This window comes from Haemophilus sp. SZY H8 (assembly GCF_018829755.1).
Taxonomy (GTDB): Bacteria; Pseudomonadota; Gammaproteobacteria; order Enterobacterales; family Pasteurellaceae; genus Haemophilus; species Haemophilus haemolyticus_K.
The window spans coordinates 57,672-173,014 of sequence record NZ_JAHKJY010000002.1 but is presented as its reverse complement, the minus strand read 5'-3'; the positions used below and the strand labels follow the sequence as shown (position 1 = coordinate 173,014).

At 38.0% G+C, this 115,343-nt stretch carries 113 protein-coding genes, 1 tRNA gene and 1 riboswitch (2 of these 115 cut by a window edge); of the genes, 67 read left to right on the top strand and 47 right to left on the bottom strand.

Annotated elements, in window-relative coordinates; all coding sequences use genetic code 11:
* The 3 genes from nagB to KKW16_RS03845 all read left to right on the top strand — a co-directional run.
* Positions 1–701 carry the 3' portion of a glucosamine-6-phosphate deaminase gene (gene nagB / locus KKW16_RS03855; RefSeq protein WP_009500377.1) on the top strand. Its footprint begins 103 nt before the window's first position, so only the last 701 of its 804 coding nucleotides appear in the window; its start codon lies beyond the left edge, outside the window; the stop codon is at positions 699–701.
* A 57-nt stretch (positions 702–758) separates the two neighbouring features.
* On the top strand, positions 759–1,904 hold the full coding sequence (nagA, locus tag KKW16_RS03850) for an N-acetylglucosamine-6-phosphate deacetylase (RefSeq protein WP_048953895.1): 1,146 nt from the start codon (positions 759–761) through the stop codon (positions 1,902–1,904).
* A gap of 131 nt (positions 1,905–2,035) precedes the next feature.
* On the top strand, positions 2,036–2,791 hold the full coding sequence (locus KKW16_RS03845) for a class I SAM-dependent methyltransferase (protein WP_048953894.1): 756 nt from the start codon (positions 2,036–2,038) through the stop codon (positions 2,789–2,791).
* Between the two features lie 44 nt (positions 2,792–2,835).
* On the opposite strand, the gene sodA is transcribed toward KKW16_RS03845, so the two are convergent.
* On the bottom strand, positions 2,836–3,489 hold the full coding sequence (gene sodA / locus KKW16_RS03840; RefSeq protein ID WP_048953893.1) for a superoxide dismutase [Mn]: 654 nt from the start codon (positions 3,487–3,489) through the stop codon (positions 2,836–2,838).
* Between the two features lie 261 nt (positions 3,490–3,750).
* Between sodA and ccmA the strand changes: the two genes are divergently transcribed.
* The 11 genes from ccmA (at position 3,751) to KKW16_RS03785 (ending at position 11,632) form a co-directional block, all read left to right on the top strand.
* Complete coding sequence (gene ccmA / locus KKW16_RS03835) at positions 3,751–4,389, top strand: cytochrome c biogenesis heme-transporting ATPase CcmA (RefSeq protein WP_048953892.1); 639 nt, start codon at positions 3,751–3,753, stop codon at positions 4,387–4,389.
* Positions 4,390–4,393: 4 nt separating this feature from the next.
* Positions 4,394–5,059: a heme exporter protein CcmB gene (gene ccmB / locus KKW16_RS03830; protein WP_005637214.1), complete on the top strand. Its 666-nt coding sequence runs from the start codon at positions 4,394–4,396 to the stop codon at positions 5,057–5,059.
* Between the two features lie 60 nt (positions 5,060–5,119).
* Positions 5,120–5,860, top strand: coding sequence for a heme ABC transporter permease (locus KKW16_RS03825; protein ID WP_005634316.1), 741 nt, complete (start codon positions 5,120–5,122; stop codon positions 5,858–5,860).
* A 41-nt stretch (positions 5,861–5,901) separates the two neighbouring features.
* The gene (gene ccmD / locus KKW16_RS03820) at positions 5,902–6,105 is read left to right on the top strand and encodes a heme exporter protein CcmD (RefSeq protein ID WP_005634314.1); all 204 of its coding nucleotides are present in this window, start codon (positions 5,902–5,904) and stop codon (positions 6,103–6,105) included.
* Positions 6,102–6,623, top strand: coding sequence for a cytochrome c maturation protein CcmE (ccmE, locus tag KKW16_RS03815; protein ID WP_005631161.1), 522 nt, complete (start codon positions 6,102–6,104; stop codon positions 6,621–6,623). Before ccmD ends, ccmE begins: the two co-directional genes overlap by 4 nt.
* Entirely contained in the window at positions 6,620–8,566 is a 1,947-nt protein-coding gene (locus tag KKW16_RS03810; protein WP_048953891.1) for a heme lyase CcmF/NrfE family subunit, read from the top strand. Before ccmE ends, KKW16_RS03810 begins: the two co-directional genes overlap by 4 nt.
* A gap of 113 nt (positions 8,567–8,679) precedes the next feature.
* Positions 8,680–9,225, top strand: a complete 546-nt coding sequence (locus KKW16_RS03805) for a DsbE family thiol:disulfide interchange protein (RefSeq protein ID WP_046942240.1) — start codon at positions 8,680–8,682, stop codon at positions 9,223–9,225.
* On the top strand, positions 9,225–9,686 hold the full coding sequence (locus tag KKW16_RS03800) for a cytochrome c-type biogenesis protein (RefSeq protein ID WP_048953890.1): 462 nt from the start codon (positions 9,225–9,227) through the stop codon (positions 9,684–9,686). The genes KKW16_RS03805 and KKW16_RS03800 overlap by 1 nt, the downstream gene beginning before the upstream one ends.
* Positions 9,687–10,604: a c-type cytochrome biogenesis protein CcmI gene (ccmI, locus tag KKW16_RS03795; RefSeq protein WP_048953889.1), complete on the top strand. Its 918-nt coding sequence runs from the start codon at positions 9,687–9,689 to the stop codon at positions 10,602–10,604.
* 210 nt (positions 10,605–10,814) lie between these two features.
* Positions 10,815–11,330: a DUF8095 domain-containing protein gene (locus tag KKW16_RS03790; protein ID WP_048953888.1), complete on the top strand. Its 516-nt coding sequence runs from the start codon at positions 10,815–10,817 to the stop codon at positions 11,328–11,330.
* Between the two features lie 8 nt (positions 11,331–11,338).
* Positions 11,339–11,632 carry a hypothetical protein gene (locus tag KKW16_RS03785; RefSeq protein WP_048953952.1) on the top strand — a complete coding sequence of 98 codons (294 nt, stop codon included), beginning with the start codon at positions 11,339–11,341 and terminating at the stop codon, positions 11,630–11,632.
* Between the two features lie 128 nt (positions 11,633–11,760).
* Here KKW16_RS03785 and frdD read toward each other — a convergent pair whose 3' ends face one another.
* From frdD to frdA, 4 genes are read right to left on the bottom strand one after another with little or no spacing between them, the layout of a single operon-like run.
* Positions 11,761–12,105, bottom strand: a complete 345-nt coding sequence (gene frdD, locus KKW16_RS03780; RefSeq protein WP_048953887.1) for a fumarate reductase subunit FrdD — start codon at positions 12,103–12,105, stop codon at positions 11,761–11,763.
* A gap of 12 nt (positions 12,106–12,117) precedes the next feature.
* Positions 12,118–12,528, bottom strand: coding sequence for a fumarate reductase subunit FrdC (gene frdC, locus KKW16_RS03775; protein WP_048953886.1), 411 nt, complete (start codon positions 12,526–12,528; stop codon positions 12,118–12,120).
* A gap of 10 nt (positions 12,529–12,538) precedes the next feature.
* Entirely contained in the window at positions 12,539–13,309 is a 771-nt protein-coding gene (locus KKW16_RS03770; RefSeq protein WP_005645965.1) for a succinate dehydrogenase/fumarate reductase iron-sulfur subunit, read from the bottom strand.
* On the bottom strand, positions 13,302–15,101 hold the full coding sequence (gene frdA, locus KKW16_RS03765) for a fumarate reductase (quinol) flavoprotein subunit (protein ID WP_046942098.1): 1,800 nt from the start codon (positions 15,099–15,101) through the stop codon (positions 13,302–13,304). Before frdA ends, KKW16_RS03770 begins: the two co-directional genes overlap by 8 nt.
* 216 nt (positions 15,102–15,317) lie before the next feature.
* On the opposite strand from frdA, the gene epmA reads away from it, so the two are divergent.
* Positions 15,318–16,289 (top strand): elongation factor P--(R)-beta-lysine ligase, encoded by a 972-nt coding sequence (epmA, locus tag KKW16_RS03760; protein WP_048953885.1) that lies wholly within the window; start codon positions 15,318–15,320, stop codon positions 16,287–16,289.
* A 38-nt stretch (positions 16,290–16,327) separates the two neighbouring features.
* Here the strand turns inward: epmA and cpxA are convergent, their stop codons facing one another.
* The 4 genes from cpxA to yejK form a co-directional block, all read right to left on the bottom strand.
* Entirely contained in the window at positions 16,328–17,743 is a 1,416-nt protein-coding gene (gene cpxA, locus KKW16_RS03755) for an envelope stress sensor histidine kinase CpxA (protein WP_215767928.1), read from the bottom strand.
* Between the two features lie 4 nt (positions 17,744–17,747).
* A complete protein-coding gene (locus KKW16_RS03750) occupies positions 17,748–18,455 on the bottom strand; it encodes a response regulator (protein ID WP_048953883.1) in 708 nt (235 codons plus the stop codon).
* 56 nt (positions 18,456–18,511) lie between these two features.
* Positions 18,512–18,925, bottom strand: coding sequence for an outer membrane protein assembly factor BamE (gene bamE / locus KKW16_RS03745; protein WP_048953882.1), 414 nt, complete (start codon positions 18,923–18,925; stop codon positions 18,512–18,514).
* Positions 18,926–18,989: 64 nt separating this feature from the next.
* A complete protein-coding gene (gene yejK / locus KKW16_RS03740; protein WP_048953880.1) occupies positions 18,990–20,006 on the bottom strand; it encodes a nucleoid-associated protein YejK in 1,017 nt (338 codons plus the stop codon).
* A 128-nt stretch (positions 20,007–20,134) separates the two neighbouring features.
* Between yejK and KKW16_RS03735 the strand changes: the two genes are divergently transcribed.
* The 11 genes from KKW16_RS03735 to murA all read left to right on the top strand — a co-directional run bounded on the left by KKW16_RS03735 (position 20,135) and on the right by murA (position 29,383).
* A complete protein-coding gene (locus KKW16_RS03735; RefSeq protein WP_005625990.1) occupies positions 20,135–20,353 on the top strand; it encodes a YejL family protein in 219 nt (72 codons plus the stop codon).
* Position 20,354: 1 nt separating this feature from the next.
* On the top strand, positions 20,355–22,112 hold the full coding sequence (locus tag KKW16_RS03730; RefSeq protein ID WP_215767927.1) for a DUF3413 domain-containing protein: 1,758 nt from the start codon (positions 20,355–20,357) through the stop codon (positions 22,110–22,112).
* Positions 22,113–22,126: 14 nt separating this feature from the next.
* Entirely contained in the window at positions 22,127–23,026 is a 900-nt protein-coding gene (gene corC, locus KKW16_RS03725; protein ID WP_048953876.1) for a CNNM family magnesium/cobalt transport protein CorC, read from the top strand.
* A gap of 122 nt (positions 23,027–23,148) precedes the next feature.
* Positions 23,149–24,687, top strand: a complete 1,539-nt coding sequence (gene lnt, locus KKW16_RS03720; RefSeq protein ID WP_080351571.1) for an apolipoprotein N-acyltransferase — start codon at positions 23,149–23,151, stop codon at positions 24,685–24,687.
* 39 nt (positions 24,688–24,726) lie between these two features.
* Positions 24,727–25,521, top strand: coding sequence for a phospholipid ABC transporter ATP-binding protein MlaF (mlaF, locus tag KKW16_RS03715; RefSeq protein ID WP_111407559.1), 795 nt, complete (start codon positions 24,727–24,729; stop codon positions 25,519–25,521).
* Positions 25,518–26,303 carry a lipid asymmetry maintenance ABC transporter permease subunit MlaE gene (mlaE, locus tag KKW16_RS03710; protein WP_005628334.1) on the top strand — a complete coding sequence of 262 codons (786 nt, stop codon included), beginning with the start codon at positions 25,518–25,520 and terminating at the stop codon, positions 26,301–26,303. The genes mlaF and mlaE overlap by 4 nt, the downstream gene beginning before the upstream one ends.
* Positions 26,304–26,312: 9 nt before the next feature.
* On the top strand, positions 26,313–26,819 hold the full coding sequence (gene mlaD / locus KKW16_RS03705) for an outer membrane lipid asymmetry maintenance protein MlaD (RefSeq protein ID WP_005636837.1): 507 nt from the start codon (positions 26,313–26,315) through the stop codon (positions 26,817–26,819).
* A 28-nt stretch (positions 26,820–26,847) separates the two neighbouring features.
* Positions 26,848–27,492 carry a phospholipid-binding protein MlaC gene (gene mlaC, locus KKW16_RS03700; protein ID WP_179222720.1) on the top strand — a complete coding sequence of 215 codons (645 nt, stop codon included), beginning with the start codon at positions 26,848–26,850 and terminating at the stop codon, positions 27,490–27,492.
* Positions 27,493–27,502: 10 nt separating this feature from the next.
* Positions 27,503–27,829, top strand: coding sequence for an STAS domain-containing protein (locus KKW16_RS03695; protein ID WP_065265308.1), 327 nt, complete (start codon positions 27,503–27,505; stop codon positions 27,827–27,829).
* An 11-nt stretch (positions 27,830–27,840) separates the two neighbouring features.
* Positions 27,841–28,098 carry a BolA family protein gene (locus tag KKW16_RS03690; RefSeq protein ID WP_005631356.1) on the top strand — a complete coding sequence of 86 codons (258 nt, stop codon included), beginning with the start codon at positions 27,841–27,843 and terminating at the stop codon, positions 28,096–28,098.
* Positions 28,099–28,108: 10 nt separating this feature from the next.
* Positions 28,109–29,383, top strand: a complete 1,275-nt coding sequence (gene murA, locus KKW16_RS03685; RefSeq protein WP_140523813.1) for a UDP-N-acetylglucosamine 1-carboxyvinyltransferase — start codon at positions 28,109–28,111, stop codon at positions 29,381–29,383.
* A gap of 90 nt (positions 29,384–29,473) precedes the next feature.
* On the opposite strand, the gene galM is transcribed toward murA, so the two are convergent.
* From galM to galT, 3 genes are all read right to left on the bottom strand, one after another.
* Positions 29,474–30,502 carry a galactose-1-epimerase gene (gene galM, locus KKW16_RS03680; RefSeq protein ID WP_140523809.1) on the bottom strand — a complete coding sequence of 343 codons (1,029 nt, stop codon included), beginning with the start codon at positions 30,500–30,502 and terminating at the stop codon, positions 29,474–29,476.
* A gap of 9 nt (positions 30,503–30,511) precedes the next feature.
* Positions 30,512–31,666 carry a galactokinase gene (gene galK, locus KKW16_RS03675; protein ID WP_215767926.1) on the bottom strand — a complete coding sequence of 385 codons (1,155 nt, stop codon included), beginning with the start codon at positions 31,664–31,666 and terminating at the stop codon, positions 30,512–30,514.
* A 69-nt stretch (positions 31,667–31,735) separates the two neighbouring features.
* A complete protein-coding gene (gene galT, locus KKW16_RS03670) occupies positions 31,736–32,785 on the bottom strand; it encodes a galactose-1-phosphate uridylyltransferase (protein WP_215767925.1) in 1,050 nt (349 codons plus the stop codon).
* A gap of 210 nt (positions 32,786–32,995) precedes the next feature.
* On the opposite strand from galT, the gene KKW16_RS03665 reads away from it, so the two are divergent.
* The 4 genes from KKW16_RS03665 (at position 32,996) to mglC (ending at position 37,789) form a co-directional block, all read left to right on the top strand.
* Positions 32,996–33,994 (top strand): substrate-binding domain-containing protein, encoded by a 999-nt coding sequence (locus KKW16_RS03665; protein ID WP_048953857.1) that lies wholly within the window; start codon positions 32,996–32,998, stop codon positions 33,992–33,994.
* Between the two features lie 187 nt (positions 33,995–34,181).
* Positions 34,182–35,177, top strand: coding sequence for a galactose/glucose ABC transporter substrate-binding protein MglB (mglB, locus tag KKW16_RS03660; RefSeq protein ID WP_215767924.1), 996 nt, complete (start codon positions 34,182–34,184; stop codon positions 35,175–35,177).
* A 65-nt stretch (positions 35,178–35,242) separates the two neighbouring features.
* Positions 35,243–36,763, top strand: coding sequence for a galactose/methyl galactoside ABC transporter ATP-binding protein MglA (gene mglA / locus KKW16_RS03655; protein WP_140523794.1), 1,521 nt, complete (start codon positions 35,243–35,245; stop codon positions 36,761–36,763).
* Positions 36,764–36,778: 15 nt separating this feature from the next.
* Complete coding sequence (mglC, locus tag KKW16_RS03650) at positions 36,779–37,789, top strand: galactose/methyl galactoside ABC transporter permease MglC (protein WP_048953854.1); 1,011 nt, start codon at positions 36,779–36,781, stop codon at positions 37,787–37,789.
* A 198-nt stretch (positions 37,790–37,987) separates the two neighbouring features.
* On the opposite strand, the gene KKW16_RS03645 is transcribed toward mglC, so the two are convergent.
* Positions 37,988–40,225 (bottom strand): nitric-oxide reductase large subunit, encoded by a 2,238-nt coding sequence (locus KKW16_RS03645; protein WP_140523791.1) that lies wholly within the window; start codon positions 40,223–40,225, stop codon positions 37,988–37,990.
* Positions 40,226–40,554: 329 nt separating this feature from the next.
* A complete protein-coding gene (locus KKW16_RS03640; protein WP_048953851.1) occupies positions 40,555–41,085 on the bottom strand; it encodes an inorganic diphosphatase in 531 nt (176 codons plus the stop codon).
* Positions 41,086–41,318: 233 nt separating this feature from the next.
* Here KKW16_RS03640 and KKW16_RS03635 point away from each other — a divergent pair, with 233 nt between their 5' ends.
* Entirely contained in the window at positions 41,319–42,638 is a 1,320-nt protein-coding gene (locus tag KKW16_RS03635) for an NCS2 family permease (protein ID WP_140523787.1), read from the top strand.
* A gap of 64 nt (positions 42,639–42,702) precedes the next feature.
* Here KKW16_RS03635 and xseA read toward each other — a convergent pair whose 3' ends face one another.
* The 3 genes from xseA to KKW16_RS03620 are packed head-to-tail and all read right to left on the bottom strand — an operon-like array spanning position 42,703 to position 45,552.
* The gene (xseA, locus tag KKW16_RS03630; RefSeq protein WP_140523784.1) at positions 42,703–44,022 is read right to left on the bottom strand and encodes an exodeoxyribonuclease VII large subunit; all 1,320 of its coding nucleotides are present in this window, start codon (positions 44,020–44,022) and stop codon (positions 42,703–42,705) included.
* A 1-nt stretch (position 44,023) separates the two neighbouring features.
* Positions 44,024–45,238, bottom strand: coding sequence for a ribosomal protein uL16 3-hydroxylase (locus KKW16_RS03625; RefSeq protein WP_048953848.1), 1,215 nt, complete (start codon positions 45,236–45,238; stop codon positions 44,024–44,026).
* A gap of 2 nt (positions 45,239–45,240) precedes the next feature.
* On the bottom strand, positions 45,241–45,552 hold the full coding sequence (locus KKW16_RS03620) for an RnfH family protein (RefSeq protein WP_048953846.1): 312 nt from the start codon (positions 45,550–45,552) through the stop codon (positions 45,241–45,243).
* Between the two features lie 86 nt (positions 45,553–45,638).
* Between KKW16_RS03620 and KKW16_RS03615 the strand changes: the two genes are divergently transcribed.
* Both KKW16_RS03615 and KKW16_RS03610 read left to right on the top strand, forming a co-directional pair.
* Positions 45,639–46,055: an EamA family transporter gene (locus KKW16_RS03615; RefSeq protein WP_048953844.1), complete on the top strand. Its 417-nt coding sequence runs from the start codon at positions 45,639–45,641 to the stop codon at positions 46,053–46,055.
* Between the two features lie 7 nt (positions 46,056–46,062).
* Positions 46,063–46,824, top strand: coding sequence for a class I SAM-dependent methyltransferase (locus KKW16_RS03610; protein ID WP_140523781.1), 762 nt, complete (start codon positions 46,063–46,065; stop codon positions 46,822–46,824).
* 53 nt (positions 46,825–46,877) lie between these two features.
* Here KKW16_RS03610 and KKW16_RS03605 read toward each other — a convergent pair whose 3' ends face one another.
* From KKW16_RS03605 to rlmN, 6 genes are all read right to left on the bottom strand, one after another.
* Positions 46,878–47,492 (bottom strand): YfgM family protein, encoded by a 615-nt coding sequence (locus KKW16_RS03605; protein WP_140523778.1) that lies wholly within the window; start codon positions 47,490–47,492, stop codon positions 46,878–46,880.
* Between the two features lie 17 nt (positions 47,493–47,509).
* Positions 47,510–48,781, bottom strand: coding sequence for a histidine--tRNA ligase (hisS, locus tag KKW16_RS03600; protein ID WP_140523775.1), 1,272 nt, complete (start codon positions 48,779–48,781; stop codon positions 47,510–47,512).
* Positions 48,782–48,790: 9 nt separating this feature from the next.
* Positions 48,791–49,897 carry a flavodoxin-dependent (E)-4-hydroxy-3-methylbut-2-enyl-diphosphate synthase gene (gene ispG, locus KKW16_RS03595; protein ID WP_005630108.1) on the bottom strand — a complete coding sequence of 369 codons (1,107 nt, stop codon included), beginning with the start codon at positions 49,895–49,897 and terminating at the stop codon, positions 48,791–48,793.
* A gap of 11 nt (positions 49,898–49,908) precedes the next feature.
* Positions 49,909–50,820, bottom strand: a complete 912-nt coding sequence (locus tag KKW16_RS03590) for a RodZ domain-containing protein (protein ID WP_215767923.1) — start codon at positions 50,818–50,820, stop codon at positions 49,909–49,911.
* A 70-nt stretch (positions 50,821–50,890) separates the two neighbouring features.
* Positions 50,891–51,433 (bottom strand): type IV pilus biogenesis/stability protein PilW, encoded by a 543-nt coding sequence (gene pilW / locus KKW16_RS03585; protein ID WP_215767922.1) that lies wholly within the window; start codon positions 51,431–51,433, stop codon positions 50,891–50,893.
* Positions 51,434–51,533: 100 nt separating this feature from the next.
* On the bottom strand, positions 51,534–52,685 hold the full coding sequence (gene rlmN / locus KKW16_RS03580) for a dual-specificity RNA methyltransferase RlmN (protein ID WP_215767921.1): 1,152 nt from the start codon (positions 52,683–52,685) through the stop codon (positions 51,534–51,536).
* A 246-nt stretch (positions 52,686–52,931) separates the two neighbouring features.
* Here rlmN and KKW16_RS03575 point away from each other — a divergent pair, with 246 nt between their 5' ends.
* From KKW16_RS03575 to raiA, 7 genes are all read left to right on the top strand, one after another.
* Entirely contained in the window at positions 52,932–53,810 is an 879-nt protein-coding gene (locus tag KKW16_RS03575; RefSeq protein ID WP_215767920.1) for a D-alanyl-D-alanine carboxypeptidase family protein, read from the top strand.
* A gap of 193 nt (positions 53,811–54,003) precedes the next feature.
* On the top strand, positions 54,004–54,885 hold the full coding sequence (locus KKW16_RS03570; RefSeq protein ID WP_005637458.1) for a metal ABC transporter substrate-binding protein: 882 nt from the start codon (positions 54,004–54,006) through the stop codon (positions 54,883–54,885).
* Entirely contained in the window at positions 54,885–55,805 is a 921-nt protein-coding gene (locus KKW16_RS03565; RefSeq protein ID WP_048953835.1) for an ATP-binding cassette domain-containing protein, read from the top strand. Before KKW16_RS03570 ends, KKW16_RS03565 begins: the two co-directional genes overlap by 1 nt.
* Positions 55,806–55,808: 3 nt before the next feature.
* A complete protein-coding gene (locus KKW16_RS03560; RefSeq protein ID WP_048953834.1) occupies positions 55,809–56,657 on the top strand; it encodes a metal ABC transporter permease in 849 nt (282 codons plus the stop codon).
* Positions 56,650–57,471 carry a metal ABC transporter permease gene (locus tag KKW16_RS03555; RefSeq protein ID WP_048953833.1) on the top strand — a complete coding sequence of 274 codons (822 nt, stop codon included), beginning with the start codon at positions 56,650–56,652 and terminating at the stop codon, positions 57,469–57,471. The genes KKW16_RS03560 and KKW16_RS03555 overlap by 8 nt, the downstream gene beginning before the upstream one ends.
* Before the next feature lie 190 nt (positions 57,472–57,661).
* A riboswitch (glycine riboswitch) is annotated at positions 57,662–57,772 on the top strand.
* Between the two features lie 111 nt (positions 57,773–57,883).
* Entirely contained in the window at positions 57,884–59,254 is a 1,371-nt protein-coding gene (locus tag KKW16_RS03550; RefSeq protein WP_048953832.1) for an alanine/glycine:cation symporter family protein, read from the top strand.
* Positions 59,255–59,487: 233 nt separating this feature from the next.
* Positions 59,488–59,811: a ribosome-associated translation inhibitor RaiA gene (gene raiA / locus KKW16_RS03545; RefSeq protein ID WP_009499739.1), complete on the top strand. Its 324-nt coding sequence runs from the start codon at positions 59,488–59,490 to the stop codon at positions 59,809–59,811.
* 71 nt (positions 59,812–59,882) lie between these two features.
* Here raiA and KKW16_RS03540 read toward each other — a convergent pair whose 3' ends face one another.
* The 4 genes from KKW16_RS03540 to KKW16_RS03525 form a co-directional block, all read right to left on the bottom strand.
* Positions 59,883–61,199 carry an MFS transporter gene (locus tag KKW16_RS03540; protein ID WP_046942200.1) on the bottom strand — a complete coding sequence of 439 codons (1,317 nt, stop codon included), beginning with the start codon at positions 61,197–61,199 and terminating at the stop codon, positions 59,883–59,885.
* Positions 61,200–61,254: 55 nt separating this feature from the next.
* A complete protein-coding gene (gene menH, locus KKW16_RS03535) occupies positions 61,255–61,998 on the bottom strand; it encodes a 2-succinyl-6-hydroxy-2,4-cyclohexadiene-1-carboxylate synthase (RefSeq protein WP_048953828.1) in 744 nt (247 codons plus the stop codon).
* A gap of 61 nt (positions 61,999–62,059) precedes the next feature.
* Positions 62,060–63,766, bottom strand: coding sequence for a 2-succinyl-5-enolpyruvyl-6-hydroxy-3-cyclohexene-1-carboxylic-acid synthase (menD, locus tag KKW16_RS03530; protein WP_048953826.1), 1,707 nt, complete (start codon positions 63,764–63,766; stop codon positions 62,060–62,062).
* Positions 63,747–65,051 (bottom strand): isochorismate synthase, encoded by a 1,305-nt coding sequence (locus KKW16_RS03525; protein WP_048953824.1) that lies wholly within the window; start codon positions 65,049–65,051, stop codon positions 63,747–63,749. Before KKW16_RS03525 ends, menD begins: the two co-directional genes overlap by 20 nt.
* A gap of 156 nt (positions 65,052–65,207) precedes the next feature.
* Here KKW16_RS03525 and KKW16_RS03520 point away from each other — a divergent pair, with 156 nt between their 5' ends.
* Positions 65,208–66,422: a pyridoxal phosphate-dependent aminotransferase gene (locus tag KKW16_RS03520; RefSeq protein WP_048953823.1), complete on the top strand. Its 1,215-nt coding sequence runs from the start codon at positions 65,208–65,210 to the stop codon at positions 66,420–66,422.
* 58 nt (positions 66,423–66,480) lie between these two features.
* Here the strand turns inward: KKW16_RS03520 and mtgA are convergent, their stop codons facing one another.
* The 8 genes from mtgA to KKW16_RS03480 form a co-directional block, all read right to left on the bottom strand.
* Positions 66,481–67,230 carry a monofunctional biosynthetic peptidoglycan transglycosylase gene (mtgA, locus tag KKW16_RS03515; RefSeq protein ID WP_373455022.1) on the bottom strand — a complete coding sequence of 250 codons (750 nt, stop codon included), beginning with the start codon at positions 67,228–67,230 and terminating at the stop codon, positions 66,481–66,483.
* Positions 67,208–67,513, bottom strand: a complete 306-nt coding sequence (trpR, locus tag KKW16_RS03510) for a trp operon repressor (RefSeq protein WP_048953822.1) — start codon at positions 67,511–67,513, stop codon at positions 67,208–67,210. Before trpR ends, mtgA begins: the two co-directional genes overlap by 23 nt.
* Positions 67,514–67,544: 31 nt before the next feature.
* On the bottom strand, positions 67,545–69,329 hold the full coding sequence (locus KKW16_RS03505) for a transglycosylase SLT domain-containing protein (protein WP_048953821.1): 1,785 nt from the start codon (positions 69,327–69,329) through the stop codon (positions 67,545–67,547).
* 111 nt (positions 69,330–69,440) lie between these two features.
* Positions 69,441–69,737: a YciI family protein gene (locus KKW16_RS03500; RefSeq protein WP_048953820.1), complete on the bottom strand. Its 297-nt coding sequence runs from the start codon at positions 69,735–69,737 to the stop codon at positions 69,441–69,443.
* A gap of 11 nt (positions 69,738–69,748) precedes the next feature.
* Entirely contained in the window at positions 69,749–70,231 is a 483-nt protein-coding gene (gene yciA / locus KKW16_RS03495) for an acyl-CoA thioester hydrolase YciA (protein WP_111407524.1), read from the bottom strand.
* A complete protein-coding gene (locus KKW16_RS03490; protein ID WP_048953818.1) occupies positions 70,231–70,788 on the bottom strand; it encodes a septation protein A in 558 nt (185 codons plus the stop codon). Before KKW16_RS03490 ends, yciA begins: the two co-directional genes overlap by 1 nt.
* A gap of 2 nt (positions 70,789–70,790) precedes the next feature.
* Positions 70,791–71,528, bottom strand: coding sequence for a hypothetical protein (locus KKW16_RS03485; protein WP_048953817.1), 738 nt, complete (start codon positions 71,526–71,528; stop codon positions 70,791–70,793).
* A gap of 177 nt (positions 71,529–71,705) precedes the next feature.
* Positions 71,706–71,795: transfer RNA gene (locus KKW16_RS03480), tRNA-Ser, on the bottom strand.
* Between the two features lie 180 nt (positions 71,796–71,975).
* Here KKW16_RS03480 and KKW16_RS03475 point away from each other — a divergent pair.
* The 5 genes from KKW16_RS03475 to KKW16_RS03455 are packed head-to-tail and all read left to right on the top strand — an operon-like array spanning position 71,976 to position 76,073.
* Entirely contained in the window at positions 71,976–72,638 is a 663-nt protein-coding gene (locus KKW16_RS03475; protein ID WP_005635459.1) for a Bax inhibitor-1/YccA family membrane protein, read from the top strand.
* A gap of 59 nt (positions 72,639–72,697) precedes the next feature.
* Positions 72,698–73,762: a YcjF family protein gene (locus tag KKW16_RS03470; RefSeq protein ID WP_048953815.1), complete on the top strand. Its 1,065-nt coding sequence runs from the start codon at positions 72,698–72,700 to the stop codon at positions 73,760–73,762.
* A complete protein-coding gene (locus tag KKW16_RS03465; RefSeq protein ID WP_048953813.1) occupies positions 73,762–74,436 on the top strand; it encodes a TIGR01621 family pseudouridine synthase in 675 nt (224 codons plus the stop codon). The genes KKW16_RS03470 and KKW16_RS03465 overlap by 1 nt, the downstream gene beginning before the upstream one ends.
* A 47-nt stretch (positions 74,437–74,483) precedes the next feature.
* Positions 74,484–75,287: an exodeoxyribonuclease III gene (gene xthA, locus KKW16_RS03460; protein ID WP_111407520.1), complete on the top strand. Its 804-nt coding sequence runs from the start codon at positions 74,484–74,486 to the stop codon at positions 75,285–75,287.
* A gap of 9 nt (positions 75,288–75,296) precedes the next feature.
* The gene (locus KKW16_RS03455; RefSeq protein WP_111407519.1) at positions 75,297–76,073 is read left to right on the top strand and encodes a TIGR01619 family protein; all 777 of its coding nucleotides are present in this window, start codon (positions 75,297–75,299) and stop codon (positions 76,071–76,073) included.
* A 52-nt stretch (positions 76,074–76,125) separates the two neighbouring features.
* Here KKW16_RS03455 and mreD read toward each other — a convergent pair whose 3' ends face one another.
* The 4 genes from mreD to KKW16_RS03435 all read right to left on the bottom strand — a co-directional run bounded on the left by mreD (position 76,126) and on the right by KKW16_RS03435 (position 80,716).
* Positions 76,126–76,614, bottom strand: coding sequence for a rod shape-determining protein MreD (mreD, locus tag KKW16_RS03450; protein ID WP_111407518.1), 489 nt, complete (start codon positions 76,612–76,614; stop codon positions 76,126–76,128).
* Positions 76,614–77,669, bottom strand: a complete 1,056-nt coding sequence (mreC, locus tag KKW16_RS03445) for a rod shape-determining protein MreC (RefSeq protein WP_065265279.1) — start codon at positions 77,667–77,669, stop codon at positions 76,614–76,616. Before mreC ends, mreD begins: the two co-directional genes overlap by 1 nt.
* 80 nt (positions 77,670–77,749) lie before the next feature.
* Positions 77,750–78,805, bottom strand: a complete 1,056-nt coding sequence (locus KKW16_RS03440; RefSeq protein WP_111407517.1) for a rod shape-determining protein — start codon at positions 78,803–78,805, stop codon at positions 77,750–77,752.
* A 132-nt stretch (positions 78,806–78,937) separates the two neighbouring features.
* Positions 78,938–80,716, bottom strand: coding sequence for an ABC transporter ATP-binding protein/permease (locus KKW16_RS03435; protein ID WP_111407516.1), 1,779 nt, complete (start codon positions 80,714–80,716; stop codon positions 78,938–78,940).
* A gap of 204 nt (positions 80,717–80,920) precedes the next feature.
* Here KKW16_RS03435 and KKW16_RS03430 point away from each other — a divergent pair, with 204 nt between their 5' ends.
* The 11 genes from KKW16_RS03430 (at position 80,921) to miaB (ending at position 92,354) form a co-directional block, all read left to right on the top strand.
* Positions 80,921–82,576: a putative transporter gene (locus KKW16_RS03430; protein ID WP_111407515.1), complete on the top strand. Its 1,656-nt coding sequence runs from the start codon at positions 80,921–80,923 to the stop codon at positions 82,574–82,576.
* A gap of 125 nt (positions 82,577–82,701) precedes the next feature.
* Entirely contained in the window at positions 82,702–83,010 is a 309-nt protein-coding gene (gene rsfS / locus KKW16_RS03425; protein ID WP_005635481.1) for a ribosome silencing factor, read from the top strand.
* 53 nt (positions 83,011–83,063) lie between these two features.
* Positions 83,064–83,531 (top strand): 23S rRNA (pseudouridine(1915)-N(3))-methyltransferase RlmH, encoded by a 468-nt coding sequence (rlmH, locus tag KKW16_RS03420; protein WP_111407514.1) that lies wholly within the window; start codon positions 83,064–83,066, stop codon positions 83,529–83,531.
* 21 nt (positions 83,532–83,552) lie between these two features.
* Positions 83,553–85,508 carry a penicillin-binding protein 2 gene (gene mrdA / locus KKW16_RS03415; protein ID WP_215767919.1) on the top strand — a complete coding sequence of 652 codons (1,956 nt, stop codon included), beginning with the start codon at positions 83,553–83,555 and terminating at the stop codon, positions 85,506–85,508.
* The gene (gene rodA / locus KKW16_RS03410; protein WP_048953802.1) at positions 85,498–86,613 is read left to right on the top strand and encodes a rod shape-determining protein RodA; all 1,116 of its coding nucleotides are present in this window, start codon (positions 85,498–85,500) and stop codon (positions 86,611–86,613) included. The genes mrdA and rodA overlap by 11 nt, the downstream gene beginning before the upstream one ends.
* 51 nt (positions 86,614–86,664) lie before the next feature.
* Positions 86,665–87,522 (top strand): septal ring lytic transglycosylase RlpA family protein, encoded by an 858-nt coding sequence (locus tag KKW16_RS03405; RefSeq protein ID WP_111407511.1) that lies wholly within the window; start codon positions 86,665–86,667, stop codon positions 87,520–87,522.
* A gap of 19 nt (positions 87,523–87,541) precedes the next feature.
* Positions 87,542–88,723: a serine hydrolase gene (locus KKW16_RS03400; RefSeq protein WP_140523769.1), complete on the top strand. Its 1,182-nt coding sequence runs from the start codon at positions 87,542–87,544 to the stop codon at positions 88,721–88,723.
* A 103-nt stretch (positions 88,724–88,826) separates the two neighbouring features.
* A complete protein-coding gene (gene ybeD / locus KKW16_RS03395; protein ID WP_006995721.1) occupies positions 88,827–89,105 on the top strand; it encodes a DUF493 family protein YbeD in 279 nt (92 codons plus the stop codon).
* A gap of 1 nt (position 89,106) precedes the next feature.
* Positions 89,107–89,745 carry a lipoyl(octanoyl) transferase LipB gene (lipB, locus tag KKW16_RS03390; protein WP_048953796.1) on the top strand — a complete coding sequence of 213 codons (639 nt, stop codon included), beginning with the start codon at positions 89,107–89,109 and terminating at the stop codon, positions 89,743–89,745.
* Between the two features lie 51 nt (positions 89,746–89,796).
* Positions 89,797–90,759, top strand: coding sequence for a lipoyl synthase (gene lipA / locus KKW16_RS03385; protein WP_048953794.1), 963 nt, complete (start codon positions 89,797–89,799; stop codon positions 90,757–90,759).
* A 170-nt stretch (positions 90,760–90,929) separates the two neighbouring features.
* Positions 90,930–92,354, top strand: coding sequence for a tRNA (N6-isopentenyl adenosine(37)-C2)-methylthiotransferase MiaB (miaB, locus tag KKW16_RS03380; RefSeq protein ID WP_005630294.1), 1,425 nt, complete (start codon positions 90,930–90,932; stop codon positions 92,352–92,354).
* 77 nt (positions 92,355–92,431) lie between these two features.
* Here the strand turns inward: miaB and KKW16_RS03375 are convergent, their stop codons facing one another.
* Genes KKW16_RS03375 through udk form a run of 4 tightly spaced genes read right to left on the bottom strand, consistent with a single transcriptional unit; the run spans position 92,432 to position 96,038 of the window.
* On the bottom strand, positions 92,432–93,613 hold the full coding sequence (locus KKW16_RS03375) for a sugar transporter (protein ID WP_048953791.1): 1,182 nt from the start codon (positions 93,611–93,613) through the stop codon (positions 92,432–92,434).
* A complete protein-coding gene (locus KKW16_RS03370) occupies positions 93,613–94,800 on the bottom strand; it encodes a hypothetical protein (protein WP_048953790.1) in 1,188 nt (395 codons plus the stop codon). Before KKW16_RS03370 ends, KKW16_RS03375 begins: the two co-directional genes overlap by 1 nt.
* A 3-nt stretch (positions 94,801–94,803) precedes the next feature.
* Positions 94,804–95,391 carry a dCTP deaminase gene (gene dcd, locus KKW16_RS03365; protein WP_005637479.1) on the bottom strand — a complete coding sequence of 196 codons (588 nt, stop codon included), beginning with the start codon at positions 95,389–95,391 and terminating at the stop codon, positions 94,804–94,806.
* Between the two features lie 8 nt (positions 95,392–95,399).
* Positions 95,400–96,038: a uridine kinase gene (gene udk / locus KKW16_RS03360; protein WP_005627960.1), complete on the bottom strand. Its 639-nt coding sequence runs from the start codon at positions 96,036–96,038 to the stop codon at positions 95,400–95,402.
* A gap of 163 nt (positions 96,039–96,201) precedes the next feature.
* Between udk and KKW16_RS03355 the strand changes: the two genes are divergently transcribed.
* The 4 genes from KKW16_RS03355 to fbpC all read left to right on the top strand — a co-directional run bounded on the left by KKW16_RS03355 (position 96,202) and on the right by fbpC (position 101,592).
* On the top strand, positions 96,202–97,242 hold the full coding sequence (locus tag KKW16_RS03355) for an ABC transporter substrate-binding protein (RefSeq protein ID WP_005668523.1): 1,041 nt from the start codon (positions 96,202–96,204) through the stop codon (positions 97,240–97,242).
* 120 nt (positions 97,243–97,362) lie between these two features.
* On the top strand, positions 97,363–98,397 hold the full coding sequence (locus KKW16_RS03350) for an ABC transporter substrate-binding protein (protein WP_005627956.1): 1,035 nt from the start codon (positions 97,363–97,365) through the stop codon (positions 98,395–98,397).
* Positions 98,398–98,460: 63 nt separating this feature from the next.
* A complete protein-coding gene (locus KKW16_RS03345; RefSeq protein WP_048953949.1) occupies positions 98,461–100,518 on the top strand; it encodes an ABC transporter permease in 2,058 nt (685 codons plus the stop codon).
* Positions 100,519–100,542: 24 nt separating this feature from the next.
* A complete protein-coding gene (fbpC, locus tag KKW16_RS03340; RefSeq protein ID WP_048953788.1) occupies positions 100,543–101,592 on the top strand; it encodes a ferric ABC transporter ATP-binding protein in 1,050 nt (349 codons plus the stop codon).
* A gap of 157 nt (positions 101,593–101,749) precedes the next feature.
* On the opposite strand, the gene nagK is transcribed toward fbpC, so the two are convergent.
* A complete protein-coding gene (gene nagK, locus KKW16_RS03335) occupies positions 101,750–102,664 on the bottom strand; it encodes an N-acetylglucosamine kinase (RefSeq protein ID WP_048953787.1) in 915 nt (304 codons plus the stop codon).
* Positions 102,665–102,727: 63 nt separating this feature from the next.
* Entirely contained in the window at positions 102,728–103,453 is a 726-nt protein-coding gene (locus KKW16_RS03330; protein WP_048953785.1) for a phosphatase PAP2 family protein, read from the bottom strand.
* A gap of 69 nt (positions 103,454–103,522) precedes the next feature.
* Here KKW16_RS03330 and ribA point away from each other — a divergent pair, with 69 nt between their 5' ends.
* Complete coding sequence (ribA, locus tag KKW16_RS03325) at positions 103,523–104,173, top strand: GTP cyclohydrolase II (RefSeq protein ID WP_111407506.1); 651 nt, start codon at positions 103,523–103,525, stop codon at positions 104,171–104,173.
* 320 nt (positions 104,174–104,493) lie between these two features.
* Here ribA and KKW16_RS03320 read toward each other — a convergent pair whose 3' ends face one another.
* Both KKW16_RS03320 and KKW16_RS03315 read right to left on the bottom strand, forming a co-directional pair.
* Positions 104,494–106,035, bottom strand: a complete 1,542-nt coding sequence (locus KKW16_RS03320; RefSeq protein ID WP_140523765.1) for a peptide ABC transporter substrate-binding protein — start codon at positions 106,033–106,035, stop codon at positions 104,494–104,496.
* Positions 106,028–106,390, bottom strand: coding sequence for a YbaN family protein (locus KKW16_RS03315; protein WP_048953779.1), 363 nt, complete (start codon positions 106,388–106,390; stop codon positions 106,028–106,030). The genes KKW16_RS03320 and KKW16_RS03315 overlap by 8 nt, the downstream gene beginning before the upstream one ends.
* Positions 106,391–106,512: 122 nt before the next feature.
* Here KKW16_RS03315 and prlC point away from each other — a divergent pair, with 122 nt between their 5' ends.
* The 5 genes from prlC to KKW16_RS03290 form a co-directional block, all read left to right on the top strand.
* A complete protein-coding gene (gene prlC, locus KKW16_RS03310; RefSeq protein WP_048953948.1) occupies positions 106,513–108,552 on the top strand; it encodes an oligopeptidase A in 2,040 nt (679 codons plus the stop codon).
* A 242-nt stretch (positions 108,553–108,794) separates the two neighbouring features.
* Entirely contained in the window at positions 108,795–110,339 is a 1,545-nt protein-coding gene (locus KKW16_RS03305) for a type I restriction-modification system subunit M (protein WP_048953777.1), read from the top strand.
* 6 nt (positions 110,340–110,345) lie between these two features.
* Entirely contained in the window at positions 110,346–111,458 is a 1,113-nt protein-coding gene (locus KKW16_RS03300) for a restriction endonuclease subunit S (RefSeq protein WP_048953775.1), read from the top strand.
* A gap of 72 nt (positions 111,459–111,530) precedes the next feature.
* Entirely contained in the window at positions 111,531–112,520 is a 990-nt protein-coding gene (locus KKW16_RS03295; RefSeq protein WP_048953774.1) for a virulence RhuM family protein, read from the top strand.
* Positions 112,521–112,539: 19 nt separating this feature from the next.
* Positions 112,540–115,343, top strand: the 5' portion of a protein-coding gene (locus KKW16_RS03290) for a type I restriction endonuclease subunit R (RefSeq protein ID WP_048953773.1). It continues 292 nt past the right edge of the window; the window shows 2,804 of its 3,096 coding nt (coding positions 1–2,804); it begins with the start codon at positions 112,540–112,542; its stop codon lies beyond the right edge, outside the window.

Here is a 115,343-nt window from a genome sequence, read left to right as displayed (position 1 = left end):
TTGTTCTCGGTTTACCAACTGGTGGCACACCATTAAAAACTTACCAAGAATTAATTGCACTTTGTAAAGCGGGCGAGGTGAGCTTTAAGCATGTGGTAACATTCAATATGGACGAATATGTAGGTTTACCAGAGGAACACCCTGAAAGTTATCATAGTTTTATGTATAACAATTTTTTCAATCATATCGATATTCAGCCAGAAAATATCAATATTCTTAATGGCAACACGGATGATCATGATGCAGAATGTCGCCGTTATGAAGAAAAAATTAAATCTTACGGAAAAATTAATTTATTTATGGGCGGAGTAGGAAATGATGGCCATATCGCCTTTAATGAACCAGCGTCATCATTGAGCTCTCGCACTCGTATTAAAACGTTAACTCAAGACACGCTGATCGCAAATTCACGTTTCTTTGATAATGATGTGAATAAAGTGCCTAAATATGCTTTGACTATTGGTGTAGGCACATTATTAGATGCAGAAGAAGTGATGATCCTTGCAACTGGCCATCATAAGGCGCTTGCCGTTCAAGCAGCAGTCGAAGGTGGTGTGAACCATATGTGGACAGTGAGTGCACTTCAATTACATCGCCATTTTGTGTTAGTTTGTGATGAACCTGCACAGCAAGAATTGAAAGTAAAAACAGTTAAATATTTTACTGAATTAGAACAACGCGCCATTCATAGCGTGTTATAAGATCCTGCCGCTCAAAAGAGCGGTCATTTTTCTGATTATTTTATTTAAGGACAAAAAATGAGATATGCATTAACAAATTGTGTGATTTACACAAAATATGATGTTTTACGTGATTTTGCGGTAATTATTAACGGTGAAATTATTGAAGCGGTAGTTCCACAAGCTGAATTAGAAACAGGCATCAAAACCATTGATTTACAAGGTAATAATTTAACGGCGGGTTTTATTGATCTTCAATTAAATGGCTGCGGTGGCGTGATGTTTAACGACCAAACTAGCGTTGAAACCTTGGAAATTATGCAGGAAACTAACTTGAAATCAGGTTGTACCAGTTTCCTTCCTACTTTTATCACGGCACCAGATGAAAACATAAAAAGTGCGGTGAAAATTATGCGTGAATATTTAAACAAGCATAAAAACCAAGCACTTGGTTTACATATTGAAGGGCCGTTTATCAGTGTTGAGAAAAAAGGTGTACACCGTCCCGAATATATTCGTGAAATTACGCCTGAAATGAAAGATTTCCTCTGTGAAAATGGTGATGTCATTACAAAAATTACCATTGCCGCAGAAAACCCAACTATTAACTATACGCCTGATTTTGTGAAAGCGGGCATTATTGTCTCTGTAGGCCATTCTAATGCGACTTATGAAGTCGCTAAATCCGCATTCCACAAAGGCGCAACTTTTGCGACTCACTTGCATAATGCAATGTCGCCAATTAGTTCTGGACGTGCTATGGGCGTAGTAGGTGCAGTACTAGATTCTGATGTTTACACCGGTATTATCGTGGATGGTGTGCATATCAATTACGGCAATGTTCGCATTGATAAAAAAATCAAAGGTGACAAACTTTGTATTGTGACTGACTCTCTTGCTGCAGCAGGGGCTCCACCAGAATTGGAAACCTTCACATTCGTAGGAAAAACCATTTATATCCGAGATGGCCGCTGTTTTGATGCAAACGGTACGATTGCTGGAGCATCAATTACTATGATCGAATCTATTAAGAATGCAGTCGAGTTTGTAGAAATTCCGCTTGCTGAAGCAATTCGAATGAGTAACCTTTATCCTGCACGAGCAATTGGTGTGGATGATCGTTTAGGTTCGGTAGAAAAAGGAAAAATCGCAAATTTAGCCGTGTTTACGTCAGATTATAAAGTGACAGCAACTGTGCTTAATGGTGAATGGAAACCTAATTGATTTAAGGTGCGGTAAATTTTTCTGATCTTTTATAGCCCAACCAATCGGTTGGGTTATTTTTTGCTTTACTACTTTAATAAGAATAATTTTCATCTATAATATAAAACCAAGTTAATTACTAGGAGATAGATATGGCGAAAGATGAAGTAGGGCATAATTTTCTTGCACGTTTAGGTAAAACTCGTTTGCGTCCAGGCGGTAAAAAAGCGACAGACTGGTTAATTGCCAATGGCGATTTTGGCCAAGATAAAAAAGTGTTAGAGGTTGCCTGTAATATGGGAACGACAGCCATTGGATTGGCGAAGCAATTTGGTTGCCATATTGAAGGTGTTGATTTAGACGAACATGCGTTAGAAAAAGCACAAGCAAATATCGTCGCAAATGGCTTTCAAGACAAAATTCATGTGCAGCGTGCGAATGCGATGAAGTTGCCTTTTGCAGATGAAAGTTTTGATATTGTCATCAATGAAGCGATGCTCACGATGTTACCCGTGGAAGCTAAGAAAAAAGCCATTGCAGAATATTTTCGAGTGTTAAAACCAAATGGTTTATTGCTTACTCACGATGTTATGCTGGTGGGGAATGATCATCAAACGATTCTAGAAAATATGCGCAAAGCGATTAACGTGACGGTAACGCCATTAACGAAAGATGGCTGGAAAGGAATATTCCAAGAAAGTGGCTTTAGAAATGTTGATACTTTCTCTGGTGAGATGACTTTACTTTCACCAAAAGGGATGATTTATGATGAGGGCATTCTTGGGACGTTAAAAATCATCCGTAATGCTATGAAAGCAGAAAATCGTGAGCAATTTAAAAGAATGTTCAAAACCTTTAATGATCCTGAACATAAATTACATTTTATTGCTGTATGTAGTCAAAAATAATATAAAAAAAACAAAGGCCTACTTTTCTAGGCCTTTATCTTTTATTATTTAGCACAATTACATTCTGAATGGGCTGTTTTTTGTTCAAAACGTTCTGCAACGAAATCCCAGTTTACCACGTTCCAGAATTCTTTAATGTAGTCTGGACGACGGTTTTGGAATTTCAAGTAGTAAGCGTGTTCCCAAACGTCTAAACCTAAAAGTGGGAAACCTTCACAACCTGCCACTTCTTTACCCATTAATGGGTTATCTTGGTTTGCTGTTGATACCACGGCTAATTTACCTTCAGCAGTTAATACTAACCACGCCCAACCTGAACCAAAACGAGTTGCGGCTGCTTTTTCAAATTCAGCTTTAAATGTTTCTACAGAACCGAAATCACGTTCAATCGCATCTTTTAATGTACCTTGTAAAGTAGTACCTTTTTTCAAACTTTTCCAAAATAAACTGTGGTTTGTGTGACCGCCTGCATTATTGCGTAATGCACCACGTTTTTCTGCAGGGATTTTGTCAAGGTTAGAAACTAATTGACCTGGGCACATTTCCACTAACTCAGCGGGTAAACCTTCTAATGCAGCGTTTGCATTGTTTACATAAGCTTGATGGTGTTTGCTGTGGTGGATTTCCATTGTTTGCGCATCGAAATGTGGTTCTAATGCATCGTAGGCGTAGCCTAATTCAGGTAGAGTGTAAGCCATAATTTATTCCTTCTATGTAAAGACAAATTTCGTTGAGGGTTTTGGTCTATAACCAAAAGTGGGCAAATAATAGCAAAAATTTTGATTTAGATCATTAAATGTTTTTCCTTTTGCATTAATAGACGAATTTATTAAACCTTGTTTTAAATCAATAAACCTATCGATCTACTTCTAAAGAGTTATTTGTTTTGAGAGCTAAAATCTCGTCAAATATTTCTCTTGTGATAGAATACCGCCACTTTTTATTTTCCCTTTGCAATTATGTTTGAACCACACAAGTTATCTCTGCAAAATTTATCCTGCCAACGTGGTGAGCGAGTACTTTTTCGTGCTTTGACTTGCTATTTTAATAGCGGTGATTTTGTGCAAATTGAAGGGCATAACGGCATAGGTAAAACCAGTTTATTACGTATTCTTGCGGGTTTAGCTCAACCTTTAGAAGGCGAAGTGCGGTGGGATGCTGAAGCAATTTCTAAACAACGTGAACAGTATCATCAAAATTTGCTTTATTTAGGTCATCTTTCAGGCGTAAAACCAGAACTAACAGCATGGGAAAATTTGCAGTTTTATCAACGAATTAGCCAAGCGGAACAAAATACTGATATTTTGTGGGATTTGCTTGAGGAAGTGGGATTATTAGGTCGTGAAGATTTGCCTGCCGCACAACTTTCAGCAGGACAACAAAAGCGTATTGCATTAGGTCGCTTATGGCTGTCTCAAGCGCCCTTATGGATTTTAGATGAGCCGTTTACTGCGATTGATAAAAAAGGCGTGGAAATTCTAACCGCACTTTTTGATGAGCATGCTCAACGAGGTGGCATTGTGTTGTTAACCAGCCACCAAGAAGTACCAAGTTCTCATCTGCAAAAATTGAATTTAGCGGCTTATAAAGCGGAATAACTTAATGATTTTCTTAGAAATAATTAAACGTGAACTTCAAATTGCGATGCGCAAAAATGCGGAGATTTTAAATCCGCTATGGTTCTTTTTGCTTGTGATTACTTTGTTTCCGCTTGTTATTGGGCCAGATCCTAAATTACTTTCCCGTATCGCACCGGGTATTGCATGGGTAGCCGCATTGCTTTCAGCATTGCTTTCTTTTGAACGTTTGTTTCGTGATGATTTTATTGATGGCTCTCTTGAACAATTAATGTTAACCGCACAGCCTTTGCCGATGACTGCTTTGGCGAAAGTGGTTGCGCATTGGTTACTCACAGGCTTACCGCTTATTTTGCTATCGCCTATTGCCGCTTTATTGCTTTCTCTTGAGGTCAATATTTGGTGGGCATTGGTTTTGACATTGTTACTGGGCACTCCTGTATTGAGTTGTATCGGTGCAATTGGTGTGGCCTTAACAGTGGGATTGCGAAAAGGGGGCGTGTTGTTGAGTTTGCTTGTTGTTCCGTTGTTTATTCCTGTTTTAATTTTTGCCTCATCAGTATTAGAGGCGGCAGGCTTAAATGTGCCTTATGGCGGGCAACTGGCAATTTTAGGTGCTATGATGGTTGGCGCAGTAACACTTTCGCCTTTTGCCATCGCCGCGGCACTGCGAATTAGTTTAGATAATTAATTTCATTCTACCGTATAAAAGTGCGGTGGTTTTTCTCTTAAATTTTTAAGGATCTTTTTTATGTGGAAGTGGTTACATCCTTATGCAAAACCCGAAACTCAGTATCGTATCTGCGGTAAATTGAGTCCGCTATTTGCATTTTTAACACTTATTTTACTCGGTGTTGGCATTGTATGGGGCTTAGCATTCGCCCCAGCAGATTACCAACAGGGTAATAGTTTCCGAATTATGTATGTTCATGTGCCGACAGCGATTTGGTCAATGGGTGTGTACGGATCAATGGCGATTGCAGCTGTGGTTGCCCTTGTATGGCAAATTAAGCAAGCTCACCTCGCCATGATTGCAATGGCGCCAATTGGAGCATTGTTTACTTTCTTATCGCTTGTTACGGGCGCCATTTGGGGTAAACCAATGTGGGGCACTTGGTGGGTGTGGGATGCTCGCTTAACTGCAGAATTGATTTTATTCTTTCTTTATCTTGGTATCTTAGCGCTTTATTCTGCTTTTTCAGATCGTAACGTAGGGGCAAAAGCGGCTGGGATTTTATGCATTACAACGGTCGTGATTTTACCGATTATTCATTTTTCTGTGGAATGGTGGAACACGTTACATCAAGGTGCGAGTATCACTAAACTGGAAAAACCATCCATTGCAATTCCAATGTTGGTTCCATTAATTTTGTGTATTTTCGGTTTTTTAACCTTGTATATTTGGCTTACTTTAGTTCGCTATCGCGTGGAATTATTGAAAGAAGATGCGAAACGTCCTTGGGTTAAAGCATTGGCTCAAACACTGAAATAAAGTGCGGTTAGTTTTTTAGCGATTTTTAGAAGGAATATTTTATGTTTTTCCAGACTTGGAGTGATTTTTTTAATATGGGTGGCTACGGTTTTTACGTATGGTTATCCTATGCAGTAAGTTTAGTGGCAGTGATTGCCTTAATTGTTCAAAGTGTAAAACAACGCAAGACAGTGTTACAAAATGTATTGCGTGAGCAACAACGCGAAGAACGTTTACAACAAGCAAATAAAGGGAACACACTATGAATCCAAGACGTAAATCCAGATTTAAATTAGTCATTTTTGTTGTGCTCGGCATTGCTATTGCAAGTGGATTGATGCTGTATGCGTTACGTCAAAATATCGATTTGTTTTATACGCCATCTGAAGTGATTCAAGGTAAGGATAATAACCCGAATCAAAAACCTGAAGTGGGGCAACGTATTCGTGTTGGCGGTATGGTGGTTGAAGGCACAGTAGTGCGTGATCCAAAAAGCTTGAAAGTGCGGTTTGATTTAAATGATATTGGCCCTGCGATCACTGTTGAATATGAAGGCATTTTGCCGGATCTTTTCCGTGAAGGACAAGGTATTGTGGCTCAAGGTGTATTAACTCAGCCAACCGTTTTAACCGCGACAGAAGTATTGGCTAAACACGATGAAAATTATGTGCCACCAGAACTTGGTGAAAAAATGCAAAAAGTGCATAAACCAATGGGGATTGGTGATGCTGATTTAAAAGGCGAAAGCACACGTGATCGTCAAGAAAAAGAAGGCGCAAAATGATTGCTGAATTAGGAAATTATGCGCTGGCTTTAAGTTTAGCCGTATCGCTTATGTTGGCGATTTTCCCTTTGTGGGGGGCAGAAAAGGGCAATGTACAATTAATGGCATTAGCTCGCCCAATGACTTATGGTTTATTGGCAAGTTTAAGCATTGCTTTTGCTGCATTATTTTATTTATTCGCAGTAAATGATTTTAGTGTTCAGTATGTCGTGAATAACTCTAATACGGCTTTACCTATTTATTATCGTTTGTCTGCCGTCTGGGGTTCTCATGAAGGTTCTTTATTACTGTGGATTTGGTTACTCGCCGTTTGGTCATCTGCCGTTGCTTTGTTGAGTAAACATTTACCCCAAGAAGCGGTTGCTCGCGTACTTGGTATTATGGGGATTATTAGCGTAGGTTTTGTGTTGTTCGTCTTGTTCACTTCAAATCCTTTTACTCGTACTTTCCCAGATTTTCCAGTGGACGGAAAAGAGCTCAATCCAATGTTGCAAGATATAGGCTTGATTTTCCACCCTCCATTACTTTATATGGGCTATGTTGGTTTTTCTGTGGCATTTGCGTTTGCGATAGCATCCTTAATGACGGGAAAATTAGATTCAGCTTGGGCGCGTTGGTCACGTCCTTGGACACTTGCTGCTTGGGTATTTTTAACTTTAGGTATCGTACTTGGTTCTTGGTGGGCTTATTATGAGCTTGGCTGGGGCGGCTGGTGGTTCTGGGATCCTGTGGAAAACTCCTCGTTTATGCCATGGCTTGCTGGTACTGCATTGATTCACTCTCTTTCTGTGACAGAAAAACGTGGTTCTTTTAAAGCTTGGACGGTATTACTTGCGATTTTAGCCTTTTCACTTTGTCTGCTCGGCACGTTCTTAGTTCGTTCTGGCATTTTAGTTTCAGTTCACGCATTTGCATCGGATCCAACTCGTGGTTTGTATATTTTGGCTTACCTCGTTGTGGTGATTGGTGGTTCGCTAGCGCTCTATGCGTATAAAGGAAGTCAAATTCGTTCTCGTGATAATGCAGAACGCTATTCACGTGAAAGCATGTTGTTATTAAATAATATCTTATTAATGACCGCTCTTTGCGTTGTATTCTTAGGAACATTGTTACCACTCGTTCACAAACAACTTGGTTTAGGTTCTATTTCTATTGGTGCGCCATTCTTTGATCAAATGTTCTTAATTATTATGACACCATTTGCATTATTGCTTGGTATTGGACCTTTGGTGAAATGGCGTAGAGACCAATTTTCTGCAATTCGTACGCCTGTTGTTATCAGTGTATTTGTTATGGTGATTGCGGGTTTTGCGTTACCTTACTTCTTGCAAGATAAAGTTACAGTAAGTTCGGTGCTTGGTTCAATGATGACCGTGATTATCGCTCTACTAGCACTTTATGAATTGCAACAACGTGCGACGCATCGTGAACCATTCTTTGTGGGCGTACGCAAACTATCTCGTTCTCATTGGGGAATGATGTTAGCCCATCTGGGTGTAGCAATGACCGTATGGGGAATTGCATTTAGCCAAAACTTTAGCGTAGAACGTGATGTTCGAATGAAAGTCGGTGAGAGTGCGCAAATTGGTCGTTACGATTTTAAATTCGCAGGTGTGACGGATGTTAATGGTCCAAATTACATTGGTGGAAAAGCGCAAATTGATATTTCGAAAGATGGGCAACCAGAAGCAAGCTTATTTGCAGAAAAACGTTTTTACACAGTAAGTCGTATGTCTATGACGGAAGCCGCCATTGCTGGTGGTTTAACTCGTGATCTCTATGTGGCTCTCGGTGAAAAGATTGATGATAATTCTTGGGCGTTACGCTTATATTACAAGCCGTTTATTCGCTGGATTTGGATTGGCGGCTTGTTTATGGCGTTAGGTGGATTGTTGTGTATGTTCGATCGACGCTATCGATTTAACGCTTTATTGAAAAAATAATATGACGGCGCACCTTGATTAAGGTGTGCCTTAACTTTTAATTAGATTATGTGAACAATGCGGGCTTTTATAAAAGTCTACTTTGGTTTTTTATATTTAAAGTGCGGTAAAAAATGAAAAAAAAATTACTCGTTCCTCTTATTCTCTTTTTATCGATAACAATTGCATTTTTAGTGCAATTAAAACGTAATGCGCAAGGTGAAGATATTAAAGCATTAGAGTCTGCTTTGGTTGGAAAGCCTGTGCCAGCAAAAAATTTAACGGAGCTTTTTGAAAATAAAGCTTACACGAACGAATTGTTTCAACAAGGTAAGCCAGTTTTACTTAATGTGTGGGCGACGTGGTGTCCGACTTGTTATGCCGAACATCAATATTTAAACAAACTTGCTAAAGACGGTGTGCGAATTATCGGTTTAGATTATAAAGATGAATCACCTAAAGCAATGAAGTGGTTAAAAGATCTTGGCAATCCTTATAAAGTTGTTTTAAAAGATGAAAAAGGTTCTTTCGGTTTGGATTTAGGAGTATATGGGGCACCAGAAACTTTCATTGTAGATGGAAAAGGTGTGATTCATTATCGTTATGCTGGAGATGTAAACGAAAAAGTTTGGACTCAGACTTTAAAACCAATTTATGACAAACTTTCGGAGCAACAATAATGAAAAAAACATGGCTATTTTTGACCGCACTTTTGTTTAGCTCAGTGGCGTTTTCAGCTATTGACGCATTAAATTTTAGTTCTCCACAGCAAGAGAGTGATTACCACCAATTAACACAATCTTTGCGTTGCCCTCAATGTCAAAATAACAATATTGCGGATTCCAATGCGACTATCGCTGTGGATATGCGTGGCAAAGTATTTGAGCTTTTACAAGAAGGCAAATCGAAAAATGATGTAGTGGAGTATATGGTGGCGCGTTACGGCAATTTTGTAACCTATGATCCACCTATGACAGCGAGTACATTAGTGCTATGGATTGCGCCATTATTGCTTGTGTTGTTAGGCGTGGTATTTTTATTAAGACGTAAGCCAAAAGCTCAAAGTGCGGTGAAATCCCAAGATGTTTTAACTGATGAAGATAATGCGCGTTTGGCAGAATTATTAAACAAGGATAAATAGATGAATTTTGCATTAATTTTTATATTAACCACTTTAGTTGTGGCGTTAATTTGTTTTTATCCTTTATTGCGTCAATTCAAAGCGAAACATTGGCAAAAACGTGATGATTTAAATAAGGCGTTATATTTCTCGCGCTTGGAAGAAATTGAGCAAGATAATTCCCAAGGTTTAGTTGAAAATGTTGAGCAACTCAAACAAGAATTACAGAAGACCTTGCTTGATGATGTGCCGAGCAAGGTTCAAGAGAATGCGGATTATTCTGGCAAATCTTATGGAAAAGTGTGGTTTGTGTCTGGCGTGTTGGCGCTAGGAATTATCGCGGGCTCTTCTTATTTTATGGTGGGCTCTTGGCAAGCTGAATCGATGTTAGAGCAAACTTATGCGAAATTGCCATATTTCTATGAGCGAATGAAAGATGAAGATAAAAATCCATTTTCTGATGCAGAAATGCAGCAATTTTCTACCGCACTTCGAATCGATTTGCAGAAAAATCCAACTGATGCAAAAAAATGGTGGATGCTCGGTCAGATTGGGATGAATTTAGGTGATGTACGTTTAGCATTTGATAGTTATCAGAAGGCCAACAAGTTAGAACCAGATAATGTGCAATATAAATTAGGCTATGCTCGCGTGTTGATGTTCTCTGATGATGCGACTGATAAACTAAAAGGTGGCGATTTATTACGTGAAGTGATTCGTCAAGATCATACTAATGTTGAGGCCCTAAGTTTGCTCGCATTCCGTTATTTTGAAACGGAAGATTATAAAATGGCGGCAGTGACTTGGGCGATGATGCTGCGCTTAATGCCGAAAGATGATGAGAGGGTTCCATTAATTGAAAAAAGTATTCGTGCCGCGCGTGATGCTTTAGAAGCGCAGAACGAAGAAAAATCAAAAAGTATTACCCCTGAAAAATAACCTAGAGCATTGTAGTGCTTTCTGATATAGTGCGGTAAAAATGATTATTGATGATGAACCTATTTATTAGGTTTTCATTATGTTACTATCATAATTAATACGAACTAATTAGAATAGATAATTTATCGCTTGAAATGTTATTCTTTTTTAAGCCTGATGGTTTGACGTTAGAGCGATATCAATATAGTAAAGACTAAGGAAAAAATAAATATGAAGCATCAATCTTATATTTCGGTTCCGTTATTTTTTCTTATGGTTAGCAGCCTTGTTATTGCTCGGGTTTCTATTGCAAGTAATATTACTTATGTTGATTCGGCAGATCAAAAAAGCTTTTCGTCTGAAATTTCAGATAATGATGTACAGCTTTTGGGGCAGAGTATTGAATTAAAAGTTTATAAAATGGATGAGATGAGTTCATCTCAAACTATTTATGAATCTCCGGCTGGGATTTGTAAAGGGTTTAAGGCTAGAGGTGTAAATTATACAAATTCAACCCACAATTATCTTTCACCCAATGATAAAACAGAATATTATGGCAGCGTAACTGGCGCTACAATTTATGGTGGGAAGAATACGCAAAATTTAAGTTATGTACCCGTTTATTCTATTTCTGATAAAAAAGTATCTGAGCGTATTCAAATTATAGAAAATAAGAAATTGAAGGAAAAGGCTGTTAACAATGTATCAGAAGGGAAAGCGGTGTTAACAGAAGTAATTTGTAAATAGAGGTGGATATGAAAAAAAATATTTTAGTATTAGGTATAACATGTTTATTAGTTGCATGTTCTTCTGATAATAAGCCAGATAATGGCATTTATGATATGAAAACAGTTCAGGAATATAACGCCCGAGTGCAGAGTGGAAATACTGTTGTTGCCTCACAAAAAGCTCGGGTCTCTAAACAAGAAGAAACACCACTAAAAATGAATGCGAGTGATGAGAAAGCGAAAGTAAGAATTATTAGCCCTACTCTTCCTGTGGTCCCCGCTGTGGGTGTCGGTTATTATCATCATTATCATAATTGGTAATAGAAATTTGAGAATTTAGACAGCTATATTTTTATAGCTGTTTTTTTGATTGTAATAATTAGAAAGGACGATAATTTTATAGTAAAAAAAGCGAGCTTATGCTCGCTTTTTTATAATGAATCTAGCTCTTATAGACTCGTTACCGCAAATAACACCCAAACGGTATAAATTGTGGCTAAACCATAAAAGATAAATCCACCAGCTGGCACATGTATTTTAAGATCGTGCATACCGTGGTGAATACGATGTAAACCGCACCACATTGGGAAAATAGTAAGCACTAAAATAACTAATTTACCAATCCAAGAATAAGCAAAAGTAATTAAATTATGCGCATCGACTAAACCAAATGGTAATAACAAACCGATAATTAAAATAACGACAGGGAAAAAAATTGCACTCACTGTGCCGCCTGCACCGAACATTAACCATACTGGCGGTTCGCCGGAGCGTTTTGGATTTTGATCAACCATTTTTTCTCTCCCTTAGATATAAACTAAAACTAAAGCAATCACGCTAACTAATGCTGTTACCGCCCAAAGTGCATTTCTTACAACGCGGTGTGGTAAGCGTTCATTTTTCACAATGATATTCATTACTTTTGGTGTCATTAAGAAGTATGTCACCGTATGATAAAGCGTTGCGATAAGCGTAATAATATTTAAGAACACCACAATTGGGTTTCTTAAAAACTCAATAAAGCTCAAGATGCCTAAGCCTGGCATTGGATTGCTTGCGAGGCAAAGAACACCATAAAGCAATACAATACAAAACCATACAGCAAAGATTGAAGTCGCTTCACGTAGCATATAAGCTTTATAGAAGTCCAATTTTTGCCACCAAGTCGCTGTCATTGGACGGACATATTTTTTACGTTTACTAACTGTTACTGACATTCCTTCCCCCTTAGCTTTTTGGTTTTAGCATAGAGATAACATAATCTTTGGCACTTTCCACTTTTCCTTGGTTAATTGCAGAAGCAGGATCCACATGTTTTGGACAAACTTCTGAGCAATAGCCAACGAAAGTACAACTCCAAACCCCGTTTTTACCATTTAACAATGACATACGTTTTGCTTTACCATGGTCACGGTTATCAAGATTATAACGATGAGCCATCGTAATAGCTGCAGGACCTAAAAATTCAGGATTTAAACCAAATTGAGGGCAAGCGGCATAGCATAAACCACAGTTGATACACATTGAGAATTGACGATATTTCTCAAGCTGTGCAGGCGTTTGTTTAGTACGGCTTACTTGTAATTCTTTCGATGGATGTGGTTTACCATCTAATGCTGGTGCTTCGTTACCAATAATATAAGGTTTAATTGCCTCTAAACTTTCAATAAAGTGGCTTAAATCAACCACTAAGTCACGTTCAATTGGGAAGTTTGCTAACGGCTCAATACGCATATGGCCACTGTAATCACGTAAGAACGTTTTACAAGCCAATTTCGGTTTATTATTTACCATCATCCCGCAAGAACCACAAATCGCCATACGGCAAGACCAACGATAAGAAAGAGATGGCTCAAGTTTATCCTTAATATAACCTAACGCATCAAGCAATGAAGTTTGATTATCATAAGGTACTTGATAGGTACTTAGATGCGGCTCTTGATCGATTTCAGGATTGTAGCGTAATACTTCAACATTCATTACTGGTGAATTAGCCATTTGCTTGCTCCTTAGCTTTCGCAGCTGCTTCTTGAGCTTCTGCTTCCGCACCGTAAACACGTTTTGCAGGTTGAGATTTAGTAATTTTCACCGGACTGTATTCGATACGCGGCGCACCGTTTTCATTGTAGAAAGCAAGTGTGTGTTTTAAATAATTTACATCATCACGTTCAGTGTAATCTAAGCGTTGGTGAGCACCTCGAGATTCTTTACGTTCAATCGCTGAATTTGCAATAGATTGTGCAACATCTAGGATGTAGCCTAACTCAACTGTATAAAGTACATCTGTATTGAACACGCTTGAGTTATCTGCTACACGAATACGTTTGTAACGTTCTTTTAATTCTGCAATTTTATCTACTGCTTTTTGCATGCTTGCTTGGTCACGGTAAATACCACAGCCTTCTTCCATTACAGAACCCATTTCGTCACGGATTTCAGACCAAGATTCGTTACCTTCTTGTTTATGAAGGGCTTCTAAACGAGCGACAACATCTTTTGCTTGAGCATCAACCGCACTTTGATTTACAGATTGAGCCTCTACAGCACGTTGTGCCGCATATTCGCCAGCAACACGACCTAACACAACAAGTTCAGCTAAAGAGTTAGATCCTAAACGGTTTGCACCATGTAAACCTGAAGATGCACACTCACCTACAGCAAATAAACCTTTGATACGCGTTTCGCTGTTAAAGTCAACCTCAATACCACCCATCGTGTAGTGAACAACTGGACGAACTGGGATTGGCTCATTCACTGGATTTACACCTTCATAAGCACTTGCTAATTCACAAATGAATGGCAGACGCTCATGTAAATATTTTTCACCAAGATGACGTAAATCTAAATGCACAACATCTACGCCTTTCGCGGTTTTTAAGGTATTACCTTTTTTCCATTCTTGCCAGAATGCTTGAGAAACTTTATCGCGAGGACCAAGTTCCATATATTTATTTTGTGGTTTTCCAATTGGAGTTTCAGGTCCTAGACCGTAATCTTGAAGATAGCGATAGCCATCTTTATTCACTAAGATACCGCCTTCACCACGACAACCTTCAGTCATTAAGATGCCGGTATTCGGTAAACCTGTTGGGTGATATTGAACAAACTCCATATCACGAAGTGGTACACCATGACGATACGCCATAGATAAGCCGTCACCTGTTACAATACCGCCATTGGTATTGAATTTAAATGCACGACAACCACCGCCAGTTGCAATAACAACCGCATTTGCATTGATTTGAACAAGTGAACCTTCCATCATGTTCATCGCAACCATACCACGAGCATGGCCATCATCAACAAGAATATCTAATACGAAGTGTTCATCAAAACGTTGGATTTGTGGATATTGAATAGAAGTTTGGAAAAGCGTGTGTAATAAGTGGAAACCTGTTTTATCAGCGGCGAACCAAGTACGCTCAATTTTCATTCCACCAAAACGACGTACGTTTACATCGCCATCAGCTTTACGGCTCCAAGGACATCCCCAACGTTCTAATTGAGTCATTTCCACTGGTGAATGTTGTACGAAATATTCCACAACATCCTGTTCGCAAAGCCAGTCACCACCAGCCACAGTATCTTGGAAGTGTTTATCGTAAGAATCTTCTTCTTTGATAACTGCCGCTGCGCCACCTTCTGCTGCCACAGTATGGCTACGCATTGGGTACACTTTTGAAACTAATGCAATTTTTAAGTTAGGATTTGCTTCTGCTGCTGCAATCGCTGCACGTAAACCGCCACCACCAGCGCCAACAATCGCAATATCGACATTAACTGTTTGCACGATATCCTCCAATAAATGTAGAAAGTAAAAAATAGAAATCACCCTAAAAGGGTAATCTAGTAAGGCCATTCTGCCATTTTTTGTTACAAATTAATAACGTTTTTTATGTAGGAAAAGGGGAAAAAGTATGATTTTGTGATCTACCTCAAAAAAGCTTAGATTGAGTTGAGAAGGGCTCTCGTTTACAATGATGCAAATTTAAAAATGGGAATAAAAATGACCGCACTTACTCATTGGCAACCTTCTGCCGATATAAAAAATCTGCTTAAACGTGCAAAAATTATTGCTGAAATTCGTCAATTTTTTACAGAACGAGGCTTACTTGAAGTTGAGACGCCTGTTCTAAGTGAATTTGGCGTCACTGATTTGCACCTTTCCACATTTAGCACAGAATTTCTCGCGCCTTTTGGTGAACAATCCAAAACACTTTGGCTTTCTACAAGCCCTGAATATCATATGAAACGCTTGCTTGCTGCAGGCAGTGGACCAATATTCCAAATCAGTAAAGTGTTCCGTAATGAAGAAGCCGGTAATCGCCACAATCCAGAATTTACCATGTTGGAATGGTATCGACCGCACTTTAGTATGCATCGTTTAATTAATGAAGTGGATGATTTACTCCAACAAATTTTAGATTGCCCACCTGCAGAAAGTTTAAGCTACCAATTTGTTTTCCAAGAATATGTAGGTTTAGATCCCTTATCTGCAGAACGTTCAGAATTAATCGAAGCGGCTCGTAAACATAACTTTATGGCGGAAGATAATGAAGATCGCGATACTTTATTACAGTTTTTATTTAGTGAAGTCGTTGAACCTCAAATAGGAAAAGATCGACCTGTGGCGGTTTATCATTTCCCTTCAACGCAAGCCGCCCTAGCACAAGTGAGCCCAGAAGATCAGCGAGTTGCAGAACGCTTTGAGTTTTATTACAAAGGGTTAGAACTGGCAAATGGTTTCCATGAATTGACAGATGCACGAGAACAAAGACATCGTTTTGAATTAGATAATCAGCAAAGAAAGAAACATGGATTGCCAGTTCGAGACATTGACGAACGTTTTCTATCTGCATTGGAAGCTGGCTTACCAAATTCTTCTGGCGTTGCGCTAGGAGTCGATCGCCTGATTATGGTTGCGTTAGGTTGTGAAAAAATTAATGAAGTGATTTCTTTTGCCGTGGATAATGCCTAGACGAAAAGTGCGGTAAAGATTTACCGCACTTTTGATTTTTAGTTACTGATCCATAATGGCAATCGTATAGTAACAGCAAGCCCGCCTAGTGGGCTTTTTTCAGCCCAGACCTTTCCTTGATGCTCCTGAATAACATTAGACACAATCGCCAATCCTAGTCCTGTGCCGCCAGTCGTTCTAGTTCGAGTTTCATCAACTCGATAAAACGGTTTGAAGATTTTTTCAAATTCATCTGGATGGACTCCAGATCCGTTGTCATCTATACGGATCCTGAGAAATTCTTCTTCTTCTTCTTCTTCTTCTTCTTCTTGGATAAAAATATGAAGTTCGATCTTATCCTTGGTGTATTTAAGCGCATTTGTCACAATGTTTTCAACCGCACTTTCTAGCAATCTAAAATTGCCGTTAAGTTGTAATTCATTTTTAGGTAAACGAATATTTGTGAGAAACGCTATACCACGTTGCTCAGCCTCAAATTTTGCATCCTTGATAATATCAGTCCAAAGCGTATTAGCATAAAAAATATCCCGTTCCATTTGGCTATTCATTTTCTGGCGTGAAAGTAGAAGCAATTCACTAATCATTTTATCCATGCGCCCAATTTCTCTTTCAATGCGTTTTACGCTATCTGTTTCACCACATTCATGACGAACAAGCGCTGTAGCTAGTTGTAAACGTGCTAGTGGTGTTTTAAGCTCATGTGAAATGGAAGACAGTAAAGATTGTTGATTGGAGATAAGATTGTCAATCGCCGTTGACATTCTATTAAAACTTCTTCCAACTTGTCGAAGTTCAAGAGGGCCTGATAGGGATAAGTTACGATCAATTTTAAAGTTCCCTAGGGCGACAGAATTTGCGGCTTCTTGTAAACGAGATATTGGGGTGACAATGGTTTTTGTGAACCACCAGAGTAATGGTGTAGTAATTAATAAGATTAAGAAACCAAGCATAGCTGGGTTATCAAATAAATAATTTAAAATTGCTTGTTGTGGATTTATATGATTGATGAAGAATAAAGCATATTCGTCAGGTTTATCACTAAGATAAATTTGGAATGGGCCAACAATTTGTAAATCATTGAAAGTTTTTCGTTTGGGATGAGAAAAATCATCAGAAACAACAGAGAATGCTAAAATTGCATCACGCTCTTCCGGTAATTCACCTAATATATTTTGGGTCTGTAAATTGACTAAAACAGGACGATATGGATTGTATTTATCTGTTGGCAATACGGGGGCCTCTACGAGTAGATTACTAAGTTGTTTATTCCGTATTGTATCCATGATTCTTTTCTGGTAGTTGATTACTTCAGATTCTTTTAAAGGCGTATAAATTCGAAGATCAAAATAAGGCATGATAACAATAAGTGTCATCATGGCAAAGAATGCTATCCAGAAAACTGAAAATGTACGTATGGCTAATTGGTTAATATTAAAAATCTTAGTGAGTTTCATTATTCTATGGCACTAAAAGATATCCACGTCCACGTAATGTTCTAAACCAAGGTAGATCATTCTCTCGGAGAGGGAGTTTTTTACGTAGATTTGACATATGCATATCAATGGAACGGTCAAAGGGAGTAAGAGGCTTGCCCAATACTTTCTCACTGAGTTCATCTCTGGTTGCGCTACCATTTGGAGATTGAATTAATTGGTAAAATAGTAAAAATTCTGTGCTAGTTAAATTTAAATCTTTACCTTGATAAATAGCTCGTTGAGAAATTGGATGTAATTCAATCCCGTGAAAGAATATTACTGAATTTTCATTTTCAGAATTTTTTGTAGATTTACCGTTTTCTGTTTTGAGGAGGACGCTACGGCGTAAAATAGCTTTTATACGGGCAACTAATTCACGATCATTAAATGGTTTAGGCAAGTAATCATCCGCACCCAATTCTAAACCAAGCACGCGATCGATATCGTCACCTCTTGCAGTAAGCATCATCACTGGCACATTAGAGACTTTACGAATTTCTTTTAATGTATCAAGACCATTTAGCTTAGGCATCATCACATCAAGTAAAACCAACTCATGGCCTTCATCCAGTTTTTGTAATGCCTCTAATCCATTATTTGCTGTTTGAACTTCAAATCCTTCCAGTTTCAGGAGTGCAGATAGTAATTCCGTTAATTCAATGTCATCATCAACGAGTAAGAGCTTTGACATAGGCGCTGTCCTTTTTATCAAACGTCTGTGTTTATACTGTCACTATAAGTGTAAGCTTATTTCCAGAATTGCCACCAGCTTGATTTTGGTTTCTCACCAGTTTGAATAATGGTGTTGTTTTCGCCTTGTTGCAAAACTTCTGGCAAAGGTTTATCAAGATTGGTTTCTGTCACCATACCACGTTGATCAAATTTTACAGTGAAAGTGTGTTGAACAGGTGTTTCATAAGCACGTTGTTGTAAGAACACATAGTACCAAGTCTGACTATTATAAGGATCGATTAATACTGGCGTACCCAACAAATATTGTACTTGTTGAGCTGTCATGCCTTCTTTAACTTGAGCAACTGTAGTCGCTTCTAAATAGTTGCCTTGCGGTACATCAATTCGATATACAACTTTTTCAACGGTGGAACAAGAAGCGACGCTTAATGCTAAAAAGGTTGCGCCTAAAAGTGTTTTAACTTGCATTTTCTTTACCTTATTTGTGCAAAAGTACTGTCAAATAATACCCAAGTTTGAGCATATTTCCAAATTAATTCTCTGATTTTAAAGCCTTTTGTAATTGATCTTTTAAATTCGGCGGTAAACCCTTGATAGTAAGCGTATCCGTCATTGGTTCCCATTGAATTCGAGTATTTAATAAATCGGCATCGAAACTAATACTCACCCCCTTTCCTGAACCAGTGAATTTCGTTAGGGATTTTAAAGTTGAACGTACTGGCGGAATGCTATCTTCCAAGCCATAATTCTGTTCTCCCGCAAAGGTAACAAAAGGCTGTTCGTTTAGAGTGGGTAAGGAATCAGAAAGTTCCTGCAATTCAATTTCATCACCGCCTGCAAGTTGAGCTTTGCAATATTCAAACACTTGTTTTTTCACCGCTTGAGTTTGCTCTTTGTTGAGTTCGCCTTGATCGCAGTAATCACTCACTGCTTGCAATAAACACTGATTTTGTACTTGTGGATTTAATCCTTCTTCGGCACCTAAAAAATCCATGAAAAAATCACTAATTTTTCGACCGACACGGCCTTTTATGAAAGTTAAATAACGATTAGAGTTTGCATTCACCTGCAAATCCGTCAAATTCACTCTTGCCGCAATATCAAACTGAGTAATATCAAGATATTCTGTACGGCGAATATCTAAATGCTCATCCACTAACATACTATGACGGCTATCAAGCAATGCAATAAACAAATAATCTGTTGCTAAGAAATTATATTGACATAAAATCAAAGTACCACTTTCTGCAAAGTTATATTTACCTAGCTCATCTGCAAGCAATTTTGTTGAGTATTGACTAAAACCTAAAAACTCAATTTCTTGTTCCAATAAACGATTTAAATGTTGTGCAAATATAGACTTTTCCTGAAACACACCAAAAGCCTTAGCTTTATTTTGATAGCCTTGATGAAGTTGCAACATCATTTGTTCTACTTCTGGCGTAATTGACAACAGCTCATCGCGTAATACGCTTTCCATTTTTATGCTGTCGCCATCCACATTTTTGACTAACTGATGCAAAACAATTTGATTAACGGTAATACTCATTTTTGTCACCTTTGAAAAATTTGCCGCAAATTATAACCGCACTTTTTAAGCAAGAAAAAAGAAATTATTTAGGTTCTACCAAATAATCGGGTATCATAAGCCAAATTTTTTGTTTTATTTTTAACATTATGGCTCAACATTCTAAATATTCTGATGCTCAATTAAGTGCGATTGTAAACGATATGATCGCAGTATTAGAAAAGCATAAAGCCCCTGTAGATCTATCCTTAATCGCACTGGGTAACATGGCGAGTAATTTATTAACCACCAGTGTGCCACAAACTCAACGTGAGGCATTAGCTCAAGCGTTTTCTAATTCCTTAATTAATGCGGTAAAAACACGTTAATATGAAATGGATTAAAAAAGGCACCTTCAGTGGCAAACAATACCGCGATGACGTTTCACGAAAAATCTCGTGGGGTCATTGGTTTGCCTTTTTTAATATTATTGTTGCTATTCTTATTGGCACTCGTTATGCCTTTATCATTGACTGGCCAGATACTCTCGCAGGAAAACTTTATTTCTTTGTGAGTTTGCTCGGGCATTTCAGTTTCAATGTTTTTGCGTTGTACTTACTCGTGGTCTTTCCACTGAGTTTCATTGTTAAAAACCACCGCACTTTTCGCGGATTAACCGTGATTTTTTCCACGATTTGTATAACCTTATTATTATTTGATACCGCCGTTTTCAATCGTTTTAATCTGCATTTATCCTCTGTTGTATGGAATTTGCTGGTCAATCCAGAAAATGGTGAAATGTCACGCGATTGGCAAATTTTCTTTGCACCAATGCCAATAATTTTACTGGCTCAAATGTTATTTTCTCGCTGGAGTTGGGAAAAATTACGCAGTCTTGAACGCCAAAAATGGCTAAAAAGTACTGGCATATTCTTAACCGCAACGTTCATTGCGACGCATTTAATTTATGCTTGGGCTGATGCTTATTTGTATCGTCCTATCACCATGCAACGTTCTAATTTCCCTTTATCTTATCCAATGACAGCTCGTTCTTTTTTAGAAAAACACGGTTTCTTGGATGGAGAAGAATATACGCAAAAATTGGAGCAAGAAGGTCGTTTAGATGCCTTAAAAATTGATTATCCGAAAAAAGAACTCACTTATGCACCAATTACGCATAAATCTAATATTCTGATCGTAACGGTTTCAGGTTTGCGCCATGATGCGATTTCTAGTGAAAAGATGCCAAAACTTGCTGAATTTGCGACAAGTTCAACAGAATTCACTAATCATTACAGCACAGGTAACAGTAACAACGCAGGCTTAATTGGGTTATTTTACGGGCTAAATGCAAATTACACCGATAGCGTTTTAAGCAATCATACCCAATCTGTTTTAATCGAAAAATTACGTGCTGAAAATTATCAATTGGGTTTATTTTCTGCTACGAATTTCAAAGATAGCGTCTTCCGCCAAGCATTATTTCGTGAAATAAAACTTCCATCAAATAAAACCAACAAACCCAATAATGAAAGTGCGGTAAAAAATCTCAATGATTTTATTAAAGCGCAAAAAACAGACTCCCCTTGGTTTGCTTATTTGGATTTAGCCTTGGAGGCTAAAAATCCATCAGATTATGACCGCACTTTGCAGGACATTGATTCTCTTTTAGTAAAAGCGTTAGAAAGTACACCGCTTGAAAATACATTAGTCATTATCACGTCAGAGCATGGTGTAACCTTTAATGAAATGAATGAAAAAGAGCGAGAAAACTACTTTGGGCGCGATGAAGTTCAAGTGCCATTGCTTGTATATTGGAAAGATTTACCGGTAGGCAAGCAATATGGGTTAAGCAGTCATACCGATATTTTACCTGCATTGATGAGACAAATTTTCCATGTAGAAAATAGATTAATGGATTATACACAAGGGGCTAATTTATTTGACCTGAGCGGGCGCGATTGGGTTCAAGCGTCTAATTTTAATTGGAATGTAATTATTCAATCAGATGGCACTCAATATCATATTAATCGTAAAGGTAACTACAAAAAGTTTAACCCTAACTATGAGGAGCAATCTTCGGATAGACCGCCGTTAGGCTTATTCTTGGAAACGTTTCAACTTGAAAATCAATTTTTTGAAAAATAGATAGATAAAATAATATGAACGACGAACAGCAAAATTTAAACCAATCTGAAAATACGAAAAAAACTTTTTTTCAATCTTTATTTGGTCGCTTTTTTCAAGGTGAACTAAAAAATCGTGAAGAACTTGTGGAAGTGATTCGCGATTCAGAACAAAACGATTTAATTGATCAAAATACGCGTGAAATGATAGAAGGCGTGATGGAAATCGCGGAGCTTCGTGTTCGAGATATTATGATTCCTCGTTCACAAATTATTTTTATTGAAGATCAACAAGATTTAAATACTTGTTTAAACACAATTATTGAATCCGCACATTCTCGTTTTCCTGTGATTGCCGATGCAGATGATCGCGATAATATCGTAGGCATTTTGCATGCAAAAGATTTATTGAAATTTTTACGTGAAGATGCCGAAGAGTTTGATTTATCTTTATTATTACGTCCCGTCGTGATTGTGCCAGAAAGCAAAAGAGTGGATCGTATGTTGAAAGATTTCCGCTCTGAGCGTTTCCATATGGCTATTGTGGTGGACGAATTTGGTGCGGTATCCGGCCTTGTTACCATTGAAGATATACTGGAACAAATTGTTGGCGATATTGAAGATGAATTTGATGAAGAAGAGGTCGCAGATATTCGTCAGCTTTCTCGTCATACTTATGCTGTACGTGCGCTCACAGATATTGATGATTTCAATGCGCAATTTAATACGGATTTTGATGATGAAGAAGTGGATACCATTGGTGGGCTAATTATGCAAACTTTTGGTTATTTACCAAAACGTGGTGAAGAAATTATGTTGAAAAATCTTCAATTTAAAGTCACCTCGGCAGATAGTCGCCGATTGATTCAACTTCGAGTGACTGTGCCAGATGAACATTTGGCAGAAATGGATGATGTGGAAGAAAAAGCCGAATAGCATTTTATCATCCTCAATGATGGCGCGCGTTTTCTAACGCGTGCTTTTTATTTACTTGGAATGGAATTTTAAATTTCAACACAAAAGACGCTCGTGAGGGCGTGCAAAATATAATTGAATTTATGAATAAATATTTTACTTATCTTATTGCGATTATATCTGGTTTAGTCGGTGTTTTTGCCTTCTCGCCATTTGATTATTGGCCTTTAGCCTATGTGTCTTTACTCGGTTTACTTTATGTCGCTAAAAATCCTAAAAAATCCACCGCACTTTTAGCGACGTTTTTGTGGTCGATCGGATTTTTCTGCTTTGGGGTGAGTTGGCTTAATGTCAGTATTCACCAATTTGGCGGCGCGTCTTTAGGTGTGAGTTATTTCCTTGTCGGTTTACTTGCGGCTTATCTTGCGCTATACCCGATGTTCTTTACCTATTTGGTTCAGCGTTTCAATGTTCAAAGTGCGGTAATTTTTGCCGTGATTTGGACATTGACAGAATTTTTACGAGGTTGGATTTTTACCGGTTTTCCTTGGCTTCAGTTTGGTTATACACAAATTGACAGTCCATTTTATGGCATCGCCCCGATTTTTGGGGTAACAGGATTGACGTTCTTTACCGTTTGGGCAAGTGCTGTAATTTTTAATCTCGTTTCATCTTTGTTTAAAACGAAAAATCTTAAATTAGTCTTGGCGAATGTTTTGTTATTGATCATCGTGGGGGGATTAAGTGCTTATTCATCCCGAATTCACTTTGTAAAAGCTGTTGAAGATAAGGCAATTTCAGTCACGCTTGCTCAAGGAAATATTGAACAAAATCTCAAATGGGATCCTGCTTATTTCTATTCTACTTTGGAGATTTATCAAAAATTAATTGCAGAAAATCTTGGTAAAACAGATTTAATTATTTTGCCTGAATCAGCGTTGCCAACTCTTGAAAATGCGATTACCCCATTTTTTGAAGGATTAGATCGTGCTGCTAAAGAAACGAAAACGGAGATAATGATTGGCACGGTATTCCAAGATACGAAATCTGGTAAATTGCTTAATTCTATTATGACTGCTGGAAACCCAGACTTTCCTTATCAGCCAGATACGTTAAATCGTTATAGTAAGCATCATCTCGTGCCTTTCGGTGAATATGTTCCACTAGAAAGTATTCTGCGACCACTGAATTCCGTGTTTAATTTGCCGATGTCTGCATTTCAAAGTGGAGATGCGATTCAGCCATCTTTAATGGCAAAAAAACGCACTTTTTCGCCAGCAATTTGCTATGAGATTATTTTCGGTGAGCAAGTGCGGCAAAATTTGAAACAAGATACGGATTATTTGCTCACAATTTCTAATGATGCCTGGTTTGGTGATTCGATTGGGCCTTGGCAACATTTACAGATGGCAAGAATGCGCGCTTTAGAATTGGGTAAACCACTTATTCGTGCAACGAATACGGGGATTTCAGTCTTTGTTGATGCACAAGGTAAGGTGTTAGCGCAGGCACCACAGTTTATTGAAACAACGTTGACGCAGAAAATTGCACCTGCGGAAGGCAAAACCCCTTATTTTGTGCTAGGAAATATGCCTTTATATGCTTTATCATTGTTGTTTTTAGTATTACACGGCATGATGGCGTTTGTTCGTCGTAAGATGAACCTTTCACAAAAACGATAGTCAAAACGACCGCACTTTTTATTTATAAACGAGATTTTAATGAATCAAAATCTAATTGAAGTTAAGAATCTCACCTTTAAACGCGGTGATCGCGTGATTTACGATAACCTGAATTTGCAAGTAAAAAAGGGAAAAATCACTGCGATTATGGGGCCGTCGGGGATTGGTAAAACCACCTTACTTAAATTGATAGGTGGGCAACTGATACCAGAACAAGGTGAAATTTTGTTTGATGGGCAAGATATTTGTCGCCTATCTAATAGTGAACTGTACGAAGTACGCAAGCGGATGGGGATGTTATTCCAATCCGGTGCGCTTTTTACGGATATTTCTACTTTTGATAATGTCGCCTTTCCAATTCGTGAACATACGCATTTGCCTGAAAGTTTAATTCGTCAAATCGTATTGATGAAATTGGAGGCGGTTGGGTTGCGAGGCGCTGCCGCATTGATGCCTTCAGAACTTTCCGGAGGTATGGCTCGTCGAGCTGCATTAGCGCGCGCTATTGCACTTGATCCTGATTTAATTATGTTTGATGAGCCATTTACTGGGCAAGATCCAATCAGTATGGGCGTAATTTTGAGCTTGATTAAACGATTAAATGAAGCGTTAAATTTGACTTCTATCGTGGTGTCGCACGATGTGGAAGAAGTATTGAGTATTGCAGATTATGCCTATATTATTGCAGACCAAAAAGTTATCGCAGAAGGAACGTCTGAGCAGCTTTTACAGAGCCAAGATCCGCGCGTGGTGCAATTCTTAAAAGGTGAATCTGATGGTCCTGTGCGCTTTAAGTACCCAGCGCAAGATTATGTGAAGGAATTGTTTGAATGATCGTCAATTTTATTTCTGCTTTGGGAAAACAGGTGATTGACTTTTTCCGTGCCTTAGGGCGAGCAGGCTTTATGTTATTTGGCGCTTTGATCGGCAAGCCACAAATTCGTAAGCATTTTCCTTTGCTTGTGAAGCAAATGCATGTTTTAGGTGTCCAATCGTTACTCATTATTTTGTTGTCCGGTTTATTTATTGGAATGGTATTAGGACTACAAGGTTATGTTGTGTTAGTCGATTTTTCTGCTGAAACAAGTTTGGGACAGCTTGTAGCGCTTTCTCTTTTACGAGAATTAGGGCCTGTTGTTACCGCACTTTTATTCGCGGGTCGAGCAGGTTCTGCATTGACGGCTGAAATAGGCTTAATGAAAGCTACTGAACAACTTTCTAGTCTTGAAATGATGGCTGTTGATCCTTTACGTCGAGTGATTGCACCTCGTTTTTGGGCGGGAGTTATTTCCATGCCAATTTTGTCAATCTTGTTTATCGCGATTGGTATTTGGGGCGGTTCCTTAGTTGGTGTGGATTGGAAAGGTGTTGATTCGGGTAGCTTTTGGTCTGTGATGCAAAATTCCGTGAGTTGGAGCTATGATATTTTAAATGGCTTTATTAAAGCGGTTTTCTTTGCTGTTGCCGTAACTTGGATTGCGCTTTTTAATGGTTATGATTGTATGCCAACATCAGAAGGCATCAGCCAAGCTACAACACGAACAGTCGTGCATGCCTCTCTTGTTGTTCTAGGATTAGATTTTATTTTGACTGCTATTATGTTTGGAGCAGGTTAAGGATTTTTTATGAGACAAACAATTAAATATGAATTTTGGGTCGGGTTATTTTTATTACTTGGTATTGGCGCCTTAGTTTTTTTAGGTTTACGCGTAGCCAACGTACAAGGTTTTGGTGAGACGAAATCTTATACTGTGACGGCAACTTTTGATAATATTGGTGGACTAAAAGTACGTGCACCATTAAAAGTTGGTGGAGTGGTTATTGGGCGTGTGAGCGGTATTACGCTTGATGAAAAAAGCTATTTACCCAAAGTCAGTATTGCAATTAATCAGGAATATAATGAAATTCCAGAAAACAGTTCTTTATCAATTAAGACATCTGGTTTATTGGGTGAGCAATATATTGCATTGACAATGGGGTTTGATGATGGTGAATCGGCTATGCTTAAAGAAGGTAGCCAAATTCAAGATACAAAATCTGCGATGGTGTTGGAGGATTTAATCGGCCAATTCCTTTACGGCGATAAAAAATCTGATGGTAACAGTGAAAAGACTGAGCCTACAGTACAATAACAACTCACATTTATTTAGGAGATTTATGATGAAATTTTTCCAAGTGAAAAAATGGTTTGCAATTTTAACCTTAGTATTTACCGCACTTTTTGCTGCTGGTACTGCTATGGCTGAAACAAGTCCTTATGTATTAATGCAACAAGCGTCAGATAAATTGTTTTCTGATATTCAGGCAAATCAAAGCCAGATTAAAAAGAACCCAAATTATCTACGTACTATCGTTCGTAATGATTTACTACCTTATGTTCAAGTTAATTATGCTGGTTCTTTGGTGCTAGGTTCTCATTTCAAATCTACTACACCTGAACAACGTGAAAAATTCTTTAAAGCTTTTGGTGATTTTATTGAACAAGCTTATGCACAAGTATTAACGGCATATTCAAATCAACAAATCCAAATTGAGCCAGAAAAAGCATTAGGTGATAAAAACTTAGTAAATATTCGTGTGAATATTATTCAAACCAATGGTGCAGCACCAATTAAATTAGATTTTAAATGGCGTAAGAATGGTAAAACGGGTGAATGGTTAGCTTATGACATGGTTGCTGAGGGCGTGAGTATGGTTGTAACAAAACAACAAGAATGGAGTAGTATCTTACGTCAACAGGGTATTGATGCATTAACGGCTCAAGTACAAAAATCAGCCGCTCAACCTGTAACATTCAGCAAATAATTTTGTTGCCATGTTAAATTGGGATTTAAAGAAAAATGATGATAAGATAGCGCTCCTTTTGTCAGGGGAGCTATCTCGCAACACGTTGTTGCCTATGTGGCAGCAACGTGACGTTTTTTTATCTGCTAATGCGCTGGATAAAACAGTTGTTGAATGGGATTTGTCTGGTATTCAACATATTGATTCAGCTGGTTTTGCAGCGCTTTGTGATTTTTTACGAGAGTGTCAAAAGCTTAACAAAACAGTGCGATTAGTTTATCCACCAAAACAATTATTAACCCTTGCAGATCTTGTTGGTTTGTCTGATTGGATCGCAAATTTTACAGATCTTAATTAAACGGAAATCTGATGGAACTTCAAGAAATTGAACGAATTTTAAAAGATGCGCTAAACGTAGAAGAGGTTTATGCTCAAGGTGAAAACGCGCATTTTGGCGTGATTGTAGTGAGTGATGAAATTGCCGCACTTTCTCGCGTAAAACAACAACAAACAATTTATGCTCCGTTAATGGCTTATTTTACTACTGGCGAAATTCACGCGTTAACAATTAAAACTTATACCACTGAAAAGTGGAAACGTGATCGTGCATTAAACCAACTTAATTAAGGATTCAAAAATGGAAAAATTTCGTGTTTATGGGCAATCTCGTTTAAGTGGAACTGTGAATATTTCAGGTGCAAAAAATGCCGCACTTCCAATTCTTTTTGCCGCTATTTTGGCAACAAAACCAGTTAAACTCACGAACGTGCCTGCGCTTAAAGATATTGAAACCACTTTGAAAATTTTACGTAAATTAGGCGTGGTGGTAGATCGTGATGAAACTGGCTCAGTTTTATTAGATGCATCGAATATCGATCATTTCACTGCCCCTTATGAATTAGTTAAAACCATGCGTGCTTCAATTTGGGCATTGGCGCCTTTGGTTGCTCGTTTTCATCAAGGCCAAGTATCGTTACCTGGTGGTTGCTCTATCGGTGCTCGTCCAGTTGATCTCCATATTAGCGGTTTAGAAAAATTAGGCGCGGACATCGTTCTTGAAGAAGGATATGTAAAAGCACAAGTATTAGATCGCCTTGTGGGAACACGTATTGTAATGGAAAAAGTGAGCGTAGGTGCAACTTTATCTATTATGATGGCAGCAACGCTTGCGAAAGGCACCACAGTGATTGAAAACGCGGCTCGTGAGCCTGAAATTGTAGATACCGCTGACTTCCTCAATAAAATGGGCGCGAAAATATCTGGTGCAGGTTCTGATCACATTACGATTGAAGGTGTTGAATGTTTAACTGGTTGTGAGCATAGTGTCGTGCCAGATCGTATTGAAACGGGTACATTCTTAATTGCCGCAGCAATTTCGGGTGGTCGTGTTGTTTGTCAAAATACTAAGGCTGATACTTTAGATGCAGTGATTGATAAACTTCGTGAAGCTGGCGCTCAAGTTGATGTTACTGAGAATAGTATCACTTTAGATATGCTTGGAAATCGCCCTAAAGCAGTGAATATTCGTACTGCGCCACATCCAGGTTTCCCTACTGATATGCAGGCTCAATTCACCTTATTAAATATGGTGGCAGAGGGCACAAGTATTATTACTGAAACGATTTTTGAAAATCGTTTTATGCATATTCCTGAATTAATTCGCATGGGCGGAAAAGCTGAAATTGAAGGGAATACTGCCGTATGTCATGGTGTTGAACAGTTATCTGGTGCAGAAGTGATGGCGACAGATTTACGTGCATCAATCAGTTTGGTTCTTGCAGGTTGTATCGCAACAGGTGAAACCATAGTAGATCGTATTTATCATATCGATCGTGGTTATGAACATATAGAAGAAAAACTTCGTTGTTTAGGTGCTAGAATTGAACGTTTCTCTGGAGAGAGCGAAGTTTAATAAAATAAACTAACTATTAGATTCATCTAATCTAATATAGGGGCTAATTTCGAATTTTTCAGAAATTAGCCCTCTGTTTATCAGTAATTATTACTTTTTAAAAAACTTAAATTCCGTCCATTGACAATATCGTTCGCCTGCTTTTTGAATGCCACCGTAATTTTGCCATTCAGGATGATTTGGGGTGTCGGGTAAACATTGAGTTTCCAGTGCTACGCCAGAAAAATCGGCATATAATTCGCCATTTCTCGTTGGTGTATCAGCAAGATAATTACCCGTATAAAACTGCAATGCGGCTTGCGAGGTTCTTACTTCTAAACTTAAATCGCCAGTTGGAGAAGTCAGTAACACGCAAGGCTTTTGCCAAGCTTTATTGACAATAAAGGAATGATCGTAACCTTTTGTTGCTTGCTGCTCCCCTTGCAAAAAATCTTGTTTGATAGGTTTAGCAATACGGAAGTCAAAACTCGTATTCACTACGTGCTTTAATGGAGAATTAGGAATCCCCTCATTATCTACAGGCAGATAAAAATCAGCATTTAAACGTAATGTATGTTCACGCACGTCACTGCCTTGCTCTGCATTTTCTAAATTGAAATAGGCGTGATTTGTTAAGTTTAACGCGGTATCCTTATCGCAGATCCCTGCATATTCAATTTTTACGCTATTATCATCTGTTAGCGTATAGATTACAGACACATCCACATTACCAGGAAAACCTTGATCACCATCCTCTGAATGTAATGAAAAACACACAAAATTCTCACCGCACTCTTGAATTTTCCAACGGCGTTTATCAAAGCCCTCTCCTCCATGAAGCTGATGTTTACCTTGATTACTTCTCAATTTAATGAGTTCACCATTCAATTCAAATTGTGCATTTGCAATACGATTTGCATAACGCCCTATGCTTGCGCCTAAATAGCTTTGATGAGTGGGATAGTCCTCTACCTTACAACCCAATAAAACCTCGCGTAAAGTGCCATTTACTGGCACTTTACAAGAAAGCCAAGTTGCCCCCCAATCCATAAATTGAACACACATTCCATTTTCATTTTGTAGGATTATCAGCTGATAAGGTGCACCATCAGGCGCATTAAAAGTGGTTTGTTCTAACATCATTTTCTCTTAAATCACTCGAACACCTTGTGATGCAGTGCACACATAAAAAGTTTCTTTTAAACCAGTCGTTTTCTCGTAATTATCCGCAATAATTTTACGAACTGCATCGACTTTATCATGTGGTGCAAGTGCTACAATACAACCACCAAAACCGCCGCCCGTCATACGTGCCCCGCCACCTTTGCCAATAACAAGTTGGGCCAATTCAACTAAATAATCAATTTGTGGCACGGTGATTTCAAAATCATCACGCATTGAATCATGAGATTCCCCCATTAACTCACCTAAACGGGTCAAATCATTCTTCTTCAATGCTTCCACTGCATCGAGTACTCGTTGATTTTCTGTGACGACATGACGAGCACGTTTTGCTGCTAATGGTGAAAGTGCGGTCAATTCTGCTTCTCTTTTTCGGAATTGTTCAACTGAAACATCACGCAATGCTTTTACTCCAAAAAATTTTGCTGCGTCTTCACATTGCTGACGGCGAGTATTGTATTCACCCGTTACCAAATCGTGCGGTACGTTTGAGTTCACAATAATAACGGCGACATCTTGTGGCACGGGTGTTGGAATGGTTTCAAGACTACGACAATCGATCATCAGTAAGTGATTTTCCTGCCCAAGTGCGGAAATTAACTGATCCATATTGCCACAATTTGCGCCAACAAATTGGTTTTCCGCTTTTTGCCCATTCAATGCAATATCCGTGTGAGAAAGTGGTAAATCGCCAAGTTGTTGGCAAAATTTACCCACCGCAACTTCTAACGCTGCAGATGAACTTAATCCAGAAGAAAGCGGCACATTTCCAGAAATCACTAAATTTGCACCTTGTTGAAAGTGCGGGTAACGTTCTTGGATAAATTTTACAACCCCACGCACGTAATTAGCCCACTTGTGTTCACTCTTAGGAATTTCAGTATTGAGAGAAAATTCATCAGTTTCATCAAGATCCGCTGCATAAACATTCCAAATATGATCATCTCGTTTTGTACCAGAAACGGCCGTACCAAAATTAATCGCACAAGGCATAACAAAGCCGTCGTTGTAGTCGGTATGTTCGCCGATGATATTTACTCGGCCAGGTGCATAGATGGTAATTTCTGGCAAATTTTTATGCTGTTTATTGAAAATTTGTTGAGCATTTTGGATTGGGGTCATATTTCTATCCTTTATATTAAATCTGTACTCGATCTGCCCCCTCTTTTGTAAAGAGAGGGACTGGCTATATTATTTAATTCTTTCTTTATAATGAACTTCACTCAAAGCACGTAATCGCTCTGCAGCCTGTTCTGCAGTTAAATCGCGTTGGCTTTCGCCTAACATCTCATATCCCACCATAAATTTACGCACGGTTGCTGAGCGTAAAAGAGGAGGATAAAAATGAGCGTGTAGCTGCCAATGTTCGTTATCTTCGCCATTAAACGGTGCGGCATGAAATCCCATTGAATATGGGAAAGAAGTCTCAAATAGATTGTCGTACTTGGTTGTCAATTTTTTCAAAATAACCGCAAGATCTTTTGATTGTTCGTCACTTAATTCAGTTAAACGTTTTATATGAGTTTTTGGTAAAAGCAATGTTTCAAATGGCCAAACAGCCCAATAAGGCACTAAAGCTACCCAATGTTCAGTTTCAACGACAATACGTTCTTTTAATTCCAGTTCTCGTTTTACATAATCAACCAACATTACTGAGCCATGTTTTAGCAAATAATCGCGTTGTGAGCGATCTTCACGAGCAACTTCATTTGGTAAGAAACTGTTCGCCCAAATTTGACCATGTGGATGAGGATTAGAACACCCCATTGCCGCCCCTTTGTTTTCAAAAATTTGCACCCATTGGTATTTCGCGCCAAGTTCACGAAGTTGCTCTTGCCATACTTTAATCACTTCTTCAATCTCAAGTGCGGTCAATAATGGCAATGTTTTACTATGATCTGGAGAGAAACAAATGACTCGACTTTCACCACGAGCTTGAGAACTCTGGAAAAGTGGATCTGAGGATTTTTCAGGGGCTGGCGTATCTTCTAAAAGCGCGGAAAAATCATTTTTAAACACATAAGGTTTACGATAATCTGGATTTAATTCACCTGTAATACGCTTATTACTCGGGCAAAGATAACAAGTTGGATCATAACTTGGTTTTTGTTCTTCATTCACTTTTTCTTGTTGCCCTTGCCATGGACGCTTAGCACGATGTGGTGATACCAAAACCCATTGATCAATTAACGGATTATAGCGACGATGTGGATGCTCGGTTGGTTCAAAAATATCACTCATAATTGGCTCCCTTTCTAAATTGTAAACGATTACACAAAATACTGCGCATAAGATAGCAAATTCAAAAAAATAAACCGTGATCAGTATCACATAATGGGAAAATCTCTAAAAGTTTTTTGTGATCTCTGTTACAAATCAGAAAGTAACCGCTTTCAATTTTATTTAGAAAGAACATAATAAGAAACGTGATTTCATTATGGAGAGCATTCTATGAGTACCATTCATGATGTAGCCGAATTAGCCCATGTATCTATTGCTACTGTTTCTCGCGTTGTAAATCAACATCCCTCAGTGAGTGAAGATACCCGCCTTGCCGTAAGACAAGCAATTGAGCAACTTAATTATCAACCAAATGCAAATGCTAAAGCCCTTGCAATACAAAACACCGATACGATTGGTGTGGTTGTTACCGATGTAACAGACTCGTTTTTTGCTATTTTAGTGAAAGCCGTAGATAAAGTTGCAGAAGCACACCGTAAAACAATCTTGATTGGTATTGGCTATCACCATGCAGAGAAGGAACGTGAAGCGATTGATACTTTACTTCGCAAGCGTTGTAGTTGTTTAGTTGTGCATTCAAAAGCATTATCTGATGATGAACTTAGCCATTATTTGAAAACAGTACCAGGAATGGTGATTATCAACCGAGTGATTCAAGGCTATGAAAATCGTTGCGTAAGTTTAGACAATAAAAAAGGAACCTACTTAGCAACGGAAATGCTTATCCGTTGTGGTCATAAACATATCGCATATATTGGATCTAACCATGCAATTTTCGATGAAATTGAGCGTCGAGATGGTTATCTTACCGCATTAAAAGATCACAATTATCCAATTATTGAGCATGCCATCACGCACAATTCACCAGACTTCGAGGGTGGTGAAAAAGCCATGATTGATTTGCTTAGTTATAACAAAGATCTCACTGCGGTCGTAGCCTATAATGATTCAATGGCGGCGGGAGCCATTTCAGTTCTCAATGAAAACAATATTAGTGTACCAAGCCAATTTTCAATCATTGGTTTTGACGATATGCCAATTGCTCGTTATTTAATTCCTAAATTGACGACTATTCGCTATCCTATTGATTTAATGGCAACTTATGCAGCTAATCTAGCATTAAGCCTTGTCGATAATGAGGTGAGAACGCCATCAACAATTCAGTTTAACCCAACATTAGTACGTCGTTTTTCTGTGAAATCTATCTAAATTTGAAGATAAACACACTCATAAAATGTGATAGTGATCACAAATCCGAATTTTTAATGTAATCGTTTTCATTTTATGTGAGTTTGATCACAGATTCCGAGTAAATTATTCGCTAATATGGCATCAATTGCAGAATGTAATGCAATATTTATCTCTAACATCAACATTCCAAAATAGGAGCGTTATTATGAAAAAAACAGCAGTATTAAGTGCGGTTGCTTTGACTATTGGTTTAGGAGCTGTATCTTCAAGTTTTGCAGCCGATAGTAAAATCGGCGTCACTATTTACAAATATGATGATAATTTTATGTCATTAATGCGTAAAGAGATCGACAAAGAGGCTAAAGCAGTTGGCGGTATTAAACTTTTAATGAATGACTCCCAAAATGCACAATCAATTCAAAATGACCAGGTTGATGTATTACTTTCCAAAGGTGTGAAAGCTCTTGCAATTAACTTAGTTGACCCAGCTGCAGCACCAACCATTATTAGCAAAGCAAAACCAGATAACATTCCTGTTGTATTCTTTAATAAAGACCCAGGTGCAAAAGCTATCGGTTCTTATGAACACGCTTACTATGTAGGTACTGATCCAAAAGAATCAGGCTTAATTCAAGGGGATTTAATTGCAAAACAATGGAAAGCGAATCCAGCTCTAGACTTAAATAAAGATGGCAAAATCCAATTCGTATTATTAAAAGGTGAACCAGGTCATCCAGATGCTGAAGCGCGTACAAAATTTGTAGTTGAAGAACTTAATGCGAAAGGTATCCAAACCGAACAATTATTTATTGATACTGGTATGTGGGATGCTGCAATGGCGAAAGATAAAGTAGATGCTTGGTTATCTAGCTCTAAAGCGAACGACATTGAAGTAATCATTTCTAACAACGATGGTATGGCATTAGGCGCATTAGAAGCAACCAAAGCACATGGTAAAAAACTCCCTATCTTCGGTGTGGATGCATTACCAGAAGCATTACAACTCATCAAAAAAGGTGAACTTGCAGGTACGGTGTTAAACGATGGTGTGAACCAAGGTAAAGCAGTTGTTCAATTATCTAATAACTTAGCACAAGGCAAAGCAGCAACTGAAGGCACAAAATGGGAATTAAAAGATCGTGTTGTACGTATCCCTTATGTTGGTGTAGATAAAGACAACTTAGGCGACTTCTTAAAATAATTTCTCATCAATTTTTGTTGTAATCCAAGGGGAAGTTGCCCTTCCCCTTTTTAACGAGGTTGGATATGACATCTCAAACTCAAAGTCAAGACAGCCAAGTGCTGCTCACAATGACCAATGTCTGCAAGTCCTTTCCAGGCGTAAAAGCCTTAGATAACGCAAACTTAACGGTTCGTTCACATTCTGTTCATGCTTTAATGGGTGAGAACGGCGCGGGCAAATCTACATTACTAAAATGCTTATTCGGCATTTATGCCAAAGATGAAGGTGAAATCCTTTTCTTAGGTCAACCCGTCAATTTTAAAACATCTAAAGAAGCCCTTGAGAATGGTATTTCAATGGTGCACCAAGAACTCAACCTCGTGCGCCAAACTAGCGTAATGGATAACTTGTGGCTTGGACGCTATCCACTTAAGGGACCTTTTGTCGATCACGCGAAAATGTACCGTGATACTAAAGCGATTTTTGATGAATTGGATATTGATGTAGATCCTAAAGAAAAGGTCGCCAGACTTTCAGTTTCTCAAATGCAGATGATTGAAATTGCGAAGGCGTTCTCGTATAACGCTAAAATCGTAATCATGGATGAACCAACATCCTCGCTTTCTGAAAAAGAAGTTGAGCATCTATTTAAAATTATCGACAAATTAAAACAACGCGGTTGTGGAATTATTTATATTTCTCACAAAATGGATGAAATCTTCAAAATCTGTGATGAAATTACTATTTTACGCGATGGTAAGTGGATCAACACGGTAAACGTGAAAGAATCCAGCATGGAACAAATTGTCGGAATGATGGTAGGTCGTGAATTAACACAGCGTTTCCCTGAAAAAACAAACACGCCAAAAGAAGTAATTTTACAGGTGGAAAATCTTACCGCTAAAAATCAACCATCCATTCAAGACGTATCTTTTGAATTACGAAAAGGTGAAATTCTCGGTATTGCAGGCCTTGTGGGGGCTAAACGTACTGATATCGTTGAAGCTATTTTTGGCGTACGTGAATTAACCGAAGGAACTATCAAGTTACACGGAAAAACCGTGAAAAATCATACCGCACTTGAAGCAATTAATAATGGCTTTGCATTGGTAACTGAAGAGCGTCGTTCAACAGGTATTTACTCTAATTTAAGCATTGAATTTAACTCATTGATTTCAAATATGAAATCTTATCTCACACCATGGAAATTACTTAGCACGAAGAAAATGAAAAGTGATACCCAGTGGGTGATTGATTCAATGAATGTTAAAACACCATCACATAGAACAACAATTGGTTCTCTTTCTGGCGGTAACCAACAAAAGGTCATTATTGGTCGTTGGCTTTTAACTCAACCTGAAATTCTGATGCTTGATGAGCCGACACGCGGTATCGACATTGGGGCTAAATTTGAAATTTACCAACTCATTCAAGAACTCGCTAAAAAAGACAAAGGCATTATTATGATTTCATCAGAAATGCCTGAATTACTAGGTGTAACTGACCGTATTTTAGTGATGAGTAACGGTAAATTGGCGGGTATTGTAGAAACTGCAAAAACTTCACAAGAAGAAATCTTGCAACTCGCTGCGAAATATTTATAACAAAAGGAACAGATTATGAGTGCCTTACAAAAAAACAAATCCTTTGATTTCTTAAAGCAAAATGCCATTTATTTTGTGCTATTGATTTTGCTCGGTATTATTATTGCGCAAGATCCAACATTCTTAAATTTGATGAACTTTAGTAATATTTTAACTCAATCTTCAGTTCGTTTAATTATTGCACTTGGGGTTGCTGGTTTATTAATTACACAAGGAACGGACTTATCTGCTGGTCGTCAAGTTGGTTTGGCTGCAGTTATCTCTGCAACTATGTTGCAATCAATGGAAAATATGAACCGCGTATTTCCTGAAATGGGTGAAATTCCAATTCCTGTTGTTATTCTTGCCGTTTGTGCTGTGGGAGCAATTATTGGTTTAATAAATGGATTGGTTATTGCTTACTTAAATGTAACACCGTTTATTGCAACTATGGGAACCATGATTATCGTATATGGTTTCAACTCACTATACTATGATGCTGTAGGTGGATCGCCAATCGCTGGTTTTAGTGAAAATTTCTCAACATTTGCTCAAGGCTTTTTCCGAATTGGGAGTTTCAAGCTTTCTTATATTACTATTTATGCTGCAATTGCTTCATTTTTGGTGTGGATAATGTGGAACAAAACCCGTTTTGGTAAAAATATCTTTGCTATTGGGGGAAATCCGGAAGCAGCAAAAGTTTCAGGCGTGAATGTTGCACGTAATTTAGTTGTGATTTATATGATCGCCGGTGTGTTTTATGCCTTTGGTGGTATGCTCGAAGCGGGCCGTATAGGTTCTGCAACTAACAACTTAGGTTTTATGTATGAATTAGATGCGATTGCAGCTTGCGTAGTGGGTGGTGTATCCTTCGCGGGTGGTGTAGGTACTGTAATTGGTGTCATCACTGGCGTTATCATCTTTACAGTTATCAACTACGGTTTAACTTACATCGGTGTAAACCCTTACTGGCAATACATCATCAAAGGTAGCATTATTATTTTAGCGGTAGCCATTGACTCATTAAAATATGCGAAGAAGAAATAATTATTCTAGATAAAAAGAGTAGAGAAAATAACCGCACTTTGTAAAGTGCGGTTATTTTTTATATAAATCTTAAAGGTAGGTAGAATTCTGAAAGAGATACTTCTTGGTAACTATGTTGAAATCAATCATTAAGTATTTATAGTCTATATAAATAAAAAGCGACTTACTTTTACATAAGTCGCTTTTGGGAAGGCCTAATTAATGTTTAGGTCTGAAGAAAATCATTGTAAAGATTTGCCAGAAGAAGGCTAGTGCACCGAAGATGAATACCACATCACCGCCTAGACGTACCCAACGTAAGGTATCGAATAATGGCTGTTGCATAAATTCTTCACTACGTGCATACCATAAGCCTTCTGAGATACTTGCATATCCTTGGATAACGCCGATAGGTAGTAAGCTTGATACGATCATCAGTACTAAACCGCCGTTTAATAACCAGAAGCCCCATTTCATTAACTTATCGTTAAATGGTGTATCTGGACGTAAATAACGAGCGATTAAGAAGACGAAACCTAATGCCAAGAAGCCATACACACCGAATAATGCCGCGTGAGCGTGAACAGCAGTCGTGTTCAAGCCTTGAACATAGTAGAGTGAAATTGGTGGGTTGATTAAGAAACCAAATACGCCAGCACCTAGCATATTCCAGAATGCAACGGCTACGAAGCAGTAAAGAGGCCATTTTAAGCGTTCCATCCAAGGTGCTTTTTGTTTCATTGCCCAGTGTTCCCACGCTTCGTGACCTAATAACACTAAAGGTACTACTTCAAGTGCAGAGAATGATGCACCCACAGCAATAATTGGGGTTGTTGCTCCCGCGAAGTATAAGTGGTGGAAAGTACCAGGGATACCACCGATTAAGAACAACGCTGCTTCAGTAATGGTTGCCACGGTCGCAGTACGACGTGAAACTAAACCTAAACTTACAAAGATGAATGAGAGTGCCGCTACAGAGAATACTTCGAAGAAGCCTTCTACCCATAGGTGAACTACCCACCAACGCCAGTATTCCATCACAGAAATGTGAGTGTGCTCGCCGTAGAATAGTGCTGGGCCATAGAATAGACCGATCGCAATGACGGAAGCGAAGAATAACGCTAATAAGTTTTTGTCTCCAGGTTGTTTGAATGCGTTCACTGTGCCGCGAAGCATTAAGACTAACCAGAATAAGATACCTGCAAATTTTACCGCTTGCCAGAAACGACCTAAATCAATAAATTCGTAACCTTGGTGACCGAACATGAAGCTCCATTCTTCAGGAAGAATATGTGCAATTGCTAAATAGCTACCAGTAAATGAACCCACTACTAATACCACTAATGCCCAGTAGAGAAGATCTACACCCAATTTTTGGAATTTCGGATCTTTACCGCCATTAATGATTGGTGCAAGGAATAAACCACCAGCTAAGAATGCCATTGCAATCCAGAATAAGGCTGCTTGAATATGCCATGTACGTACTAATGAATAAGGTAAGTATTGAGAAATATCAATACCATAGAATTCTTGACCTTCAACGGTATAGTGAGCAACAATCGCCCCTAAGTTCACTTGCAGCAAGAATAATGCAAGCACAGTGAAGAGGTATTTACCTAACGAACGTTGAGAAGGAGTAAGTTGTAATTTGGTAAGTGGATCGAATTCAGGTGTTGCTGGTTCTTTTTCATCTTCACGTTTTTTGAATGACCAAATCCATACCACGAAACCAATACCTGCAATGAGGAATACGACACTTGCAATAGACCAAATTACGTTTTCTGGTGTTGGTACGTTGTTGATTAACGGCTCATGTGGCCAGTTGTTGGTATAACTTGCATGAGTATTTGGACGTTCAGCTGAGGCAGTCCATGCTGTCCAGAAGAAGAATTTAGCTAAGTCTTTACGAGCTTGTAAATCAGGAAGAGTATTATCCTTCATCGCAAAGTGTTCACGGGTCATTTTGGTTGCAGGATCATCACCATATAAAGAGATGTAGTATTGTGCCGTTTTTTCCATTGCTGCTAAACGGGTGTTAGAAAGCACAACGGTACCGTTTTCAACTTTACTACCGCGATATTCTTTGGTTAAACGCGCTTTTAATAAAGTTTGTTGTTCATCATTTAAATCAGCGAAGTTTTTACCAAGCTCTTGATTCGCTGTAATGTCCAACCAGTTGGTTAGTTCACGGTGAAGCCAATCCGCTGTCCAGTCTGGTGCTTGATATGCACCATGACCCCAAACTGACCCTACTTGCATACCGCCTGTAGTTTGCCAAGCGGTTTGACCATGTAAAATATCATCGTGCGTAATCACTTTTTCGCCAGATTCAGAAACATATTGTTGTGGAATCGGCGGTGCTTCACGATAAACTTCGAACCCATAGTAGCCCAGAATTGAGAATGACCCAATCAATACGGCGACTAATAGGTACCAGAACTTTTTATACTGTCCCATTTTATCACTCCTAGGTTATTGAAAAATTAACTTCCTATTTAAAATCATAGGCAAATATTTTACATAAAGTAAAATACTTGACTAATTATATCGGGTATTATAGCGTTAAAATAATACCTCAAACAAAGTAATTGACTAAATTAGTAGGTTATTTTGATTGGAATCAAAAAAAGTGTGATTAAAAAAATGATTTAACCACACTTAAATGTTTAGTAATCAGATGCTTATTCAAAATTAAAATTGGAGTGATTGGCGAGATTAAAATTGGTTTGTGTAATTCTAATACAAAGAGCGGTGAAATATCACCGCTCTTTTATCTTTAAAGTTAATTAACGCTCATTCCAACGTTTAATAGACTCACGAATCACTTCTTTTGCTTCTTCTACATTGCCCCAATGCGTTACTTTCGTTGAGCCAGGTTTCTTAAGCGCTTTATAGTTATTGAAATGGAACTCAATTTGTTTAATTAAGTTTGCCGGTAAATCTGCTAATGAATTGTATGCATTGCCTGTATCACGATCATCTGCAGGAACACAAACGATTTTGTCATCCACTTCACCATCATCAACAAATTTCATGACACCAATTACTTTAGCTTCAAGGAATACACCTGTTGCTAATGGTTGGCGAGTGATCAATAACACATCTAACTCATCGCCATCTTCATCTAAAGTTTGTGGAATGAAACCATAGTTAGTTGGTTTTGCAAAAATTGCTGGCTCAACACGATCTAATTGGAATGCCGCAACTTTACGGTTCCATTCAATTTTATGACAGCTACCTTCGGGAATTTCATTTACTACATTGATAATGCCAGCATCTACATCGCCTGGCGTTAAAATTTGATTAAAATCAGCCATTTTGTTTCCTTCATTTTATCAAGTTAAAAAACATGACAAGTATAGCAGTTTTTCTGCTGACTCGCAGTCTCATTTGTAGAGAAAATCAGCAAATAGATTATTTCATAACTATTCATAAATTTGACCGCACTTTATCCTAAACAAAACTCACGCAAACGTTTACTTCTCATTTTTATGATGTAAAATAGCGCACCTTATTCACTTCAATTTTTCACTCAACTTTAAGGAACACTATGCCAACTTTAGAAAAAACATTTGAGCTCAAGCAACGTGGTTCAACTGTTCGTCAAGAAATTATCGCAGGTTTAACCACGTTTTTAGCAATGGTTTATTCTGTCATCGTGGTACCCAATATGCTAAGTGCTGCAGGTTTTCCCGCTGAATCTGTCTTTATTGCCACCTGTTTAGTTGCGGGCTTAGGCTCTATCTTAATCGGCTTATGGGCAAATGCACCAATGGCAATTGGTTGTGCAATTTCTCTTACTGCTTTTACGGCATTTAGCTTAGTGATTGGTCAAAAGGTCGCCATTCCCGTTGCGCTAGGCGCCGTATTCTTAATGGGGATTGTGTTTACTTTAATTTCTGCCACAGGTATTCGTGCATGGATCTTGCGTAATTTACCATCCAGTATCGCTCACGGAGCGGGCATTGGTATCGGACTCTTTTTACTTTTAATTGCGGCAAATGGCGTTGGTTTAGTCGTCAGCAACCAAGCTGGCTTACCAGTAAAATTAGGCGATTTCACCTCATTCCCTGTAATGATGTCCTTAATTGGTTTAGCGCTCATTATCGGCCTTGAAAAAATGAAAATTAAAGGCGGCATTTTATGGGTAATTATCGCTATTACTATTGTAGGTTTAATTTTTGATCCAAATGTAAAATTTGGCGGAGAGATTTTTAAAATGCCAACCTTTGGTGAAAGTTCTCTTTTCTTACAATTAGACTTTATGGGCGCACTACAACCCACAATCTTACCTGTCGTATTTGCTTTGGTGATGACAGCCGTATTTGATGCAACGGGTACAATTCGCGCAGTTGCAGGTCAAGCAAACTTACTTGATAAAGATGGTCAAATTATCAATGGCGGTAAAGCCCTAACTTCAGACTCAATCAGTAGCTTATTCTCAGGCTTATTCGGTACAGCACCAGCTGCCGTTTACATTGAGTCAGCAGCAGGAACAGCAGCAGGCGGTAAAACAGGCATTACTGCAATCGTTGTTGGTGTGTTATTCCTATTAATGCTTTTCTTTCAACCATTAGCTTTCTTAGTGCCTGGATACGCAACAGCTCCAGCATTAATGTATGTTGGTTTATTAATGTTAAGCAATGTAAGCAAATTAGATTTCGATGATTTCGTTGGCGCGATGAGCGGATTAATATGCGCAGTATTTATCGTACTTACTGCTAACATTGTAACAGGTATTATGTTAGGTTTTGCGGCATTAGTAATTGGAAGAATCGTGAGTGGAGATATTAAACGCTTAAATGTAGGGACTGTGATTATTGCAATCGTACTCGTTGCATTCTATGCAGGCGGTTGGGCATTGTCATAATTAAATAACAAAAGGGAGTATCTCATTTGCTACTCCCTTTACTTATTGATGTAAATGATAAATATTATATAACTTTACTGATAATTCTTCCGTCTTTAACTTGCGTCGTGATGCATTCACCTTTCTTCACATCTTGAGTACTTATTATTGCTTTTCCTTGAGCGTTTTCCGCAATGGAATAACCTCTTGCTAATACCTTCAACGGGCTTAAGCCATCCAGTTTTCCACATAACGTTGCCAGTTTATTTTGACGTTCCGTCACTTGGCGATTTACACAAAAATTTAACCGCACTTGTAACTGCTCTAAGCGTTGTTGATGACGTTGCAATCGATATGGCAATGGATTTTGTTTCAAACGAGAAGAAAGTGCGGTGAATTTTTGTTGTGTATTTTCAAACTGACGTAATATAGCAAGTTGCAAGCGATGCGCAAGCTGTTCATTTTTCGCTTGTTGAGTGCGTAATTGATTCTGTGGATGTTGATTTTGCAATCGTAAGGTTAGCTGTTTCAAACGCTGGCTTTTTCGCGTAAATAAACGATCAAATGCCATATCTAAACGTTGTTGTTGATGGCGAAGTTGTTGCAATAATTCATCTTGATTACGACTCACTAATTCAGCCGCAGCTGAAGGGGTCGGCGCACGAAGATCTGCCACAAAATCGGCAATCGTCACATCCGTTTCATGTCCTACAGCACTGATAATGGGTAAGGTTGAACGAAAAATCGCTCTCGCCACTTCTTCTTCATTAAAACACCAAAGATCTTCTAATGAACCACCACCACGGCCAACAATTAATACATCCACTTCTTGTCGCAGATTGGCAAGTTCAATCATTTGCACAATTTCTGCGGTCGCCTCTTTGCCTTGAACCGCAGTGGGATAAATAACAACTTTTAAACTTGGATCACGACGTGCCAAAATATGCAAAATATCTTGCAATGCCGCACCTGTAGAAGAAGTAATAATCCCAACCGCTTTACTAAAGTGCGGTAGATTTTTCTTAAGATTTTGAGCAAACAATCCTTCCGCAGCCAACTTCATTTTTAATGCTTCAAACTGCTGTTGCAATAAACCTTCACCGGCGGGATGCATGGAATCAATAATAAGCTGATAATCACCACGAGGCTCATATAAACTCACATTGGCACGCACAAGCACTTGCATCCCATTTTGCGGACGAAAAGCAACACGCAAATTTTTCATGCGAAACATCGCACAACGCACCTGCGCATTTTCATCTTTCAGCGTTAAATACCAATGCCCAGACACGGGTTGCGTAAAATTGGAAATTTCACCCGTTAACCAAATTTGTGAAAAATTCCCTTCGAGCATCTGGCGCGCAGCAGAATTCAGTTGAGATACGGAATAAATATTGTCTGACATATTATTCAATTAACGCCCAACCATCATCAACCCAGTTACAAATTGAATCCAACAGTAGATCCATTGAGGTTTCAGGATCTTCGGTTTCATTCACTAGATTTGATAAAAATGCCCAATCCAAACTTTCACCATTAGATAAGCGTTTCAACACTTCGGTCTCAATCACATTAAGTTCATCTAACCACTCACCATTAGCATAAATTCGCAGCGGATTTTCGGTGTAAAGCAATTTACAATTGTTGTCTTGAGAAAGGAATGCCCCATCCTCTTCTAAAATTGACCGCACTTCATCAGGATCACACATTTCATCAGAGACTAATAACTCGTAACGACGAGAACTCACCGAACTTGCTACGGCTTGCTTAAACAACGCATCAAAAGCTTCTGAATGAGCCAATTTATCCAATAAAAGCTGTTTCATTGCTTGAATATTTTCATCCGCAAGTTTACCTGTACGTTGTACAGACTGGCTTAAACGTAGCGGTAAATCAAATTCACTTAAATTCAAATCAGGATCTTGATGACAAAAACCTTTACTTACGCCATCAATTAAATTGCTTAAATTTGGATAACGCAAGCCAAAAGAAAAGGTTAAACAATCATCTTCAGCCACACCATAATGCGCCATACGGGCCGGAATATAGAGAATATCGCCCGGATTCATCACTTCATCAATCACCAATTCACCCATATCATCAAAAATTCGAATTGGCTGATTAGATTTAAATTCGGTACTTGGATCACACCATTTACCTAATTGCCAACGGCGATGACCATATCCTTGCACTAAGAATACATCATACTCATCATAATGTTTACCAACAGAGCCTCCCTTAGGGGCATAAGACACCATAATATCGTCACGTTGCCACTGAGGTATAAAGCTAAATTTGTTCCAAAGCTGTCCTAATTCAGGAGACCATTGCTCCAAATTTTGAACTAACACCGACCATTTTTCTGGTAACTTTTGAAAATCCTTGTCACTCAAGGGACTAAAAAAAACTTTCCAATCATCATCAGAAAATGTCTTCACTAAACGAGCGGTAACATCTTCGTTTTGCGCGAGTTCAATAATATCTTGTGGCTCAAACTGCCCAACGATTTCAGGCAAACCGTTACGAATCACAAGTGGCTTTTTCTGCCAATAATCGCGTAGAAAAATTTCTGGCGTGATATGGTCAGGTAAACAAAAATCAACAGATGAAAGTGCGGTCATTTTTAAGCTCCTTTTTCTTTGTCTTTGGCTGCTGCAGCTTGCTCTGCTGCACGTTTACGGCGAATTTCTTTCGGATCAGCAAGTAATGGACGGTAAATTTCAATACGATCGCCCTTTTTTAATACATCAGTCAATTTAATTGGACGACTGAAAATCCCAATTTTATTTGTGCTCAAATCAATATCAGGAAATTGGCTTAAAATCCCTGATTGTGTAATCGCCGTTTGCACGGTGATTCCTTCATCAACTTGAAAAGATTTCAAATAATAACGTTCTGGCAAAGCATAAGCGATTTCAATGTTAATCTGATTCATTTTTACTTCTTCATAAAAAAAATTTCCGTTATTATAGCGGAAAAGTATAGCGAATTTTAGGGGCTGTGGGTAAATAAGGAAAGAGTATGAATTGGGTATTTTTTGCGATAGGTTCTGCATTTTTTGCAGGGCTCACGGCGATCTTAGGCAAGCTTGGCGTAGAAGGGATGAATAGTAATCTTGCCACCTTTATTCGAACTCTTGTCATTTTATTTGTGACGGCAGGCATTCTATCTGCTCGTAACGAGTGGCAATTGCCACAGCATATTGCAGTAAAACCGTTTAGTTTTCTGATTTTATCAGGTATTGCAACTGGGTTGTCTTGGCTTTGTTATTATCGCGCGCTCCAACTTGCTCCTGCCTCTTGGGTTGCACCAATTGATAAATTAAGTGTAGTTATTGCAATTATTCTGGGGGTTGTCATTTTAGGGGAGCCACTCAGCCTAAAATTAATTATCGGTAGTATTTTAATTTTATCAGGCGTACTTGTTTTGGCGCTATAGTAAAAATATGATAAATCAAATCAGTGTTTACGATAAAGAAAATTTCTTTGAGCTTTACCAAAAGCTTCGTTCTAATCCTCTTAGTTTAAATGAAGTTGTTGAGAAACCGACAATGCTTTCACTTTTGCCAGACTTACAAGGAAAAAAATTACTTGATCTTGGGTGTGGGGCTGGTGAACATTTAGCACTTTATTTATCAAGAGGCGCCAGACACGTAGTTGGAATCGATCTATCTACAAATATGTTAAAGCAAGCTAAAATTGATTTAGAAAAGTGCGCTGAATTTAAAGACTGTTTTTCTCTTTATCAATTACCTATGGAAAAGCTTATTGAATTACCAGAAGATAATTTTGATGTAATTACGAGTTCTTTTGCTTTTCATTATGTAAAAGAATTTCCTCAATTGTTGTCTGCAATTTTTAATAAGTTGAAAGCAAATGGTGTACTTGTTTTTTCTCAAGAACATCCTATCACGACCTGCCATAAGACGGGGGACCGTTGGGAAAAAAATGAGAATAAACAGCAAATTGCTTACCGTTTGAATCATTATCGAGATGAAGGAGAAAGAGAACGGAGTTGGTTTAAGCAGGCTTTTAAGACTTATCATCGTACGACTGCAACGATTATTAATAATTTGATTAAAGTAGGTTTTCAAATTGAGCGAGTGGAAGAACCAATGTTAGCAGATCAGGTTCAATGGCATCATGAATTTAAAGATTTACAGCATCGCCCCGTTTTGCTTTTTATACTTGCTAGGAAGGTTGTGTGATTTTATGGCTAAAAAGATAAGAAATACCCGCACTTTGATGCGGGTATTATTTTTTAAAGGTTGTTTAATTTCATTTTTGCCATTTGTTGTTCTAATTGGCTACCACTTTGTTGTGCTTGCTCAAAGCTGTTTTTAGCCGCAACTTTATCTCCTTTGGCGACTTGAATATCGCCAGTTAAGAGCGCTTTACGAGCATCAAAACTTTCACCTTTCACTTGGTTTAAGGTAGTTAAAGCATTGTCTAATTGACCCAATTGAAATTGTACCGCACTGAGACGTAATGCAACAATAGATGTTAATACTTCATCTTGAGATTGAGTTAATGCTTGATTTAAGTTTACTTCTGCAGCTGCAAAATCTTGTTTCTCAGCCGCTTTTTTCGCTTCATCTAACAAAGCAAAAACAGCGTATGCAGTTTTGCTGTTAGCTTGCACAAATTGTTCTATATTTGCTTTTTTAGCTTGTTCATCTTGTTGTGCAGAATAGATTAACGCATCATACTGTGCAGAAGCTTGAGCGATTTGCTCTGCTTGGTGCGCTTGCCAATAACGCCATCCAAACATCCCCCCCACACCTAAGATAAAAGCGACAATAATTGTTTTGCCATTCTCTTTCCACCAGTCTTTCAACTGGTTAATCTCTTGTTCTTCTTCAATGGAATAAGCCATGTTTTTCCCCTTTTAAATTAAAATTGAGTTTGAATATAGTCGATTACATTCACTAAATCTAAGGTTTGCTGATCTGCGCCACCTTGCAAGTGTTTAACAACGACTTGTTTATTTTGAACTTCGCTTTCGCCGATAACTAATGCCAATGTTGCACCAGATTTATCTGCACGTTTAAATTGTTTTTTGAAATTACCGCCAGAGCAGTGCAACATGGTATTTAAGTGCGGTAATTCTGAGCGTACTTTTTCCGCTAATTCAAAAGCGGCTAATGTTGCGCCTTCGCCTTGATAAACAACATAAATATCCACCGCACTTTTCACAGGAACATTTGGATTAACTTCTTGTACCAACAAGACTAAACGTTCTAACCCCATCGCAAATCCGATGCTTGGCGTTGCGTGTCCGCCAAGTTGTTCCACTAAACCGTCATAACGACCGCCGCCACACACGGTACCTTGTGCGCCAAGAGCGGAGGTTACCCATTCAAATACAGTTTTGTTGTAATAATCTAAGCCACGAACGAGTTTAGGATTAATTTCATATTGAATACCCACTGCATCTAATAATGAACATAATTGTTCAAAATGCTCACGGCTTTCATTATCTAGATAATCAAGTAATTTTGGCGCGTTATCTAATACTTTTTGTAATTCTGGATTTTTGGTGTCCAAAATACGAAGCGGATTTTTTACTAAACGGTCTTTTTCTTCATCGCTCATTAAATCTTGATGATTTTCTAAGAATCCAACCAAAGCTGAACGATAATTTGCTCGAGCTTCTAAAGAACCAATTGAGTTAAGTTGAAGTGTCACATGTTGATCGATACCTAATGCTTTCCATAAACGGTAGGTAAGCATGATTAATTCGGCATCGATTTCTGGATTCGCAATACCGAATACCTCAACACCTGCTTGATGGAATTGACGGTAACGACCTTTTTGTGGACGTTCATGACGGAACATTGGCCCTATATACCATAAACGTTGTTCATTGTTATAGATCCAACCATGTTCAATGGCGGCACGCACGCAACCTGCAGTGCCTTCAGGGCGTAAGGTTAATTGTTCGTCGTTATCCCAAAATGTGTACATTTCTTTTGAAACAACATCGGTTACTTCACCGATTGCACGCGCAAATAATGGTGTGCTTTCTACAACTGGCATACGCACTTCGGAATAACCATAATTGTTTAATACCTGGCGTACTTGCGCTTCAATCCATTGCCATAATGGAGATTCAGTAGGGGAGCAATCGTTCATTCCTCGGATTGCTTGAATAGTTTTAGCCACGAGCTTTCCTTAAATAATTCTGTTTTTTGGATCTTGTTGTGCGACTTTCGCACGAATTTTTGCTTCTAATTGGTTAACAATATCTTCGTTATCGAAGCGTTCTTTTTGGCGTTCGCCATTAAGATAATAACCGCTTTTTTTATTACCACCAGTTACCCCTAGATCAGATACGAGCGCTTCGCCTGGGCCATTCACTACGCAACCGATAATCGATACATCCATTGGTGTAATAATATCTTCAAGGCGTTGTTCTAACGCATTTACTGTACCGATTACATCAAACTCTTGGCGAGAACACGTTGGGCACGCAATAAAATTAATGCCACGAGAGCGAATTCGTAAAGATTTAAGAATATCAAAGCCTACTTTAATTTCCTCTACGGGATCTGCAGCTAATGATACACGTAATGTGTCGCCAATACCTTCGGCAAGTAACATGCCTAAACCTATTGCAGATTTGACCGCCCCTGCACGCGCACCACCCGCCTCTGTAATCCCTAAATGTAATGGCTGCTTGATAGATTTGGCAAGTAAACGATAAGCTTCCACTGCTAAGAAGACATCAGAGGCTTTTACACTCACTTTAAATTGATCGAAATTAAGACGATCTAGAATTTCTACATGACGTAATGCTGATTCTAATAATGCCTCTGGTGTTGGTTCGCCGTATTTTTCTTGCAGATCTTTTTCTAAAGAGCCTGCATTTACGCCGATACGAATCGGAATATTTTTGTCACGAGCACAATCAACAACGGCGCGGATGCGATCTTCACGACCAATATTGCCTGGATTGATACGTAAACAATCTACTCCATATTCTGCGACTTTTAGAGCGATACGATAGTCGAAATGAATATCTGCTACTAGAGGGACATTCACTTGCTGTTTAATTTGTTTAAATGCTTCTGCAGCATCCATTGTTGGAACAGATACACGAACGATATCTGCACCAACACGTTCTAATGATTTAATTTGAGCAACTGTCGCTTCCACATCAGTGGTGCGAGTATTTGTCATTGATTGCACGGCAATTGGCGCATCACCACCAACTGGTACATTTCCTACATAAATTTTTGTCGATTCACGACGCTTAATGCTTGGTTGAAAAGCTGACATCTTTTTCCTTATTAAGGTTGTGAAAGTTTGAATTTTGCAATGCGACCATCCACTTTTAATGGATAATTTTCGCCTTTATAGGTGATACGCACATTACTTGGTGCGCCAACAATTAATGAAAACTCATCGCCATTAAAAGTTAATACTTCACCTTTTTTGTACTCTTTTTGTGCTAATACTCGGCGATTTTTATCTTTTACGCTGAGCCAGCTCGTATTATTTAAGATTTCTACGATCAAGTCTCCTTTTACAGTAGGAGCTGCTGGAGAAATTGATGGATTTTCTACCGCACTTTGAGTGTCTGAAACCAATTTTTCATCGTTTTTTGTTTGTGAAACTGTATTTTCTTGCGCTATTTCTGGTAACACATTATTTGTTATTTCTACTGGTTGTGAGACAGCCGCTGTTGTTTCTGGTGCAGTTTTATTACTTTCTTCTGTCGTCACTAGAGCTGCGGCTGGCTGATTGTTTTCGGTAGAAGCAACATAGTTTTGTACTAAGTCATCACGTTCTTGGTTATTTTGTTGGTAACTTTGCCACCACCAAAGTCCAGTCATGCCAAGGACTAAAAGAAGTACAATGATAGATAAACGGCCAACCCAACGAGAGTGCGATGAATATTGATTGACTTCACGAGTTGAACGAGCATTTTTACTCAGATCGTTTTTATCATTTTCTGCAAATGTAATATTTTCCCACACAGAATCGGGTAAGCGTAAGAACTTAGCATAGCTACGTACATAACCTTTTACAAAGATTGCAGGGGTAGATTTTTGAATAAATTCGTTGTTTTCAAGTTGTTGTAATATGGAAGGACGCAGCGAAATTTCTTTGGCGACGTCTTCGAGAGAAAGATTCAAGTTTTTACGTGCTTGGCGAAAAATCTCACCTGGTGAAAGTTCTTGCTCAGTTGTTGGATTCATAAATTCAATCAAATAATATGCGATAAATAAAGGCTAAATTTTAAAGTCCAACGCTTGATTTGGCAATGCTTTATTTGAGAGTATTAAATTTTTCCGCTCGTTTACTATCAGTTTGTCGCAATTTTTGTAATGCTTGTTGATAAATATCCATTTTTTGAGCGGAATAAGCACAAAGAGCCATATTTTCAAATGTATCTGTTTGATGATAATAATTAGGTGAATTTAGTGCGATCTGAAATTGCTGCTGAGCTTGTTCAAATTGTTTTTGACGACATAAAAATGTGCCAAAATTATTATGTAAGTCTCCCTGTTGATTATTGAGTTTTAAAGCGATTTCATATTCACGATGTGCGTTCTCAATTTCACCTTGTTGTTGATAATAATGCGCAAGCGCTGAATGCACGAGATAGTAATTTTTATCGTGTTGAAGTGCTTTATCTAAGTTGATTTTAGCGAGTTGAGGATTATTTTGTTGAAGGTAACCAAGTGCAAGTTCTACGCGAGCTTTCGCTGCTGATTGTTGATTGAAATCTTGAATGGTTGATTGGGAAACGCAAGCAGAAAAAATGAAAGGGAAAATAACCGCACTTAGTTGTTTACTTATTGTTTGCATTTTTTCTCCTTTTAACAGGGGAGGAAGAAATAGTTAATATGTTTTAATTCGTATGAAAACATAGGGCATGTGAACTTGATTAATTCACATGCCTAGAATATTAATTAACTTCTGTCACCCCAATATTTTGTCCAAATTGGCGTTTCATTGCCGTACGTTTAGTACGATCGATAACATCTCCAGCTAACTGTCCGCAAGCTGCATCAATGTCATCTCCACGCGTTTTACGAATAATCACGGTAAAGCCATATTCCATCAAGGTTTTTTGGAAGCGGTCAATACGCGTATTCGAGCTTTTTGCATAAGGTGCTTCTGGGAACGGATTCCACGGAATTAAATTAATTTTACAAGGCGTATTTTTTAATACTTCTGCAAGTTGATGAGCATGTTCTACGCCATCATTTACATGATCGAGCATGACATATTCAATCGTCACTTTGCCGTGATTCGCATTTGATACACTCAAATAACGATTTACTGAGTCAATCAACATTTTGATATTATATTTTTTGTTGATTGGCACAATTTCATCACGTAATTCATCGTTTGGCGCATGTAATGAAATAGCCAAAGCCACATCGATCATTTTGCTTAAATTATCCAATGCCGGCACAACCCCAGAAGTCGATAAAGTTACACGACGTTTTGATAAACCGTAGGCAAAATCATCTAACATAATTTCCATTGCGGGAACAACGTTAGCGACATTTAATAAGGGTTCGCCCATTCCCATCATTACCACATTGGTAATCGGTCTAACGCCAGTCACCCCAAAGTTTCCAATAATTTTAGAGGCTCTCCAAACTTGGCCGATAATTTCTGAAACCGTTAAATTGCGATTAAATCCTTGTTGCGCTGTTGAACAGAATGTACAAGCTAGGGCACAGCCAACTTGGGAAGATACACAAAGCGTTGCGCGATCTGCTTCGGGAATATACACAGTTTCAACTTGTTGTTCACCCACTTGCATTGCCCATTTTATTGTGCCATCGGTTGAACGCTGTTCAACGGCAACTTCTGGGGCTTTAATTTCTGCAACCGCCTTAAGTTTTTCTCGTAATTTTTTATTAATGTTTGTCATATTGTCGAAGTTATCTTCGCCAAAATGATAAATCCATTTAACTAACTGATCTGCTCGGAATGGTTTTTCGCCGAGTTCTTTAAAAAATTCGCGCATTTGTTGGCGCGTTAAATCCATTAGATTAATTTTTTTAGCTGGTGCATCTGATTGCACTGACAATAATTCTGACATTTTAGCCTCGTTATTACACATTGTGGCGATAGCGTTGTGCTGGTGTTTTTATCAAAAACTCACAACGAAAAATTCGCAATTAAAAAATGAACGGCGATTGTACAGATTTGTCACCGCATAATCTAGCGGAATTGAAAAACGATAGAAAATATCACCGCACTTTTTTGCGATCTAGATCGCAAATATTTCCAATTACAGCATAAAAAGTGCGGTAAAATGTAAGCCTATTTTCTAAGGTGACCAATAATGTTTAAAAAAGCTTTATTTATTTTATCTTTGTGTCCTTCTTTTGCGGTGGCACAGTCTTATGTTGTCTATGATTTTACGCATAATCGAGTGTTGGAAAGCCATGCGCCTGATAGCGTTCAGCCTATTGCCTCTGTAACAAAATTAATGACGGCGAACGTGTTTCTAGAGAATAATAAAAATCCTAATTGCACCATTGCGATAACCAGCGACGATCGTGATTACATTAAAGGTACAAGCACCAAATTACCGATGAATGTTCCGATGGCTTGCAGAGAATTATTAAAGGCGATGCTTGTGCATTCTGATAACTATGCCGCTCATGCGCTTTCTCGTGCTGCAGGAATGAGCAGAATACAATTTATTCATAAAATGAATGAAAAAGCTCGCCAATTAGGCATGTATTCTACTCGTTTTCATGATAGTTCTGGTTTATCGAGTAGCAATATTTCCAGTCCTATGGATTTAGTTAAACTTGCTAAACATTCTTTAAATAAACCTGAAATTCGACAATTATCCAATATCAGTGCTACAAATATTCAAGCTGGAAGACATAGCATATTAATGAAAAATACAAATAAATTAGTGCGTGATGAAATTTTTGATGCTGTAGTAAATAAGACAGGCTACATTCGAGAATCTGGTTATAACCTTGTTTTCATTAATAAACACCCATGTAAAAGTTCCACCATCGGTGTAATTAGTCTCAATAATTCTTCTTCGGCATATCGTTCTAGCTTTACTAAAAGCAAATTAGAGAAATATGGTTGTACGGCATTGAATGGACGAACCATTCATGATGTTGAAGGCGAGGCACAATATGAAGAGGGCTATGATGAAGAAGGATTAAATAATTTAATTAAAAGAATTTCAGGATAATAAGTGTTATAACCATAGAGAAAACCTATCATTATTTTTGTTATGCTCTTCATAAGTTATAAGAAAAAACTTTAACTTGATAATCATTTTTATTTGAGATTAAGTTAAAAGGTGATAGTATGATATTTGATGAATAATTGTTGAGCGATTATTCAGGCATCCAACCTCTATACTTTTTTTATAAGGACATCTTATGCGAAATTCATTAAAAATTATGACCGCACTTGCACTTGGTTTGTTTGCAATGCAGGCTAATGCAAAATTCAAAGTCGTCACCACCTTCACCGTGATTCAAGATATTGCACAAAATGTGGCAGGCAATGCAGCTACAGTAGAATCTATCACCAAACCAGGTGCTGAAATTCATGAATATGAACCTACTCCAAAAGACATTGTGAAAGCACAATCTGCTGATTTAATTTTATGGAATGGTTTAAATTTGGAACGTTGGTTTGAGCGTTTCTTCCAAAATATTAAAGATAAACCAGCTGTGGTGGTGACAGAAGGTATTCAACCATTGTCTATTTATGAAGGCCCGTATAAAGATGCGCCTAATCCACACGCTTGGATGTCGCCATCTAATGCATTAATTTATATTGAAAATATTAAAAATGCATTGGTGAAATACGATCCACAAAATGCAGCAGTGTATGAAAAAAATGCCGCTGACTACGCTCAAAAAATCAAACAACTTGATGAACCACTTCGTGCAAAATTGGCACAGATTCCAGAAGCGCAACGCTGGCTTGTGACAAGTGAAGGTGCTTTCAGTTATTTGGCGAAAGATTACAACTTAAAAGAAGGCTACTTATGGCCAATTAATGCTGAACAACAAGGCACACCACAACAAGTGCGTAAAGTGATTGATTTAGTTCGTAAAAACAATATTCCTGTTGTGTTTAGTGAAAGTACAATTTCAGCAAAACCAGCACAACAAGTAGCGAAAGAAAGTGGCGCAAAATACGGTGGTGTGTTGTACGTTGATTCACTTTCTGCGAAAAAAGGCCCTGTGCCAACTTATATTGATTTGCTTAACGTCACTGTATCAACCATTGTTAAAGGATTCGGAAAATAATGGACTCTTTCTCGACATCAATTTGGGTTAATGATGTAACTGTTCGTTACAACAATGGCCACACAGCTATTCACAATATGACGTTCTCATTAAACAGTGGAACTATTTGTGCATTAGTGGGTGTGAATGGCAGTGGTAAATCTACGTTATTTAAAAGCATAATGGGGCTTGTGAAGCCACAACAAGGTGAAATCAAACTTTGTGATCTGCCAATTTCCCAAGCACTGAAACGTAATTTAGTTGCTTATGTTCCACAATCTGAAGAAGTAGACTGGCAATTTCCGGTGTCAGTGTATGATGTCGTGATGATGGGGCGTTATGGGTATATGAATTTCCTTCGTATCCCCAAAGCGATTGATAAACAAAAAGTTCAAGAGGCGATGCAGCGAGTGAACATTGAACATCTCGCGCATCGTCAAATTGGTGAGTTATCTGGCGGGCAGAAAAAACGCGTGTTTTTAGCCCGCGCTTTAGCACAACAAAGTCCAATTATTTTATTGGATGAACCTTTCACTGGCGTTGATGTGAAAACTGAAAATGCCATTGTTGATCTTCTTCAACAGCTTCGAGAAGAAGGTCATCTTATTCTTGTCTCAACTCATAACTTAGGGTCTGTTCCTGATTTCTGTGATCAAGTGGTGATGATTAATCGTACGGTGATTGCCGCAGGGAAAACGGAAGATACCTTTAACCAACATAATTTGGAAATTGTGTTTGGTGGGGTATTACGCCATATTAAATTGTTGGGTGAGGATTTACATAACGATGAAGATAAACGTGCCGTTACCGTCTTAACGGATGATGAAAAAGCCGTTGTATTCTATGGCGAAACTAAGCAAGATCCTCCAGCGCCAACAACTCAGGATTGCCATTTTGAAGACTGTCCTTGCAAAAGTGCGGTCAAAAAAGAGAAGGAGTAAGGCATGTTAGCATTATTATTAGAACCTTTCTCCTATGATTATATGCTCAAGGCGATGATCTTGAGTACGGCAGTTGGTGGGATTTGTGCTTTTTTGTCTTCATATTTAATGCTTAAAGGCTGGTCTTTGATTGGCGATGCACTTTCTCATTCGGTTGTGCCTGGTGTCGCGATAGCTTATGCCTTTTCTTTGCCTTATGCCCTTGGTGCATTTTTTGCCGGAATTTTAGCCGCACTTTCCATTCTTTGGATTAAATCCATTTCTAAACTGAAAGAAGATGCCGTTATCGGGTTTATTTTCAGTACTTTCTTTGCATTAGGTCTATTGATCATTTCTTTAAATCCAACTGCAGTAAATGTGCAAAGTATCATTTTAGGCAATATTTTAGGTATTGCCGACGAAGATATTTACCAAGTGGCAATTATCATCGGTGTTTGTTTAGTATTACTTTTATTATTTTGGAAAGATTTACTGTTGATTTTTTTCGATGAAACACAAGCAAGAACGGTAGGGCTTTCGCCATTATTTTATAAAGTTTTGTTTTTTACTCTATTAAGTGCTTGTGTGGTGGCTGCCTTGCAAACTGTAGGCGCAATTTTAGTGATTGCGATGGTCATTACCCCGGGTGCGACAGCATATTTACTGACAGATAAATTCAAAACCTTGTCAATCATCGCTATTATTTTAGGGGCGGTGACAAGTTTTGTTGGGGTCTATATTAGCTATTATTTAGATGGTGCCACAGGCGGTGTGATTGTCACATTGCAAACATTATTATTCTTGGCCGCTTTCTTATTTTCACCAAAATATGGCTTATTAACTCGTAATAAAAAGGCGGTAGAAAATGTTTGATTGGATTTTAGAACCGCTACAATTTGAGTTTATGCAAAATGCCTTATTGACCGCATTGATTGTTTCGATTATCTGTGCATTACTTTCTTGTTATTTAGTCTTGAAAGGCTGGTCATTGATGGGTGATGCCATTTCTCACGCTGTATTACCCGGTATTGTGCTTGCTTATTTAGCGGGAATCCCTTTAGCTATTGGGGCATTTTTCTCAGGCATTTTTTGCTCGCTTGGCGTGGGATATTTGAAAGAAAATAGTCGTATAAAAGAAGATACAGCAATGGGCATTGTATTTTCTGGAATGTTTGCCATTGGTCTTGTTATGTTCACCAAAATTCAAACAGAACAGCATTTAACGCATATTTTGTTTGGTAATGTATTGGGCGTAAGTCATCAAGAGCTTATTCAAAGTGCGGTTATTTCTGCGGTAATTTTTTGTATGATTGTCTTTAAACGTAAAGACTTTTTGCTTTATTGTTTTGACCCAAGTCACGCCCGTGTTGCAGGGCTTTCTCCTAAAATTTTACATTATGGCTTATTAATGTTGCTTGCTTTAACCATTGTAAGCACGATGCAAGTGGTAGGTGTTATTTTGGTGGTGGCAATGTTAATTGCACCAGGAATTACCGCACTTACGCTCACAAAATCTTTTGATAAAATGTTATGGATTGCTATTGTCAGTTCCATTACATCAAGCCTAATTGGTGTAATATTGAGCTATCATTTTGATGCGTCAACTGGTGCTTGTATTATTTTATTACAAGCGATATTTTTCATAGGAGCATTATTTTTGAGTCGCATAAAGCAAAAAACGTACTAAGTTTTTATTACTTAACTTATTATTCAAAATGATTTTTGAAATTTATTTCTTATTTTGTTAGAATTCATACACTTTTTATCTCTTATATAGGGATGAAAAGTGAGTTCGGATGAAGGTAGCTGGAGAGCGGGGAATTGACCCCACACCGACGATGTAAAATCTTTCAGGTGCGATGGCAGGGACTGTTACTGGACGAACCCTTGGAGAGATCCATTTTAGAAATGGACGCCGAAGGCGCAAAAGAGCGGTTAATTTTTCAATCGTTTTTCAAACGCTCAGGCAAAAGGACAGGGGCAAAAGACAATCTATCGTAAGTGTGGAAATTATCTATCTTTTCACCGCACTTTCTTTTCCATTGTATCTTTTCGTCTTCTTGTCGTGTTTATTTTTGATTTAAACGACGAGGAATCACATGACAATTGAGTCAATTCTTTCAGCTATTGATAGCTTTATTTGGGGCGCACCGCTACTCATACTCTTATCGGGAACAGGGCTTTATTTAACGCTACGTTTAGGCTTTATTCAAATTCGCTATTTACCACGTGCGCTAGGTTATTTATTTAAAAAAGATAAAGGTGGAAAAGGTGATGTGTCATCTTTTGCCGCACTTTGTACCGCATTAGCAGCAACGATCGGAACAGGGAATATTGTGGGCGTTGCAACTGCTGTACAAGCTGGTGGACCTGGTGCCATTTTTTGGATGTGGCTAGTCGCCTTGTTAGGAATGGCAACAAAATATGCCGAATGTTTACTCGCAGTTAAATATCGTGTTCGCGATAAAAATGGCTTTATGGCTGGCGGTCCAATGTATTACATTGAAAGCGGTCTAGGTATCAAGTGGCTAGCAAAATTATTTGCATTATTTGGTGTAATGGTTGCCTTTTTCGGAATCGGTACATTCCCACAGGTCAATGCGATTACCTATGCAATGCAAGATACTTTTAATGTTCCGGTTTTAGTTACTGCAATTATTGTGACTCTTTTAGTCGGCTTAATCATTCTTGGTGGTGTAAAACGTATCGCAACCGCATCATCGGTAATTGTACCGTTTATGGCGATTTTATACGTCACTACTTCACTGGTTATTATCCTCTTAAATATAGAAAAAGTACCAGATGCGATCTCATTAATTATTTATAGCGCTTTTGAACCGCAAGCTGCGCTAGGCGGGGCTGTTGGCTTTACCGTAATGAAGGCTATTCAATCAGGCGTTGCTCGAGGCATTTTCTCCAATGAATCAGGTTTAGGAAGCGCACCAATTGCAGCCGCAGCGGCACAAACTCGTGAACCTGTTCGCCAAGGCTTAATTTCCATGACAGGTACATTCTTGGATACCATCATCGTTTGTACAATGACAGGTATTGTATTAGTGTTAACAGGCGCTTGGAATAACCCTGAGTTAGCGGGTGCAACAGTAACAAACTACGCCTTTGCACAAGGTTTAGGGACATCAATTGGCGCAACAATTGTAACTGTCGGTTTATTATTTTTTGCATTCACAACTATTTTAGGCTGGTGTTACTATGGTGAACGTTGTTTTGTTTATCTCGTTGGTATTCGTGGCGTAAAACTATATCGTTTAGCTTATATTGTGTTGGTAGGGTTAGGGTCATTCTTACACTTAAATTTAATATGGATTATCGCCGATATCGTAAATGGTTTAATGGCCTTTCCAAATCTCATCGCACTCATTGGATTGCGAAAAGTTGTGATTGAAGAAACAAAAGATTATTTCCAACGATTGAAAATAAATCATCACGATCAAGATGAAATCGTAGAATAATCAAATGAAAAAAGGTGTAGATACAGTCAATATCCACACCTTTTTCTTATCACAATTTCCCATCTTAACAACTTATCTTAGAAAGAAAAGCAGCTTTTTTCAGAAATTAGACATAGATCATATTTTTAAAAATTACTTTGACATTTTCTCTTAAAACCCTTGAAAACCCGAATTAAGAAAGCTATTTTGTAGTTAAAGAAAACTATAAATCACGCAACAAAGAGGTAAATGCTATGACACTTAATATCACCAGCAAACAAATGGAAATCACCCCTGCAATTCGTGAACACGTGGAGGAAAGACTCGCGAAATTAGGTAAATGGCAAACACAGTTAATTAACCCCCATTTTGTTTTAAACAAAGTACCGAATGGATTTACTGTAGAGGCATCTATTGGCACGCCACTGGGCAATTTATTGGCCAGTGCAACCTCAGATGATATGTATAAAGCAATTAATGAAGTTGAAGAAAAATTAGAGCGCCAGCTTAATAAACTTCAACATAAAAGTGAATCTCGCCGAGCAGATGAACGCTTAAAAGATTCGTTTGAAAGTTAATATTGAAAATAAACTAAAGAAAGAAAAGCAAAAGAGCGGTGAAATTTTACCGCTCTTTTTTCTTACTAGGATTAGATTTGTGTTAAATCTACATTTTTGGTTTCTTTTGATGCTAATAATGCCAATAGCGTCATGAGGGCATTGATTGCTAAATAAATACCTACGCCCATCACACCAAATGATGCATTAATTTTTAAAGAAATCATCGCTGCAATCGTTGCACCAATAATTGATGCTAAATTATAAGCAAGAGATGCACCAGAATAACGCACTTCTGTTGGGAATAATTCTGGTAATAGCGCAGCCATTGGACCAAATGTCATCCCCATGATCGCCATACCAATTACTAAAAATGCAAATACACTCATTGGAGTACCATTTTCTAAGAAGAATGGCATTGTTAAACCGAGCACACCAACAGCAACAGTCACCCAAATCAACCATTTACGGCGACCAATTTTATCGGCATAAACACCAGAAATACTGATAAAAATACCAAATACAATGGCACTAATTAATAACAGGCCAGTAAAAGTATTTGCTGGGATGCCTAAGCCCAGCGCATAACCTGCTTCAGAAATCTTTGGTGCGGTTCGAGAATATGCCTGAGCAAAAGCCGTCATAATGTAAAACAAAGAATAAGTTGCCACCATAATAAATGTGCCAATAATCATTGGTTTTAAGTGTTTAGTAAAAACAACACTCACTGGTGCATTCAATTTTTTGCCTTTTTGCTCCGCTTCCACAAATACATGGCTTTCATGCAAGGTCAAGCGAACATATAAGCCGACAGCGACTAATAAAACGGAAGATACAAACGGAATACGCCATGCCCATTCCACAAGAGCATCTTGCCCGAGGAAATAGCTAACTAAGAAGAATGTTGCATTCGCTACAAATAAGCCGATTGGCGCACCTAATTGAGGGAAAGTACCATACCATGCACGTTTACCTTCCGGCGCATTTTCTGTTGCAACTAAAGCTGCACCGCCCCATTCACCACCGAGTCCAATACCTTGACCAACACGGCATACGCAAAGCAAAATTGGCGCCCAGATACCGATTTGAGCATAGTTAGGAAGTAAACCAATAACCACTGTTGAACCGCCCATTAAAACAAGGGAGGCAACCAAGGTTTTTTTACGACCAATTTTATCGCCAAAATGACCAAATAATGCAGAACCAATAGGACGTGCAAAAAATGCAAGCGCAAGCGTAGAAAGAGAAAGTAAATCATTAGAAAGCGGATCATCGCTATGGAAGAATTGCGTATTGAAAACTAATACAGCGGCAGCCGCATAGATATAATAATCAAAAAATTCGATTGCCGTACCGACCATCGAGGCTAACGCCACTTTCATCGGATTATTACGAAGTTGTGTAGACATTGTGTTTCCTTAGTAGTTTCTTATAAAGATAAAGGATCGAATCCTAGCATTTTAACTAAGGTCTAGCAATTTTTAATACGCAACTTTCGATTCTTTTAGAGAAATATTTTGAATTTTCTAAATGTGAGTTATGCCCAGCGGAAGGAATGGTTACTAAATCTATTTGATTTTCTTTGGCTAGAACCTGGAACTTATGATCTCGTTCCCCACAAAAATAAAAAAATGGCAAAGAACTTAACCGCACTTTTTCACTAAAATCAGGTTGTTTAGATAGACTTGTCGCCATCAGCATCTTGCCAATATTTTCACTGCAATTTGATTTTCGTTTTTCAACTAACTGCAGTCGTTCTTTTGCAGTCAAATGAGAAAATACGGGCTGTTGATACCAATCATTTAATACATTTTCTGGTGATTCTTGCATAAAACGTTGCGCCCAAGCAAAATCTTGCTGAAAACGAGCCTGCTTTTCTTCGTCTGTTTTTAAACCTAGATTCGCCCCTTCTAAAATAACACCTTGCAAATTAGATCTTTCCACTTGAGCTTGCAGCGCATAATACAAAGTGATCCGTCCGCCTAAAGAATACCCAACAAGAAAATAAGGTTCATTTTTCACCGCACTTTTAATTTGCTGAGCCAAATACTCCGCCGTTTCTTCAAAATTTGTGACTTCAATATCTTTAGCTTGCCCGTGAAAAGGTAAATCTAGTGCAATACAATTAAAGTGCGGTAAATTTTCAATGACTTTTTGCCAGTCGTTTTTTGTACCAAGAAGTCCGTGAAGAAAAATGATGTTTATCATTGAAAGGATTATTGATAGAAAATAATAAAATATGGCGGACTAAAGCCCGCCTACAGAATACTTAAGCACCAATCACTGCGTGGCTAATTTGCTCGATTAAGCGTTTATACAAACTGCTACCATCACTCGGATTCGTTTTAATTTCAATTAACGTTGCCTTGCGACGACTATAAGCCTGTTTAACAACAGAATTAAGATCTGCCCAAGTATAAGGATGAGCGTATTTAAGATCGAACATTGCCGCGATTTGAGAAAAATCGCCATTATGCGGTAATCGATAGAACTGATCTTTGACTTCTTCATCCACAGGTAACATATCAAAAATAGCACCGCCATTATTATTGATCACAAAGATTACCGTTGGTTGCGTAACGTTTTTGAATAATGCGAAAGAATTCAAATCATATAAAGTGGACGTATCGCCAATCACCGCAACAACAGGTTTATTTGAACCAATACCAATTCCCGCAGCAGTAGCCAACAAACCATCAATTCCACTCGCGCCACGATTCGTATAAACAGGATAACTTTCTGGTAATTGAGTTAGCGCATCAACCAGACGAACAAGTAAACTATTACCTAAAAATAAAACACCGTTATAAGGTAAAAGTGTTGGTAAACGTAATGCAAGCGAGGCTTCCGTTAAATTTCCGCCTACTTGCTGTTCAATAAAGGTCGCACAGAACTTAGATAAAGCTAACGGCTCAAGCAACCAAGGCTTTTGGCGTAAAGGAGGATGCGCACGCAACCAATGATGTGCTTTAGCATTAAATCTTGTCAATGAATGATGGTAAGGATCCAATGCTTTACCGCTTTGTTCAACCAACCAAAACTCACCTTTAAACGCCTGTAAGAATTGATTAATTCGTTTACTAATAAAGCGTGCACCAAATTGAATAACAATATCAGCTTGCAGAAGTTTTTCACGAACAGTTTGGTTTGCTAGCCAAATATCTTCATAAGGCGTCGTTGGAACAACACCGGATTGAATATCCGTCAGTAATACCCAGCCCATAGCGCTTGCCCAAGAATTAATGCCCATTGCTTGTTCTGCAGGTAATTGACCAACCACAACGACACCACGTTTGGTACGCCAATGATCCCAGTTCTCATGTATTAATACTTCGTTCTGTTGCGCTTCCACATTCATCCAAGGCTTAGTTTGAATTAACCAGCGCTGTAACGTCTGAAGCCAAGGATGAGAATCTACTTCCTCATCAGTTGCATCATAAAGTGGCTCGGCAAATGGCACATTAATATGAACAACGCCACCCTGTTGTTTTTGTTGAAAGGCAGCCTGTTCAAGTAGAGAAATCAACCATTGCGCAGAATAATCCTCGTTCGGTTTAGGTAAATTAACATTTGCAACTGGATACTGACCAAACATATTTTGCTGCAAAATAGCCTGATTTGCACCGCACTCCCAAAGTTCTGGTGGACGATCAGCAGTTAAAACAAATAGATTAACACCAGTTTGGCGTGCTTCAATAATTGCGGGATAAAGGTTTGCAGTCGCCGTGCCTGATGTAACAATAATTGCAACAGGTGATTGAGTTGCCTTAGCAATACCCAAGGCAAAAAAACCTAAACCACGTTCATCAAAATGCGTATGACAAGTGACTGAACCCGCATTTTGCAAACGTACGGCTTCAAGAGTTAAAGGTGTCGAACGCGAACCTGGCGCGATACAAACGTGAGAAATGCCTTGGCGTACCAAGGTTTCTAAAATCACTTTCGACCAACAACGATTAAACACGCTTACCGACATTTTTTTCTCCGTTATCATTTTCTTCTGCAAACAAGGAAATCAACCCTGCCGCTTTACGTTCAATTTCTTTCCATTCTTCCAATGGCTGCGAGCCCGCCACAATGCCAGCGCCAGCAAATACTCGAATACGATGACCTTCAATAAAGGCAGAACGAATCGCCACACAAAACTCTGAACATACATCACTCATCACCCCCAATGTTCCCGCATACCAGCCTCGATCAAAGGTTTCAATTTCTGACAAACTCATTTTGGCTTGTTGCTGTGGCAAACCAGATACCGCAGCTGTAGGATGAATCGCTTTTAATATATTTACATCTGCATAATGTGCGGACAAATTTGCACGAATTTTACGAATCAAATGTTGTACTTTACGTAACGGTTTCAATTCCACATTGCTTACATCAAAACTTTCTACTTGCTTACGTAAATTCTGCGAAATATCTTCTACGACCAACCAATTTTCTTTTAAATTTTTCTCGTCATTTAATAACCAATTAGCTTGAGATTGCGTTTCTTCCTCACTTTCAGAAACCGATGCTGTCCCCGCCAAAGCTTCGGTTAGCAACAAGTTATACTCACGAGCAAATAGGCGTTCTGGCGTAGAACCGACAAAAACTGAATGAGGATGTTCAGCCCACAAAAAATGATAACAACCTTGATTTTGTTGTTCGCTTTCAGCTAAAAAATCGTACGCATTAATCGCTTGCTTTAAATGAAAAGTAGTTTCATTGGCTAATACAATTTTTGTCAGTTCCCCACTTTTAATTTCTACCAAAGCCTGATTTACCCAATCACACCAAGTTCTTTCGTTAGCTCTAGGCTCTGTATGCAAAGGAATCTGTTTTGGCAAAGCAGAAAGTGCGGTGAGATTTTCAAAAGTTTTGAGGTGGGCTAAAGTATCATTCGCACTTTGCTCATCTTTCACAAAAAATGATACCAATGCACCTTTCTCACCCTGTTCAACAAGAATTTTGGGTAATACAAATTGTGCAGCACCTTGAAATTGCAAACCACCGACTAATGGAAAACCACTTTCTTTGATAAATTCTTGAGCTAAATTTAACTGTGAAAATGACCGCACTTCACCCATAGCAGCTAATGCTTTTGCTTCATCTCGAAAATATAAATAAAATTGAGGATACGCAGATCGACCTTTCAGCCACGCCAATAAATCGACCTTGTCCAGTTTCACCTGAAAACGAACAAGTTCATTCGTTGATTGCTGTAAATATGCGTGAATTTGCGATTTTAACTCGCCTATTGCCTGCGCTAAATAACTCATTAGATTTTGTTTTAAATACACAAAAAATTAGCCATATTCTACCGCAGATTGTTAATGACAAAAAATTTTTTTACAAAATCTTTTCAATATTGAAAATTCAGCGTAAATTAACCGCACTTTTCTCGAAAAATTTATTAGAAATAAAAGGATTTCACTATGCGATTATTCCCAAAATCCGACAAATTAGAACACGTATGTTATGACATTCGCGGACCAGTGCACAAAGAAGCACTACGCTTAGAAGAAGAAGGCAATAAAATTTTAAAACTTAATATCGGCAATCCCGCACCTTTCGGCTTTGAAGCACCTGATGAAATTTTGGTTGACGTATTACGTAATTTGCCATCAGCGCAAGGCTACTGTGATTCAAAGGGGTTATATTCTGCTCGTAAAGCCATTGTTCAATATTATCAATCAAAAGGGATTCACGGCGCGACCGTCAATGATGTATATATTGGCAACGGCGTATCTGAGCTTATCACAATGGCTATGCAAGCATTACTCAATGATGGCGATGAAGTACTCGTGCCGATGCCTGATTATCCGCTTTGGACTGCTGCGGTAACACTTTCTGGCGGTAAAGCTGTTCATTACCTTTGTGATGAAGAAGCAAATTGGTTTCCCGCTATTGATGATATTAAAGCCAAGGTGAATGCGAAGACTAAAGCGATTGTCATCATCAACCCGAACAACCCAACTGGCGCGGTGTACAGCAAAGAATTATTACAAGAAATTGTAGAAATCGCTCGCCAAAATAATTTGATTATCTTCGCTGACGAAATCTACGACAAAATTTTATATGATGGCGCAGTACATCATCATATTGCCGCACTTGCTCCTGATTTATTAACCGTTACTCTGAATGGTTTATCAAAAGCTTATCGAGTTGCAGGCTTCCGCCAAGGCTGGATGATTTTGAACGGACCAAAACATAATGCGAAAGGTTATATTGAAGGCTTGGATATGCTGGCATCAATGCGTTTATGCGCTAACGTACCAATGCAACATGCAATTCAAACCGCACTTGGTGGCTATCAAAGTATTAATGAATTTATTTTACCGGGCGGCAGATTACTTGAGCAACGTAATAAAGCCTACGATCTCATCACTCAAATTCCAGGCATTACTTGCGTGAAACCAATGGGGGCGATGTATATGTTCCCGAAAATTGATGTGAAAAAATTCAATATTCATAGTGATGAAAAAATGGTGCTAGATTTGCTCCGCCAAGAAAAAGTACTACTTGTGCACGGTAAAGGATTTAATTGGCATTCACCTGATCACTTCCGTGTTGTGACCCTTCCTTATGTGAATCAACTTGAAGAAGCCATTATAAAATTAGGAAGATTTTTGGAAAGTTATCATCAGTAATGATGGTGTTGAACGGGATTTAAAAAGGGGGAGGACTAGAATCATTCCCCTTTTTATATTATAAGTCGTTGAGATATTCGGTACCTAAATTCCTCATTTGACGCAATATCCATGCTTGTTTTTTACGTATTAAAGCACTTGGTTTATTCGCATTATAAATAATCGGATTGGGTAAAATAGCTGCAAGAAGTGCAGCTTCATTTGAGGTTAAATTTTTTGCTGCCTTTTTGAAATAATAGTGACTTGCCGCTTCAATACCGAATATTCCATTACCAAACTCAGCAATATTTAAATAGACTTCTAAAATTCTTTTTTTAGACCAAGTGATTTCGAGTAGTAGGGTCGCAGGGACTTCTAATCCTTTACGTAACCAATTTTGTCCATGCCAAAGAATGAGGTTTTTTGCAGTTTGCTGAGAGATTGTAGAGGCACCACGAACCCTTTTGGGAGATTTTTCGTTGTATTTTATGGCTTGTTGAATCGCCTCAAAATCAAAACCAAAGTGATCAGGAAAGCGTTGATCTTCAGATGCAATAACAGCGAGTTGAGCAGAGGGGGATATGTTTTCTAAATTCACCCAATCATATTGCATTTTATAACGAAAATCACCTTGTAGAATATGCCCAATTTTTTGTTGTACCATATAGGCTGAAAAGGGGATCGGCAGAAAACGAAAAATGAATAAAAAAATAAAAATGGTGAGGAAAAATAGAAAGGCAACGCGTTGCCAATTTTTTTGCCACCATTGGGGAAGAGATAAGTTAGACAGTGCGGTAAAAATCCGTTTACTTTTTTTCAATGTTATCAAGATGTTCTTTCACCCATTTCATAAAATCTGAATCCATTATTTTTATCATATTAGAACCACGTGTAATAGTGGCGGCACTTGTATTCAAATTTTGTTGAATTTCACGTTGAGAAAGATTTTTATCCAATAATTGTGAAACAATTTGTAGGCGTAATCCCACTGCGTCGCGTTCGTCAGCAGTTAATAACAAGGTTAGCAATTCTTGAGCTTTGTTTTCTTTAAAAGCAGTCTGTAGCATGGACAAAAATGCATTCCATTGTTCTAAATTGCGACTAATATACATGTTATCACCTTATACTATTAAACTAGTGCGTTTAGTATAGCCGATCCCATTCTTCTTGGCTAAACATTTGTGGATTTTCTTTTTGTTGTAAAATTTGATAGTAAAAATCATAGACAATAGTATTTTGAACATAATCACGAGTTTCATAAAACGGAATTGATGTGACAAATTCATCTAATGTTAGCTTATTATTGGCACGGTAGAGCCATTGATTTACTCGATTTGTACCTGCATTGTAAGATGCGGCAATTAATATTCTATTATTTGGATATAGGTTATTAAGGTCATTCAAATGTGCCGTGCCGAGCAAAATATTATTTAATGGCTTAAATAAATCTTGTTCATTTAAATATGGAATTTGATTATTTTCAGCAGTTAATTTAGCGGTTGTTGGTAAAAGTTGCATGAGTCCTTTGGCATTTGCTGATGATAGAGCCATTGGATTCCAAGCGCTTTCCTGACGAGCAATTGCCATAGAAAAGGTTTTACTGATGTTTAAGTTCTTTAACGCAATATCAAAATAATCAGAATAAGCATTCGGCAGACGCAAATTAAGATAATCCCAAGCTTTGGCGACAATGGTACTATCAACTGACAATTCATACCATTGTTGTTCTTGTGCATATTTTGCAAGTTTTAGCTGTGTATTGAAATCAGTATTATCTAATAATACTCGCCAACGTTGTTTGGCTAATCCGTATCGCCCCAGCTCACGTAATTCAGAAATTATATTAAATGCGCTCTCAAATGATTTTTGTTCTTCTATGCTAAGATTAGGTGAGTGAGGGATGTCAATTTTATAAATTTTTTTTAATTGAGCTGCCGCCAACATAGGATAAAAACCACGTTCTTGAGAAAGAGCGGTAAGTTTTTCTGTTATATTTTGTTTATCATTTTTGGCTATCCAGTAACGCCATTCTTGTTTTTCTTTTGCTGTATCAGAAAGCAAAGAAAGCCAGGGGGTGAGGTCATTTTTTTGCCAGATAGCCATTCGTAAACGACGTTCAGTAAGATTATCGGTTTTTAATTGAGTTATTTGTGTATCCCGCCATGCTTGGAAATCAGTATTTTCATTATCAAAAAAACGTGTCAAAAATGCGATTTTCCATTGTTTTAGCTCATCTTCTGAAAGTCGCCAAATTTCAGCCCATTGTTGATAAGGTACAAAACTTGGGTTCTGTATTTTTTCTGGACGTGTTTTTAGATACCGAGGGAAGGCCTCAAGTAAAACATCTTTTTTTAAGGTAGAGGGAGCGCTATTTTCTATAATTTCAGGTAACTTAGCTGGATCCTCTATTTGAACCACTTTATCCTGTAAATCTTTATCTTGTATAGTTTTATCTGAAATATCTTTGGAATCACTGATAAGATTTTTCAATTTTTGTTTTAACTCTTTCAATGATTTGGTTATAAATAGGGGATTTTGAGCGATAAGTTTGTCGAGTTCATTGTTTGCCAGAGATATATTTTTTTCATCATTAGATTTCAAAAATCGAATTTTTGTTTCCCAAAAACGTAAAATGAGATCCATTTGTAAAGGATACTCAGGGATTGATCTAATTAAATTCTTCGTAAGCTCTTGGGTGTTTTCAGAAAATTGTTGATTTCTAACCGCACTTTTTAATAGGTTTTCAATTTGTAAGAAAGTCTCACGTTGCGCTAAGTGAGTCAAATACGATTGGTGCTGTGTTTGTTTCCAAATTTGTTTTTCTTGTTCTAGATTAATAACGGAGGGATTATTGGTTATAGTAGGCTCTTCAGCCAATGTGGAAAGTATAGTAAAAACAGTGAGGAAAATAAGAACTTGTTTTTTCATAGAATGAAACGTTTTTTATTCATGGAATCGTATATGAGTGTGTGAAATATACTGATTTCACACACATTTTTATTTTTGGATAAGCCTTTCGAATTCACATATCTAGAAATGCTAAAACACTTTTTTGAATGGTTTTATAATTACTTCACCGTATACGCCTGCTTCCACATAAGGATCTTGCGCAGCCCAATTTTTGGCTGCTTGCAGGTTTTCAAATTGTGCAATGACTGTTGAACCTGTAAAACCTGCTTCACCAGGATTTTCATCATCAATTGCTGGATTTGGGCCAGCAATGAGCAGACGATTTTCTTTTTGAAGTTGTTTTAAGCGGGCTAAATGTTGCTCACGCACAGCAAGACGTTTTTCTAACGTATTTGGAATATCTTGAGCAAAAATAACGTAGTACATAATGGCTCCTTTTATTGATTAGTTTGTTCAGATTCAAGTTCTGCAATCAAAGCGAGTGCTTTTTCTAATTCATGATTATTTTCACGCGGAATTGTACGTGATTTACCATTGCTATCGACAGCAACAAAAGTAAATACTGCATCTGTCACGCAATAGCGTTCACCAATAGGTTCACTAGCAACTTTTTTTACCCAAACTTCTACTTTTATTTTAATGGATGAACGGCCTACTTTTAGACATTGCCCGTAACAACAAACGACATCTCCAACTGAAATAGGTTTGATGAAATTCATACTTTCAACAGCAACGGTTACGACTCGACCATGAGCTATTTCTTTAGCTAAAATGGCTCCCCCCATATCCATTTGAGACATAATCCAACCGCCGAATATATCACCATTGGCGTTAGTGTTTGATGGCATTGCAAGTGTTCTTAATAAGAGAACACCTTTTGACTGTCGACCGTTTTTATCAATAAGAAAATTAGAAGACATTATTTTTCTCCGTCTTTTGAATGCGTTTTATCTTTGGGTAAATAGCGATAAATATATGCACCTGAAATAAGAGTCGCAATCACAGTCATTCCAAGAATACCAAAAGATTTGAAATCTACCCATGCCTCTTCTGACATATTATGGCTAATATAAATATTTACCAACATACAAATAATAAAAAATAGTGCCCAGCCGAGATTTAGAGTATTCCATACTTTATCTGGTAATTGCACTTCTTTTCCTAGTAACTTTTTCACTAAGGGTATTTTAAATTGGAATTGTGCAATTAATAAAATAATAGCAAATAATGCATTAATAATTGTTACTTTCCATTGAAGATAGCGAATTTCATTGAAATATGCTGTTAATAAACCGAAGAAAATAACTGAACCAGCCATGATTTTTTGTTGTTTTTCAATTTTGCTATATTTCCATTTCAAAACAATTAGCTGAATAATGGTTGCGATCACAAGCACGATAGCTGCATCGCGTACGCCGGCAAGTTTGTATGTAACAAAAAATAGTACTAAAGGGATAAATTCAAGTAGTTGTTTCATATTTATTCTTCCTTTATAAATAAACTATAAAAGCGATAAGTTATTACTAACATAAAAATATTTAATACGGCGCTAAGGATGCCGATTACCATATCAAATAGTACATTATTTGAAAATGTAGTAAGTTGGAAAACTAAGATAGGAGCTAGGAAATAAACTAATAGTGTATAAATAAATAATACATTCTTACGAGAACTTCCTTTAATCCAAATTTTTTGGATTGTTTGTTTTATATCATCTTGGGTTGAAAGGTAGTGTACTGCAGTTAAATTTAAGCGTACAAAGAACCATATTCCCACGAGCATTGCGATAAGTGATATTATTGATGGAGAGGATTTTGTTAATAATGCAGCGAATGCCTCACTTAATCCAAGTAGCATTGGGGCTGTCATGAGTAAATTAAGTACAATAACACCAAGAAAACGACGTAATGTGAGAGTAAACGCTTTAGTTAAAGTTTGGTAGTTTTGCTGGCTAATACTATGGATTGAAATGAGTCCCCATGTAGAGATAAAACTTGTTAAAAGTTGTGTGATAGCAATAGAAAAGGCTATGTTTTCAATATTTATATCGACTAGTTCACTTAAATTACTGTGGGATTCATTATTGAGTGGGGAGCTTAATAGTGCCCCTACATTTTGTGCAATAAATAAAATTAAGACAAATTGAAACATGACTTTTTGTTGGTTTCTAAAAAAATTCCAACTATCTTGTAATATGTGGGTAAAGTTGATTTGCATGGGGTGTTCTCTATAAAAATATGTGGTGATTATACAGGGTTTGTTTGGGATTGTCTTAAATTGTAAAAATTACCATATTCGTTTATCTTAAACTATAATCAAGCTTACAGGCGAAAAGATGGCTTACGAAATGTAAAAATCCCTAAGCCTTTCGACTTAGGGATTCTTCAATTCTGATGGCGGAGGAATAGGGATTCGAACCCTAGGAGGGCGTAAACCCTCGCCGGTTTTCAAGACCGGTGCCTTCAACCACTCGACCATTCCTCCGTGATTGATGGGCGTAGTATAATGAATATTTTATTGATGTAAACAGAAATCTCATGATTTAAGTTTAGGTGATGATAATTTATTCATTTTGATGAAATTAATTCTATCAATACCATTGACTTTTTTACCCCTAACCCTTACTTTACAGGAGACTTTTTACTTATTTTACAAGGAGCTTTTATGCAATCACGTCTTATTGTGGATGCTCAGCAGGAATCGCTACTCAGCACACATAAAGTGTTGCGTAACACGTATTTTTTATTGGGATTAACCATGGCATTTTCAGCGGTTGTTGCGTTTATTTCAATGAGTCTAAATCTGCCATATCCAAATATTATTGTGTTACTAGTTGGTTTTTATGGCTTACTTTTCTTAACAAATAAATTAGCTGATCGTCCTGCTGGTATTTTGGCGGCCTTTGCTTTCACCGGATTTATGGGATACACCATCGGGCCAATTTTAAATATGTATGTGGCACGTGGAATGGAAGATTTGATTATGCTTGCATTCGCAGGAACTGCAATTGTGTTCTTCGCATGTTCAGCCTATGTGTTAACCACGAAAAAAGATATGTCATTCTTATCAAGCGCAATGTTCGCATTATTTATTGTGCTATTACTTGGTATGGTGGCAAGTTTCTTCTTCCAAATTCCTGCGTTATCAGTCGCAATTAGTGCATTATTTGTTGTGTTCTCTACAATGACTATTTTGTATGAAACCAGTAATATCATTCACGGTGGTGAAACGAATTATATTCGAGCAACCGTGAATATTTATGTTTCAATCTACAATTTATTCTTGAGTTTATTAAGATTACTTTCTATCTTCTCAAGCGATGAATAATGATTGAATTTTGACATTGTGACCCCACTTTTCAGTGGGGTTATTTTTTGGAATAGGCAATGGAAAAACAAATTTTTGAACACGCAGTCAACGTTGAGGAAGAACAATATCAGCCTAAGCAAGAGTTTCATCATGTAGAAACAAAGCTGGATGAACCCTTGGAAGGGGAATTACTTGATGCTCAACTTGAACAGGCATTGAAACCAAAATCAGGTTTTGGAAAAACGGTATTAAAATTTACCGCACTTTTATTTGGTGTGGCGACGGTTGCGCAATCCGTGCAGTGGATGTGGGATAGCTATCAACAACATCAATGGATTTATCTTGCTTTTGCTTTAGTCAGTTTAATTGTCATTTTATTGGGGATTAAAGAGATTATTGGCGAGTGGCGACGTTTAGTTCGTTTAAAAAAACGTGAGCAATTGCAACAACAAAGTCAGCAGATTTGGTTAGAAAGTGCGGTAAAAAATGGCGATGTTTTTTCTGTTCAGAGCGCAGAAAAAAGCAAAGTTCTTTGCTTAGATATTGCAAAATTGCTACGTTTGGAAAATGATTCTCCCGAGGTAATTCAATGGCAACATCAATTAAATGAAACTTATTCAGCGCAAGAAATTGCTCATTTATTCAGTCGTAATGTTTTGTCTACTTTTGATGCACAAGCTAAAAAATTGATTAGTAAAATGGCCGCTGAATCAGCTGTGATTGTCGCGATTAGTCCAATTGCTATGGTGGATATGGTTTTTATTGCGTGGAGAAATCTTAGATTAATGAATAAGATTGCTGAAATTTATGGGATTGAATTAGGGTATTTTTCGCGTATTCGATTGTTAAGAATGGTATTGGTCAATATCGCTTTTGCTGGAGCAACCGAAGTAGCACAAGATATTGGAATGGATTGGCTTTCTCAAGATGTAACAGCAAAGCTTTCTGCGCGTATAGCTCAAGGGATCGGTGTGGGATTGCTCACTGCTAGATTAGGCGTGAAAGCAATGGAGCTTTGTCGCCCGTTAGCATTTCAATTAAATGAAAAACCAAAGCTCTCACATATTCAACAGGAATTACTTAGCTCGGTGAAAGATATTGTTCTCGGTAAAAATAAGATTTACAAAAAGGAGCAAGTCTGATGAAAATCGAGGTTGTTTATCAACATAGCGATTTTATTATTATCAACAAGCCTGAAGGCATTAGTGTTCATAAAGATCAAGAAGAACAAGGCTTAACAGAACTTGTTGCAAAACAACTGAATGTGCCTCAAGTATGGTTAGTTCATCGCTTGGATAAAGTGACGTCGGGGCTATTAATTTTGGCGCTGAATGCTGAAAGTGCGGCTGAATTTTCACGACTTTTTTCTGAACATAAAATTCATAAAACGTATCTGGCATTAAGTAACCAAAAGCCTAAAAAGAAACAAGGTTTGATTATCGGGGATATGAAGAAAGCCCGAGATGGCGCCTGGAAACTTTGCCAAACAAAAGACAATCCCGCAATTACGCGTTTTGAAAGTGTAAGCTGTGAGCCTAATTTACGTTTATTTATTTTAAAACCACAAACTGGGAAAACGCATCAATTACGTGTTGCGATGAAAAGTTTAGGTAGTCCGATTTTAGGTGATAGGCTTTATGGTAAAAATACTGAAAAAATTGACCGCACTTATTTGCATGCTGCCCAATTGGAATTTGATTATTTGAATGATTTTATTTCGGTAACTTGTTTACCCTCTCAAGGTCAATTTTGGATTAAATCCAGTGTGTTTGAGCAAATTAAGGCTTATCTGGCAAAGCCGTTTTTATCAAAATAGAAATCTCTGTATAATAAAGACAATTTTACTCTTTAATAGGAACAAAAATGAAATTTATCTCTTTTAATATAAATGGTTTACGTGCTCGCCCACATCAACTTGAAGCCATTATTGAAAGATATCAGCCAGATGTAATCGGCTTGCAAGAAATTAAAGTTGCTGACGAGGCTTTTCCTTATGAAATTACAGAAAACTTAGGTTATCACGTATTTCATCATGGTCAGAAAGGTCACTATGGCGTAGCATTATTGACTAAACAAGAACCTAAAGCGGTTCGTCGTGGTTTTCCAACAGACAATGAAGATGCGCAGAAACGCATTATTATGGCTGATCTTGAAACTGATTTTGGTTTGTTGACCGTAATTAATGGCTATTTTCCTCAAGGGGAAAGCCGTGCGCACGAGACTAAATTTCCAGCTAAAGAGAAATTTTATGCAGATCTTCAACAATATTTAGAAAAAGAACACGACAAATCGAATCCTATTTTAATTATGGGGGATATGAATATTAGCCCAAGTGATTTAGATATTGGTATCGGAGATGAAAATCGTAAACGTTGGTTACGCACGGGTAAATGCTCTTTCTTACCTGAAGAACGAGCGTGGTATCAACGTTTGTACGATTACGGATTAGAAGATAGTTTCCGTAAGCTGAACCCAACAACAAATGATAAATTCTCGTGGTTTGATTACCGTTCTAAAGGTTTTGATGATAATCGAGGTTTACGAATTGATCATATTTTAGTAAGTCAAAAATTGGCTGAACGCTGTGTCGATGTGGGCATTGCATTGGATATTCGAGCTATGGAAAAACCTTCTGATCACGCACCGATTTGGGCTGAATTTAAATAGGAAAGCGAAATGGATATGGCAAATTGGCAGAATTATCGTTCTACCGTGAATGGTATGCCTGCCGTGTTTACCGCAAATATTGAAGATGTTGAAAAATATCACGGCAAAGATCTCGATAAAATAGTGCAATTCACTATCGCTTATAAGGCAGATGATGAAACCGGTTTGCCCTCAGAAGTTGAATACGATAAGTTAATTAATCGTGTATTTAAAATTCTGGCGCAATTAACCGCACTTCCGAATGTATTTTTTGCCGGACATTTTATTTGTAATGCCCAAGCTAAAATGCATTTTTATTGTGAGTATGAAAATCTTGTAGTAGAAACCTTACAACAAATTGATTTTGTTAAAGATATTAATGTACAAAAGGATTTAAGTTGGGATACTTATTTTGACTTTTTGCTTGCTTCTCCATTAGAGATTAAATTAAATGCAACGGAAGAGTTACTTGATTTACTGAAAAATAAAGGTCGTGATTTAAGTGATACGTATCTAGTGGAGCATAGTTTTCATTTTGATGAAGAAGAGAAAATGTTCCCTTTTATGGATGAGCTTAGTTTAGGGGATTATTCTTTCACGACATTACAATATTCTGCGCAAGCGATTCAGTTTAATGAAGATGATGAGCCTTATTTCTTGGTGAAATTAGAGCAAGAAATTTCATTAGATAATGGTGAAATTTTTGAACAAGTAGAACGTTTTGAAAAACTTGCTGGTCAATTTTCGGGAGAGTATATTGGCTGGGAATGTGATTCTTTAATGGATGCGAACAAGCAGTTGAATTAGTTTTTTAGATACTCGTAAGTCATAAAAAAAGAGAGATATTTATCTCTCTTTTTTAATGTAATTTAACTTTTCGGCGCATTTTACGCATTAATAAAAATACCCATGGCCATAGTATTCCCGATGCTAAAGCCCCAAAGATTTCTTGCCAGTTAAAAAATGCGGTATGTAGGGAGAATTCGACTAAGAAAATAGCTAATCTGACAATAAACACAAACGCAATCACTAAAAGACTTTGAAACCAAAGCGATAAATTTCTCAGTACGAGATAGTTTTTTGCAACAAAATAAATTGTCACAGAAAGGACTAGGGCATGAATACCTAATGTGGAACCTAGAATTAAATCCCATACAAGTCCTAATAAAAATGCCCATCCAATACTGACTTTATTTGGAATAGCTAGAACCCAGTAAAGTAAAACGAGAACTAACCAAGCAGGCTTAAATGCTTGAAAACCAAGTGGCCAGGGTGCGAGTTCTAGCACTAATGACACCACAAAGAAACTAAAAATAGTGAGCCATTGTAAAATAAAGCGAGTTTGCATTAGTCTTCTTCCCTATGTTCTTGTTGTTCTGACGGTACAGCTTCTTCATTTTGCGGTACATCGGTTGGAATTTCAGGTTCAACCGTTGATTTATCCTTATTTTCCTGAAGATTATCGTCTGTTAACGGGGCTTTTTTTACTTTGTAATCAGCTTCATTCGCTTGGCTTTCTAAACGTTTTTGCACTAAATTACGCACTTCTTCTGGAGACATAGATTTTACTTTAGACATATCTAAATTGCTTGGCCAAAGCAGTAGTACATAGCGCAAGCGTTCAAGGGCGGCGAGAGGTTTAGCTTTGACTGTCGCAAAGTAATTGGAACCATCGCGTGAAACGCTTTGTACAACCGCTACTGGATAGCCTTCAAGGAAACGACCACCAAGACCAGACGTTACAAGTAAGTCGCCTTTTTCAATATCCACAGAACGAGGTACATTATCAAGAGTTAGCTCATCGGTATGCCCTGTACCACTCGCAATGACACGAACATCGTTACGTAGAACTTGTACTGGAATAGAATGAGTGACATCAGTTAAGAGTAGTACTCGGCTGGTGTTCTCGCCCACCGAAATAATTTGACCAATAACGCCTTTTTCATCAATTACAGGCTGACCTACATAAGCACCGTCTTTTTCGCCTTGGTTAATAACAATTTGTTGACGATAAATATCTGTTTCTGCAGTTAAAATTTCAGCAATCTTTTTGTATTCATCGGTGCGTAAAGGGGAATTTAATAATAAACGTAAACGCTGATTCTCGACTTTGAGTTGATCTAGTAAGAGTAAATCGGCATTTTTTTCACGCAATTGTTCGCGTAATACTTTATTTTCGATTTGTAATTTATTGGTATCCACTAAATTATCTGATACCCCATCTAATACTGTACGAGGGCTATTGGCAAGATAATAGAGTCCACCCACTGCAGTTTCCATGGCACTACGAGCTTTAGTCATTGAATTAGTTTGACCATCAGCCAAGATTAAAGAAAGGGAAGCGGCTACAGCTAATAATAATCGAATGCCAAGCGGGGGGGCTTTACCGAAAATAGGCTTCATTAAGCGTCCTACGTTGAGATAAAAAGATTAAAAGGAAAAGTGCGGTCATTTTTAACCGCACTTTTTATTTTTGTTCTAAATTAAATTTCGTCACTAAAAATGTCGCCACCGTGCATATCGATCATTTCTAATGCCTCACCACCACCGCGAGCAACACAGGTTAATGGATCTTCAGCAATGATAACAGGTACTCCCGATTCTTTAGAAAGGAGAATATCGATATTGCGCAATAGTGCACCACCACCAGTTAACACCATACCTCGCTCAAAAATGTCTGCCGCGTGTTCTGGTTGACATTCTTCAAGTGCGGTTCGAACGGCTGCAACAATACCATTTAATGGCTGTTGAATAGCTTCTAACACATCACGTGAGGTTAAGGTGAATGAACGAGGCGCACCTTCAGCAAGGTTATGACCATGCACTTCCATTTCTTTAATTTCATCACCTTCTTGAATGTAGGCTGTACCGATTTCTTGTTTAATGCGTTCAGCAGTAGGTTCACCAATAACAGAACCAAAAGTGCGGCGAACATAAGAAATGATCGCTTCATCAAAACGGTCACCACCGATACGAACTGAAGAAGAATATACGATGCCGTTTAAGGAAATAACAGCGACTTCAGTTGTACCACCACCGATATCAATTACCATAGAACCAACTGCAGTAGAAACAGGTAATTTAGCGCCGATTGCGGCTGCCATTGGTTCTTCAATTAAATATACTTCACGCGCACCAGCACCGATTGCGGATTCTTTAATTGCACGACGTTCTACTTGTGTTGCACCAGCAGGCACACAGACAAGTACACGAGGGCTTGGGCGCATAAAATTACCGCTGTGAACTTGTTTGATAAAGTATTGCAACATTTTTTCTGTAACAAAGAAATCTGCGATTACGCCATCTTTCATTGGGCGAATAGCAGCGATACTTTTTGGTGTACGCCCAAGCATTAATTTTGCTTCTTTACCTACAGCCGCGATGTTTTTTAGTGAACCAACACGGTCTTGTCGAATTGCAACAACCGAAGGCTCATCTAAGACAATACCTTGACCTTTTACATAAATTAATGTGTTTGCAGTACCTAAGTCGATAGAAAGATCGTTTGAAAAAAGTCCACGAATTTTTTTAAATAACATAATTATCCTATTCAAAAATCAGAGTTAATTTTGCTTAGCTGAAAAAGTGAAATTATTTCATCGCTAAGCACGCAAAAATTGTGCTAAATGTATCAAAAAATGTGTTGAAATTACAGTTGTTTTTCGTGTTTTTTACATTAGCTGCCATTGGCCTTTATTTTGCAGAATCAGTTGTTGCTGATGTAACGCTTTCAGTGTTGAACGGTGGCCAACACTGATTAGCGTGGTTTTTGGTAGCTCTTGTTTTAATAGTTGATACATCGCAAATTCTAAACCTTCATCCATGCTTGCGGTGGCTTCATCTAAGAAGGCGACAGCAGGTTTGTGTAGAATCAAACGCGCAAATGCTAAACGCTGTTGCTCACCAAGCGAAAGAATACGCGTCCAGTCTTGTTCTTTTTCTAATTGTTCAGCCAGATGTCCTAGTTGCACTTTATTTAATATTTCTATCGCTTGTGTATGTGAAATATTGTCTGGCTTATTGGGATAAGTTAATGCTGAAATCAAATTTCCTTGTGGCACATAGGGTTTTTGCGATAAGAAAAGTTGACTGTTTGTTGGGCAACTCACTTCACCTTCTGCGTAGCTCCAGAGTCCAGCGATTGTTCGTAAAAGTGTCGTTTTTCCTGCACCAGATTTTCCTTGAATGAGTAAACTACTTCCTTGCGGTAGCGTAATGTTGAGATTTTCTACCAGTGTGTGACCTAATGGATTTTTAACACTTAAGTTTTTGAAAATCACATCTGTAGGGTGATTGTGTATTTGTGTTTGCGATTCATGATTAACCATTTCAATGGCATAGCTGAAACCAGTTAAACGATCGAGTGTCGCTTTATACCCAGCAAAACTATCGTAAGTATTACGGAAAAATGAAAGATTGCTGTGCAATTTTCCAAATACTTGTAAAGTTTGCATTAAATCACCGAGTTTTATTTGTTTTTCAAAGTAACGTCCAACTTGAATTAACAACGGAAAAACAACAGAAACTTGACTTACAACTAAGTTAAATCCTGAAAATTTTAGTGTTCTAAATACGATTACCCACATGTTATGGATGACAGAATTGAATTGTTGATAAAGCTGATTTTTTTCTACCTTTTCACCTGCATAAAAAGCAATGCTTTCGGCATATTCTTTTATGCGAATTAAAGAATAACGATAGTTTGCGTTTAAGCGTTCATTAATAAAATTCAAAGAGATTAATGGACGACCGAGCCAAAATGCAATGAGGCTAGTGAAAATGACATAGCCAAACACTAAGAACACCATCATATGTGGAATTTCCACGCCAAGTACCATCATTGGACCCGCTAATCCCCATAACAAAATCGTGTAAGAGATCATCGAGGTGACCGCATCAATGACTCCAGTGCTTAAAGAAAGCGTGGTTTTTACATAAGATTGGACATCTTGTTGAATACGTTGATCGGGGTTATCTAGGTTTTCTGATAAATACTGTGTTTTGTAATAGGCTCGGTGTGCCATCCATTTATCAACAAGCTGTTCGTTAAGCCACTCAATCCAGTTGATGACGAAACGTTGCTCTAAATAATAGCTTACTAATGCCGCAGAAACAGAACTTGCGGCAATGACGCAGAACAAGCCCATTTGTTGCCAAAATACATGTTCATTAAATTCTTGCAATGATGTGTACATATTTTTGTACCACTCAGAATGTACAAGGCTGATACGCACACTGAGTAATGTCATCGCAACAATAAGCAGAAAGAATAGGATAGGTTTTATGCTGCGTTTAGGTGAAAGATAGCCACCTGCAAACATCCAAAATTGTTTTCCCCATTGGGTAAAACGTACCAAAAGAAAAATGCCAAAACTAAAGACGACTGAGGTGATAGCTAGCGTTTGTAAAATCCAAATAAGAGAAGTAATGGCTTCTTGGCCGTAATCCATAAATATTCCATCCGAGATAAAAGTGCGGTGAAAAATAACCGCACTTTTTGTAAAAGGGGCAAAACTTTCGGTATTGTAGAGTCTATGCTTAATTTCGCAAGAAAAAATGTGACGAACGTAGCATTTTTTGAGTTTGGTTGAGGTTTTCAAAAAACAACTTGGATACAATCCAAAAGAGTTAAATTCCATTTTTAAGGGGTCAATATGAGTGATATTGCAATCACGATTAGTCTTCTTGCCCTCGTTGCCGTAATCGGTTTATGGATCGGGCATTGGAAGATCCGTGGGGTTGGGCTTGGCATCGGTGGTGTGCTGTTTGGCGGCATCATTGTGGCTCATTTCACCAATCAATATGGCTTGCAACTAGATGCGCGTACGCTGCATTTTGTGCAGGAATTTGGTCTGATTCTGTTCGTTTATACGATTGGGATCCAAGTTGGGCCTGGTTTTTTTGCATCTTTAAGAAAATCAGGTTTAAAACTGAATGCGTTTGCTATTTTAATCGTTGTTCTGGGTTCTGTTGCTGCGGTGATTGTGCATAAGGTTGCGGATGTTCCGTTAGATATTGCACTTGGTATTTATGCTGGGGCGGTAACTAACACGCCAGCCCTTGGTGCCGGTCAGCAAATTTTGACTGAACTTGGCGTGCAACAAACTACAGTGACAATGGGGATGTCTTATGCGATGGCTTATCCATTCGGGATTTGTGGTATTTTGCTTGCAATGTGGTTAATCCGCTTATTTTTTAAAGTTAAAGTGGACGATGAAGCGGCACGTTTTAATGTGGAGAGCGGTCAAGAAAAAGAAAGTTTACATAATATTTCTTTAAAAGTGACGAACCAAAATCTAGATGGTCTTACGTTAATTCAAATTCCAGGATTTAGTGATGAAGAAGTCGTATGTTCACGTTTAAAACGCGATGATATGGAAATCGTTCCAAAGGCTAGCACAGAAATTTGTACTAATGATATTTTGCAATTAGTGGGCGATGATGCTGCTCTTTCAAAAATGCGCTTGATTATTGGTCATGAGGTAGATGCGCCAACATTCTCTTATAGTGGAGAGATTCGTGCCGAACGCGTAGTGGTTACTAATGAAAAAGTCTTAGGTAAAAAGATCCGCACTTTGGGTATTCATCAAAAATATGGTGTGGTGATCTCTCGCTTGAATCGTGCTGGTATTGAATTAGTGCCAACAGCGAATACAACTTTACAATTTGGTGATGTACTTCATATGGTAGGGCATACCGATGTGCTAAACAAAGCTATTTCCGTAATTGGTAATGCACAACAAAAATTGCTTCAAGTGCAAATGTTACCTGTTTTCATCGGTATTGGCTTAGGGGTGCTCGTTGGCTCGATTCCATTCTATATTCCAGGTTTCCCTGTTGCGTTAAAATTAGGGCTTGCTGGCGGACCATTGGTGGTTGCGTTGATCTTAGCGAGAATTGGTACGATTGGTAAACTTTACTGGTTTATGCCACCTAGCGCTAACTTGGCATTGCGTGAAATAGGGATTGTTCTTTTCTTGGCAGTGGTAGGTTTAAAATCAGGTGGAAGTTTCTTTGACACATTATTGAATGGCTCAGGCCTTGAATGGATGGGATACGGTATTTTTATCACCTTTATTCCATTAATGATTACCGGTATTTTGGCTCGTCTATATGGCAAACTGAATTACCTTACAATCTGTGGTTTACTTGCCGGTTCCATGACAGATCCTCCAGCTTTAGCATTTGCTAATGAAATTAAAGAAGATAACGGTGCAGCAGCACTTTCTTATGCCACTGTGTATCCATTGGTGATGTTCTTGCGGATAATGTCGCCGCAGTTATTAGCTGTGCTATTGTGGGCAGCATAGCCAAAATAAGTTCAATTTATACAAACAAAAGCGCGGTTAATTTCGCGCTTATTTTTTGTGTGGATTTTGCGTGAGAGGGTATTCAATGATAGAATCTCGCACTTTTATTGCGAAGCGAGAACAAAATGGCATTAGTTGAATTTTTGATGGAAACCTTAGATGGGTTAAAAGGAACAGATATTGTACATTTTGATGTACGTGGAAAATCATCGATTACGGATAATATGATTATTTGCACGGGTACATCGAGCCGCCAAGTTTCTGCAATGGCAGATAATTTAATTACAGAATGTAAAAAAGCAGGTTTTGAAACTTTTGGTGAAGAAGGTAAAAATACTGCAGATTGGATTGTGGTGGATCTTGGTCAAGCAATCGTACATATCATGCAACGTGACGCGCGTGAAATGTATCAATTAGAGAAACTTTGGGCGTAAATTTTAGTAAAGTGCGGTGAAAAATAACCGCACTTTTTAGATAAGGATGACTTGTGAAACTCACGTTAATTGCTGTCGGAACAAAAATGCCTTCTTGGGTTACAACGGGTTTTGAGGAATATCAACGCCGTTTTCCAAAAGATATGCCTTTTGAACTGATTGAAATCCCAGCAGGCAAGCGTGGAAAAAATGCTGATATTAAACGCATTTTAGAACAAGAAGGCAAAGCGATGTTAGCTGCCTGTGGAAAAGGCAAAGTTGTGACGTTAGATATTCCAGGTAAACCTTGGACCACACCACAGTTAGCCGAGCAATTAGAAGCCTGGAAAAACGATGGCCGTGATGTATGTTTGTTGATTGGGGGGCCAGAGGGACTTTCACCTGAATGTAAAGCCGCTGCAGAGCAAAGCTGGTCGCTTTCACCATTGACATTACCTCATCCGCTTGTTCGTGTTGTGGTGGCTGAAAGTTTGTATCGTGCATGGTCACTCACCACTAATCATCCTTATCACCGAGAATAATAAATCCTCATTTTTAGTCAGATGAATTTAAAAAGATTCTTCAATACTTCAACTCATGAGCCGTTCCGCGATAAAAAAGCGGAGCGTAACCTTTTTGCACGCCGAACTTTAGTGGCTTTTTTCGGGATTTTGCTACTAACAGGGGTGTTATTCACTAATATTTATCAGCTACAGATTGTTAATTTCGATACTTACCAAACGCGTTCTAATGGTAACCGAATTAAATTATTACCTTTACCTCCAACGCGTGGCTTAATCTATGACCGTTACGGTAAATTATTAGCCGAAAATCTTACTTTTTTTGGTTTATACATTGTGCCAGAAAAAACTGAAAATTTAGACCGCACTTTAGATGAATTACGCTACATTGTGGGATTAACGGATAATGACATTGAAAATTTTAAAAAGGAACGTCGCCGCGGAACGCGTTACACGCCTATTTTATTGAAACCGAATTTAACAGAAGAACAAATCGCACGTTTTGCAGTGAGTAGCTATCAATATCCGAGTTTAGATGTACGTCCTTATTTCAAACGCTATTACTTATATGGCGAGATTATGACGCATATTTTAGGTTATGTGGGAAAAATTAATGATAAAGATGTAGATCGCCTGAAAAAAGAGGAAAAATTTGCTAATTACTCGGGAACGAGTGATATGGGAAAATTAGGTATTGAGCGTTATTATGAAGATAGTTTACATGGTGTAACGGGATTTGAAGAGGTTGAAATTAATAACCGAGGAAAGGTAATTCGTAAATTACGAGAACAACCAGCTGTAGCAGGAAAAAGTATTCATCTCACCATTGATTTAGAATTACAACGCTATATTACGGAGCTTTTATCTGGGCAAAAAGGTGCAATTATTGTTCTAGATCCAAAAGATAGTGGCGTGTTAGCAATGGTCTCGACACCGAGTTATGATAATAATCTTTTTGTGGATGGCATTTCATCTGAAGATTATAAACGTTTATTAAATGATCCAGCTCGTCCATTGTATAGCCGGGCTACACAGGGTGTATATCCCCCCGCTTCTACAGTGAAACCTTTTATTTCCGTAGCCGCACAAACTGAAAATGTGATTACGCAAAATACAACCATTTTTGACCCAGGTTATTGGATTTTACCGAATACCTCAAAACGTTTTCGCGATTGGAAAAAATCAGGTCATGGCTATACGGATTTAAATAAGGCGATTACAGAATCATCCGATACTTATTTTTATCAAGTTGCTCATAATATGGGGATAGACCGTCTTTCGGAATGGATGAAACGCTTTGGTTTCGGCATGCCAACAGGCATTGAAATTCAGGAAGAAGCGGCTGCCAATATGCCAAGTCGTGAATGGAAACAAAAACGCTATAAACGTCCTTGGGTATTGGGTGATACGATTTCAGTTGGTATTGGGCAAGGTTATTGGACTGCTACGCCGTTACAAGTAGCAAAAGCAACAGCAATATTAGTCAATAACGGTAAAGTAAATACACCACATTTAATGAAAGCTATTGAAGGTGCGGAATTATCACCTTATAAAGATCCATTGATTTATCCTGATATTAGTGAGCCAAAACAAAATTATTGGGATGCAGCAAAACGTGGAATGTATAATGTTGTTAATTCTGCTGCAGGCACTGGACGAAAGGCATTTGCCGGTGCTAATTATAGAGTTGCGGGTAAGTCTGGTACGGCACAAGTTTTTAGTCTCAAAGAAAATGAAAAATACAATGCGGCTGGATTGAAAAAAGAATTGCACGATCACGCATGGTTTACCGCATATGCACCTTATGAAAACCCTAGATTGGTTGTGACAGTTATTTTAGAGAATGCAGGCGGTGGTTCAAGTAATGCCGCACCGTTAGCGCGTAAAGTGATGGATTACTATTTAAATCAGCGTTTACCACAAGTTGAAAAATATAATGCAAATATTCAGCAAAAAGAAGATTTACCACAAGAGGGCGAGCAGATAAATGGAAGATAAAATCCCTTTCTGGTTGCGTGTATGGCAACGTTTGCATATTGATTTTTGGCTTTTTATTGGCTTAGTTGCAATAACAGCCTATGGCATGCTTGTGCTTTATAGCGCCACTGGTGCGAGTGAAACCATGTTCCAAAACCGTATTATACAGGTGATGCTTGGATTTATGGTCATGCTGATTATTGCGCAATTTCCGCCTAAGTTTTATCAACGTATTGCGCCATATTTATATCTAATTGGATTTGCAATGTTAGTTTTAGTGGATGCGATTGGTACGACAAGTAAAGGAGCTCAACGTTGGCTCGATCTTGGTTTTATTCGTTTCCAACCCTCTGAAATTGTGAAGCTTGCAGTGCCATTAATGGTCGCTGTGTATTTAGGTAATCGTCCACTTCCACCTAAATTAAGTGAAACATTTATTGCGATTGCAATGATTATGATTCCTACTTTACTTGTAGCTATACAACCAGATTTAGGTACATCAATTTTGGTAAGTGCGTCAGGTTTATTTGTAGTATTTTTAGCTGGAATGAGTTGGTGGTTGATTTTAGCTGCAGTGATTGGCTTAGCTGGATTTATTCCGATCATGTGGCTATATCTAATGCACGATTATCAACGCACTCGCGTTCTCACATTATTGGACCCAGAAAAAGACCCTCTCGGTGCTGGCTATCATATTTTACAATCAAAGATTGCGATTGGGTCTGGTGGCCTTTGGGGAAAAGGCTGGATGCAGGGTACGCAATCTCAGCTTGAGTTTTTACCCGAACCTCATACCGATTTTATTTTTGCGGTAATGGGTGAAGAACATGGGATGATCGGTTTCCTCATTTTAATGGTAATCTATATGTTTATTATAGTGCGAGGTTTAATGATTGCTGTAAATGCGCAAACTTCTTTTGGTCGTATTTTAGCGGGCGCAACGACGCTAATTTTCTTTGTATATGTGTTTGTGAATATTGGAATGGTAAGTGGTATTTTGCCTGTGGTAGGTGTTCCCTTGCCATTATTTAGTTATGGCGGGACGTCATATGTCGCTATTATGGCAAGTTTTGGATTGCTTATGTCAATTCACACACATAAGAGCAAATTTATGAAAGGGAACTAATTTCATTTTTGCTTTTCTTATATAAGTATGAAATAAAAGAATGAGAGACGTATGAAATTAAAAATGTTATTAAATTTAACCGCATTTGCATTTTTTGTATTAGTGACGACTTTTCCATCACAAGCGGATCCTCAGAAAATGTATGGTATTCAAGGCGATAAATTATCTATTGCTACGACTGTTCCCGCTCCCAATGCGTATTCTGTGAAAGGAAAAATATATACAACAAAAGATGCTGATGAAGCAAAAAATTACAGTAAAGAGGGTTTAGCTAGTTATTATCATTTAAAGTTTAACGGAAACAAAACTGCAAGCGGAGATATTTATAATTCATCTCTATTTACTGCAGCACATAAAACGCTTCCAATCAATTCTTATGCCTTGGTGACGAATTTACATAATAATCGAAAAGTGATTGTACGTATTAACGATCGAGGACCTTTTAGTGATAAACGTTTAATTGATCTTTCTCATGCGGCGGCTAAGGAATTAGGGTTAATTGCTCGAGGAACAGGACAAGTAAGAATTGAGGCTTTACATGTAGCGAAAAATGGACAATTGTCAGGGGCTGCAACCAAAACTTTAGCAATGCATGCTAAAACAAAAGAGGCTGCAGAACGTTTGGGATTAAATAAAAATATATTAGTCAGCCAGATAGCCGCAAAAAATATCTCTGAAAAAGATAGTTATAGATTAAAAATGCTTGAGCTAACTTCACGTAGTCAGGCTGATAAGTTGATCACACAATTATCTTTGGAAAATGTGAAAACTGAAGTCAATCGTGCTGGAAGTAAATATGAAATTCATATTGGACCTTTTGATAATAAGGAACAACTGACTCAGGTTAGAAGCCAATTACAAAAAATGGTGAGCAATAAGCCATTAATTGTTTATACATATAAAAACTAAGTTATTGTAGGAATGCATTATGTTAACGAAAACAACAAGAATTTTAATTTTATCAGGATTAGTGGCAAGTGTAACTTTTGCTGCTTCTGCAGAAGATATGCAATATGGCATAACACCACCACAGATTACAGCGCAAACTTATGTATTGATGGATTACAATTCAGGTGCGATTCTGACCGCACTTAATCCGGATCAGCGTCAATATCCTGCATCATTAACAAAAATGATGACAAGTTATGTGGTAGGGACCGCTTTAAAACAGGGTAAAATTCACAATACCGATATGGTAACTATTGGTCAGAGTGCGTGGGGGCGTAACTTCCCTGACTCATCAAAAATGTTTTTAGATTTAAATACACAGGTATCAGTGGCTGATTTGAATCGTGGAGTGATTGTGGTATCAGGCAATGATGCAACAATAGCATTAGCTGAATATATCTCCGGCAATGTACCGAACTTTGTAGAAACAATGAACAAATATGTTCAACAATTTGGTTTGAAAAATACAAATTTCACCACGCCGCATGGTTTGGATGATCCTAATCAATATTCTTCTGCTCGTGATATGGCGCTTATTGGAGCACATATTATTCGTGATTTACCTGAAGAATATAAAATTTACTCAGAAAAAGATTTTACATTTAATAAAATTAAACAGCCTAACCGTAATGGTTTATTATGGGATAAAACCATCAATGTTGATGGAATGAAAACAGGCCATACTAGCCAAGCCGGATATAACTTAGTTGCTTCAGCGACTACACCAAACAATATGCGTTTAATTTCTGTAGTAATGGGTGTGCCAACTTACAAAGGTCGTGAAGTAGAAAGTAAAAAACTTTTACAATGGGGCTTTGCTAATTTCGAAACATTTAAAACGTTAGAGGCAGGCAAAGAAGTTTTAGAACAACCTGTTTATTACGGTAATAAAGGTAGTGTGAAATTAGGAACCTTACAAGATAGTTTTATCACTGTTCCGAAAGGCAAACAAAATGAGCTTAAAGCTCGATATGAGTTAGAAAGTAAAAACTTACAAGCGCCTTTAGCAAAAGGCCAAGTCGTTGGTAAAGTCATTTATCAATTAGAAGGTAAAGATATTGCTGCGGTAAACTTACAAGTGATGGATGAAGTGGGCGAAGCTGGTATTTTCGGAAAAGCTTGGGATTGGCTCGTGCTCACTGTAAAAGGCTTATTTGCATAAAATATGCCAGAAACTTACCGCACTTTTTTCATTTTTAACTGAGGCATTCATAATGTGTGGGTGGTGTATCATCCACACATCATTTTTATTATTGGGTAATAATATGACAACAGAAAACGATTACGCAAAACTTAAAGAATTAATGGAATTTCCAGCAAAAATGACATTTAAAGTTGCTGGAATTAATCGCGAGGGATTAGCGCAAGATCTAATTCAAGTCGTTCAAAAATACATTAAAGGCGATTATATTCCTAAGGAAAAACGGAGTAGTAAAGGTACCTATAATTCGGTTTCAATCGACATTATTGCTGAAAACTTTGAGCAAGTAGAAACACTTTATAAAGAACTTGCTAAAGTTGAAGGCGTAAAAATGGTTATCTAGTATGAATAATTCCCTTATCGTTCGTCAGTTAGGGTTGCAAGATTATCAAGAAATTTGGCATAAAATGCAGAATTTTACAGATAGCCGCACCGAGGAAACGCAAGACGAAATTTGGTTGGTACAACATCCTCCTGTATTTACCCAAGGGCAAGCAGGTAAACCAGAGCATCTTTTACAACGTAGTGAAATACCTGTAGTGCAATCGGATCGTGGTGGGCAAATAACCTATCATGCACCCGGTCAGCAAGTGATGTATGTGCTCATTGATATTAAGCGTCATGAGAATTTAAATGTACGTCAATTAGTTACCGCACTTGAACAAACGGTGGTAAAAACTTTAGCTGAATATGGTATTGAAAGCTATCCAAAAACTGATGCACCAGGCGTGTATGTGGATGGAAAAAAGATTTGTTCTCTTGGACTGCGTATTCGTCGTGGGTGCTCTTTTCACGGGTTAGCATTGAATATCAATATGGATCTGAATCCATTTCATTATATTAATCCATGTGGCTATGTTGGTCTTGAAATGTGTCAATTAGCGGATTTTGTTAATCAAGATGAAGCTAATTGCGATAAGGTTTCACCAAAATTAATTAAACACTTTGCTGAGCTTTTAGGCTATAATGTAACAAATTTGTAATATTTAATGATCAAAAATGCCCTGTTTGGGCATTTTTATTTAGGAACGCTTATGTCAACGCCTTTCAAAATGGAACGCGGTGTAAAATATCGCGATGCGGCAAAAACGTCGATTATTCCAGTAAAAAATATTGATCCAAACCAAGAGCTATTGAAAAAGCCTGAATGGATGAAAATTAAACTTCCGGCAAATTCACTTAAAATTGAAAGCATCAAAAATGGAATGCGTCGTCATGGTTTGCATTCTGTGTGTGAAGAAGCTTCTTGTCCAAATTTACACGAATGTTTTAATCATGGAACAGCAACTTTTATGATTTTAGGTGCAATTTGTACGCGCCGTTGTCCATTCTGTGATGTCGCGCATGGGAAGCCATTACCACCCGATCCTGAAGAACCACAAAAATTAGCTGAAACAATTCAAGATATGAAACTTAAATATGTGGTGATTACATCGGTGGATCGCGATGATTTGCCTGATCGTGGCGCAGGTCATTTTGCAGAATGTGTAAAAGCTGTGCGCGAACTTAATCCTGACATTAAGATTGAAATTTTAGTGCCCGATTTCCGTGGTCGCATTACACAGGCATTGGAAAAATTAAAAGATAATCCGCCAGATGTTTTTAACCATAATTTAGAAAATGTCCCGCGCCTATATAAAGAGATTCGTCCTGGGGCAGATTACGAATGGTCACTTAAATTATTGCGTGAATTTAAAGAAATGTTCCCGAATATCCCAACTAAATCTGGTTTAATGGTGGGATTAGGTGAAACTAACGAGGAAATTTTAAAAGTCATGCAAGATTTACGTGATAATGGTGTGACAATGCTCACGTTGGGGCAATATCTTCAACCTAGCCGCCATCATTTGCCTGTTGCGCGTTATGTACCGCCAGCTGAATTTGATGAATTCCGTGAAAAAGCCAATGCAATGGGATTTGAACATGCGGCTTGTGGGCCATTTGTTCGTTCTTCTTATCATGCTGATTTACAAGCCAGTGGCGGATTAGTGAAATAATTTAAAACTGCTCTGAATTAAGCCGCACTTTTTGCTTGTCACGAAAGTGCGGTTTATTTTTGATGTTTTTTTTCACCGAATATTTACTAGCCAGAATTATTGCAAGCCTGTAAAATAGCCGACCGCTTTATTCAACTAATTATTTATAACACCTGACGATATTGTAGAAAATGACTCAAAAATTACATATTAAAACTTGGGGCTGCCAGATGAATGAATACGATTCATCTAAAATGGCAGATCTTTTATTAAGTACTCATGGATTAGAACTTACCGAAATTCCTGAAGAAGCAGACGTATTATTATTGAATACCTGTTCTATTCGTGAAAAAGCACAAGAAAAAGTTTTCCACCAACTTGGTCGTTGGAAAGAGTTAAAGAAAAATAATCCAAATTTAGTGATTGGCGTGGGCGGCTGTGTGGCTTCTCAAGAAGGGGAACATATTCGTCATCGTGCGCCTTATGTAGATATTATTTTTGGTCCACAAACTTTGCACCGTCTGCCCGAAATGATTAACCAAATTCGTGGTGGTAAGAGTTCTGTTGTAGATGTAAGTTTCCCTGAAATTGAGAAATTTGACCGCTTACCTGAACCTCGAGCAGAAGGTCCAACGGCATTTGTTTCGATTATGGAAGGCTGTAATAAATACTGTACTTTCTGTGTTGTACCTTATACACGCGGTGAAGAAGTCAGCCGTCCTGTGGATGATGTCTTATTTGAAATTGCGCAACTTGCGGATCAAGGTGTGCGTGAGGTTAACTTACTTGGTCAAAACGTGAATGCTTATCGTGGTCCGACACATGATGGTCAAATTTGTAGCTTTGCTGAGTTGCTTCGTCTCGTGGCCTCTATCGATGGTATTGACCGTTTACGTTTCACAACTAGTCATCCAATAGAATTTACAGATGATATTATTGATGTATATCGTGATACGCCTGAATTGGTGAGTTTTTTACATCTCCCAGTCCAAGCAGGTTCTGACCGTGTATTAACGATGATGAAACGTGGTCATACAGCATTAGAATATAAATCTATTATTCGTAAACTTCGTGCTGTGCGCCCAGATATTCAAATCAGCTCAGACTTTATTGTTGGTTTCCCTGGTGAAACGGCGGAAGATTTTGAGCAAACTATGAATTTGATTGCACAAGTGAACTTTGATATGAGCTTTAGTTTTGTGTACTCAGCCCGACCAGGTACGCCAGCTGCAGATATGCCAGATGATGTGACGGAAGATGAAAAGAAACAGCGCCTTTATGTGTTACAAGAGCGTATTAATCAACAAGCTGCACAGTTTAGCCGTCGTATGCTTGGCACAGAACAACGCGTGTTAGTTGAAGGACCATCGAAGAAAGATATTATGGAATTAACAGGACGTACTGAAACGAATCGTATTGTCAATTTCCAAGGTTCTCCGGAAATGATTGGTAAATTTGTGGATGTGAAAATCACTGATGTTTATACTAATTCTCTACGTGGTGAAGTGGTGCGTACTGAAGATGAAATGGGATTACGTATTGCGCAATCTCCGCAAGAAGTGATGAATCGCACACGTAAAGAAGATGAATTAGGTGTAGGGCGTTATCACGGCTAATTGAAATCTTGAAATATTTAACCGCACTTTGAGAAATTAAAGTGCGGTTATTTTTTGTTGAATATTCAGGGCTTCAATTATTTAGAGAGAAATGTATGACGATATTTTAAATGTGACCCAATAAAAAGAATAAGACTACATAATCCTAACATTGCGCCAATATAGCCAATTTTGTCTAGCCCTATATGGGTTGCCACAAGATTTCCAAATAATGCCCCAGTGCCGATACCTGCATTATAAATACCAGAGTAAATAGCCGTAGCCACATCTGTTGCATCAGGTGCAAGTCTTAATACGCGTATTTGTAAAGCAAGACCAATACAACCAACACCAATTCCCCAAAGAAAAGAAAGAGCAAGCATTGTGATGATATATTCTGTTGAAAGGAGTAATAGTAAGAGAGAAAGGCTTTGCAAAGCCATTGCGACAACAACAAATTTAGTCGGGCCAAAACGGTGTAATCGATTGAATAAAAGGCTAGCTAAAATGCCAGATATACCAAAAATAAGAAGTACAAAAGTTGCAAAATTTGGATCCAAATGGCCTATTTCAATCATAAAAGGCTCAATATAAGTATAAGCCGTAAAATGTGCGGCAACAATCAGCATTGTGGAGATATAAAGCCCAATGAGTAACGGACGCTTAGCGAGTATTGGTAAGCTTGCAATAGAACCTGCGTTTTTACTTGGTAGTTTTGGTAAGAGTTGAATTATTAGTAGCATAATAAAGAATGCTAAAAGCGCAATAATTCCGAAAGTAACACGCCAGCCTACGAGTTGTCCTATAATTCTTCCAATAGGCAACCCTAAAATTGTTGCAAGGGATGTTCCTATAGCAAGCATTCCTAGCGCTTGTGTCTTTTTATCTTTCGGTGCGATTCGCATCACAAGAGAAGCCGTAATAGACCAGAAGACAGAATGGGCAATAGCAATGCAAACTCGAGCAATAAGTAGAATCCAGAAATTCCATGCTATAACAGATAAAATATGCCCTATGATGAAAATAATAAAGAGCTTGGTAAGTAAATTTTTCCGCTCCATTTCACCTGTTAGAAGCATTGCTGGAAGAGATACAATAAGTACTGTCCAGGCATATACAGTCATCATTAGTCCTGTATCGGCAGTTTGCATATCAAAACTGGTTGCTATATCACTTAACATTGCAACAGGGACGAATTCAGTTGTATTAAAAATAAACCCTGCGAATGCCATTAATAGGACTCGCCATAATTGAATTTTTCTTATATTTAGTGATGACATTAATGTAGCTTCTCTTTTATGATGTCTATGAGTTGATGACGAAATTCTTTTGTAAAATTAAATTTATATTGAGGTGAATAACAATCCCCAAAGAATCGGATTGGTAAGATAAGATTTTGATAATTTTTATTTATAGAACGTACTGTAAGATTTATATCACATTGCATTTGATTTAATGAGACAACCCCCGTACCACTTCCCAAAAGTGTGGGGGTTTTTAATTCAAATTTTTCAGCATTTAATTGATCTTTTAACAGTGAGAGTTGTATTTGAAATTGTTCAAACTGTGTATTTAATTCTTTATTCGCTAATAAATCATTGCTGTAATTAATCGGGAAATATTGTGAGACAATATCTAACAAATTTATACCGATAATTTCGCCATTTTTTGCCTGAAAATTGAATTTTCCTTGTGTTATTTCAGAATTTTTAAAACCTAAATTGATTTTAAAATCAGTGTAACCACTCAAGGCTTCAGGAAAGCTCAATAAGCTAAGCAATGGCTTGACAGGAAAATCCTTACCAGAAAAATTGATCATGCTTTGATCACCCACACCCTGATAATTAACTACAGCTAAACAATTATTATCACATTGTGGTTTGATATAGGTAACAAGCCGTTTTAATGGCTTGTTAAAATCACCATGAGCTTCAATATAACCAAGTGATTGATTATTTAATTTGGCATTGACAAACTGAATGATCGATGATTTTTCATTAGAGAGGTCAATATTAGCTTTAGTAAAAGTAAAATCAAAGATTTTATTTTTCCCATAAAATGGTTTTTCTAACTTAATAGATATTTGATTATTACCATTTAAAATTATTTTTTTTGCCAATAATTGCGTTAAAGAAAGCGCTGAAAAATGCATTTTTATATCGGCTAGATTTTGTGCTTTATTGCTTAATTTGAGCTGTTTAAGTTGAAGTGAGGAAAGGTTAATATTACCGTAAAAAAGTGGCAAAAGGTTGAATTGACTTTCGATCTTTTGCACAGAAAATTGTTCAGACTGAACTTTCTCGAGAGAAAGTGCGGGTGGAAATAGAGATAGATTGACTGATTGAACCGTAATATTTTGTTGTGCTAGTTGTTTATCGATGGAATTTTGTACTCGATAAAGTTGGATATACAAAAAAGAAAAGATCGCCAAAGCGACGATCCCTAAGCCAAGCGCGAGCTTTTTCATCGATTATTCCTTGTCTTCGTCAATTCGACTCGCAACCGCACTTTGTTGATTTTTATATTTTGCATCTTTGCGGCTACTGTATGGTCGTTTCGCTTCGCCACTTAATATTTCAAAGCTTAATGCACCAATCACCATGTTTGGACGTAATGCTAATGGTAATTTCCCTGAATTATAAAATTCTAACACGATTCTTCCTTCCCAACCTGGATCAATACGGTGTGCCGTGACGTGTACCATTAAGCCTAAACGCGCTAAAGAAGATCGACCATCTAACCAACCGATAATATTGGCGGGTAATTTCACCGATTCAAGTGTAGTTGCTAATGCTAAAGTACCTGGATGTAAGAAAAATGCTTCGCCTTCAGGCACAATAATTTCATCGCTCATCACCGATTCAAGCTGGGCGGACACTTCTTCTTTCGGGCCACTTAAATCAATGAAAGGCGCAGAATGTTCACGAAATACGCGGAAAGAATTACCTAAGCGAACATCAATCGTCGCGCCGTTGATTTTGTCATTATTTGGACGTGGCGTTAAAGAAATAATGCCATCATCGAGATAGCGTTCAATATCAGTATCGCAAAGACGCATAAGATTTCCTATTTTTGATTCAATAAATGAAGGATTTGAGCTTTTAACATATTGATTGCAATACGGTTTTTACCTCCGCGAGGAATGACAATATCCGCATATTGTTTAGATGGCTCTATAAATTGTAAGAACATTGGGCGCACGGTTGCACGATATTGATCAATAACCGATTGTAGGGAACGACCGCGTTCTTCCATATCACGTTGTAAACGGCGAATAAAACAAATGTCTAATGGTGTATCCACGAATACGGAGATATCCGCAAGTTGACGAACACGTTCATCAGTAAGCAGTAAAATCCCTTCTAAAATCACAATACGTTTTGGTGTAAATGTTGTGGTTTCACCTGTACGAGTATGATCAACGTAGCTATAAACAGGCACATCAACCGATTTTCCTGATTTTAAATCTTTTAAATGTTGAATGAGCAAATCGCGATCCATTGAGCTTGGATGGTCGTAATTTGTTTTTATGCGTTCGCTCATTTCTAAATGGCTTTGATCTTTGTAGTAACTGTCTTCGGCAATAATCCCAATTTCTTGGCAGCCTAATTCATTACAGAGTTCTTTGTGAACGGTAGAGGCGATAGAACTTTTTCCTGATGCGGATGCGCCAGTGATGGCGATGATGATACAAGAATCTGACATAGTTTTGCGAGGTATAGAAAAATTTGATGAATTATAAAGAAAAGTGCGGTGAATTTCACGTTTATTTTTTTACTTGAATTTTTAAAACTGTGAACTTCATCACGGTATTACTTCCTCTTTTCGAGTAGGATTCAAACATTCTATCCAATAAGGAGTATTTATTATGAAATTCAACAAAATTTCTCTTTCTGTTTCTGCCGCACTTTTAGCTGCGGGCTTGGCTATTTCTGGTTCTGCTAATGCTAAAGGTCGTTTAGTTGTGTACTGTAGTGCAACCAATATTTTGTGCGAAACGACTACAAAAGCATTTGGCGAAAAATATGATGTGAAAACATCCTTTATTCGTAATGGTTCAGGCAGTACTTTTGCTAAAGTTGAAGCTGAAAAAAATAACCCTCAAGCGGATGTTTGGTTTGGTGGTACCTTTGACCCTCAAGCACAAGCGGCTGAATTAGGCTTAATTGAACCTTATAAATCTAAACACATTGATGAAATTGTGGAACGTTTCCGCGATCCTGCGAAAACAAAAGGTCACTATGTTTCCTCAATTTATATGGGGATCTTAGGTTTTGGTGTGAATACTGAACGTTTGGCAAAATTAGGCATTAAAGAAGTGCCGAAATGCTGGAAAGACCTAACAGATCCTCGCTTAAAAGGCGAAGTTCAAATTGCAGACCCTCAAAGTGCGGGTACAGCTTACACGGCATTGGCAACTTTTGTTCAATTATGGGGCGAAAAAGAGGCATTCGATTTCCTAAAAGCATTACATCCTAACGTTTCTCAATATACTAAATCGGGTATTACGCCATCACGTAACTCTGCGCGCGGTGAAGCGACAATTGGGGTCGGTTTCTTACACGATTATGCATTAGAAAAACGCAATGGTGCTCCGTTAGAATTAGTCGTACCTTGCGAAGGAACCGGTTATGAGTTAGGTGGCGTGAGTATCTTAAAAGGTGCGCGTAATATTGATAATGCAAAATTATTCGTCGATTGGGCTTTATCAAAAGAAGGTCAAGAATTAGCTTGGAAACAAGGGGATTCTTTACAAATCTTAACTAACACGACTGCAGAACAATCACCAACCGCGTTTGACCCAAATAAACTCAAATTAATCAATTATGACTTTGAAAAATACGGTGCAACAGAACAACGTAAAGCCTTAATTGAAAAATGGGTACAAGAAGTTAAATTGGCGAAATAGCGGTGAATAAGTGCGGTAAAAAATACTGAATTTTTTGACCGCACTTTTTCGTATTTTAATGTGATTTCGTTTCCCTCTAAGAGATTGCAAAATTTTCATTCATAAGGGAGTTATAATCTGATGAAACTATCAAAAATCGCAGTAACCTTGTCTGGAGTGATGCTAAGTGGATTGGTGTTAAGTAATCCATCTTTTGCAAAAGGACGCTTAGTCATTTATTGCAGCGCGCAAAATACGATGTGCGAGCAAGAAGCGATGGCATTTGAGAAAAAATTTGATGTTAAAACAAGTTTTATTCGTGGTGGCACGGGAACCATTTTAGCAAAAATTGATGCTGAAAAAGATAATCCACAAGGCGATGTTTGGTATGGTGGAACAATGGATCCTCATTCTCAAGCAGGGGAAATGGGGTTATTAGAACCTTATAAATCATCCAATCTTCCTCAGATCGTAGAAAAATTCCGTGATCCAGCCAAAATGAAAGGGAATTATTCTTCAGCCATTTATTTAGGCGTGTTAGGTTTTGGGGTAAATCCAGAACGGTTGAAAAAATTGAATTTACCTATTCCAAAATGCTGGAAGGATTTAGCTAACCCAATTTACAAAAATGAAATTCAAGCCGCAGATCCACAAAGTTCTGGTACAGGTTACACTCAGCTAGCCACTTATATGCAACTTTGGGGAGAAGACGAGGCGTTTAAATTCTTAAAAGAGTTGAATAAAAACGTATCGCAATATACCAAATCTGGTAATACGGCAACACGTAATACAGCGCGTGGGGAAACGGCAATTGGCATTGGTTTCTTACATGAATATTCTTTAGAAAAAGCGAAAGGCGCGCCAGTAGAATTAGTTGTACCTTGTGAAGGTACCGGTTATGAAATTGGCGGTGTGAGTGTTATTAAAGGTGCGCGTAATTTAGATAATGCGAAACTTTTTGTTGATTGGGCATTATCCAAAGAAGCGCAAGAATTAACTTGGCAAAAAGGTGAGGCGTATTCCATTTTAACGAACACCACCGCACAACAATCGCCTTATGCGTTAGATTTTAAATCTATTAATTTAATTAACTATGATTTTGATAAATACGGTGCGACTGATTTACGTAAACGCTTAATCACAAAATGGGTTGATGAAGTAAAATTAGCCAAATAATGATGTCACTAACGAAGTGATATGTCGCATATCGCTTCGTTTTTTTACCTTATGCGAGGTTGTATGAACGCAAAAAAACTTTCCATAATGCATTCTGCTTATTTTTGGATTATTTTATCCTTGTTGGCGTTTGCGCTCCTGCCTTCCAATGCACTTGATTACGGTTTGTTTGAAAGTACTTCAGATGAATATTTAGATGCAATGGGCTGGGCTTCTTTCAATTTAACTTGGGCTTGGTTCCTGCCTGTTATTGTATATGGTGCTTTGCCGTTATTTAGATTGCCACAGCAAACCCAAGCAAAAACAGAGCTATTTTTGACCGCACTTTCTGTACTGTTTATGTTTATCAGTGCGACGGTGTACAAAATTAGTATGGGCTATTCCGTGATTGTGTTACTTGTGGGATATACCGCATTAGCAACACTTTCATTAGCAAAACTAAAAGTGATGCAAGGTGATAAGTTTATCATCGCTTCTTTGCTTTGCATTATCTTGCTCATTTTCTTCTTTATCGTTTATCCAACATTGGCGATTTTCGTTTCAATGTTTTATGACGGTGATACGTTTGCGCCACAACAAGTGATGCGAATTTTAACGCAGAGCTATATTGTTCGAGTAATTACCAATTCTCTTTTCTTATCGGGTTTTGTGGGCATAGTTTCGACTGTATTTGGTTTAGCCTTTGCGCTTTATACCACGCGTATCGCTCGTAGAACGGCATTTATCGGAAAAATTTTCTCTATTTTGCCAATTGTTACGCCACCATTTGTTGTGGGATTAGGGGTAACTTTAATGCTTGGCCGTTCTGGTTATGTAACCGAATTTTTAAGTACGAATTTTGGTTTCACCAATCATAACTGGCTTTATGGTTTTAATGGGATTGCGATTGCCCAAATTCTCGCATTTGCCCCTATTTCTTTTATGATTTTAGATGGCGCATTAAAATCCGTACATCCTTCTATTGAAGAAGCCTCTTATACGTTACGAGCCAATCGCTATCAAACTTTTTATAATATTATTTTTCCATTGTTACGCCCCGCATTGGCGAACTCATTTTTAATTGTATTTATCCAATCGCTTGCAGATTTTAGTAACCCATTGGTATTGGGCGGTAGCTTTGATGTGATTGCAACACAGATTTATTTCTATATTGCGGGTTCACAATTAGATTACGCATCAGCAAGTACCTTAGGTTCAATATTATTAATTTTCTCTCTAGCGATTTTTATCATTCAATACATTTGGATTGGTAACCGCTCTTATGTCACCGTTTCAGGTAAATCTTATCGTGGTGATGTGCAAGATCTTCCAACTGGTTTGAAATATACCATCATCGGCATGCTTGGATTCTGGGTAATCTTTAATATGGCGCTTTACGGTAGTATTTTCTACGGAAGTTTCACTGTAAACTGGGGCGTCGACTACACTTTAACCTTGAAAAACTATGCCATGTTATTCGGGCAAGGATTGAGCGATGGGGCATGGCCGTCCCTGATCAATACCTTAATCTATGCAGGTATTGCCGCACCATTAACCGCATTCTTTGGATTATTGATTGCGTACATTGTGGTACGTAAAGATTTCCAAGGTAAAAAATCCCTTGAGTTCTTAACCATGCTTTGCTTTGCCGTGCCGGGTACAGTGGCGGGGGTATCTTACATTTTAGCCTTCAACAATGCACCGCTTTATATTACGGGTACTGGTATTATCGTGATTATTTCAATGGTTATGCGTGACTTACCAATTGGTATGCGGGCAGCGATTGCAGGATTAGGTCAGCTTGATAAATCTCTTGATGAAGCATCGCTTTCTTTAAAAGGAAGTTCGTGGAAAACCTTATGGTATATCGTCTTGCCATTATTAAAACCAGCATTGCTTTCAGCGCTTGTTACCAGCTTCGTTCGTGCAATGACGACAGTGAGCGCAATTATATTCTTAGTGACAGCAGATACTCGGGTTGCAACAGCTTATATCCTAAATCGCGTTGAAGATGGTGAATACGGTGTTGCTATTGCGTACGGCTCAATCTTAATTGTTGTCATGATGGCAATTATTTTATTCTTCGACTGGATTGTAGGTGATACACGTATCTCTCGTTCTAAAGCGAAAAAAATGAATTAACTCGTTAAGTTGTAGGTAAAAATTATGAGTAATAATGATTTCTTAGTATTAAAAAATATCACCAAAGCATTTGGTAAAGCGGTCGTCATTGATAATTTGGATTTAACGATCAAACGTGGCACGATGGTGACATTGTTAGGGCCGTCAGGTTGCGGTAAAACCACCGTATTGCGTTTGGTTGCGGGGTTAGAAAATCCAACATCAGGTCAAATATTTATTGATGGCGAAGACGTAACAAAATCCTCTATTCAAAATCGAGATATTTGTATCGTCTTCCAATCTTATGCGCTATTCCCGCATATGAGCATTGGTGATAACGTGGGCTACGGTTTAAAAATGCAAGGCATTGGCAAAGAAGAACGTGCTCAACGTGTAAAAGAAGCTTTAGAATTGGTGGATTTAGCAGGGTTTGAAGACCGTTTCGTGGATCAAATTTCGGGTGGTCAACAACAACGTGTCGCATTGGCTCGTGCTTTAGTATTGAAACCTAAAGTCCTATTGTTTGATGAACCATTAAGTAATTTGGATGCAAACTTACGTCGTTCAATGCGTGAAAAAATCCGTGAATTGCAACAACGTTTAGGCATTACCTCGCTTTATGTGACACACGATCAAACAGAAGCATTCGCTGTATCTGATGAAGTTATCGTTATGCATAAAGGTAAAATTATGCAAAAAGCGCCAGCGAAAGAGCTTTATCTCCGACCAAATTCCTTGTTCTTAGCTAACTTTATGGGGGAATCCAGTATTTTCGATGGGAAATTAGAAAATAGTGTGGTGGATATTAATGGCTATCATGTGTCTTTAAAAGATGCTGCACAGTTTAATTTACCCGATGGTGAATGCTTAGTAGGTATTCGCCCAGAAGCAATTTATCTTGCTGTAGAGGGCAGTGATGCACAACGTTGCGAGATTAAAAGTGCGGTTTATATGGGCAACCATTGGGAAGTCGTCGCAAATTGGGCAGGAAAAGATTTATTGGTGAATTGTAAGCCAGAAGATTTTAATGCCGATTTAAAACAAGCTTATGTAAATTTATCTGATCACGGTATTTTCTTATTGAAGAAAGAGTAGTACAGCGCATAAAAATGCGGTGAATAATAGCCGTACTTTTTTGTTATCGTGCGAATTGACTAAGACGTAATATGATGAAGTACTTCAGGATATGTTAGTTGAATAAAAATGCGTTCTTACATCGCCTATCCTAACAATCGGATAGGCGAGAGTAAGATTATTTTGAAAGGAACAACGCTGCCGCGCCTCGCACGCCACCAGAATCGCCGTGTTTCGCTTTTTTAATTGGTGGCACTTTTGCTGTTCGCATCAAGTGAGGCGGTAATGCTTTTGGTAAAGCCTCATAAAGGTAATCAAAATTAGATAATCCACCACCTAACACAATCATATGTGGATCAAATGCCGTAATGATATTGCCAATAGAAATCGCCGCCAATTCAACAAAAAGATTCACAAAATCTACCGCACTTTCATTGCCTTGATAGAACAAATCAATAATTTCACGAGCAGATAATGTTTCGCCTTTCAAATCTTGATAAAGCATTTCAAAACCGCGACCAGACAGATAATTATCCAAACAAGCCTTGTTGCCACAACCGCATTGATAAATGGGGGCTTTATCCCATCCCAATAATTTCAAGGCATGATAATTTAGTTGTAAATGACCAAGCTCTCCCGCCATTCCAACTTGACCTGAATGAACTTTACCATTTAGGACAAAGCCGCCACCAAAACCAGTCCCAAGAATTAAACCAAGTACAGTCGGATATTGCTGATTTTCCGCATCCCATGCTTCAGATAACGCAAAACAATTTGCATCATTTTCTGCCCGCACTTCACGCCCTAAACGCGCAGACAAATCGCGTAAAATTGGTTTATTATCTGCCACACGAATATTGGTAATTTCGGCTAATCCAGTTTGTTGATTCACAAAACCTGGTATGCCCAAACCTACGGTGCTTATCTCACCAAACTTTTCATCAGCACGATTCACTAAATCTACAATCGTGTTAAGCCATTCATCATAGTCGGTTTTAGGTGTTGGTACCCGTTCAGAGTATAATTTTTCTAATTTTTCATTGAATACGGCAAGCTCTATTTTCGTGCCACCAATATCTAAACCATAATACATAGTCTGCTCCTTTATAAAGAAGTGCGGTTAAAATTAGGAAAAACTTTAACCGCACTTAAATCATTATTTTATGACGAAGATCGCCTTTTTCTTTAAAAAAGTAAAAATAATGCTATTAATCAACCATGCCAGTAATGTCGCCACCAATAAATCTATTGGGTAATGCATGCCTAATCGCACACGGCTAATCAACATCAATAAGCCCCACACCGCAATGCCCGCCACCAGCAATTTTGCTTTAAAAGAACGGTTACCTAATAATTGAGTAAAGCCAACAGCAAGCATCAGCCAAGTTGCTGCAAAAATCGTATGCCCTGAGGGAAACGAATACCCTGTTTCATTTTCATAATGATGAACTAACCAAGCTGGCGTGATGGCATCCATCGAATAAAAATCCTTAGCGATTTCTGCACGCAAAGTGCGGTCATTTTTATAAAAGTTTTCAGGTGTTGAATGAGTTTGCTCAGCTAGATAAACGGTGAACGGACGAGGTTCTTCAAATAATGCTTTTGCCCCCGTTTTTGCAGCTTGAGTAGCAATAACTGAAATCCCCATCACAATTACACCTAATATCCATTGTTTTGGATTTTTGAATAAAAACGCAAACAAAAGCGCAAATAACACACAGGTGATCAACGCATAAGGTACACTTCCTGTTTCGGTGAGTAAATAAAGCCAATAATCAGCTTCAGTTAATTGGCTATTGCCATGCCACTGATAGGAAATACCCCAGATAAAAAATGGTACAAGACAAAGTAATAACGTATATAATGACAGCCTTTTTAACATGCTCGCCCCTTGAGAATAAAAAATAACGCGCGCATTTTAGCAGAAATGATGACGAATAAGGATCACTTTATGGCAAAAATTCAGTTAGTTACGCAAGCCAATTTACCCACTGAATACGGTCTTTTCAGAATGGTGGGGTTTGAATTTCCAGATACTAAAAAAGAGCACGTAGCCTTAGTGATGGGCGATATTTCTAATGTGGATGAACCTGTATTAGCGCGCATCCATTCTGAATGTTTAACTGGTGATGCGCTCCACAGCTTAAAATGCGATTGTGGTTTCCAACTAGCGACAGCATTGAAACAAATTCAAGAAGAAGGTCGCGGTGTCTTAATTTATCATCGTGAAGAAGGCCGCGGAATTGGTTTGATTAATAAAATTCGCGCGTATTCTTTACAAGATAACGGAATGGATACGATTGAAGCTAATCTTGCTTTAGGTTTCAAAGCAGATGAACGCAACTTTGAAGTCTGTGCCGATATGTTCGAGCTACTTGGTGTCAAAAAAGTTCGCTTGATGACCAACAACCCAGAAAAAGTAGAAACCATGAAAAAAGCAGGTATCAACGTGGTTGAACGAGTACCGCTTAATGTAGGCGAAAACCGCTACAACACAAAATATCTTGATACAAAAGCGAAAAAAATGGGTCATTACATTGTACATAACAATGACGAACAACATTTAATGGCCTGTCCACATTGCCAAGAAGAGATTATTTAATAAAATAATACATGTTAAAAAAGCCATACTGTTGTATTGAACAGTATGGCTTTTTTATTTAAACTTTATGCCACGGAATAATCAAAAGATTTTTTAGCATATTGCTAAAAACGAGAAACCCCGTCTCGTATTCCAAAGATCGGGGCTTATCAGGAGTAAGTAAAATGAAAAAAATGCTCTTTTTCATTTTCTTGATTATCTGTTGTTTAGTTAGCTGTTCAGGCACAGTTATCTAAGATAATCGCTACGGGGACGATGTCGGAGTTGTCCCCAATGCCTCCAATCTTAAAGAATTCTTTCCTTGATTGCAAGCTAGATTACTAATTTTTAACCTTTCGCCATAAATCTTTACTATAAATGGTTCCAACAGAATTTACTTGCGCGCCCATTATGCTTGGCGTGAGATAAACGGGCGTACTATATTGAAAAATGGGTAACACTAAATATTCTTGTTGAACTATCCTTTTTAATTTCGCGTAATTTTCTAACCGCACTTTTTCGGATGTCGCCGTCATTGCAGCTTCAAATAAACGATCAAATTCTGCATTTTTATAGCCATTTTTGTTATCAGGGCTTTTAGAATAGAACAAATTTAAGAAAGCGATGGGATCATTAAAATCAGCACACCAGCCAGAACGAATTAATTGAAAATCGCCTTTTGTGCGAGCTGTTTGCAATTCTTGCCAACTCATCCCTTGATTTTCAACTCGTAATAAATCTGATTGCGATAATTGGCGATTTAATCTTGTTGCAATGGTTTGATTCAGAGACGAATCATCATAACGAATGCGTAATTTCAACGGGTGAGTTTCAGTAATTTGGTTTTGGGAAAGAAGCTGTTCTGCAACAACTGGCTCCCAAACCGATTCTTGCTCACCTAGCATAGATTTAGGTAAAAAAGTATTACTTGGATAAAGATGAGCAATATCAGCAACCAAATTTTTCGTAGAAATCATCGAAGCAATCGCTTTTCTTACCGCACTTTTTTGCAACATAGGATCGGCAAGATTAAACTCATAGAAGTAAGTACAAAGTTGCGGATAATCTTGGATATTTTGAACTGTTTTTTGCGGATTTATTGCAATATCAAAATCAGACAAATCTCTATCTGCTTCAATTTTTTGATACTGCACTTGCTGAAATATCACTTTTTCTTTCGCCCAATAATAAGGATTGGCAGTTAAAATGTGCTGATTTTCAGTCTGACTTTGTAATTGATAGGCACCATTACTGATAAACGTTTCAGTCGATTTCGTATAGCGAGGAAAAAGGCTGACGTGCGCCAGCATAGAAGGTAAATATGGCGATGCTTTATCTAATTCAATGCGTAAAGTGCGGTCATTTTCAACGAATAATCCAAGAGATTCAACGATTAGCGTTTTTTCCAATACTGCCTTCGCATTTTTCAGATTCATAAAAGCCAAATAATTTTTAAGTGGACTTTCAGATTGAGAAAGTGCTTGCCAAGATTGCATAAAATCTGATGCTGTTACTGCTTCACCATTTGACCATTTGGCATTTTCACGCAAAGTGAAAATCCATGTTTTATTATCTTTAGTTTGCCAGCTTTCTGCCACGGCAGGAACAAGATTACCTTGCGCATCATAAGCCGTTAAGCCTTCAAAAAGATCGCGTAATAATTGGGTTTGCTCTTCGCTTTGTGCTTGCCAAGGTTGCAAAGTAAGATCGCCATAAACACCACGTTTTAATTCAACTCGGTTAGATTCCAATTGAGTATTTTTCGGTGACTCAACTTGTATCGAAACAGGCTTGGGATTATCTAATTTATCACAAGCCATCACCGTAAAAACAATGGAAAAAATAACCGCACTTCGTTGGCACAAAGCGAGAAAATTATTCATTTTCAGTTTTAATCCAAAACAAGAAGAACCAATACTTAATACAAATCAATGCAGCAATAATGCTACGCCCTATTACGCTTGGCGTGAAATAAAAACCAATAAGTAACATTGTGGTCGAAAAACTCAAAATATAAATTTTGGTATTTTTCTTTAATGATCGATTTTCATTAAAAGACTTAAGATGTTTTTGATAAATACTTGTGCCTAAAAACCATTGTTCTAAGCGTTTTGAACCTTTTGCAAAGAAAAATAAAGTAAGTAATAAAAAAGGCGTGGTAGGTAAAATAGGAAGGAAAATTCCAATAATGCCAAGTGCAAGAGAAAGAAAACCTAAAGCAATGTAAATAAACTTCATAATGTTCCTAATAAAAAGAAAATGCGAACCATTATTACTGATTTTTTAGATTTTTCAACCTTGATATTATAGAATTTGCCGTCACATAAAAAGTAGTTTTCAAAAAAGGAACATTTATGTCTATGTCAAATCCATTACTTAACATTCAAGGCTTACCGCCATTTTCACAAATCAAGCCAGAACATATTCAACCGGCTGTTGAAAAATTAATTCAAGACTGTCGCGATACGATAGAACAAGTGTTAAAACAACCGCACTTTACTTGGGAAAATTTGATTTTACCTTTAATGGAAACCAATGATCGCTTAAATCGTGCTTGGTCACCCGTTTCTCATCTCAATTCAGTAAAAAATAGTGCTGAATTACGTGAAGCCTATCAAGCGTGCTTACCATTACTTTCTGAATACAGCACTTGGGTTGGCCAGCATAAAGGGCTTTATAATGCCTATTTAGCGTTAAAAAACAGTGCTGAATTTGCTGATTATTCTATTGCGCAAAAGAAAGCCATTGAAAATTCACTGCGTGATTTTGAACTTTCAGGTATCGGGCTTACCGAAGATAAACAACAACGTTATGGCGAAATTGTGGCGCGCTTATCGGAATTAAATTCACAATTTAGCAATAATGTATTAGATGCCACCATGGGTTGGGAAAAACTCATTGAAAACGAATCAGAACTTGCAGGCTTACCAGAGTCCGCACTGCAAGCAGCACAACAATCTGCCGAAAGTAAAGGATTAAAAGGCTATCGTTTTACGTTAGAAATCCCAAGTTATTTGCCTGTTATGACTTACTGTGAAAATCGTGCATTGCGTGAAGAAATGTACCATGCTTATGCAACACGCGCCTCAGAGCAAGGCCCTAATGCTGGCAAATGGGACAACAGTAAAGTTATGGAGGAAATTCTTACATTACGCGTGGAATTGGCAAAATTGCTCGGTTTCAACACTTACACCGAACTTTCACTTGCCACAAAAATGGCAGAAAACCCACAACAAGTGCTTGATTTCTTAGATCATCTTGCCGAACGAGCCAAACCACAAGGCGAAAAAGAATTGCAAGAATTGAGAGATTACTGCGAAAAAGAATTTGGTGTCACTGAACTTGCACCTTGGGATATTGGTTTTTACAGCGAAAAACAAAAACAACATTTGTACGCCATTAATGATGAAGAACTTCGCCCTTACTTTCCTGAAAATCGCGTGATTTCGGGATTGTTTGAATTAATTAAACGTATTTTCAATATTCGTGCAGTTGAACGAAAAGGCGTGGACACTTGGCATAAAGATGTGCGCTTCTTTGATTTAATTGATGAAAACGATCAACTCCGTGGCAGTTTCTATCTTGATTTATATGCACGCGAACACAAACGTGGCGGTGCTTGGATGGATGATTGTATTGGGCGCAAGCGTAAACTGGATGGCAGTATTCAAACCCCAGTGGCTTATTTAACTTGCAACTTCAACGCACCGATAGGGAATAAACCAGCGTTATTTACGCACGATGAAGTCACCACGCTATTCCACGAATTTGGTCACGGCATTCATCATATGCTCACACAAATTGATGTCTCCGATGTGGCGGGTATTAACGGTGTGCCTTGGGATGCCGTGGAATTACCAAGTCAATTTATGGAAAACTGGTGTTGGGAAGAAGAGGCTTTGGCGTTTATTTCAGGACATTACGAAACAGGCGAGCCGTTGCCAAAAGAAAAACTCACGCAATTGTTAAAAGCGAAAAATTTCCAAGCGGCGATGTTTATTTTACGTCAGCTTGAATTTGGGATTTTTGATTTCCGTCTGCATCACACCTTTGATGCGGAAAAAACCAATCAAATATTAGAAACACTTAAGGCAGTGAAATCACAAGTTGCCGTCATAAAAGGCGTAGATTGGGCAAGAACCCCGCATAGCTTCAGCCATATTTTTGCAGGGGGCTACGCCGCAGGTTATTACAGCTATTTATGGGCAGAAGTATTATCGGCTGATGCTTATTCACGCTTTGAAGAAGAAGGTATTTTCAACCCAATCACCGGCAAATCATTCTTAGATGAAATTCTCACCCGTGGCGGCTCAGAAGAACCAATGGAACTCTTCAAACGCTTCCGTGGTCGTGAACCGCAATTAGATGCATTGTTAAGACATAAAGGCATTATGAATTAATATATCAATCTATAGGGCATGCACGACATGCCCTTTTTCAAATATTTTCCGCTAAAAAAGCCCTTCATAAAAACATTGCAAATTTCAACCGCACTTTATCAAGACAAAACCTGCAAACAAGACATTATTTTTACAAATAGCCACAAGATAAACTCATAGAAATTCACGTAGAATAGACTAATTTCCTGTATAATTTTTCACATCTTTATTTAACTCATTACATAAAATATTTTGAGGATTTTATGACAATAGCAATGCAACAACGTGCCGAACTCCAACGCAAAATTTGGCAAATTGCTAATGATGTGCGTGGTTCCGTCGATGGTTGGGATTTTAAACAATATGTGCTTGGCACACTTTTCTATCGTTTTATTAGTGAAAACTTTACCAATTATATTGAAGCGGGTGATGAAAGTGTGAATTACGCTAAATTGCCAGATGAAATCATCACACCTGAAATTAAAACGGATGCCATAAAAACCAAAGGTTACTTTATTTATCCAAGCCAGCTATTTAAAAATGTTGTAGCGACAGCCAATACTAATCCGAATTTAAATACAGATCTGAAAAGCATTTTTACTGATATCGAAAACTCCGCTACTGGCTATCCTTCCGAACAAGATATTAAAGGCTTATTTGCCGATTTTGATACCACCAGCAACCGCTTGGGCAATACCGTTGCTGATAAAAACAGCTGTCTAGCCGCCGTGTTAAAAGGCGTTGCCGAGTTAGATTTTGGTGACTTTGAAGATAATCATATTGATTTATTCGGTGATGCTTACGAATTTTTAATTTCCAACTATGCTGCCAATGCGGGTAAATCAGGTGGCGAGTTCTTTACGCCACAATGTGTTTCCAAGCTAATTGCTCGACTGGCTTTATATGGACAAGACAAGGTCAATAAAATTTATGACCCTGCTGCAGGTTCAGGTTCTTTATTATTGCAAGCGAAAAAACCATTTGATGAACATATCATTGAAGACGGATTCTTCGGGCAGGAAATTAATCACACTACTTACAACCTTGCCCGTATGAATATGTTTTTGCATAACATCAACTACGACAAGTTTGATATCGCCCTTGGCAACACTTTAATGAACCCGCAATTTGGTGATGATAAACCCTTTGATGCTATCGTTTCTAACCCGCCTTACTCCGTGAAATGGATTGGCTCAGACGATCCAACGCTAATTAACGATGAACGCTTCGCCCCTGCCGGCGTGCTTGCGCCAAAATCGAAAGCGGACTTTGCCTTTATTTTACATGCACTAAGTTATCTTTCAGCAAAAGGCCGAGCGGCGATTGTCTCCTTCCCCGGCATTTTTTATCGCGGCGGTGCCGAGCAAAAAATTCGTCAATATTTGGTGGATAATAACTATGTGGAAACGGTGATTGCGCTTGCGCCAAATCTCTTTTTCGGCACCAGTATTGCGGTGAATATTTTGGTGCTTTCCAAACATAAATCCAATACCCAAACCCAATTTATCGATGCCAGCGGTTTATTTAAATCCGCCACCAATAACAACATTTTGGAAGAGGAACATATTGAGCAAATTCTCAAACTGTTTGCCGATAAAGAAGATGTACCGCATTTGGCAAAATTAGTTCCCATTGAAGAAATCGCCAAAAATGAATACAACCTTGCAGTGAGTTCGTATGTGGAACAAAAAGACACCCGAGAAGTGATTGATATCGATAAACTCAACGCAGAAATTAAACAAACCGTTGCCAACATCGACCGCTTGCGTGCAGAAATTGACAAGATTGTGGCGGAGATTGAGGGGTAAAACACCATGAAAAACAACCGCACTTTTTTAGAAAAATTATTGGATGGGGCTGAGGTTGAGTGGAAGCCACTGTCTTTAGTCTCAGAAATGCAACGCGGAAAAACAATAACTGCAAAATCTACAAATGAGGGAAAAATTCCTGTCATTAGTGGAGGGCAAAAACCAGCTTATTATCATAGCGAATCAAACCGTGACGGTAAGACTATTACGGTTGCTGGTAGCGGAGCTTATGCTGGCTATATAATGTACTGGGAAGAACCTATTTTTGTTAGTGATGCCTTTTCAATTAAAACAGATGAATCTTTATTACAAATAAAATACGTTTACCATTTTTTATTGCAAAATCAGCAAAAAATTTATGCAATGAAGAAAGGTTCTGGTGTTCCCCACGTTTATCCTAAAGATATCGGAACACTAACCATCCCCATCCCCCCACTCCCCGTCCAAACCAAAATCGTAAAAATTTTGGACGCATTGACAGCGCTTACCAGCGAGCTTACCAGCGAGCTTACCAGCGAGCTTATACTACGCCGGAAGCAGTATGAATACTATCGAGAAAAATTATTATCTTTTGATAGTTTAGAGCAATTAAATTCGGGGGGGGGGAAGAAGAAACTTATTGATGTATGTATCAATATCTTCTCTGGCAAAAATAAAGAGAGAAATGATAGCGGGCTGTATCCAATTTATGGATCAACTGGAATTATTGGGAAAACCAACAAAAAAGAATTTTCTAATGAACAAATTTTGGTTGCTCGTGTTGGTGCTAATGCTGGCTATGTTCATATCGCTAAAGGGGAATATGATGTTTCGGACAATACCTTAATTGTTCAAAATAATGAGAATATTGATCTTAAGTTTCTTTATCATACTTTGGTTAATATGAAGTTAAATCAATATGCAAAGGGTGCAGGGCAACCACTTATTACAGCTGGACAATTAAAATCAATGGAGATAAATGTTCCCTCACTCGAAGAACAACAATGCATCGTTTCAATCCTAGATAAATTTGAAACCTTAACCAATTCCATCACCGAAGGCTTACCTTTAGCGATTGAACAAAGCCAAAAGCGGTATGAGTATTATAGAGAATTGTTATTAAATTTTAATAACACGTAGGGTGGGCTTCAGCCCACCAATTAATCACAACAAACTGTGGGCTAAGCCCCCCTACAAATTCGAGAAGAAATAATGAATGACTTAATCATCTACAACACCGACGACGGTAAATCTCACGTTGCTTTATTGGTTGTCGAAAATGAGGCTTGGCTGACCCAAAATCAGCTTGCGGAACTTTTTGACACCTCTGTACAAAATATCGCCTTACATATAAAAAATATATTAGAAGACAATGAATTAGATGAAAATTCAGTTATCAAGGATTACTTGATAACTGCCCAAGATGGCAAGCAATATCAAGTAAAACATTATTCCCTTGATATGATTCTCGCCATCGGCTTTCGTGTGCGTAGCCCTCGTGGTGTACAGTTTCGCCGTTGGGCGAATACGCAATTACGTACTTATTTAGATAAAGGTTTTCTATTAGATAAAGAGAGGTTGAAAAATCCGCAAGGTCGATTTGATCATTTTGATGAATTACTGGAACAAATTCGTGAAATTCGAGCCAGTGAATTGCGGTTTTATCAAAAAGTACGAGAGTTATTTAAATTATCTAGTGACTACGATAAAACAGATAAAGTCACTCAAATGTTTTTTGCAGAAACACAAAATAAGTTGATCTATGCCATTACACAACAAACCGCTGCAGAACTCATTTGTACTCGTGCAAATGCTGAATTGCCTAATATGGGCCTCACCTCTTGGAAAGGTACTGTTGTACGTAAAGGGGATATTATTACCGCTAAAAACTATTTAACCCGTGATGAATTAGATTCCTTGAATCGTCTAGTGATGATCTTTTTAGAAAGTGCAGAATTACGCGTTAAAAACCGTCAAGATCTCACATTAAATTTCTGGCGTAATAATGTCGATAATTTAATTGAATTTAACGGTTTTCCGCTGCTTATCGGTAATGGAACCCGAACCGTAAAACAAATGGAAACCTTTACCAAAGAACAATATGCCTTATTTGATCAAGTCAGAAAACAGCAAAAACGCATACAGGCTGATAATGAAGATTTAGAAATTTTAGAAAACTGGCAAAAAGAGCTGAAAAAGTAAAAGAATTAAGGAACCACTCATGACCCAATACAAAACCATCGCTGAATCCAATAATTTTATCGTTTTAGATCAATATAATAAATTTGTGGAAGAGCCTAACGCTGGTTACCAAACGGAAGGGAGCCTTGAGCGTGAATTTATTCGTGATTTACAGGCGCAAGGTTATGAGTATTTACAAGGACTTAATCATCACGATGAACTGATTAAAAACTTACGTGTTCAATTACAACGGTTGAATAATATGGTTTTCTCCGATGCAGAATGGCGACGTTTTTTAGAAGAATATTTGGATAAACCGAGCGATAGTCTGATAGAGAAAACCCGCAAAATTCATGATGACTATATTTATGATTTTGTGTTTGATGATGGGCACATTCAGAATATTTATCTGCTAGATAAGAGAAATCTTGCCAATAACGCTGTGCAAGTTATCAATCAATTTGAACAAACCGGCAGCTATGACAATCGTTATGATGTGACAATTTTGGTGAATGGTTTACCGCTTGTACATATTGAATTAAAAAAACGTGGCGTGGCCATTCGTGAAGCCTTTAATCAAATTCACCGCTACAGCAAAGAAAGTTTCAATAAAGAAAATTCGCTCTTTAAATATATTCAGATTTTTGTCATTTCTAATGGCACGGACACCCGCTATTTTGCCAATACCACCAAACGCGATAAGAATAGCTATGACTTCACAATGAATTGGGCAACGGCAAAAAATACTCTGATTAAAGATTTAAAGGATTTTACAGCGACATTCCTACAAAAACATACTCTGCTCAATGTATTGGTAAATTACTGCGTGTTTGATGTTTCTGACACCCTATTGATTATGCGCCCATATCAAATTGCCGCTACCGAGCGTATTTTATGGAAAATTAAAAGTTCATATCTGGCGAAAAATTGGAGCAATAAAGAAAGCGGAGGCTATATTTGGCATACCACAGGCTCAGGCAAAACCCTCACCAGTTTTAAAGCCGCACGCCTTGCAACAGAATTAGACTTTATTGAAAAAGTATTCTTCGTAGTAGATAGAAAGGATTTGGACTATCAAACTATGAAAGAATACCAACGTTTTTCACCAGATAGCGTGAATGGTTCGGAAAGTACGGCAGGATTAAAACGCAATATCGAAAAAGACGACAATAAGATCATTGTTACTACCATTCAAAAACTCAATAATCTGATGAAATCGGAAGATAAATTGCCGATTTACGATAAGCAGGTCGTCTTTATCTTCGATGAATGTCATCGTTCTCAATTTGGTGAAGCGCAAAAAAATCTGACGAGAAAATTCAAAAAATACTATCAATTCGGTTTTACCGGTACGCCGATTTTCCCAAGTAACGCATTAGGTGCAGAAACCACGGCGAGTGTTTTTGGCATTGAACTTCACTCTTACATTATCACCGATGCGATTCGTGATGAAAAAGTGCTGAAATTTAAAGTGGATTACAACGATGTTCGCCCACAATTTAAAAGCATTGAAACCGAAAAAAATCTTGAAAAACTGACCACACTTGAGAAGAAACAAGCTTTTTTACACCCAGAACGTATCAAGCAAATTGCCCAATATGTTTTAGATAATTTCAAACAAAAGACTCATCGCTTTAATGCCGGTAACAATGGCTTCAATGCCATGTTTGCCGTAAGCAGTGTCGATGCGGCTAAAATCTATTACGAAACGTTCAAACGGTTGCAAAGTGCGGTCAAAAATCCACTTAAAATTGCAACAATTTTTTCCTTTGCCGCTAATGAAGAGCAAGATGCGATTGGCGATATTGTCGATGAAAGTTTTGAAGTGGATGCGATGAACTCCTCAGCCAAGGAATTTTTAAAATCTGCCATTGATGATTATAACGGCTATTTTGCCACCAATTATGATGTGGATGGTAAATCCTTCCAAAACTACTATCGTGATCTTGCTAAACGCGTTAAAAACAAAGAGGTGGATTTACTGATTGTTGTTGGAATGTTTTTAACTGGTTTTGATGCCCCAACCTTAAACACGTTATTTGTGGATAAAAACTTGCGTTACCATGGCTTGATTCAAGCTTATTCACGCACAAACCGCATTTATAACAGCACCAAAAGTTTTGGCAATATCGTCACTTTCCGTGATTTGGAACAAGATACCATTGATGCGATTACCCTTTTCGGTAAATCCAATACGCGCAATGTCGTTTTGGAAAAAAGTTACCAAGAATATATGGAAGGCTTTACCGATGCAGGTGTTGCCTGTCGTGGGTATTTAGACGTTATTGCAGAGTTACAAGAACGCTTCCCGGATCCAGATGTAATTCAAACGGAAAAAGACAAGAAAGATTTTGTGAAATTATTTGGTGAATATTTGCGAGTTGAAAATATTCTGCAAAACTACGATGAGTTCTCTGCTTTACAAGCATTTCAATCGCTCGATACCAACGATGCAAAAGCCGTTGAAGCCTTTAAAGAAAAATATTATTTAACGGATGAGGCTTTTGCTGAAATGCAACCTATTGATATGCCAAGCGAACGTAGCATTCAGAATTACCGTTCAACTTACAACGATATTCGGGATTGGCTCCGTCGTCAAAAAGATGGCGAGGAAAAAGCAAAATCGACCATTGATTGGGACGATGTGGTGTTTGAAGTGGATTTATTAAAATCCCAAGAAATCAATTTAGATTACATTTTAGAATTAATATTTGAGCACAATAAAAAAACTAAAAACAAATCTGAGCTTATTGATGAAATTCGTGCCATTATCCGCTCTAGCCTTGGAAATCGAGCGAAAGAAAGTTTGATTGTGGATTTTATTAATCAAACTGATTTAGATAA

Coding starts and splice junctions, on each gene's coding strand:
- nagA (WP_048953895.1), top strand. CDS start 759: ATGAGATATGCATTAACAAATTGTGTGATTTACACAAAATATGATGTT.
- KKW16_RS03845 (WP_048953894.1), top strand. CDS start 2,036: ATGGCGAAAGATGAAGTAGGGCATAATTTTCTTGCACGTTTAGGTAAA.
- sodA (WP_048953893.1), bottom strand. CDS start 3,489: ATGGCTTACACTCTACCTGAATTAGGCTACGCCTACGATGCATTAGAA.
- ccmA (WP_048953892.1), top strand. CDS start 3,751: ATGTTTGAACCACACAAGTTATCTCTGCAAAATTTATCCTGCCAACGT.
- ccmB (WP_005637214.1), top strand. CDS start 4,394: ATGATTTTCTTAGAAATAATTAAACGTGAACTTCAAATTGCGATGCGC.
- KKW16_RS03825 (WP_005634316.1), top strand. CDS start 5,120: ATGTGGAAGTGGTTACATCCTTATGCAAAACCCGAAACTCAGTATCGT.
- ccmD (WP_005634314.1), top strand. CDS start 5,902: ATGTTTTTCCAGACTTGGAGTGATTTTTTTAATATGGGTGGCTACGGT.
- ccmE (WP_005631161.1), top strand. CDS start 6,102: ATGAATCCAAGACGTAAATCCAGATTTAAATTAGTCATTTTTGTTGTG.
- KKW16_RS03810 (WP_048953891.1), top strand. CDS start 6,620: ATGATTGCTGAATTAGGAAATTATGCGCTGGCTTTAAGTTTAGCCGTA.
- KKW16_RS03805 (WP_046942240.1), top strand. CDS start 8,680: ATGAAAAAAAAATTACTCGTTCCTCTTATTCTCTTTTTATCGATAACA.
- KKW16_RS03800 (WP_048953890.1), top strand. CDS start 9,225: ATGAAAAAAACATGGCTATTTTTGACCGCACTTTTGTTTAGCTCAGTG.
- ccmI (WP_048953889.1), top strand. CDS start 9,687: ATGAATTTTGCATTAATTTTTATATTAACCACTTTAGTTGTGGCGTTA.
- KKW16_RS03790 (WP_048953888.1), top strand. CDS start 10,815: ATGAAGCATCAATCTTATATTTCGGTTCCGTTATTTTTTCTTATGGTT.
- KKW16_RS03785 (WP_048953952.1), top strand. CDS start 11,339: ATGAAAAAAAATATTTTAGTATTAGGTATAACATGTTTATTAGTTGCA.
- frdD (WP_048953887.1), bottom strand. CDS start 12,105: ATGGTTGATCAAAATCCAAAACGCTCCGGCGAACCGCCAGTATGGTTA.
- frdC (WP_048953886.1), bottom strand. CDS start 12,528: ATGTCAGTAACAGTTAGTAAACGTAAAAAATATGTCCGTCCAATGACA.
- KKW16_RS03770 (WP_005645965.1), bottom strand. CDS start 13,309: ATGGCTAATTCACCAGTAATGAATGTTGAAGTATTACGCTACAATCCT.
- epmA (WP_048953885.1), top strand. CDS start 15,318: ATGACCGCACTTACTCATTGGCAACCTTCTGCCGATATAAAAAATCTG.
- cpxA (WP_215767928.1), bottom strand. CDS start 17,743: ATGAAACTCACTAAGATTTTTAATATTAACCAATTAGCCATACGTACA.
- KKW16_RS03750 (WP_048953883.1), bottom strand. CDS start 18,455: ATGTCAAAGCTCTTACTCGTTGATGATGACATTGAATTAACGGAATTA.
- bamE (WP_048953882.1), bottom strand. CDS start 18,925: ATGCAAGTTAAAACACTTTTAGGCGCAACCTTTTTAGCATTAAGCGTC.
- yejK (WP_048953880.1), bottom strand. CDS start 20,006: ATGAGTATTACCGTTAATCAAATTGTTTTGCATCAGTTAGTCAAAAAT.
- KKW16_RS03735 (WP_005625990.1), top strand. CDS start 20,135: ATGGCTCAACATTCTAAATATTCTGATGCTCAATTAAGTGCGATTGTA.
- KKW16_RS03730 (WP_215767927.1), top strand. CDS start 20,355: ATGAAATGGATTAAAAAAGGCACCTTCAGTGGCAAACAATACCGCGAT.
- corC (WP_048953876.1), top strand. CDS start 22,127: ATGAACGACGAACAGCAAAATTTAAACCAATCTGAAAATACGAAAAAA.
- lnt (WP_080351571.1), top strand. CDS start 23,149: ATGAATAAATATTTTACTTATCTTATTGCGATTATATCTGGTTTAGTC.
- mlaF (WP_111407559.1), top strand. CDS start 24,727: ATGAATCAAAATCTAATTGAAGTTAAGAATCTCACCTTTAAACGCGGT.
- mlaE (WP_005628334.1), top strand. CDS start 25,518: ATGATCGTCAATTTTATTTCTGCTTTGGGAAAACAGGTGATTGACTTT.
- mlaD (WP_005636837.1), top strand. CDS start 26,313: ATGAGACAAACAATTAAATATGAATTTTGGGTCGGGTTATTTTTATTA.
- mlaC (WP_179222720.1), top strand. CDS start 26,848: ATGAAATTTTTCCAAGTGAAAAAATGGTTTGCAATTTTAACCTTAGTA.
- KKW16_RS03695 (WP_065265308.1), top strand. CDS start 27,503: ATGTTAAATTGGGATTTAAAGAAAAATGATGATAAGATAGCGCTCCTT.
- KKW16_RS03690 (WP_005631356.1), top strand. CDS start 27,841: ATGGAACTTCAAGAAATTGAACGAATTTTAAAAGATGCGCTAAACGTA.
- murA (WP_140523813.1), top strand. CDS start 28,109: ATGGAAAAATTTCGTGTTTATGGGCAATCTCGTTTAAGTGGAACTGTG.
- galM (WP_140523809.1), bottom strand. CDS start 30,502: ATGTTAGAACAAACCACTTTTAATGCGCCTGATGGTGCACCTTATCAG.
- galK (WP_215767926.1), bottom strand. CDS start 31,666: ATGACCCCAATCCAAAATGCTCAACAAATTTTCAATAAACAGCATAAA.
- galT (WP_215767925.1), bottom strand. CDS start 32,785: ATGAGTGATATTTTTGAACCAACCGAGCATCCACATCGTCGCTATAAT.
- KKW16_RS03665 (WP_048953857.1), top strand. CDS start 32,996: ATGAGTACCATTCATGATGTAGCCGAATTAGCCCATGTATCTATTGCT.
- mglB (WP_215767924.1), top strand. CDS start 34,182: ATGAAAAAAACAGCAGTATTAAGTGCGGTTGCTTTGACTATTGGTTTA.
- mglA (WP_140523794.1), top strand. CDS start 35,243: ATGACATCTCAAACTCAAAGTCAAGACAGCCAAGTGCTGCTCACAATG.
- mglC (WP_048953854.1), top strand. CDS start 36,779: ATGAGTGCCTTACAAAAAAACAAATCCTTTGATTTCTTAAAGCAAAAT.
- KKW16_RS03645 (WP_140523791.1), bottom strand. CDS start 40,225: ATGGGACAGTATAAAAAGTTCTGGTACCTATTAGTCGCCGTATTGATT.
- KKW16_RS03640 (WP_048953851.1), bottom strand. CDS start 41,085: ATGGCTGATTTTAATCAAATTTTAACGCCAGGCGATGTAGATGCTGGC.
- KKW16_RS03635 (WP_140523787.1), top strand. CDS start 41,319: ATGCCAACTTTAGAAAAAACATTTGAGCTCAAGCAACGTGGTTCAACT.
- xseA (WP_140523784.1), bottom strand. CDS start 44,022: ATGTCAGACAATATTTATTCCGTATCTCAACTGAATTCTGCTGCGCGC.
- KKW16_RS03625 (WP_048953848.1), bottom strand. CDS start 45,238: ATGACCGCACTTTCATCTGTTGATTTTTGTTTACCTGACCATATCACG.
- KKW16_RS03620 (WP_048953846.1), bottom strand. CDS start 45,552: ATGAATCAGATTAACATTGAAATCGCTTATGCTTTGCCAGAACGTTAT.
- KKW16_RS03615 (WP_048953844.1), top strand. CDS start 45,639: ATGAATTGGGTATTTTTTGCGATAGGTTCTGCATTTTTTGCAGGGCTC.
- KKW16_RS03610 (WP_140523781.1), top strand. CDS start 46,063: ATGATAAATCAAATCAGTGTTTACGATAAAGAAAATTTCTTTGAGCTT.
- KKW16_RS03605 (WP_140523778.1), bottom strand. CDS start 47,492: ATGGCTTATTCCATTGAAGAAGAACAAGAGATTAACCAGTTGAAAGAC.
- ispG (WP_005630108.1), bottom strand. CDS start 49,897: ATGTCAGCTTTTCAACCAAGCATTAAGCGTCGTGAATCGACAAAAATT.
- KKW16_RS03590 (WP_215767923.1), bottom strand. CDS start 50,820: ATGAATCCAACAACTGAGCAAGAACTTTCACCAGGTGAGATTTTTCGC.
- pilW (WP_215767922.1), bottom strand. CDS start 51,433: ATGCAAACAATAAGTAAACAACTAAGTGCGGTTATTTTCCCTTTCATT.
- rlmN (WP_215767921.1), bottom strand. CDS start 52,685: ATGTCAGAATTATTGTCAGTGCAATCAGATGCACCAGCTAAAAAAATT.
- KKW16_RS03575 (WP_215767920.1), top strand. CDS start 52,932: ATGTTTAAAAAAGCTTTATTTATTTTATCTTTGTGTCCTTCTTTTGCG.
- KKW16_RS03570 (WP_005637458.1), top strand. CDS start 54,004: ATGCGAAATTCATTAAAAATTATGACCGCACTTGCACTTGGTTTGTTT.
- KKW16_RS03565 (WP_048953835.1), top strand. CDS start 54,885: ATGGACTCTTTCTCGACATCAATTTGGGTTAATGATGTAACTGTTCGT.
- KKW16_RS03560 (WP_048953834.1), top strand. CDS start 55,809: ATGTTAGCATTATTATTAGAACCTTTCTCCTATGATTATATGCTCAAG.
- KKW16_RS03555 (WP_048953833.1), top strand. CDS start 56,650: ATGTTTGATTGGATTTTAGAACCGCTACAATTTGAGTTTATGCAAAAT.
- KKW16_RS03550 (WP_048953832.1), top strand. CDS start 57,884: ATGACAATTGAGTCAATTCTTTCAGCTATTGATAGCTTTATTTGGGGC.
- raiA (WP_009499739.1), top strand. CDS start 59,488: ATGACACTTAATATCACCAGCAAACAAATGGAAATCACCCCTGCAATT.
- KKW16_RS03540 (WP_046942200.1), bottom strand. CDS start 61,199: ATGTCTACACAACTTCGTAATAATCCGATGAAAGTGGCGTTAGCCTCG.
- menH (WP_048953828.1), bottom strand. CDS start 61,998: ATGATAAACATCATTTTTCTTCACGGACTTCTTGGTACAAAAAACGAC.
- menD (WP_048953826.1), bottom strand. CDS start 63,766: ATGTCGGTAAGCGTGTTTAATCGTTGTTGGTCGAAAGTGATTTTAGAA.
- KKW16_RS03525 (WP_048953824.1), bottom strand. CDS start 65,051: ATGAGTTATTTAGCGCAGGCAATAGGCGAGTTAAAATCGCAAATTCAC.
- KKW16_RS03520 (WP_048953823.1), top strand. CDS start 65,208: ATGCGATTATTCCCAAAATCCGACAAATTAGAACACGTATGTTATGAC.
- trpR (WP_048953822.1), bottom strand. CDS start 67,513: ATGTATATTAGTCGCAATTTAGAACAATGGAATGCATTTTTGTCCATG.
- KKW16_RS03505 (WP_048953821.1), bottom strand. CDS start 69,329: ATGAAAAAACAAGTTCTTATTTTCCTCACTGTTTTTACTATACTTTCC.
- KKW16_RS03500 (WP_048953820.1), bottom strand. CDS start 69,737: ATGTACTACGTTATTTTTGCTCAAGATATTCCAAATACGTTAGAAAAA.
- yciA (WP_111407524.1), bottom strand. CDS start 70,231: ATGTCTTCTAATTTTCTTATTGATAAAAACGGTCGACAGTCAAAAGGT.
- KKW16_RS03490 (WP_048953818.1), bottom strand. CDS start 70,788: ATGAAACAACTACTTGAATTTATCCCTTTAGTACTATTTTTTGTTACA.
- KKW16_RS03485 (WP_048953817.1), bottom strand. CDS start 71,528: ATGCAAATCAACTTTACCCACATATTACAAGATAGTTGGAATTTTTTT.
- KKW16_RS03475 (WP_005635459.1), top strand. CDS start 71,976: ATGCAATCACGTCTTATTGTGGATGCTCAGCAGGAATCGCTACTCAGC.
- KKW16_RS03470 (WP_048953815.1), top strand. CDS start 72,698: ATGGAAAAACAAATTTTTGAACACGCAGTCAACGTTGAGGAAGAACAA.
- KKW16_RS03465 (WP_048953813.1), top strand. CDS start 73,762: ATGAAAATCGAGGTTGTTTATCAACATAGCGATTTTATTATTATCAAC.
- xthA (WP_111407520.1), top strand. CDS start 74,484: ATGAAATTTATCTCTTTTAATATAAATGGTTTACGTGCTCGCCCACAT.
- KKW16_RS03455 (WP_111407519.1), top strand. CDS start 75,297: ATGGATATGGCAAATTGGCAGAATTATCGTTCTACCGTGAATGGTATG.
- mreD (WP_111407518.1), bottom strand. CDS start 76,614: ATGCAAACTCGCTTTATTTTACAATGGCTCACTATTTTTAGTTTCTTT.
- mreC (WP_065265279.1), bottom strand. CDS start 77,669: ATGAAGCCTATTTTCGGTAAAGCCCCCCCGCTTGGCATTCGATTATTA.
- KKW16_RS03440 (WP_111407517.1), bottom strand. CDS start 78,805: ATGTTATTTAAAAAAATTCGTGGACTTTTTTCAAACGATCTTTCTATC.
- KKW16_RS03435 (WP_111407516.1), bottom strand. CDS start 80,716: ATGGATTACGGCCAAGAAGCCATTACTTCTCTTATTTGGATTTTACAA.
- KKW16_RS03430 (WP_111407515.1), top strand. CDS start 80,921: ATGAGTGATATTGCAATCACGATTAGTCTTCTTGCCCTCGTTGCCGTA.
- rsfS (WP_005635481.1), top strand. CDS start 82,702: ATGGCATTAGTTGAATTTTTGATGGAAACCTTAGATGGGTTAAAAGGA.
- mrdA (WP_215767919.1), top strand. CDS start 83,553: ATGAATTTAAAAAGATTCTTCAATACTTCAACTCATGAGCCGTTCCGC.
- rodA (WP_048953802.1), top strand. CDS start 85,498: ATGGAAGATAAAATCCCTTTCTGGTTGCGTGTATGGCAACGTTTGCAT.
- KKW16_RS03405 (WP_111407511.1), top strand. CDS start 86,665: ATGAAATTAAAAATGTTATTAAATTTAACCGCATTTGCATTTTTTGTA.
- KKW16_RS03400 (WP_140523769.1), top strand. CDS start 87,542: ATGTTAACGAAAACAACAAGAATTTTAATTTTATCAGGATTAGTGGCA.
- ybeD (WP_006995721.1), top strand. CDS start 88,827: ATGACAACAGAAAACGATTACGCAAAACTTAAAGAATTAATGGAATTT.
- lipB (WP_048953796.1), top strand. CDS start 89,107: ATGAATAATTCCCTTATCGTTCGTCAGTTAGGGTTGCAAGATTATCAA.
- lipA (WP_048953794.1), top strand. CDS start 89,797: ATGTCAACGCCTTTCAAAATGGAACGCGGTGTAAAATATCGCGATGCG.
- miaB (WP_005630294.1), top strand. CDS start 90,930: ATGACTCAAAAATTACATATTAAAACTTGGGGCTGCCAGATGAATGAA.
- KKW16_RS03375 (WP_048953791.1), bottom strand. CDS start 93,613: ATGTCATCACTAAATATAAGAAAAATTCAATTATGGCGAGTCCTATTA.
- KKW16_RS03370 (WP_048953790.1), bottom strand. CDS start 94,800: ATGAAAAAGCTCGCGCTTGGCTTAGGGATCGTCGCTTTGGCGATCTTT.
- dcd (WP_005637479.1), bottom strand. CDS start 95,391: ATGCGTCTTTGCGATACTGATATTGAACGCTATCTCGATGATGGCATT.
- udk (WP_005627960.1), bottom strand. CDS start 96,038: ATGTCAGATTCTTGTATCATCATCGCCATCACTGGCGCATCCGCATCA.
- KKW16_RS03355 (WP_005668523.1), top strand. CDS start 96,202: ATGAAATTCAACAAAATTTCTCTTTCTGTTTCTGCCGCACTTTTAGCT.
- KKW16_RS03350 (WP_005627956.1), top strand. CDS start 97,363: ATGAAACTATCAAAAATCGCAGTAACCTTGTCTGGAGTGATGCTAAGT.
- KKW16_RS03345 (WP_048953949.1), top strand. CDS start 98,461: ATGAACGCAAAAAAACTTTCCATAATGCATTCTGCTTATTTTTGGATT.
- fbpC (WP_048953788.1), top strand. CDS start 100,543: ATGAGTAATAATGATTTCTTAGTATTAAAAAATATCACCAAAGCATTT.
- nagK (WP_048953787.1), bottom strand. CDS start 102,664: ATGTATTATGGTTTAGATATTGGTGGCACGAAAATAGAGCTTGCCGTA.
- KKW16_RS03330 (WP_048953785.1), bottom strand. CDS start 103,453: ATGTTAAAAAGGCTGTCATTATATACGTTATTACTTTGTCTTGTACCA.
- ribA (WP_111407506.1), top strand. CDS start 103,523: ATGGCAAAAATTCAGTTAGTTACGCAAGCCAATTTACCCACTGAATAC.
- KKW16_RS03320 (WP_140523765.1), bottom strand. CDS start 106,035: ATGAATAATTTTCTCGCTTTGTGCCAACGAAGTGCGGTTATTTTTTCC.
- KKW16_RS03315 (WP_048953779.1), bottom strand. CDS start 106,390: ATGAAGTTTATTTACATTGCTTTAGGTTTTCTTTCTCTTGCACTTGGC.
- prlC (WP_048953948.1), top strand. CDS start 106,513: ATGTCAAATCCATTACTTAACATTCAAGGCTTACCGCCATTTTCACAA.
- KKW16_RS03305 (WP_048953777.1), top strand. CDS start 108,795: ATGACAATAGCAATGCAACAACGTGCCGAACTCCAACGCAAAATTTGG.
- KKW16_RS03300 (WP_048953775.1), top strand. CDS start 110,346: ATGAAAAACAACCGCACTTTTTTAGAAAAATTATTGGATGGGGCTGAG.
- KKW16_RS03295 (WP_048953774.1), top strand. CDS start 111,531: ATGAATGACTTAATCATCTACAACACCGACGACGGTAAATCTCACGTT.